Here is a 112,512-nt window from a genome sequence, read left to right on the forward strand (position 1 = left end):
GGTGGATTCATGGGACTTTCTTACCCGCACTCCGCAAGTGACGACACCAACGAACTACAGACTGCGTGGTGATCTGGGCAGCGTGTCACGAGGCGGCGTTACCCACGACAGATGGCAGCACAAGCCCACCTTAAAGGGTGATGCACGCATCTGGTTTTACGTTGTGGACCAGGTTGTCTACCTAGAGCAGGTCCATACAAGCCACCCAAACGAAACAAAGTCATAACAGAACATGGACAGTCCCCGGCCTTCAGCGCTGAGATGCAGCGAACGCTGATACCAAGGATTCCGCCACTTTGTAAGCCTCGTCCAAAATAGCCTGCAGGGTCTCTTGTTGAGTGCTCCGATGCCGGGATAGGGTCCAAAAGAAAGTGTGGATGTGTCCACACTTTTCGTCGTCCCGGACGTTCACGCAGCCCAAGACTGCCGCGGATTCCGCATGTTTCCGTGGTGCCCTGCCGGCTGTGAGAATTGGAACCGTGATTGAAGACACTCCTGAAGTTGGTGCGCAAACTGCATTGCCGGGCCTTTCCAGTGCGGCAGACAGGGCGTTAAGACGTGAGCTCGAGGAGCTTCGCCTGGACAACGCCAGACTGCGGAAGCTCTTGGAACTCACGGAAGCGGAGTCAAAGGCAGCCCACTTGGCGCAGGCTGTACTTCCTTCAGTGGTGCACCATGGTCCGGTCACCATGGATTCGTCTCCGGAAGCGAAAGTCCGGCTATTCCAGGATCTGTTCAGGGCGCGCAATGATGTGTACGCAGTCCGGTGGGAAAACTCGCGGGACGGCCGCTCCGGCTGGGTCCCGGCCATCGCCGGTGGCTGGCGTAAAGGCACAAACATCGCTGGTGCTAGATTCCTGCCGCTTACTCCATTAGTCATTGCCGACCATTTGCGCGGAGAGCAGCACATTGGCCTCTATCCCCTGACTGAACAGGACACCTGCTGGTGGGTCGCCGCGGACTTTGACGGCGGCGCCGCAATGCTCGATGCACTTGCGTACGCCAAGGCTGCTCGCTTTCGAGGTATTCCCGCGGCCCTGGAAGTGTCCCAGTCTGGGCGCGGCGCCCATGTGTGGATCTTCTTCAGCACCGCCATACCGGCGTCCGCAGCTCGCCAGCTTGGCAGCGGCCTCATTCATGAGGCGATGGCGCTGCGCGGCAGCATGAGCCTGGCAAGTTACGACAGGCTTTTTCCCGCCCAAGACGTTCACTCGGGCAAGGGTATGGGGAACCTGATAGCCGCACCGCTGAACGGTAAGCGCCGCCAGCATGGCACCACCCTGTTCCTCGACACAACGACCCTCGAACCATATGAGGACCAATGGGCATACCTGTCCAGTCTGGATCGGATCTCGGACCGTGAAGTTCGCGACCACATCCGCAGACTGCCGGAAGTTAGGCTGGGAAACGAAGTTCGCCGGCTGGAATTGCCCCAATCGTCCAAAATCGTTCCGCGCCCCGCACTGATTGTCCGCGCAGGTTTTGCGTCACGTCTGACGATCAAAGCCGCGGACCTTGGACCAGCAATGATCTCGGCCGTAAAGCATGCCGCGTCCATGCCGAACCCGGAGTTCTATGAGCGCCAACGCCAGAGGCGGTCCACCTGGAACATTCCTCGATACCTGCGCAACTACGACGAAACGTTTGACGGCGACCTTATCTTGCCCCGTGGTTTGTTGCCCCTGTTACAGCAACTCGTCGAATCGAGTGGCAGCTCGCTGCGCATTGATGATCAACGGGCGCAAGGCACCGCTCAAAGCTTCGAGTTCTCGGCCAGCCTGCGCTCCGAACAACAAAGCGGCTTGGAGGCCGCCACTGCCTCCGAGCACGGAGTCCTGGTAGCCCCGCCCGGTACCGGAAAGACTGTGATGGCGTGTGCTGCAATGGCACTGCGCGGCGTCTCGACGCTCATTCTGGTTGATCGTAAAGCCCTCGCAGAGCAATGGCGCAGCCGCATCCACCAATTCATGGACGAGCAGTGCGGCCAAATCGGAGGTGGCCGTGCCAAGACGACGGAGCGGGTTGATGTCGCGCTGTTGCCTACCCTGGCCCGGCGGGAAAATGTAGCCGAGCTGACCGCCGGCTACGGTTTTGTCATCGTCGACGAATGTCACCACGCCCCGGCGGCAGCGTTCACCCACGTCATGAACCAGATCCAGGCCCGTTACTGGCTGGGGCTGACGGCCACGCCATACCGCCGCGACAAGTTGGACTCGCTGATCTATCACCAGCTCGGCCAAATCTCCCACACGATTTCCCCAGCTGTTTCGCATCAGCTTCCGACGCACGCCCACGAGATTGCCGAACCGGTGCTGACTTTGGAACTGCACCGGACCTCCTATGCGTATGACGGCGCAGCAGACCCCAGCGAACCAGGTGGGATCTCTGCCATCTACAAGGACTTGATCGCCAACGAGGAACGTCTGCAGCAAATTTACGATGACGTCATTGAAGCCTACGAACGGAACTCCCGAATCCTTGTACTGACGACGTGGAAAGCCCATCTTGAGTCCCTGAGGTCCCGGTTCGAGGCGGCTGGTCTGGAACCTGTGGTTTTCACTGGGGCGATGAAGGCCAAGGAACGACAGACCGCCGTCGACCTCCTCGCCAGTACGGAAGATGCGCAGCCTCTGCTGGTCTTGGGCACCGGCCCATACATTGGAGAAGGCTTTGACTGCCCTAAACTGGATACCCTGTTCCTTGCAGCGCCTGTGTCGTTCAAGGGCAGATTGGTGCAGTACGTCGGCCGGGTAATCCGGCCGTATCCGGGTAAAACTGTGGCGACCGTTCACGACTACTATGACGAATCGACACCCGTACTGGCCGCGTCCCTGAACAAGCGAGCTCCGGGGTATGTCTCGCTCGGGTTCCGTGATCCGCGCAAGCTCATAGGTAGGTGACATCGTCCCCAGGAATGAACGCGGCGGTGTCTGCGTTGCCGCAGCTGCTCGGAACCGTTTTGTCGAGAGGGCACCTTCGGGCAGCCGAGTACATCTCACGCCAGTGAACTACCTGATACCGCTCACTATCATCGAATTATGGACATGAACCTCCGTGTTTCAGAAGACGGTGACCGCGGTCCGGGTGCGCCTACTGTCAAAGCGCACACCTCCGAGTCGGTGCTTTATGGCCCAGTTGCCGGTTCGGACGTCCAATGTCACCGGCACAGGCAAGAAATTAGCGAGGGCCTTGAGTTCGTGATGAGCCATGACGTCGAGCTGCTGAAGCGTCTCGAGGATGCCTGAGGTTTCGCCGCGACTACGACGACCGCATCGCCCTGCCAGGTGTTCGATGATCATCTGAGGATCCATTGGGAGAAGTACAGTGGCGAAGTCCATGGAAGAACTACAGGTTAAGCGTCCGGTGGACCGGATTGCTGTGGATGCCCTCAAGAAGCGGATGCTCGATGAGGTCCGGGCTTACCGGCTTGGGAGCTCCGTGAAGCCTCTGACCTCACGCAGGTCGAGCTGGCTGTGCGCCTGCATGTCAGCCAGAACCGGGTCTCCCGCATCGAGCACGGTGACATTGATCGTGCTCAGGTCGATACCTTGCGGAGATACATGGAGGCGCTCGGCGGCCGGCTTCGTGTCGAGGTAGAGCTAGGCGACGAACGAATCCAGATCACCTGACGGAGTTACTGGCAGGTACGCATCGTCTATCGAATCGCCGCTATCAATGACTGGGAAACGTAGAGCAGGGGCGCAGGGCACGACGGATGGGTTCCCTGTCTCGCCGACGACCCTGCCTACTGCGCAGAAGTCGCCCGCTTTCTGCGGCGGGCAGCACGCCGTAGGTTTAAAATATGACAAACTTCCATCGCTTGCCTGATTCTCGACCTCAGTTTGCTAGGAATCAGCTGCGAGGAAACTTTGAGGAGCGATTCGGCATCCTTTCCAAGTACTCCGGAGTCTGCGGTGTTTGCGGAGCTTCTTGGATCCCCGGGGACAGGATTTTCAAGTTGCCAGAATCCCGCCGTTCCACTCAGAACCCGTGGGTCTGCCGCGGCTGTCGCTTCCCGGAGAACCGCCCCGAGCCAACACTTGAGGATGTATTCGTCAAGTTAAACCACCGCAATCACACGGGCCGTACACCCGGGCTCAACCGGCACGACGTCCAACACTTGCTTGCTCTGCACAGATCGCTCACCGGAGAAGCCGCGCTCGCGATGGATGATCGGCCAGCAATGAATAAGCTTCGGAGAGCGCACGAAAAACGAGTTTCGGCAAACCTCAATCGCGTTGAACTCCTGGATCTTCTGGAAGGCTTTGTCCGTGGCGGGCTAGTTAAGCGCGTGGGGCGGAGTCGTTACTACTGCATCCCCTCGAAGCTTGAGTCGGCGGGCTCGTAGACTGTGGCTCTAGTTCTTGTGCGGTGCATTAGGGCTGAGCGCATTTCCTAGACGGTCCTTGGGTGCGTGAAGCGAATTTTCTTCTTGGGGGTACCGTCTTACGGTGCTGGGGAGGGAGAGGATCGCTTCGAAAAAACGTGACCTGGCTGACCACCCGCGCGTGAGTACCGTACTGCTTTCTTGCGATAAAGAGAGGCGCTTCCTTGTTCTATACAAGTAACTTGACTTGTACCGCCGACGAGAGAGTCGCGCGTGGATGCTTGCGTCATCGGGGTCGGTACAGACTTGTCGCACTTGACTTGCACATCGTTTTTAAAGCCCCTAGGTTGTCCCGGACAGGGTTTCTAACAGATTTGTGGGCCCTGACGCCTGCTCAGCAGGGCGGGTGACATCTAGTTATTTGGGGGTTTCTAGAGTGGTTTATTCATCTACGTCTTGGTCGAGAGTTTCTTGGATATTAACGACCATTGTTGCGGTAATTGGGCTTGTTTTTGTTTCGGTGGCGCCCGCTGACGCTTCGGGGAATAAAACGATAAGCGCGGGCGGATCTGGAGTTGTGTTGCACGAGCCCACGGCAGCTCAAAAGGCAGAGGCCATGAGGCGTTTGGATAAGGCGCAAAAAGCAGACCCCGAGGGCTTCGACGAGCGGCTCCGCCTGATCAAGAATTCCAAGGAGCTTATGACTTACCTCTCCTCGGATAGTCGTTTCGACACCGGACTCCAACAGAAGTTCCTTGCTGCTTCCATGCCTACTGAAGTTCTTCAGTCGCTGGTTTCATTGACAGAAACAGGGTACTTAACTCTTGAGGTAAAAGACGGTCCTAACAACACCAAGATGGCCAAGTTCAGCAAGGCTGAGCCGACCATGGTAGGCGGCGGCAAGGGAAGCATGGCCATGAAGCCCATGTTCCCACAGTGCCCCTCGGCCTGGGCGGCTATGTGGGCTTGGTGGGGAACAAATGCAGCTTTCTGTGGCGCTATGGGCTTCTTCGGGCCGGGTGCGGCTATCGCCTGCTCCGGCTTCATGATGCTTGCCGGCTCCGCTATCGATTTCAACAAAGGGTGCTAATGACGACTACTTCTAAATCAACCGAGCGCAACTACTGGCTGGCGTTGTCGGCCCTGTTCGGAGTGACGGTTAGTGTTGTGGCCATGACGGACCCGCCGTGGTCCGTGGCGATGGTCCTAGCCTTCGTTCTGTTCGTGGTTCTGCAGAGCATCCACTACAGACAAATCGGTCACCACGTACAAGGGAAACTTGCTACTGCCAATCCAGGGGTTGGCATCCTTGGGGCTGTCTTTGGAGGCGCAGCAGTTCTCATCCATGGCAGCCCGATAGCCCTATGGGCAGGGCCCGTCCTCGGCCTCGTGACCTTTGTCGGTATGTTCCTGTTCCTCCAGCGGTTTGGTCGATTCCACCAAAGTCACAACACGAACTCCATCTGAACCAACTAGCATGTGTTGAGGGCCGTACGAGCGGGCATTACCAGCCCCGTGCGGCCCTCAACTCGTTTCCCGTTGAAGTGGCAGTTCATCCCTATCACCGTGAAACCTGCTGGTTAAAGAAAGAGAGCCTTCCAAGACTGAGCAGCAGCGGCTCGTGGACGTACGCCACAGAGGCCCAGTACAGGGTGGCCGGTTCCACCAACGTCTGGACCCGCAAGGCACCCCAGGCCAGCGTCTACTGCTGAGTGTTGCCCTGAAATGTCCGCTTCACTCGGACGAGCTTGACGATATGGAAAGGAGCCGGAGCTGCCCCGGCCGTCACCAACGCTGCATCGCCCCAGTGGAATGGTTCGCGGATCTGCCTGGATTCGGTCACACCGAGGTCCCGGACGGGTTCGTCTAGTCGGGTCAACGGCAACGTCTATTAACAACTGGTGAAGTCGGATGGCCTTGGAGAGTGATTCAAAGGTGGCGTTCCCAAGCATCAGCTCGGGGGAAAAGGAGTGTGGACAATGTCCACACTCCTGGCCTCGGAGTAGCCCGTAAAGCCGCCGGACTGCTTCGGATTCCCTGTGTTTTCGCGGGTTCCTGGTGTTTGCAAGGCCTGGAAGACGGTTCGAGTCCCACCTCGGGCACAGTGTTTCCGCAGGTCAGAGGCTTTTTCGCTGGTTTGTGTGTACAAATCTTGACGCTCGACCTCAGGACAAGGCCGATACCGGGCATGATCCATTCATACATTCCCTGCCAGCTGACACCCGGCGCTCCTCCTTCGAATAGCCTCGACCAAGTCAGGGGCCCTGTCAGGTGTGCCGGTTAAGGCTGACCCAGATTCCTTATCAAGGCAGGGGTTCCTGCGGCGCCGCGCGGTGGAAAAGGATGGCCAGCAACACCGCGGCGACGGTGAACACGCCTACGTAGCCGACGATGCCGATGTTGCGCAATTGCATGTCGCTGGCGACAACTCCCAGTAGTCCTCCAAAAGCAAGGATGCCACTGGTCACCAGCAGCATGCGGATCGAAGAGGCAAGGCGACCACCACGGAATACTGGTGCGGCACAGAGCACTGCCAGTGCGAAAAACACATCCCAGGCGAGGATGTCAAGGGCGTAGACAACCGAGGGCCATCTGAATTCCAGGAACACCGGCAGCCACGGCTGCGCCGTGAACTCGGACTGGCGACCGAGCGTCAGGATAACAAAATGCAGCCCGCAGGTGAGCCCCGTCATCAACGCCATAAACAGGAGTGCCATCAGACTGAAAATCTTGTATTCCGGCGCCGACCAATCGTGAATCGCTGCCATCAGTGCGACCATCACCGGTGCGGTGAGGATGATCAGGATCTCCATGATGGAGAAATAGGGATCAGCTATCGGTTCCTGCGGGGACGGCAGCGTCAGCAGTCCTATGGCGAGAGTGATTGCGTACGCGAGCATGAGGAAAACCGTGCAGAGGGCGGAAACAATTCCGAGTCTTCGCGCACTTGCAGTCAGACGAGGTGCCACACAGCGACCTCCCGATCTGTGGTTCTTGCCCGGGCGCAGGCTTGACGCTTTGGTGTGTACGCAGTTAGCAGCATTCTAGGCCAGCAACTAAATCCCAAATAGAGCGAGTATCCGGTGAATAGCAATGCTGCTCTCGTGGGAGTTCAAGTCCGTCTAGCCGTAGTTCTCGACAAGGAAAGATCCAGTGAAAATATCGAATCGAGAATCCCGCGGTCGCTCGCTCACAAGTGGTTTGTGCCAGCCAGTGGTGCCCGATATTGAGCCTGCACAGCAGGACCCGGATAATGATCACTTCTTTCCGAGAATGTGTCGCCCAGCACTCTTCTCATTTTGTTCGCGATACCTCTGCTTGGATCCTTCAGCAGTAGCCGTTATGGTTCTCCACCAGGCCGGTCTCTCGGAACCTCCGCGGCTCGAAACCCTGGCGTTACAAGCCAACCGGCAAGAGCAAACAGCTACGCGACTGCCGGTGCGGCCGCATCCGGCCCAGAAAGGACATCGCGCCTCCGATTCTCTACACTGTCGATGTCATTTCCTGCGCACACGCGGCGTGAGGAGGAGAGCGCCTGCTGCTGGGACGATCAGGGCGTGGGCGCCCGGCGAGGGGTCCCGAAGCCTCCGCCCAGGAGGAGCCTCCGGCGTCCCTGAGCCTGGGCCCAGCTCCTGATCCCATGGTCTGCCCCACACGTTCCGGGGGAGTGGACGGAAAACCGCGCGCCGGGGATGCCGCGCAGCCACTGGCACGGGTTCAGGCTGGCAGCGGCGCTGAAAGCGAAGGGGAGGGCGACGTCTAGGTCAGCTATGATTTTCTTATCAAGGGGAGTACTCCCGTCTGTGTTCGGCCCGTCAATACGGATGCATTGAAGCATCTCGGGTCGGCGGTTCCGGTGTCATCCGGGCGGAGGAGACCTTGGCGTATCTGTCCACGCCGACCCTTTGGGAGCATCCTCATGCAGGTCACACCTCTGATCTGGCTTATCACGATTGCCGTGACGATCCTGTTCTTCGTCTACGAGTTCTTCGCCCACGTGCGCAAACCCCACGAGCCCTCCATCGCGGAATCGGCGCGCTGGTCCGCGTTCTACATCGGACTCGCTCTGCTGTTCGGGATGGGGATCGGCACGGTGTCGGGATGGACGTTCGGCGGTGAGTACTTCGCTGGCTACCTCACCGAGAAGGCACTGTCGATCGACAACCTGTTCGTGTTCCTCATCGTGATGGCCGGATTTGCAGTACCGAAGAAGTACCAGCAGAAGGTGCTGATGATCGGAATTAGCATCGCCCTGATCCTGCGCGGCGGGTTCATCGCCATCGGAGCGGCCCTGATCGAAAACTTCTCCTGGGTCTTCTACATCTTTGGTGCCCTGCTCCTCGTCCTGGCCTACCGGCAAGCGTTCAGCCATCACGACTCCAACCCCGCGGACGGAAAATTCATGACACTTGTTCGCCGGGTCCTGCCCGTCACCAACGAGTATCACCAGGACAAGGTCATCGTCATGCAGGGCCGGAAGCGTTTCGCTACGCCGATGCTGCTCACGATCATTGCGATCGGTTTCGTAGACCTTATTTTCGCCGTCGACTCAATCCCAGCAATCTACGGCCTGACGAATGAGGCGTACATCGTCTTCACCGCTAACGCGTTCGCGCTGATGGGTCTGCGCCAGTTGTTCTTCCTCATCGGCGGAATGCTCGAGCGTCTGGTTTACCTCGCCCAGGGGCTGGCCGTCATCCTTGCATTTATCGGCGTGAAGCTCGTCTTCCACGCTCTGCACGTCAACGAGCTCCCCTTCATTAACGGCGGGGAACCGCTCCTCTGGGTGCCGGAGATCCCCATCTGGCTCTCGCTGCTCTTCATCGCCGCCACCATCGTCGTAGCGACCGTCGCGAGTTTGCTGAAGACCCGCGGCGAGGAGAATAAGGTCGACTGCGGACTGATTCAGAACGAACCAGTCGTGATCACCGCCGACCCACGGAACGAGGAATCCGAGGTCGACCAGAAGGCGATGCCGACGCGGAGGGGGCAGCGTGGCCCCCGTTCTTAAGGCACTTCCGCGATCGTGAACCGGGCACTGCTAGCCGTTCTGACTCGGCGAGTCCGGAAACGCCACGAAATGACGGCAGAAAGCAGCCTCCTTTTCAGGTACTCCCGCGCCTGTTCTCTAACGCCTCTGATATCCGAGAAGCCACGATAGAGCCGCGCTTAGAGACGCTGGGCTTTGGCTGCCGTGAGCACGGCTTCTGGCGGCGCGAGGCTGTGGCGAAGTTGTCGTTGATTGGGCAATGGACGGCACAGAGGTTATATCGCCGGATCAAAAAGTCTCGGCATACCCGGGACCTTTAGCCCTACAAGCCCGTCACGGTGTGCGGGATTCTCGAATATGCCCGCTCCCTTACCCCGCGCCTATCTTCTTCGAGACTTTTTCCCTACGACATGAACTCCCGCTGGACATCGTCAAGCAGCCGTGCAATAGCCCCTGATCGGCCGGCCTCGTCCCCGCGCCGTCGGGCTGTTGCCTGGAAGACGACCCTGGCCTTGGTCGCTGCAGCCGTCCTGCTCCTGCCGGTGGTGCTGCTGCCCCTCACCACGGGGGTGCCACTCCCGGTCTGGCTGCCCCTGCTCGTGGTGTGGCTGGCGGGGGTTGTCTGGTTGGTTATCCGCCGCCGCCAACCGTTCGCCCAGCCGGCCGGGGTGGGGGTTCTGATGCTGATCGCCGCCGCTGCCGTCATCGCCTCACAGTTATTCACGACGACGGCGCCGATCACCGGTGCGGACGGCCGCACCCTGCCCGGCAGCATCGCGAGCGTTGAGAAAGTGGAGCTGAACGGCAGCGAGCAATGGATCATGGTCCGGGGCAAAGACACGTCCAACCCGGTGCTGCTCAACCTGGGAATGGGCGGTCCTGGCGGCGGCGGATTCTTCAACGCTCCGGAGTTCCGGCCGCTCGAGGAGCACTTCACGGTGGTCAGCTGGGACGAGCCGGGCACCGGGAAATCCTACGGCGCCGTTCCCTTCAACGAACTGGACAAGGAACGGTACGTGGCCGACGCAGTGGCCCTCACCAACCTGCTGCGGGAACGATTCGGGCAGCAGAAAGTCTTCATCTACGGCGTGTCATGGTCAAGCATCATCGGCATCTGGCTCGTCCAGGAACACCCGGAGCTGTATCACGCCTTTGTCAGCAGCGGCCAGATGGTGAACACCACCGAGAACGACCGCATGGGCTACGAGCTGGCCCTGCAGCATCTCGACGAGCAGGGCGACTCCGGCCGGGCGGAGGAGCTGCGGCGCAACGGTCCACCGCCGTATCGCGGGGACAACGTCGTCTCCCCCTACGTCGCCTTCCTGAACGTGCTCAACGAAATCATGGGCACCCCACGGTTCACGTTCATCGTGCCACTCATCCCGTTCTTCGTCCCCGAATACGGGTACATCGACAAAATTAATCACACGCGAGGACTGATCGAAACATTTAACATGGTGTACCCGCAGCTCGAGGGCCTGGACTTCAAGGAACAGGCGCCGGAACTGCAGGTGCCGGTGTACTTCTTCGTCGGCCGGCATGACGTCAACGCCATGGCCTCCCTGGTTGAGGAGTACTACAACTCCGTGAGTGCCCCTGACAAGAAGCTGGTCTGGCTTGAGGGCGGGCACGGCCTGGGCAGCGCTGACAATCAGAATGTGTTCGTCGACGAGATGATCTCCCAGGTGCGCCCGCTATCCAGGGGCTAGCGTAAGGTCGAGGACACTTCAGCGATTTTCACTCGGGAATCGTTACGTGGGAGTACGCAGCAGGGACCGCTCCTCGTCGGCTCCCATTCGGGGACGGCAGTCCCGGTGTTCGAATGCTCAAGCGTTGGCGTGCCCGGGTATATGTCGTTGACTGGAGAGGCCTGCTTTCGGGGACAGCATCCAGCCCAGGATAGTGATAGCAATCCCGGCGCCTCCGATGAGTGGATGCATCACAGGGTGGAAGACCTGCATCCACAGCAACTGCACGAGAATCCACGCCACCAGTCCGAGTCCGGAGAAGATCGCCAATTGCCGGGCGTAACGCCAGCGCAACAGTACCGCCGCGGCGGCCAGGAGCTCACCAACACCCGGAAGCAGGAGCAGCGCGATCCCGGGAATCGTCCAGGCAGTGAATGGGGTCTTCTGCAGCCAAGCCTGATCAAGCTCCATGTTCCCGGTTAGCATCATCAGGCCTCCGGCCAAGGCTAAACCTCCAACAAGCAACTGCAGAGCGACGAGTGACGCCTTGATCTTCATGGTCCCTCCGAATGTGCTGTCTTGGCTCTCACACACTCACGTTCGCTGTTGGCAAGGACCATCCGGAAGGGGCAAAGGTCCTCATGATCGTCCTGCTCGAACGGTAACGTCCCCTGAGCGTTGTTGGGCATAACACCTTGAATCTGGTGTACCGCGGACGTTTGCGATCCGACAGCCAAAACCGTATTGTTGCGCCACGCTTTGGGCATGCTCCACTGTAGGTATTTTGGCCCTTACAACCTCTCGATTTCCTCGTGAAGATCGTAGCGGGGGCATCTGAATCCGCAATAGAGACGAGGCAATGCTTTATGTCCAAGTCGTCGCGAACGGCGTCCGGGAGCAACAAGGGGGCGTTGCTCCCTTCCTGGAACGGCATCTTCACTGTCGGAGCGGTCGCCGCCCTCGCCTACGTCGTGCTGGGGATCGTCGCGCCGGCGCTCTTGTATTTCCCTGTCGGCTACCCGCGGACATCTGACGGCGAAACGTTGCTTACATTTATCGCAGACCATCGCGGGTGGTGGCTTGCTCTCCAGACATTGACCCTTGGGCCAGGTTTCCTTGCCATTCCGGTATTCGCGGCCATCTTCGTTGCCTTGTCACAGGTAGAGAAGGGTTATGCAGCTGTTGGATCCATCCTCGCGATTTCATGCCAACTTCTGTTCGTTTCCTTCTATCCAGGAACACTTGGAATGCTATTTCTCAGCGACCAGTACGCCGCTGCGGATCCTGAGCGACGGCAGGACCTCGTCGCTGCGGCGGAAGCCGTTACCGCACCCCTTGATGCATACAATCCTCTGTATGAGACCGTTTTCGCCGTAAGCGTCCTCATTCTTTCCCTCGTTATGCTTCGTGGAGTGTTTTCAAGATGGACCGCCTTTCTGGGCATCGCCGCGGCCGCCTCAGAACTCATTGGCGTTAGTCTTCTGTCTCTAATTGGTATGGGCTACTTCTGGTGGTGGCTGGTCTTTGCGGTCTGGTTCCTCGCGGTCGGGTGGAACCTGTGGCAGATGCGTTCGGCAAGCCTCCGTTGACTGGACCTGCTTCATCACGGGAAGGCAGTGGCCCGGCCCGACGGCTTTTTGACGGCCTAACCCTTTGATGGTCCGTCAACTGCAGGACGCTTCCACAGCGCGGCTGAGAGGACTGTTACCCAGAGCAAAAACGCCCCGATGCTGACTCTCTCACCAATACCGAGTATGAGATTTGGTCCTGGGGCGGCCGTGAATGCGACCATGCCCAGAACGGCAGAGAGGGCAAGGGAGGCTATCGAGTACATACGCATTCGGCCGTGGAAACCCGCGGCAACGAAACACATTGCCGCAACCATAAGGGCCAACTGGAAGTTGGTGGCAGCGATATGCATGGGCACGGATGTCTGGTCGCCCAAAGTCAGCGGATAAAGGCCTCCGACGATGTTCCACAACCCGTATCCGATAAGCAGACCACCAGCCGCACGCAAGGCGCGGTTATCACGGGCGGAGTTCCACACGCCCAGCCCAAAAGCCGCAAACAGCAGGGTATAGAGCCATGTGAAGGGGACGAGTACATCCCGGCCGGGGGACCCAACGGCGAACAACTCGCTCACCATCTGTTCTGAACGGCGGTAGCCGTCCCACCTTGCCGCTGCTATCCCGTCTGTCGCGACGACGTACAGCAGCGAAGACAGCGCCCCTGCCGCGAGGAAGCCCTTGCGGATCACGTCCTGGCGGAGGCTCTGAGGGTGCGCTGCCCTCTTAATCCCGGGGAAACGATGCTTTGTGCCTGACATTTAGGAGTGTCCTTTGAACCCGATGCTTACAACAATGCATCTCCTCCAGATTGGCGGATGCGACACTACGGCGGCAGGGTCATAGGTCCCCGGATTTGGACTGGCTGCCGTCTGGACCGGCTCCGCGGCGGGAGATGAGGACAGGTCCACGCGCGTGGTGCAGAACCGCGTGGGCCGTTGATCCGATGGTTTCCTTGATGAACCCGAAGCCTTTGGTGCCCACCACAAGAAGCCGTGCCTCTGCCGAGGCCTTGAGGATGGCATGGGGGACTGACGCGTCGGTGAGGACCTTGCCGGCGACCGGGATGCCGGGAGCAAGGGTGCGGGCGCGGTCAATGGCTGAGCTGAGAACTTTTTCAACGGCTGCCTCCGCGGCCAGGGTGTGTTGCGGATCCGGCGGCCGGTACCCGGCAGGTGCGTGGCGGACGTGGACGATGGTGAGGCCGGCCTGGGATGCGGCCGCCACGGCACAAGCATCTTCCACTGCCGCGGGGGAACCTGATCCATCGACGGCGGCGACGACGGGACCGGCGGGGTGGAGATCGGACCTGATCACAGCAACGGGGCAGTCGGCGGTGGCTGCCAGCTCCAGGCTCACGGATCCGACAAGCAGTCCCAGGAACCCGCCTAATCCTCGGCTCCCCACAACCAGCATCTGCTCATCCGCTGATACCCGGGCGAGATGGGATGCGGGCAATCCGTTTAACAGGATGCCCTCAACGTCCAGTTCAGGCGCAGCCGACCTGGCGTGGTTGACTCCCTCATCAAGGATTGCTTCGGCATACCGTTCCAGCCCGCTGTCAGCAATACCTGGAACCGGGCCCAGATTGCTGGTCAGCAGCGGCCAGATGGAACAGTGCGCCACACGTAGGGGAGAACCGCGCAGGCGCGCATGGAGCGCTGCCCACCGGACGGCCGCCCCGGCTTCTTCCGAACCGTCGTAGCCTGCCACGATGAATCCAAATTCCCGCATGGCTCCTTCACCCTGATCCAATCCACCGTTGTTCCGGGGGACCTTCGGCCCTGTTTCGGCTCCTTCCGGGACTCCATTCTGAGTGCATGGGGGTCCTACCATATCCACGCATTCACGCGGTTCCCGCGGATCCAAGCAGACCACCAGGTGGCGGCTGGACGCAATAACCATTCTTACGAACGAGGAGCTTCCCATGGCCATCTGGCAGGAAATCATCACCCCCGGCCGGTTTGAGGGGCAGACCGTCATCGTTACAGGGGCTGCTTCCGGCATAGGCCTGGCCACCGCTTTGCGGGTCGCCCGCGAGGGTGGACGGGTGATTGCCAGTGACCTCAGCGAGGAGGGCCTGGAGAAGCTCGTGGCCGAGCACGGCGATCTCGGCTTCGTGCCGGTTGCAGGTGACATCAGTCAGGAGGACGCGGTGCAACGGGTGGTAGCTGCCGCAGGCGGGCAGATTGACGCCCTGGCGAATGTGGCAGGCATCATGGACATTTTCCAGCCCGTGCATGAGCTCGATGACGCGACATGGGAGCGCGTCCTGGACGTCAACCTCACGTCGATGATGCGTCTCATGAGGGCGGTGGTGCCTCCTATGCTGGCCTTGGGATACGGCTCCATCGTTAACGTTTCTTCGGAGGCGGGTCTGCGCGGATCCGCGGCAGGTGCCGCTTACACCACCTCGAAGCACGCTGTCATCGGCCTGACCCGCAGTTCAGCCGTTATGTACGGGCGGCGCGGCATCCGTGTCAATGCGGTGGCTCCCGGCGGCACCAGAACGAACATCCATGCCGAATTTAAGTCCCAGCTTGGAGCTGAGGTGCTCGGTCCCTTCATGCAGGTAAACGTTCCGCCCATCGCTGAAGCCGGTGAACTGGCCGCCGCAATCACCTTCCTGCTGAGCCGGGACGGCTCAAACATCAATGGCGTGGTGCTTGCATCCGACAACGGGTGGAACGCCATTTGAGCCAACAGCCACAGGAGACAGGAAAAGGCAGCACAGTGCGCAGAATCATCAGTTCATTGCTGGCCCTGGTTGTGATGCTGCTCGGTGGCGCGGCCATCGCCCTTGCAGTTCCGCCTGTGTCCATCGAGATTCAGGACACCGCAGGGGTTTTGGACCGGAACACATTGGTCCGGGCGCTTGAGGACATCGAGTTCTACGAACCCACCCGGGTTGTGGTGTATACCTACAACGGCACGGCCGTGGACAACCTCAATGGAGAGGTCCTGAGGTTTGCCAGGACCGAACATCCGGAGTGGATCAGCGCCGACGGGCAGAAATGGGCGGACGGGCTGTTCATCTTCGCCCTTGATCCAGTGGGACGCCACGTCGGCACCTACATGGGCGAAGACCGCAAAGTGTCCCTCGAACAGCGGAACGACATCCAGGATGCTGCAAAGGAACTCCTGCGGGATGCCCAGTGGACGGAGGGAACCATCGCGGGCGTCCGGCGTGGCGCCGAGCTGATCAACCAGCCCTGGTACCGCTCTGCCGCTTTCCTGATCACAGCCTGGGTGGCAGGGGGAACAGCAGCCCTGGGCGCTGGAGCCTGGATCATCGTGCGGGCTGTCACGAGATCTGCCGGCCGGAAAGAGATTGAGCGCGGGGACCAGAGTTACGCCAATGTCAGCATGGATCTTGAAGTGACGGAACTGAACGCCGGCACAATTCCTGAATCCTCGAGGTATGGAAGCCAAGTGCTGGAGAAGCACCGCACTTTCCTTAACCGCTACAACTCAGCCAGCGAACTGTCCAACAGGGTACATGCGCTGTCGAAACGCCAGTTGAGCCGCCGCAAGAACCTTAAACTCGCCAGGGAGTACGCAGACGCAGCTGCCGAACTCGACGCACTCGATGATGTCATAGCGGACACCAATGCTCTCCTGAACCACGCCAACACGTGGCCCACCGCGTGGGACCGGCAGCTGGCACCCTTCCGCGGCGATCTGGCCGGGTTGGAACAGCTCCTCGCCAAGCGCCATGGCCAGGGGGAGTCGGCAACCGCGGCGGCGCTGCGGTCCTTCCGGGACCAAAGCCTTCGCGAGATCGAGCGATGGACTGCGGAGCTGGCCGATGGCCGGAGCAGTCCGGAGAAGGCGCTGGACCGCCTTTACGATGCCCGGTCCCGCCTGGCCGTGCTCCTGCAAAGACATGCTGAGACGGTCATTGAAGGCTACGCGAAAAATGAACGCGAAGCGGAGCTGATGCGCAAGGAGATGGAGGCGGCCCAGGATGGCCTCAGCCACAAGGGCCGCCGTAGTTACGAGCCAAGCATTCTGGGCACCGTCTACCCGTCGTATAACTTCTTCTCGGTCTCTACCTTCAATTCCGGGTTCAACACGGGGGTCAACAGTGTCAGCTCGGCCCGGGGCGGGGGTGGCAGCACCACCGGCTACGGAAGCAGCGGCGGGAGCTTTTCAGGCTCCGGCAGTTCATCCAGTTTCTAGGCGGCTGAACGTGGGGCTTTGTGCCCTATGCCCGGTTCCGGTGGGACCTTAGCCTGAAACAGGCAGAGTGGCGGAGGCGCCTGCCGAACTCCGGGAGGCAATCATGAAATCCACAACAATCAGCATCATGGCCGGCATCGTCCTGATGGCGGTCGGCGTGCTGTTGCTCCTGGACCGCCTCGGCGTCCTCGAGAGTGCCGCGTATCTGCCGTCGTTGACCTTCGGGGCGGTCGGGGTCGTGTTCGTGTCGCTCTTTATGCGCCGCCGGGACAATTGGTGGGCGGCAATCCCCGCCTCGGTGTTCCTGGGCCTGGCCGCGGTTGCCACTGCCGCTCAGTTCACGGATGGCCGAGCGGCAGGAGCCTTCCTGTTCCTGTTCATGGCAGCCGGGTTCGCCGCGGTCTACCTCCGTGAACGGACCAACTGGTGGGCCCTGATTCCGTCCGGGGTCATAGCTACGCTGGCAGTTATCGTCATCCTTCCGCAGGAGTTGCAGGGCTCGCCCGTTGCCGCTGTGCTGTTCCTGGGCCTGGCGGCCACCTTTGCTTTGCTGTCCGTGGTCCCGGTCCGGGGTTCCGATGGCACCAGCAGAATGAAGTGGCCCCTCATTCCTGCTGCCGTTCTCGGCGTGATGGGAGTGATCTTCGCTCTTCAATCCGCGGTACTGTTCATCGCCGAGGACGTTGCCGTCCTGACAGTGGTGATTCTGACGGGTATTGCCTTGCTGGTCTACGGCTACCGCGCCCGAAACAGCGGACACGACTCCACAATCCACGGATCGTAAAGGCCAGGATTCGCCTCACAAGGCGCGGCTGAGGCTGCGCTGGAGCAGGAATGACCCGAGCGCCAACAAGGCAAGTGCCGTGGCGGCGAGGACGCCGAGCTGCGGAAGGATGTCGGCCAGTGTGCCGTCGTGCCGCTGGATGTCCGCAAAGGCGTCGTACGCCCAGCGGTGCGGGGTGAAACGGGACACCGTCTGGAGCGTGTCGGAGAAGAACTCCGGCGGCACCATGGATCCTCCCAGGCCAGCCAGCACCAGGCCCAGGCCCACCCCCACACCCGACGCGGCGCCGTCGTTATCCATCACCGAACCAACAACCATCGCCGCGGCGGCTGACACGGCACAAAAGAGCACCAGGACCAGCCCTGCCAGCAGGGGATCGCCCCAGTCCACCCCGAAGAGCAAGGCGGTTCCGACCATGATGTACCCGCCTTGGACCGCGGCAATGCCGAACCGGCCCAGCGCCTGCCCGGCCAGCACCTGCCAGCTTGAGACCGGGGCAGCCATGACGCGCGCGATGACGCCGAGCCTGCGGGCCTTGATCAGGGTGGCTGCACCCGTGAGGGAACTCAGGAAAACGAACAGCAGGAGCTGCTGTGCGGCGCCAAGATCAAACCTGCCCAATCCCTGGAATGCCTGCGTGACATCGCTGGTGTCCACCAGCTCCACGCGGGGCCGTTCCACCGCTTTCCCCGCCTGCTCCAGCGCTGCCGCCGCTTCCGGGGCGCCCACACCAGCGGATTCAAGAAGGGACCGCTGCCGCCGCTCGGTGCTCACCACCTGGATGGTGGCGCGGACCTGCTGAAGCACAGCCTGGGCGGCCGACTGCGAGGCTGCCACCACTTCAAGGTCGGCTGGCTGGCCGCCGGCGAATGCCGTGGCGTCGTCGCCATTAATGAAGATTCCGACGTCGGTCCTGCCCCTGCTCAACTGGTCACGCACTGTGCCCGCGCCGGCAGTGGATACCTGGACGCCGTCCTCTTCCAGCTGGTCGTTGAGGGCCTTTTCCAGTTCTGTGCCCGCACCGCCGGAGAGGGCCACGCGTGCCTGGCCGCTGTTCGCACCGAACTGGGAGCCAAGCAGCAGGATCAGGAGAAGGGGGAAAATGAAGACGAAGAAGATATTGGACCTGTCCCGCAGGAAGCGGCGTACTTCCACCCCCGCGATTCCGACGATGCTTCTCATGCCCGGGCACCCCTGTCCGGAACCAGGCGCGATGCCAGGGTCGCCACCGCCGCGAATCCCAGCATGATGGCGAGGGGGAGTGCGACGTCGGCCACCCCGCCGCCGCCCGCCGTAATGCCCAGGCCCCTGATGAAGGCGGCAATGGGGTTCAGATCCATCAGGGTGGCGAGGAAACCCGAGGCTTCGATGGGGAAGAACGCGCCGCCGGCAATGCCCAGCACCATTCCGACAATGGACTGGGCGATGTTCGCCTGTTCCGCGCTGCGGACCAGACGGGCGACGATGAACGTCAGGCTGGTACCCGCCGCGGCTACGGCCAGGACCAGGAGCGCGACGACGGCGGGGGAACCAAAGGAAACGCCAAACAGCAGGCTGCCGGCGCTCAGCAGGATTGTGGTGGCCACGACGCCCAGGATGAATCCAACAAGGGCCTTGGCCGTGATGATGGTCCCGGGGGCCACCGGTGTTGATTGCAGCCGGGACAACGTGCCCTCCTCCCGTTCAGCCAGCAGCCCCAGGACGCCGAAGCCGACGGTGAAGAGCAGGAAGAGCCCGGCCTGGCCTGCCACAAGGGTTCCCTTGAGCGAGAGCTGTTCCGCGGAGGCCTGGCCTTCGGTCAGTGTCAGGGCCGGACTGCCGGCTGCGGCCTGCTGGGCAAGTCCGCCGAGGACCTCGTGGGGGAGCCCGGCTATCTCCCCAGCCGCTGCAGTAACAGTCCCCGCCGCGAACTGCTCCAGGAGGCCGTCGACGACGGAAATCAGGACGTTCGTTTCAACGCCTGCAGAATCCCCTTCAACAACCTGGACGGAAACCGCACGTCCTGACATGACGGCCGCGGTGAATTCCGCCGGCAGGATGATGCCCAGGTCCGCTCCGGTGTCCTTGGTCTCCCGGCTGACGTCGGCTCCAGGCACCTTTCGCACTGTGACATCCATGACCGGCAGTGAGTCCACAGCATCCAGCAGCGCAGTACCCAGCTGCCCGCTGTCTTCCGAACTTGCGACGACGGTGGCGGGCTTCAGCTCGACGCTTCCGGAGTCGAAGCCCCCGAAGGAAAGGTTCAGGACGCCCATAAGTGCCAGCGGGACAACGAGGGAGAAGATCAACACGCTCTTGTCCCGGATCCGCTGCCTGAGGTCGTTGCCGATCATCGTCCAGAGCCCGCGCATCTCAGTCCCTCAGGGCTTTGCCGGTCAGGTGCAGGAAGACCGATTCCAGATCGGGCCGGACAATCTCTACAGAGGTCAGTGTCGTCCCCGTTCTGCCGGCTTCAGCCACGATCGGGGCCAGCAGGCCCGGGCCGTTGTGTACGGTCAGCGTCAAACCCGGCCCGCCGCCGTCGACGTGCTGCACCCCTGGAAGCTGCCGCAGCGCGGTGGCAGCGGCGCTGGAGTTTCCGCTGCCGCGCAGGTCGATGCGGTCCACCCCTCCGGTCAGCTCAACCAGCTGGTTCCGGGTTCCCTCCGCCTGAATCCGGCCCTCGTCAATGATGGCGATCCGGTCGCACAACCGCTCCGCTTCTTCCATGTAGTGCGTCGTGTACAGCACCGCCATTCCTTCTGTGGCGAGTCCTTCCACCGATTCCAGGATGGAGTTCCGGGACTGCGGGTCAACACCCACTGTTGGTTCATCCAGGATCAGCAGGGTTGGCCGGTGAAGCAGTCCGATGCCGATGTTGAGCCGGCGTTTCATTCCGCCCGAAAATTTCTTGGTCTGCTCCCCGGCCCGGTCCGCAAGCCCAATGAGATCGAGGACCTCGGAGGCCCGCTTCTTCAGGTCCTGGCCGCGGAGGCCCTGGAGGCGGCCAAAGAACCGGAGGTTTTCCCTCGCTGACAGGTCCGGGTATATGGCAAGTTCCTGCGGTACCAGCCCGATATGCCGCTTGACCCGCGTGCTCGCCGGAGTCATGGCCGATCCAACCAGTTCGATGGCCCCCTTGTCCGCCGGTATCAGCCCGGCCACCATCGAGATGATGGTGGTTTTGCCTGCCCCGTTGGGACCCAGCAGCCCGTAGGTTTCGCCGGCTTCGATGTGGAAAGACACGCCGTCGACGACGGTATGGTCACCATAGCGTTTGACCAGGCCTGTGACACCCAGAACCTGCGCCTTTTGGGTCTGAACTTCCGCCGTCACGGTGCAACGGCTTCGCTAGGCGGTACCAAGGGAACCAGCCCTGCCGGAATGGAGCGGCCGGTTCTGGTAGCCGCGCCGGGACTCCCGGCCCCGGGCTGCAGCAGGTCCGGTGTCGCTGATGAGGCCTGTCCCGGCGCATTCGCGGACATCCTTGATGGCGGCAGCCGCCTGGTGTTTGTCCGGGTACTGCCCGGACACCGCAAGCACTCTGCCGTCCGGCATCACCAGCCGGAACCTGATGCGTGCATCCTCATCGACAAACAGTTCGAATGATCCCGCCATAAGTTCGGCTCTCCCTCAAGTGTTGCCTCCAGCAGGCCGTGGAGCTTGTTCGGCCTGCCGGCTTCCGGTGTGGTGGCCCAGACACAACACTCCAGCAATCGTGCATTTTCGGGCCTCCCTCCACCGTGCCAGAACCGGTGAGTGCCAGTTAGGGGCCAAAGTCCCGTGATTGGGTTCGATTCGGGTTCAGGGCCTTTGGGCACTATCCGGTGCCGGGGCCCTTGCCTATCCTTTCGGCAGGAGGTGCCGGGCCATGGAGAATATGGCGGGATGGGTTGCAGGAAACGGCCGACGGCGGCAGCGGGGTATGGCGCGGGCGCTGGCACTTGTTTTGGTTGCCTTGGGGGTGGGCATGGCCGTTGCGTCCCTCGCAGGACCGCTGGGGTTTGGCTTCTTGCAGTACCGGACGTCGGAAACTACCGTTAACCAACTGGTAGGCAGCGACGCTGCGGCGCTCTTCATCGTTTTCCCGGCTTCTGTAATTGCCGCTGTGTTGGTGTTCCGCGGCTATGCTGCCGGACCCCTCCTGGGCAGCGGCATCGGAGTGTATGCCATCTATACCTATGCGCAGGTAATCATCGGCCAGGAGTATCTTCGGGTGCCGGGGAACGTGGAATATTGGTTCCCGCTGCTGCTGGGCGTCTTCGTCCTGGCCGAGGCCGCGGTTGTCCTCTCGTTGGGCTCCGTCCCCAGGGACCTGCCGTGGCCGTCACCTGCAGTCCGGAAGACGGCTGGCGTCTCGCTGCTGGTGGTGGCGGTGTTCCTGGTCTTTGGACAGCACCTGCGGTCGCTGCTCACGGCATGGTCAAACCCTGCCTCGCTGACTGAATATGCATCCAGTCCGACGCCCTTCTGGATGGTGAAGTTGATGGACCTTGGCATCATTGTGCCGGCGGCCATAGCCTCGGGGCTTGGCTTGCTCTTGGGTGCAAAGTGGGCGCTGAAGATTATGTATCCACTGCTGACCGGGTATGCGTTCCTGGCGGCCTCGGTGGCTTCCATGGCTGTGGTGATGTACGTCAAGGCAGACCCTGATGCATCGTTTGCGCTGATGGCGGCGTTCCTGGCTTTCGCCCTGCTCTTCGCGGGCCTTGCCCTGATGATCTACCGCCCGCTCGTTCGGGGGACAGCCGGATCAGCGCAATACCGGTTGCCATGAACCACACCCACAGCAGGATGCCGTAACCCCAGTAGAATTCCGGCGCTGCATGGCGAAGGATTTCGCTTGCCACGCCGAGCGTTCCTGTGGCCACACCCAACCACCCAAGCCAGCGGGGGAAAAGCCCTCTGGGCCCCCTGCTCATGGCAGCAGCCATCAGGAGGATTCCGAAGGCAGAAAGGGTCCCGACGATTGCGGGGGTGTTGTTCTCCGCGATCATTGCCTCTGCGGCAGTGGCAAATGTCCGGCGTTCTTCTTCCGTTCCCGCCTCCATGTAGCGGTCACTGAGGTAAGTGAGGTTGAGTGATCCGCGGCTGCTGACGGGGACTGCCAGGATAAGCGCCCACGGCAGGGCGCCAAAAATGAAGGCAATCAACGCGAGGCTTTTCTGCGTGGGGGCCAGGGCGACAAAGAGGGCGGTAAAGACCAACACGGGAAGGATGTTGGGCAGGATCCACAGGATCTGCTCCGCAATGTAGTTCCCCTTGTTGGCGGCGATGAATTCAAGGGTTTCGGCCCCTCCGTGCACCGGCGGAGGCGCCAGGAAGTCAAGTACCAGTGCCGCTATCAGAAGCAGCACGAAGAGGACCGAGGCGGCGCCCGCCCACCCGAAAAGTGGCTTCCATTCATGAAGGCCCGTAAAGGGGTTTGATTGGTGCGAAACCGATGATTGACGATCAGCCATGACTGAACTGTCGTACCTTCACGGGGGTGCGCGGTAGTGCCCTTTGACCCGTTTCCCTGTCTGGTGGCGCTTCCCGACGGGTGTTGCCATGGGCGGAAGTAATGACCTAAGTCTCTGGTGAAGCGTCCGGCACCTTCTTAGGCTGGCCCAATGGAAGAAACACTGCAGATTGAGCTGGAGGATGCTGCATCCGGCTCTTGGTGGCGCCGCATTCTTTACACCTTGGGGTCCCAGTACGGCCGGACCCAGTTGAGGTTCGTTGGGAAGGCGGACGGCGATCGAAGGCTTTATGTCAGCGATACCTTTTCGGGACCGCCTTTGGGCGCCACCCCTCCCGACGAACAGTGGGCCCCGGGGATGGAGGCAAGCCTGGCTGGGCTTCGCCAGCAGTTGGCCGGGGATGGGTGGTCAGAGATTGGCCATGGCGACAAGCCGTGGGACGTGACTTTCACCCGCCGAGCCGGCACCGCTGCCGGTGCCGGGTCCTGAGGGGAACAGCCTCGGCGGCGAGGTATCGATGCCGCCGCGGCTTTAGCCCGCTGTTGCTGCTGCCTCGTGTCTAATTGCTGGGCACTTCTTCATGTGCCTGCCGCCATGCGGTCCAGGCGGCGTAGCTGCCGTCGAGTTCGACGGCGTCGTACCCGGCCCGGCGCAGTGCGCTGGCAGCTACGGAGTTCCGGACGCCTGACTGGCAGTAGGTGACGATGGTGCCCTCGGCGGGAAGCTCATCGAGGTGCCACATGAGGCGGCCGCCGCTGAGCTGGTGCGTGCCGGGGATGTGCCCGGCAGTGTGCTCGGTCTTGTTGCGGACATCCAGCACCATGGCGGGATTGAATTTGTCCAGTTCCTCGGGCTGGATCAGCTTCGGCATAGTCATGGGGAGCCCTTCGATACTGGTGACGTAGCCGGCGACATTGTCGATGCCGACCCGGACCAGGTGGTCCCACATGTCCATGGCCTGTTCCTGGTCTGCTGCGAGCAGTACCAGGGGGTTCTTATCCGTCTCGGGGTTTACTACCCAGGCACCGTAGCTGGCCACGGACTTGCCCGCGGGGATGTTCAGGGAACGGGCTACGGTGCCTTCGTGGACCTTGGCGTTGGGGCGGGTGTCGATGAAGGTCAGGGTGTCTTCTGCCAGGCCTGCTGCGACGGGGCCGGTTGCCAATTCGGGCAGCGGGGCGCGTTCTCCCATGACGGCGGGGCCTTCACGGTTTTCGCGCTTCATCCGGCCGAAGTAGGCGTGCGCGTCGGGCTGGCCGTCCAGGAGTTCGTCGATGAAGCCCTGCTCGTCGTTGGCGGCGAGGTACGGGCCCCACCAGGCGTAGAGCCGCTCGTAGCCGACGGTGGAGGAGGGGATGGCGCCGAGGGCCTTGCCGCAGGCGCTGCCGGCGCCGTGGGCTGGGTGGACCTGGACGTAGTCCGGCAGGGTGAGGAACTTGTCCCGCAGGCTGGCGAAGAGCTGCTTGGCACCTTCGAAGCGGGTGTCGATGCCGCCGGCTGCCTCGTCCAGCAGGTCGGGACGGCCCAGGTCTCCGGAGAAGACGAAGTCACCGGAGAGGAGGTAGCCGGGCTGGTCGCTGAAGGCGCCGTCGGTGACCAGGAAGGACAGGTGCTCGGGGGTGTGGCCCGGGGTGTGCACGGCCTGGATGCTGATATTGCCGATGGTGATCTTGTCGCCGTCGTAGAGGCGTTCGCCGTCGAATTCGTACTGCCAGTCCGGTCCGCCTTCGCCGGAGACGTAGATCTTCGCGCCGGTGGCGGCGGCGAGTTCGCGGGTGCCGGAGAGGTAGTCGGCGTGGATGTGGGTTTCGGTAACGGCGATGATCTTCATGCCGTTTTTCTCGGCCAGTTCCTGGTAGACCGCGATGTCCCGGCGGCCATCAACAACAATGGCGGTGCCGTTTGCCTGGCAGCCGATCAGGTAGCTGGCCTGGGCGAGGTCTTCGTCGTAAATGCGCTCGATAAGCATCTTGGGTGATCTCCTTCGGATAAGGGTGGAGGCTAGTACTTTCGTTCATCTGATTCCAACGCTTATACCCCCTGGGGTATTTCACGACGCTAACCGTGCCCGTTGATTTTTGCTGTGGGTGTTAGGGCTATTGCGGTGCGGCGTCGGTGCGTAGCTTGTCCAGGTCCAGGTTTTTCACGGCCTGGATGACTTCTTCGAGGCGGCCGGCACTGACGGCATGGTGCCGTTCTGCCGCCTTCCCGTAAGTGGGGCGAACAGGCGGGACTGCCGGGGTCAGGTGGTCGGTAGGCCGGCGCGGGTCCAGGCGATCATGCCGCCGGCCATGGTGTCCGCCGAAAAGCCTGCGCCGTTGAGGGCATCAGCCACGGCGGCACTGCGGTTGCCGCTGCGGCAGACCGCAATGACGGGCACTGCCGGGTCCAGTTCTGACAGGCGTGCCTGCAGCTGGTTCATGGGGATGTGCAGGGCTCCGGGGATCATGCCGTCGGCGACTTCGAAGTCTTCGCGGACATCGAGGATGCGGGCGCTGGTGCGCCGCTGGTCGGTTTCGGTGATGGTGATTTCAGCCATGGGTTTCTCCTTCGAAATAGTGCGGGCTGTAATTAGCGGAAAGGTTCAGCTAGCGGACGGGTTCGCCGGCTGCGCGCCAGGCGCCCATGCCGCCGCGCAGGGAGTAGGCCAGCCTCAGCGACTGAGACTGTTGTGTAGGGCTTGCTGAAGGCTTTTTTCAGGGAGCTGATGAGGCCCATGGTGTTCTCCTTGGTTGATGGTTGGTTCAGGCCGGTGAGGGTATGCCGCTGCGGCGGCGGCTGGTGCGGTTGCGCAGGGGGCAGGAGCTGATGAAGAACCAGCAGATGCCGGCGGTGGCTGCGGTGAGGGCTGTTACGCCTGCGGCGATGAACCACCGGAGGTCGGCCGGGGCTTGCTGGATGAGGACGAAGGTGCCCATGGCCAGGACGAACCAGCCGAAGGCCTTGCGCAAGGCAGCTTCGGGGATCCGGCCGGCGAGTTTGGAGCCGGCAAGGGAACCCGCGATGGCGGCGGCGGTCACCCCAAGGGTGATGCCCCAGTCAAGCTGGACGGTCGTGAGGTATCCGGCGAGGCCTGCGAAGGATTTCATGGCGATGACCACCAGGGAGGTGCCTACGGCGACGGACATGGGCAGGCCGCCGAGCAGTGCCAGGGCCGGGACCACGAGGAATCCGCCGCCGGCGCCGACCAGGCCGGTGATGAGCCCGACGACGGCCCCGTCCAGCAGCACCCTGCCAAGGGGCAGTTCGTGCTTGACCGGTGCGGCGCCGTCGTCGTTCTTTTTCTTCCGTCCGCGGAGCATGGCCACGGAGGTGGCCACCATCATGATGGCGAAGGCGATGAGGAGGATCTGGCCGGGGATGTGCCCGCCGAGCAGTCCGCCGACGAACGCGCCGGCCATCCCGGCCGCCCCGAAGATCAGACCGGTCCGCCACATCACCCTTCCCCCGCGTGCGTGGCTTAACACGCTCACGGCGGAGGTGACGCCGACAACGAACAGCGAGGCTGCGATGGCTTCTTTGGCCTCGAACCCGGCCACGTAGACCAGGATCGGGACCGTCAGGATGGAGCCGCCGCCGCCCAGGACGCCGAGCGAGAGTCCGATGACCACCGACAGGGCGAGAACCAGGATGAGGGTGAGGGTCATGATGCCTTGGCCTCGGCGTTCACCTCGGTGGTGACGGGCAGGGCAAGGATGGCGCTTTCGCGGGTGGGTTCCTTGGCGGCCTTGTTCCACGGCATGGCCGAGATGGCCCGGCCCATGGCGCAGGTGTTGGTGGCCGCGGAGAACGTCAGGCCGGTGCCGATGACCCCGGCAAGTGTCCGGATCTTCGGGGAGATGAACTTGCCGCCTGCCAGGCCCAGGAGCACCAGGGAGCCGGCCACAAGGCGGACCTGCCGCTCAAGGTCCCAGCGGTCCTTGCCCTTGACCACGTCCCCGCCGGCAGCGGCGAAGCCGGGTGCGCCACCGGTCAGGACGTAGGCGGTGTCGATTCCGGCTTTGGCCAGGCGCTGGCGCGCCTGCTCGGCGCGCACGCCGGACTGGCAGACCAGGACCACGCGGGAACCCAGCCGGGCGGCGAGCTCATCGGTGTGCTCTGAGAGAAGCGGCAGCGGCACGTTGTAGGAGCCGCGGATATGCAGGGACTCAAACTCAGCGGCGGAGCGGACATCGATCACCACGAGGTCCTGGTGCTCTTTGAACCAGGACTGGAGGGTCTCAGGGGCGAGTGCGGTAACGGCCGGTGCCGTGGAAGGGGAAGTCATTGGTTGGCCTCTCGGAAGGGGAAGGGTGAATACCCCACCGAGTATTACAGATACCCCCAGGGGTACGTCAAACACCCCAGGGGGTATATCATTGAGGGGAGCAATCGACCTTTGGAGAAAACGTGGAACTCAATCCCTCAGAACTGACGCCCGTGATCAACCGCCTCAAGCGCGCCCAGGGCCAGCTGTCCGCTGTTACCCGCATGCTTGAAGAAGGCCGGGACTGCAAGGACGTCGTTACCCAGCTCGCTGCTGTATCGAAGGCGCTGGACCGGGCCGGGTTCGCGATCATCGCCACCGGGCTGGAGCAGTGCATTGTCCAGAAGGACGCAACGATGGACAAAAAGGAACTGGAAAAGCTCTTCCTCTCCCTCGCCTGACAGGGATGAAAGTCACGTTCAATGCCGTATCGAAGTGAATTACGCGACCGGCCAAACAACCCTTGTTTGCCATTTCGCGGGGTCGGGTTCCGTTTCCGGAGCACTCAGGTAGAACTCCCACATCGTGTCCGCAGGGGTGAGGCCTTCGGCTGCCATCTGTCGCTGAATTTCTCCGTAGGTCGCCTGGAGTGTGTCGTAAGGCCCAGTGTGGATCGCTTCGAGGGCATCGGTTTCAGGCAAAGTGCCAGAGACTACTCCTTCCGACTCCGCGAAGTCTCCGCTGATAGGGAATCCTGCTTCTACGTCAACAGTGTCGGTTGGCGTTCCCCGGTAGAGCGCGAACGGAGGGCCTGCGAGGCCGGCGCCCTGCAGCTGGGCTGCAGCCATGACTGTCCCGAAGGCGCGGCCGAAGAAATCCGTGAGTGAATCCATGCGGACCCGTTCACGGACGACGGCGACGGGCTGCTGCGTGAGATGGACTTTCCTCGGGTGCTGGGCAGTATCATTCATGGCACCAGCGTGCGCCTGCGGTACCAGGTGTCACAGTGCCTTAGGACCCTAAACCGGCCATGCTGCCCTTGCTCCAAGCAGCGAGCCCTGGATTGGGGAGCGCGTCTTCGTCCGCCGCCCGGTCCTGCTCGCAGGTAGGCTCTCGCTATGGATGGTGTCCCCTCGGTCTCGGTTGTCATCCCGACACGCAATGACGGACGTCAACTGCGGACCTGCCTGGCCTTGCTGGCCCGGCAAAGCAGGCCTGCCGACGAGATTATTGTTGTCGACAACGCAAGCAGTGATGACACCGCCGCCATCTGCGCAGCGGCAGGAGTAACGCACATACTGGTAGACCTGCCAGGCATTTCCGCGACGGCCGCTGCGGGTTTTGATGCCGCTGCGGGCTGGATCATCGCCAGGCTGGATACCGACTCAAGGCCCCCGCCGGATTGGCTCGAACACGTGGCGGGCATCCTCGGGATGTCAGGGACATTCACTGCCGTCACGGGACCCGGTGACTTTTACGGCGGCAACCCCCTGGTCCGCTGGTCCGGCCGCCATCTGTTCCTGGCTGCCTATTTCACGGTCGTCGGCTTCCTGCTGGGCCATCCTCCCGTCTACGGATCCAACTTTGCCCTGACCAGGGATGTCTGGGCGGAGATCCGGACGGCAGTGGTGCGGGACAACGCGGATGTCCATGACGACGTCGATATCTCCTACCGCCTGCGCCCGCACATGACGGTCATCTACGAGCCCACCTTGACAGTGGGGGTGTCGGCGCGCCCGTTCGCCAGCTGGTCCTCGTTTGGGCGCCATATTGCAATGACCCTGGTGACGTTCCGGGTTGAATTCCGAGATGAACCGCCCTTGCGCCGCCGATTGGACCGCTTCCGGTGGCGGCAGGGCGGAAGCGGGCAAGGCGACAAGTAGTACCGCACGCCTCCTGTTTCAAACCGGCCGGTCAACCTTGGCGTAGATGGCCAGGAGATCCCGGCTGAACTCGTACGGCGACGTCTCGCAGGGGCTATGGCCACCCCTGTACACGCCGATTCGGGCCCGTATTGCCTGGGCAAACAGCCTGTGCAGCCGGAGTGGCCACAAATCGTGCTCGCCTACGGCAACGAACTTCGGGATCGGCGCCTCTGCCAGCGCTTGCCGACGATCCGGTGCGTGTTGCATAAGCGTGTAAATGTCCCGCACGGAGGCGCGGCGGGTAAAGCGGAACCGGTAGTTGACGAACCGCTGCCTCCCCGGCGGTACGTGCACGAAGTTGCCGCGGATGGCCCAGATCACCAGGGCGCCGCCGATCCAGCCGTTGGCCCAGCTGCTGAACCGGCCGATCCGGCTCACGCCCCTGAAACTACGGCCGGGCTCGGGCGGACAACTCATGAGGGTGAGGGTTCTGAACAGCTCCGGATGCTCCGCATAGGCGAGCTGGACCACAATACCCGCGAAGGAGTATCCCACCACATGGGCCGGTGCGCCGGCTTCCGTCAGGGCGGCAAGGAAGTCAGCGACGAACAGCTGGTAGTCATAATGCTGCCTTGGCGGTACCAGGTTTTCCGGCCCGGCGGCCGCCGACTCATACTGGCCAGCCAGGTCAAAGCTCAGGACAAAGTACCCGGCGTCAGCGATGACTGGCATCATGAGCGAGAAGTCCTCCTTCGAACCCGTGGCTCCGGGCACGAGGACAACCCAAGGCTGATTCGGGTCACCCAGGGTCAGTGCTGCAAGGTTCCCGCTGGGAGCTTTGATGGTGCGCCGCGCTGAGCCCGAAGGCGGTACCGACCAATCGAAGTCCACCAAGCCGGCGTCCAACAAGGCGGCCGCATCCACGCGTGCAGAGCCGAACTCCTCGGGGTCAACCCCGTATTGTTCCTGATCCTGCCCGGCCATGACTCAAAGATAGCCCCGACGGCGTCCCTTCGTTAGGGTCATGGGTCCCGGGGAACGTGTTCGTGGGGAGCTCCGCAACGTTCCGAACAAAGGCACGCAGCCGGCGGTAGACTTCCTGGGATTCCGGGTAGCGGTAATCCTGTTGCCACGTATGTTCAGTGTTCGCGTTCTCCCACGGGTAAATCAGCGTCTCCACCGATACATCGTGGTTTCGGAGCCGCTCAATGAAGTTCACATTGGCTCTGTAGAAGAAGTCCCGCTCGGAAGTGGTGACAAAGACCGGCGGGTGCCTGTTGTCCAGCCACTCAATGGGGGAGACGAAACCGGCGGCGGCCTTCAGGCGCTCGGCCGCCTCACGGGCTTGACGCAACCTGAGGCTGCGGCGCCGTGGCAGGCCCTCCGATGGCAGCAGCATGCGGACAAAGTTCAGGCTGAGGACAAAGCCGCTCTCGAAAAAGACGGAGAAATCGACCGCGCTGCAGTGTTGGACCAGCCCTTTCAGGTGCCCCGCGGGAATGGCGGGTTGCAGGGAGTAATGCGCGGCCAGTTCGGGACGCAGGCTAAGCGCAGTGAGCAAAGCCGCGATGTGGCCGCCGGCCGAGTCTCCGCCAAGGACCAGGCGCTGGGGATCCCCGCCATACGCGCTGATGTTGGCGTCCACCCATGCCAGTGCAGCGTTTGCGTCCTCAAGCACATGAACCATATGGAAGCGGGGCGCCCGCCGATAATTGACGTTCACCACCACCATGCCGCCCAGGACCTGGTTTGCACAGTATTTCGTCACGGCGGCCTTGTCACCGGACGTCCACCCTCCGCCGTGGAAGTAGACGTAAACGGGAAGCAATTCTCCAGCCCTGGCAGCGCCTCGATGGTCTGCAGGTGTCGTGGCCAGGGGGGTTAACACATCGAGGCGGTGGGCGGCCAGGCCATCGCCACCGTAGTCCAGGTCTTGGGTGTACGCCACGTCAGTGAGGGGGTCCGTGTTGAACCTTGCACGCTCGCGGGAGCCCACCGCCAGCATCACGAACCGCCAGGTCCACACAGGCACACGGCGCAACACGCCCCGGGCATTGCGAGCCAAGGAAAAGGTACTGCCGGAACCGGCGGCCACCGCGGTCATCCTTCAATTCTAGGGGTTCGGCGGGTTTTCTAGCCGCCCAACAGCACGTCGACGGTGACGAAACGGTAGCCGGCCGCACCGATCCTGTCGATGACGGCGGGCAGTGCGTCGGCGTCGAGGGTGCTCCCGTCATCGGGATTGGAGCCGATGTGCATGAGGACGATTTCGCCGGGCTGGAGTGTGGCAAGCACCCGGTCGATCACGGTTTCCGGGCTGATGCCGCCGCTGGTTCCTTTCCAGCCGAGGGTATCCACTGTCCAGCGGACCGCTACGTAGCCCAGATTGTTCACGGCGGTGATGGTCCTTGCGTTCCGTTCGCCGTAGGGGAAGCGGAAGAAGGGACTCGGATCCGCGCCGGCTGCCAGGATCACCTGTTCTGCCCCCAGAACCTGTTGGGCGATCACTTGGTCAGAGAGGCCGGTGAACCCGGGGTGCGTCATGGAGTGGTTGGCCACGCGGTGTCCGCCGGCAACAATCTGCCCAACCGCTCCCGGATTCGTTTCAGCCCAGTTGCCGGTGAGGAAGAAGGTGCCTGGGACGCCCTTGGCGGCAAGTGCTTGCAGGATTTTTGGCAGGCCGGCGGCATTCGCTCCGGCGTCGAACGTCAACGCGACCACATTCCCGGCGCCGGGAAGGCTGGTGAGATCCTGGCCCCGAAGTGAAGCCGGGAAAGGATCAGCGGGGGGAGGCGCTGCTGTGCCGGGCGGTTCGGGTGGAGGGACAGGCGGCAGCGTTACGGGCGGCTCGACCGGAGTCTGGCCGGCTTCGGGCGTCTCTGTCCCTGCCGGGGGCGGGGACGGCGGTTGTGAAGGCGCGGTAGGCGCCGTAGGAGACGGCGTCGGAGCGGGGGAGCCCACGGCCGGACCCGTGGAGGTCTGCACAGGGGCGGACGACGGCGGGCTGCCGGGCGGGGACGTCATCACAACAGCGAGCGCGATGACGAGAGCCAGCAAGCCAAGCGCCGCCACGACGGCGACCACGCGCCGTCGTCCGCTTCCAGGGGTTGGTTGGGACATGGCCTTCAGCTCCTTATCCCCTCACAATGCTCCCGGCCACGGTCCTTGGACCAGAGCCGAAAGTCATACAATCCCGGCGATCTCCGCATGGCCGGGACCTAAGCCTCTGGCGGTGCAGCGAAGGGCGGGCAACAGTGATTCCAGGCCGTGTGGATCGTTGCCCGGCCGCAATGGGAGGACGCGAAATGATGTTTTGGAACGGCACCATGGGCGGTTGGGGCTCGGTCCTCATGGTCATAAGTTTTGTCCTGTTCTGGGGTGCTGTTATTGCGGCCATCGTCCTGTTGGCCCGGGCGCTCGGACCGGCCAACCGGGGGACCAATCCCGGGTCGAGCCCTGGCTATGCGGAGGATCTGCTGGCGCAAAGGTTCGCACGCGGAGAAATCGACGAATCCGAATACACCGCCAGGCTTGATGTTCTTCGGCGTGGTCCCCGCAGATGAGGCCTGGCTGCTCCATTCCACAGCGGGTGCCAGCCGAATCCGCAGGAGCCGATTGCCACCTGCAGCGGCTGGCCGTAATAGGTAGCCGTGCCGTGCAGTTCCGACGTGGGCTCCGCACGTTGTTCCTTCGCGTGGGTTTGCCGGCCGGCGGGGATCCGCCATGACCGCCTCACCCACTGCTTCTGCGGCGTTGTCACCTTTTGATGCTGTGATCTTTGACCTGGACGGCGTGGTGACGGACACGGCCTCGGTGCATGAAGCTGCCTGGAAGCAAATTTTCGACGACGTGCTGGCAGATCCCCGGCTTCCTGCTGAAGCACGGCGGGATCCCTTCACCAAGGACGATTACCTGGCCTATGTGGACGGCCGGCCCCGGGAAGACGGCGTGACAACCTTCCTCGCGGCCCGCGGCGTCACCCTGCCCGAAGGCGACCGCGCGGACAGCGCCGGCACGTGGTCCGTACATGGCCTGGCCAAGCTCAAGGACCAGCTGTTCAAGGCGCGGCTGGCACGCGATGGCGTGAGGACCTTTCCGGGAACGGTCGCACTGATCGACAGGCTGCGCTCGGCACACATTCCCCTGGCGGTGGCGACCTCCAGCCGTAATGCTTCCGCTGTCATCGCGGCGGCAGGCCTCTCTGGTTCATTTGACCTTGTGCTGAACGGCGTCATGGCAGCCGAACTTGGGCTTCCGGGAAAACCGGACCCCGCAATCCTCCTCGAGATCGTACACAGGCTGGGGGTGGCACCTGCCCGGGCGGTAGTCATTGAAGACGCCGCAGCCGGTGTGGAGGCAGCTCGCCGCGGCGGTTTCGGCCTGGTTGTCGGCATCGACAGGGCGGGCAGGAGAACCGAACTGGAGGAGGCAGGCGCCGATGTTGTGCTGACTGACGTCGGCCAGCTGGACCTGGGCCGTGTCCTGACCGACCCATGGCGTCTGATCTATGAAGGCTACGATCCCGCCCACGAAGGTCACCGGGAGGCGCTGACCACGCTGGGGAACGGGTACCTGGCAGTCCGCGGTGCTGCGCCCGAGAGCAGCAGGAGCGACGTCCACTACCCCGGCACGTACCTTGCTGGTGTGTACAACCGGCTGGTAAGCAATGTCCAGGGCCAGGACGTGGAAGACGAGCACATGGTCAACGCGCCCAACTGCCTTGTGCTGGACATCCGCCTCGACGGAACCGACTGGTGCTCCCGGGGCGGCCTGAAGATTATTCGGGAGCGGCGGGTGCTCGACATGCGCCGGGCCATCCTGGAACGGGAAGCAGTCCTGGAAGCACCGGACGGGCGACGGCTGGTACTGGGCCAGCGGAAGTTTGTGTCGATGGCCCAGCCGCACCTCATGGCGCTCGATACTTCCCTCACGGCAGTGGGCTGGAGCGGTTCAGCTGTGGTCCGCAGTGGAACGGACACGGGCGTGACCAATGAGAACCTGCCGGAAGACGCACTCCTGAACCACCATCACCTTGTCCCGCTCGCAGTGTCGGACCCGGCCGGGCCGGTGACGATCGTGGAAGTGGAAACGAGCCAAAGCCACATCCGGATCGCGGCAGCATCGCGGACGGATGTCTCCGGGCAGGTGGCCGATGAGGGGCCGGGCGAGGAGGAAGGAGTCCACTACCGGTCCTGGGAACTTCAGCTGACGGACGCCGTGCCGGTAGGTATCACCAGGATTGCGGCGATGGCCAGCTCCCGTGACCGGGCAGTTTCTTCCCCTGCACTTGCCGCCGGAAACGTCCTCCGGGCAGAAGGTCCAAGCTTTGAGCACTTGCTGTCCCGGCACAGGGACACCTGGGACAGGCTGCTTGGCCTATTCGCCATCAGTCTCGACGGCAGCCCGCAGGTGCAGCTGATCCTGAACCTGCACGTCTTCCACCTGCTTCAGACACTCACCCCAAACACTGCTGAGCTGGACGCCGGGGTGCCCGCACGCGGGCTGCACGGCGAGGGCTACCGGGGCCACATCTTTTGGGATGAGCTCTTCGTCCTGCCCCTCCTTACCACCAGGATGCCCTCGGTGGCGCGATCCCTGATCAACTACCGGTGGCGCAGGCTTCCCGCCGCCCGGGAAGCGGCCGCAGCAGCAGGACTGAACGGAGCGCTTTTCCCTTGGCAGAGCGGAAGCGACGGGAGGGAGGAGACCCCGCGCTGGCTCTACAACCGGCGCTCGGGCCGGTGGGTGCCGGATTACTCCCACCTTCAACGCCACGCGGGCCTCGCTGTCGCATTCAACGCCTGGCAGTACTACCTGGCCACGCAGGACAGGGAATGGCTCCTTCGGCATGGGGCCGAGCTGATCGTCGAGGTGGCACGCCTCGTGGCCTCCATGGCGGACCACGACCCGGACATGGACCGGTTCCACCTCCGGGGCATCATGGGCCCGGACGAGTATCACACCGGCTACCCGCTCAGTCCGGAACCGGGGCTCACCGATAACGCGTACACAAATGTCATGGCCGCCTGGGTCTGCGCCCAGGCCTGCGGGATCATGGCACTGCTCCACGGACACGACCTTGAGGACCTCAAGCGGCGCCTGAAGGTGGACGGAACGGAAATCGACGGTTGGCGGCACGTCAGCACACGGATGTTCGTGCCCTTCCATGACGGCATCATCAGCCAGTTCGCGGGTTATGAAGAACTGCGCGAATTGGACTGGGAGCACTACCGGAGCGCCTACACCAACATCGAACGCCTGGACCTGATCCTCGAGGCCGAAGGAGACAGCACAAATGGTTACCGGCTGGCCAAACAAGCTGACGTGCTCATGCTGCTCTACGTCCTCGGAGAAAAGGAACTAACGCTCTTTCTGGCCGGCCTGGGTTATGAAGTGTCCACCGCGCAACTCGAAAAGACCGTCGATTACTACCTGGCACGCACGGCGCACGGCTCCACCCTCAGCCGGGTGGCGCATGCGTCAGTGCTGGCGGCAAGGGACCCGGACCGGGCCTGGAGCACCTTCCGTGAAGCCCTCAGCGCGGACCTCGACGACACCCAGGGAGGCACTACCCGCACAGGGATTCACCTTGGGGCGATGGCTGGAACCATCGACGTTGTGCAGCGGACCTTCGCCGGGCTCCGCATCACCGCTGATGCGCTCCTCTTCGCACCCAGGATGCCCAAAGGCATACGGGCAGTGTCTTTCCAGGTCCGCTACCGCGACCATCTGCTCGCTATCTACCTGGAGCACGGAAAATTGACGGTCTCAGCAGCTCCGGGTGACGCGTCCGCCATTTGCCTCCGGGTCGGCTCTGAACAAGTCCTCCTGTCTGCCGGCGACACACGGGAGTTTCCGCTCGCTGCCGTGGAGCATCAGTGACACAGCGGAGGGTGCCGCCCGGCACGGGGGTGGACACAGCCGGGCTAAGTTCCGAGCGTGCGGCGGCCCTGCTGAAGGAAACCGGACCAAACGTACTTCCCGGCGCAAAGGCCGTAACGCAGTGGCGAAAAATCCTTGGTGAGCTGACTCACTTCTTCGCACTGATGCTGTGGTGCGCGGCCGCGCTGGCCTTTATCGCCGGTATGCCGCAACTGGGCACGGCAATCATCATTGTTGTCATCGTGAACGGTATTTTCGCCCATATTCAGCAGGAACGCGCGCAACACGCGGCGGCAAAACTACGGGGCCTGCTGCCGGCCGATGTGTCCGTCCGCAGGGACGGGCGGCTTCTCCGCGTCCACACCAGCGAACTGGTCCCGGGGGACGCGGTTCTCCTGGCTGCGGGGGACCGGGTACCGGCCGACGTGACACTGGCGACGGTTTCAGCCTGCACCGTGGATGAATCAATGCTGACAGGTGAAAGTGAACCTGTGCCGAAGGCAGCAGGAGATGAAGCGTGGGGCGGAACCTTCCTGGTGAACGGCCAAGCCGAAGCAGTGATAGCCAGGACCGGCGCGAACACACGCCTTGCCGGCATCGCCGCTCTGACCAGCGGAACCGTGTCGCCACCTACGCCACTTTCCCTGGAATTGCGCCGGATCGTTCGCCTGATCGCCGCGGTTGCGCTCGCCATCGCCGGGCTTTTCTTTGTTGTATCACTGCTGGTGGGAATCCCGTGGCGGGACGCCTTCCTCTTCGCCATCGGCGTCGCAGTGGCCCTTATTCCGGAGGGCCTGCTGCCCACCGTCACGCTGTCCCTGGCTATGGGGGCCCAGCGCATGGCTGCCCGGAACGCCCTGGTCCGGAATCTCGAAGCCGTGGAGACCTTGGGGTCAACAACGTTTATTTGCACGGATAAGACGGGAACCCTGACGCAAAACCGGATGAACGCCGTCGAGGTCTACACGTTTGACGGCAGCATCCGGATCGCGGGGGAGGGGTACCGGCCCACTGCCATCATTGAGGGCACTGGTGTTTCCCTGGCCACCCGGGCAGCCCTTGCAGCACGGGCGGCATCCCAAGGGCGTGCTGCGCTGCATGGCGGCGAGTGGGTGGCCGAGGGCGACCCAATGGAAGCCGCCATCGATGTCCTGGCCCGGCGCCTTTCCGGCAGGGACCCTGGCGACGTGATCCCTGCACGACGGCTTGCGTTCGACCCGCGACGACGCCGCGAATCCGTCATCATCGGCAACACCCTTTACCTCAAAGGGGCGCCGGAGTCAGTCCTGCCGCTATGCGGGGAACCGGCGGTTGCCGCGGCAGCCGAAGTGGCAAAGATGGCGTCCAGGGGGCTCCGGGTCATCGCGGTTGCCACCCGGGAGCTTCCCGGCCCAGCCGCGGATTGGCTGGACCTGCCGCCGGAGGCAGTGGAAACAGGGCTTAAGCTCCTGGGCCTGATCGCCCTCCACGACCCGCCCAGGCCGGACGTCGGCGACGTTATCAGGACCGCACGGGAGGCAGGGATCCGCATTGGCATGATCACCGGCGACCATCCGGAAACTGCTGCTGCCATCGCCCGTGAAATCGGCTTGATGGGCACTCCGGAAACCGTTCTTGATGGCTCGCAACTTCCCGAGGACGAACAGATCCTGGGCGCCTTGCTTGACCGTGACGGCATCGTGGTGAGCCGGGTCTCGCCCGAACAGAAACTGCGGGTGGCGAGGGCATTACAGGCCCGCGGCCACATTGTGGCCATGACGGGCGACGGCGTCAATGACGGCCCTGCCCTGCAGGAAGCGGACATCGGTGTTGCCATGGGGCTCAGCGGAACCGATGTTGCCCGGGAAGCAGCCGACCTGGTGCTCCTGGACGACCACTTCGCCACAATCGTCGCTGCGATCGAACAGGGCCGTGCCACATACTCGAACATCCACCGCTTCCTCACCTACCATCTGACGGACAACGTCGCGGAACTGACGCCATTTGTCATCTGGGCGTTGTCCGGCGGGCAGTTTCCCCTCGCGCTGGGCGTGCTGCAGATCCTGGCCCTGGACATCGGCACCGATCTGCTCCCCGCGCTCGCCCTTGGCGGTGAAAAGCCAGGCAAGGGAGTCCTCAAGCGGCCGCCGGAGAAACGGCACTTGATGGACAGCCGGCTCATGTTCCGGGTGTTCTGCGTCCTGGGTCCTGTTGAAGCGGCCCTGGAGATGGCGGCGTTCTCAACGGTGCTGTTCGCGGGCGGGTGGATGCGGGGAACTCCTGCGGACTCAGCCCTTGTCATGGCCGCCTCCGGCGCCGCCTTCACCGCCGTCGTCCTTGGCCAGCTGGCCAATGCCTTCGCTTGCCGCAGCGCTACTTTGCCGCCCTGGAAGCAGGGCTGGCTGACCAACCGGCTGCTGCTCTGGGCAATACTGGCCGAACTCGCTGTCCTGGCTGTATGCCTCTACGCCATTCCCGCCATGCTGGGACACCTGGCACCGCCGCCTGCCGGGTTCGCCGTCGCGGTGCTGGCCATTCCTGCTGTCCTTGCGGCCGACTGGGCCCACAAGAAGCTGCGCCGGAATGGAAGGATAAGTGGTTAGCCGCCCGGCCAGGCACGTGCAGGGACCAAAGCCCCTTCTGTCCCGACCCTTCAACGGAGAGGATCGAGCCATGACTGCAAGGACAACAATGACCGGAGTTCACGTAGTGCTGCTGGAAGAAGTCGGGATGGACGACGTGCCCGCTGTGGGCGGTAAGAACGCGTCCCTCGGTGAGCTGATCCGGTCCTTGGCCGCTTCCGGAGTGCGGGTGCCGGAAGGGTTTGCCACCACCGCCGCCGCGTACCGGGCATTCATCGCTGCCAACGGCCTGGAACCCGGGATCCGTTCCGCCATCGGCGGGTACCGCGCCGGCAGCGCCAGCCTGCGGGAAGCCGGCGAGGCTATCCGCGAGCTCATCCTTGCAGGCGAGTTTCCGCCGGACATCGCCACCGGCATCAGGGAACACTACAGGGCCCTGTCCACGAGGACGGGACAGGAGCGGGTGTCAGTTGCCGTGCGCAGCAGTGCCACGGCTGAAGACCTGCCGGATGCGAGCTTTGCCGGCCAGCAGGAAACGTTCCTCAACGTCACAGGGGAACGTGAGCTGATGGAGGCGTGCAGGCGCTGCTACGCATCCCTGTTCACCGACCGGGCCATCAGCTACCGCGAACTGAAGGGATTTGACCATTTGGACGTCGCCCTGTCCGTCGGTGTTCAAAGGATGGTGCGCTCAGACCTGGGAGCGTCCGGAGTGATGTTCTCCATCGATACGGAGTCCGGCTTCCCGCGCAGCGTCCTGATCAGTGCCGCCTGGGGTTTGGGCGAAACGGTGGTTCAGGGCACCATCAACCCGGACAAGTACCAGGTGTTCAAACCGTTGTTGGCCGTTCCGCACCTGGTGCCCATCATCGAGACGACCCTCGGCGCCAAAGAACGGAAGATGGTGTACAGCCACGGCGGGCATGCCCGTACACGGACCGTTGACACCACGGACGAGGAGCGGCGCTCCTTCGTTCTTGACGATTCGGAAGTAGTGATGCTGGCCCGCTGGGCTGTTGCCGTGGAGGAGCACTACGGCCGGCCGATGGACATGGAGTGGGCAAAAGACGGATCCACCGGGGAGCTCTTTATGGTCCAGGCCCGGCCGGAAACCGTCCAGGCCCGGCGCAGCGGGTCCGCTTTCACCGTTTACCGCCTCCGGCAGCAGGGCCGGCTTCTGGCCTCGGGAGCAGCCATCGGTGAATCGATTGCCCGGGGCACCGCCTGCGTGGTCAGGGACGCCAAAGACATCGAAGACTTCCGGGACGGCGCAATCCTGGTCACCAGGATGACCGACCCGGACTGGGTACCCATCATGCAGCGCGCCGCCGGCATCATCACGGATCATGGGGGTCCCACCAGTCATGCCGCGATCGTCAGCAGAGAACTGGGAGTGCCCGCTGTGGTTGGCACCGGCAACGGCACCTCCGTCCTGCACGACGGAATGGGGGTCACGCTGTCCTGCGCCGAAGGCGAGAAGGGGGAGGTCTATGAGGGCATGCTTGCCTTTGACGTGGAAGAGGTGGACCTCGGCGCCCTACCTGCAACCCGCACGGCCGTGATGGTCAACATCGCCAGCCCCGCAGCAGCCTTCCGGTGGTGGCGCCTGCCCGCTTCCGGAGTTGGGCTTGCCAGGATGGAGTTCATCGTCAGCAACCTGATCCGGATCCATCCGATGGCGCTTGTCCATCCCGAACGGGTGACGAACTCGGCCGAGGCTGCCCGTATCCGGCAGCTCACCTCCGGCTACCCGGACCTGCAGGAGTACTTCGTTGACGTCCTGGCTACCGGCATCGCCAAGATCGCGGCCCCTTACCACCCGAACCCCGTGATCGTCAGGCTCAGCGATTTCAAGAGCAATGAGTACGCGCACTTGATCGGTGGCGGGTCCTTCGAAGCCTCCGAAGAAAATCCCATGCTGGGTTTTCGCGGAGCTTCGCGCTACTACAACGAGCGTTACCGGGAAGGATTCGCCCTTGAGTGCAGGGCATTGAAGCGCGTGCGGGAGCGGATCGGCTTCGCCAATGTCATAGTGATGGTTCCGTTCTGCCGCACCCCGGCAGAAGCGGACCTCGTGATCCAGGTGATGGCTGAGAACGGACTGGTCCGCGGTGCAGAGGGACTGCAGCTCTACATGATGTGCGAGATTCCCTCGAACGTCATTCTCGCCACCGAGTTCGCCCGGCGCTTCGATGGATTTTCCATCGGTTCCAATGACCTGACCCAGCTGGTCCTGGGTGTTGACCGGGACTCCGAACAGCTGGCCGGGCTTTTTGATGAACGGGACGAGGCAGTCACCACGATGATCGCGCAGGTCATCGCCAAGGCACACGCAGCCGGCATCAAGATCGGCATCTGCGGCCAGGGCCCGAGCAACCATCCGGACTTCGCCGAATTCCTCGTGAAGCAGGGCATCGATTCCATTTCTCTGAACCCGGACACCTACGTCAGGACAGTCCCAGTCATCGCAGCCGCCGAAAATGCGCCGCAATGACCAGGCTTGGCATCCTGACCAGCGGCGGGGACTGCCCGGGGCTCAATGCCGTGATCCGTGGTGCCGTGCTGGCCGGGGTCATTTCCCATGGTTTCGAGTTCGTGGGGTTCCGTGACGGCTGGCGCGGCGTCTTGGACCGGGACGTGATCGAGCTGCCCCGCCATTCCGTGCGCGGGATCGCCAGGCTCGGGGGCACCATCCTGGGCACGTCCCGGACGAATCCGCTCAAGGACGGCGGTGCGGATGCGGTGCGCAGGAGCCTCCAGGTGCTTGGTGTTGAGGGGATCATCGCTGTGGGAGGAGAGGGCACCCTTGCGGCCGCCCAGGAACTGTCAGGCCAGGGAATCAAAATTGCAGGGGTTCCGAAGACGATCGACAATGACCTGGACGCCACCGATTTCACATTCGGCTTCGATACGGCAGTCCAGACGGCAACGGAGGCCATCGACAGGCTGCGCACCACGGGTGAGTCGCATCACCGCTGCATGATTGCCGAAGTCATGGGCCGCAATGCCGGCTGGATCGCCCTGCATGCCGGGATGGCCTCCGGGGCACACGCCATCCTGATTCCGGAGCAGAAGGTCTCCCTGCGGCAGGTTGCCGCATGGGTGGCGTCCGCGCACACCAGGGGCAGGGCGCCGCTGGCGGTGGTGGCGGAAGCCTTTGTTCCGGAGGGCCAGGAGGAGCCGTACTCGCCAAGGGGCCTGGACACGTTTGGCTGGCCGCGGCTGGGCGGAATCGGCATCCGCCTTGAGCAGGAACTGCAGGACCTTACGGGAATAGAGACACGGGCCACCGTCCTGGGCCATATCCAGCGCGGCGGTGCACCCACAGCCTTCGACAGGGTCCTGGCGACGCGGCTGGGCATGGCAGCCGTAGAGTCCGCCGCGAACGGGCGCTGGGGAACAATGGTGTCGCTGCGCGGAACCGGCATCATCAACGTCGGCTTCGAGGCGGCGCTGGGCAGGCTTAAAACGGTGCCGGAGGACCGCTACAGGGAAGCAGCGGTCCTCTTCGGCTGATGCACCCACCGCCGGCACAACCTACCGGTGCCGTCAACTCGGAGATGCTGCCGTCGTCCGGATGCCCCACCCGCTATTCGTCAGCCGAATGAACGCATCGACCCAGAGGCTTTGGTCCCGGCGCCCCAGTAACCGCCGTTTCCGGGGACTAGGATCAGGACCATGAGCAATCCCGCCCCGCCACCGACCACCGAAGTACTTCCACCGGAAGATTGCTGGAAGTACTTGCAGTCCTCCTACATCGGGCGGCTCGCCGTGGTCAGCGGTGCCGCTCCCGAGATCTTTCCCGTGAACATCCTCACAGTTGGCCGGAGCGTCGTCTTCCGGACGGCACCCGGAACGAAACTTCGGGCGCTGCTCACCGGCGCTCCGGTGGCCTTGGAGGCTGACGGGCTCAACGCCTACTCGACAGAAGTCTGGAGTGTTGTTCTCAAGGGAACGCCCGGGCCATTCACCGGTAATTCGGCTGATCTGCAGGCAGGCCCGGAGCACGAACCCTGGCAGGGCGGACTAAAAGAGCATCTGGTGCAGATCACGCCCCTGGAGGTGTCCGGGCGGAGGTTCGCAGTCTCGCCACGCACGCGCTGGTGGCCGCCGCTGGACTTTTCAGCGGACTGGATGGACTAGCACGTCGGCCGCTGTGTCCAGCAGAACCGGAAGGAACAGACGCCCCGGCCGCACTCATGGTGTGCATTCAGGGACGCGAAGAGAGGGCTGAGCCCAGCGTTCTTCCCCACTCCCGCGCCCGGTCGAGCTCGCCCGGCAATAGCTGGTTGGTGTCGTCGACGAGGAAGCTGGCCGGCTCGGCGACCACATCGAAGCCATGCTTACGGAGCCGTTTGGCTATGCCCTTGGACGCGTGGCCCGTCAGCAGCTCGTTGCCTTCAAGCCGGGTGTCGAAGGCTGCCGCCTTACCCTTGGTCCTGTCCAGGGAGGCAAACCATGCCCGCAGGTTCGGCCCGTCCGCCGGGGAATCAGGCACCAGGCCCTTCTCCGGATGCTCAAGGGCGTCTTTGACAGCCAGTTCCCACATTGGCTTCCTGCTCATGCCATGGATGTGGGTAGGACCTCCCACCACCAGCAAGTCTGTTTCAGGTGGCTCCCTGGTGCCCGCGTCCGAGACGGGCATCACGTGGATTTCAGCGCTGTCTCCCAGGCCCTGCGCGATCGCTTCCGCTATCGCATGCGTGTTGCCATAGAGGGATTCGTAGACGATGGCGGCTTTCATGATGTTTCCTTCCCTTCCAGGGCGGTTGCCAGTTTTTGTGCCCAGGCCCCTGCTTTCTCCAGCTCCCCGCTGCGCAGCGGCCCTTCGGTGCCCCGAACGTAGAACAGGCCCGGATCGGAAACAATGCGGGCACCGCCCGCTTTGAGCATTCTGGTCATCTTCTTGGCAGCGTCCCCGTGGATGAAAAACCGGACGCGGGTATCGAACGCTGCTGCCTTGATACCCTTGAGCCGGCCGTCGCCCAGCTGCGCCAGCAGTGCGCTGATCCTTGCAGTGGGGCGCCACCCGTTGATGGGCGAGCCGACAACCAGGAGATCATCCGTGGCGAGGGTCCGCGGATCGAAATCAACCACGGGTATCGCCGCAGCTGACAGGGGCGACAGGTTGCGGGCGATGGATTCTGCGACTGATTTGGTGTTCCCATAGGCGGAGTCGTAAACAATGTGGGCTTTCATGCAGTAACGACCACCTTCAGCGCGTTTGTTTCTGCGGCACGGGCGAACGTGTCGTAGGCATCCATGAACTCGTCGAAGCGAAAGCGGTGTGTAGCGAACTTTTCCGCCGGAAGCTTCTTTTGGGCAACGAGTTTCAGCAGCATTGCAGTGGTATTGGCATTGACGAGTCCCATGCTGATGTTGATGTTCCGGATCCAGAGGTCCTCCAGGTGCAGTTCGACCGGTTTCCCGTGGACCCCGACGTTTGCCACGTTCCCGCCCGGGCGGACGATCTCTGTGCACATAGTGAATGTGGCGGGGATACCTACTGCCTCGATGGCCACGTCAACCCCCTGGCCGTCAGTGAGGGCCAGCACTTGGTCCTTCCAGTCGGCGTCACCGGACGCCACTACGTGGGTTGCGCCGAACCCGCGGGACTTTTCCAGGCGGTTGGCGTCAAGGTCGACGGCGACAATGGCCGCTGCTCCATAAAGTCCGGCCGTGGCGATGGCTGCCAGCCCGACCGGACCGGCTCCGATCACCGCCACGGTGTCACCGGGCTTCACCCGGCCGTACTGCACGCCGATTTCAAAACCGGTCGGAAGGATATCCGAGAGCATGACGGCCTGTTCGTCGGTCACCCCGGGAGGCAGGAGGTGCAGGGAATTCTCTGCATAGGGAACCCGCACGTACTCAGCCTGGGTGCCATCGATCAGATGGCCAAAGACCCAGCCGATCCCGGGTGCGCCCTCATCACCCATGCAGTGGGAGTAGAGCCCCGACTTGCAGTTTGCGCAATGGCCGCAGGACTTGATGCAGGAGACGATAACCCTGTCGCCCGGTCTGAGGCTGGTCACAGACTGTCCTACCTCGGTGACGGTTCCCACTCCTTCGTGGCCCAGGACCCGCCCTTCCCTTACCGCCGGAACATCGCCCTTGAGGATGTGCAGGTCGGTGCCGCAGATGGTGGTTGTGTCCACTTTGACGATGGCGTCGCCCGGGTTTCGGATTGTCGGGTCGGGCACGTCTGTCCAGGACTTCCGGCCGGGCCCACCGTAGACGATGGCTTTCATAACGGCTCCCTTAGGTTGACATTGTTTCAGGCACGAGGGCGGCCTCCCTCCCAAGAATCGTCCGGACCTGGGTGCAACGGTAAGGGGCGAAAGTCCCGGACCCTGCCGCTGCAAGGCTCCGTGGTTGGTGCATGCGGTTTCGGTGGCTTCAAGGCCGCCATGGTGATTCCAACCGGGGATGCCAGAATGCGGGCTTGCTCCTAAGGAAATATCCGGAGTGCAGTATTCCAGTTGAAGTGCTGGTGTTCGGGACTGACCTGCAGCCCTATAACCACCAGCATGAACGCTTCAAGTTCGCGTGCGCGCCGCAGCGGCCCGACGTCGATTGGCCTCTGCCCGGCGGTCGCTGCCACAGCGCTGACCTTTTCCTTGGCCTGCTCGGAGTCGCCCGCGATGAACACATCCAGATGCTGGCCGGCCAACGCTTCCCGCCTCAAGGGTGGCGGCGAACGTTGTGTTGAACGCCTTCACCACCCCGGCGCGTCCGTCCAACAGTAGTGCTGTCTCTTCGGCTGAGGAGGTGCCCCGCGGCGTAACCAGCCCGTCGAAAGTTGAGACGTCCACCGTGTTGCTGGTGTTGACGATGACCCGTCCATCAAGGGACTCAACCATTTCAAGGATGGCGTTGTGGACGTCCTTGTGCGGGACCGCCAGGGAGACTATGGCTTCTGTAACAGCCGCCCCCGTAATGCCTCCCGTGGTGCCAGGTCCGAGGCTCTCGACGAGATCGCGTGTTGAAGAACCGTCGCGGCCCTGGATCTGAACCGGGTGGTTGCCGCGAAGCATCACCGTTGCCAGTGCCCGCGCCATGCTGCCGCTTCCGAGGATGGTCACATTGGTCATTGTCTTTCCTTCGTGATTGGCTCCCGCGTTGCCAGCCATCCCAGTACATCTGCCCGGTGGACCAGGAGACAGGGACGAAAGTCCGGTTCCGTGGTTCCGGGGCTTAAGGCACTGGCAATTCCCCCGGCTAAGGGCACACTGGGGTGATGGACCGGGGACGGGGAGTACGTGACGTACTCGCAGGGGCTGATGGCACAAACACGGGACGGCAGGCTGCGGATTGGGCTGCCCAAAGAGCGGATGACTGCGGCTTGCGCCTGCACCTGGTGAAGGCGGTTCCTGAGTCTTCCTACTTCCGGAATCACGCCCAATACTCCGAAGTGGTGACACAGGCAGAGACGGTGCTGTCCCGTGAACGGGCGAGAGTCTCCGCCCGGCACCCGTCACTGGAGATCTTCATCGAGTGGCTGCCTGGTGAGCCGGCCGCGGTACTGACCCAGTTGTCTGCGGACGCCGACATGGTGGTTGTCGGCTCGGACAGGCCGGCAGACAGCCGGGGTGAGAGATTCGGGTCTGTGAGTTTCCAAACGGCAATGTTGTGCCAAAGCCCCGTCGCCGTCATCCCCGGCGGGAGCGGGACCGGGCGGACCGGGGTGGTGGCTGGCTTCGATGGGTCCGCCGACTCCCGGGTTGCTTTGGGAGTGGCCGCAGAGGAGGCAGACCGGATGGTTGTGCCGCTGACTGTGCTGTATGCATCGCCTTCGTCGGCGGCTCCGATTGACGGGACCGGTGCTGACAGGCCGGGGGTGGAGCCCGGAATGTTGCTCTCTGCAGCTGCCCGTGGCATTCGTGATCTCTATCCGGGGCTGACTGTGCAGGAGACGGTTGTCCCGGAAGCATCGCCTGCCGATGCACTGATACAGGCCGCTGGGCAGGCACGCCTGCTGGTGATCGGCTGCCGGGGACGGGGCGGGCTCCGCAAACCCGTGGGTTCCGTTGCCGAAAAGGTCCTCGGGCACCTTCCTTCTCCAACGATCATTACCCGCCCCCCGTCTCCCCAGGCGAGCTAGCGTCAATGGCATGGCCGGCTCCACGCTTACACGTCTGATGGTGCGTTTTCCACTGGTGGCCGCTACCTTGGCTGCCGGACTGATCGTTGGTGTCCTCCTTTTGGCAGGGCAGGGGCCGGCAGCCCGGTGGGCTGCGAGCGCTTACGCCATCCTGGCTGCCGCGTTCAGGTCCGTCGCCATGGTCCGATCGCTGCTGCGGGGCCGGTGGGGAATCGATCTCCTGGCCGTGACTGCCATCGCATCCACAGTGGCGGTGGGGGAGTATGTGGCCTCGCTGATCATCGTGCTGATGCTGGCCGGAGGGGAAGCGCTGGAAGAAGTTGCGCACGGCCGGGCAACGCGGGAGCTTAGGTCCCTGCTTGAGCGCGTTCCGCAGACAGCCCACAGACTGCTGCCGGGCCAGTCGCCCGAAGACATCCCGGCGGAGGCTGTCCGCCCGGGCGATATTCTCATGGTCAAACCGTCAGAGGTTCTTCCCGTGGACGGGCTTCTGCTCTCGGCCACCGGCAGTTTCGACGAATCCACCCTGACGGGGGAGAGCTTGCCGGTGGAGCACGCCCGGGGCGACAGGCTGCTCAGCGGATCGGTCAATGGCGAAAGCGCCGTGCACCTGAAGGCAACATCGACGGCGGAGGATTCGCAGTACAGCCGTATTGTGGCGCTGGTCCAGGAAGCGGCCTCGAGCCGGCCCCCTGTGGTGCGGCTCGCCGACAGGTATGCCTTTCCGTTTACGCTGCTTGCTTTCGTCCTTGCAGGGGCAGGATGGTACGTCAGCCAGGACCCGGGCCGTTTTGCGCAGGTCCTTGTGGTCGCCACCCCCTGCCCGCTGCTTATCGCCGCTCCGGTTGCGTTCCTTGCAGGCACCAGCCGGGCGGCGCGTGCGGGCATCATCATTAAGAACGGCGGAACCCTTGAGCAACTCGCCCGCGTGCGGACGGCAGTGTTCGACAAGACCGGCACTCTCACGTACGGCCGTCCCACCCTGCACAGCATCCGGATTTCCCATGCAGCTTCCGGGGTGATCAGCGAGGACCGGCTCCTTCAGCTTGCGGCTTCGGCGGAGCAGTACTCTTCCCATGTCCTCGCCGCATCCGTCATCAACGCTGCACGTGAACGTGGCCTGGACCTGCTGGAGGGAAGCGACGCATTCGAACACGCCACCCAGGGCGTCACAGCCACGTGCGGAAACCAGACCGTGGTGGTGGGCAAACCCGGCTTCGTCAGGTCCGTCACCTCGGGGTTCGACGAGGCCGTCGTGGCTGGCGGGCAATTGGCGGTCTATGTGGGAATCAACGGTGGTTTCGCGGGTACCCTGATCATGAGCGATCCGCTGAGGGACGACGCGGTGGGCGCTTTGGCAGACCTGCGACGGTTGGGCGTCCAGGACACGCTCCTCCTCACTGGAGATGCCCAGGCCACTGCCGAACAGATCGCTGCCAAGGCAGGAATTTCACGGTTCCAGGCGGGGTGCCTGCCCGAGGACAAGGTGACCGTCGTCGCGGGACTGCGGAAACGGCCGGTCATGATGGTAGGCGACGGCGTCAACGACGCTCCAGTCCTGGCCGCCGCCGACGTCGGAATCGCCATGGGCGCCAAAGGGGCAACGGCGGCAAGTGAGTCAGCCGACGTCGTCATTATGCTCGACGACCTGTCCAAAGCGGCGTTGGCCGTCGACATCGGCCAGCGCACCGTCCGGATAGCGCTGGCAAGCATCTGGACGGGGATCCTGCTGAGCATCGGCCTGATGGTGGCAGCGGTGTTGGGCTACATTCCTGCTGTGGCCGGCGCCCTGCTGCAGGAACTGGTGGATCTGGCCACTATCTTGAACGCGCTCCGCGCCCTGGGTGACGGGCGCCGCCTCCACGGGACGTCGGCGGGCAGCGTGCGGGTGGGAGTTTCGGCAGTCAGGTGAGGTCTTGCCTGCTGGCGTACTGTCCAGGCCGGAAGTTGGGTTTGAACCCGGGGGCCTGGCGGCCCTGATCCGGGCCGCGTGGGGCTACTGGCATGGCTGCATGGGCACGCAGAGTCCGCCGGTGCCGGTCCAGCCAATGAGGGTGCAAGCCCTGGACAACCTGAAGGGGGTCTTTATAGCGGCCATCATCGCCATCGACGGCGTGCTGGGATACGCCGGCTATGACGAATGGTGGTCATACGCCGATGTGCAGGAGACGGTACTCGAGCCGGAAACCGAGATTATCCTATGGTCCTCGTGGGACCGTTCGCGCTGTTCATGATTGCCCTGCGGTTCCTGATGGCCGGGCTGTTGGCTGCCCCGTCGCTGCAGCGGAACGGGATACAAGGTTTCGTGCATGCCCGCCTGCTCCGGTTAGGACTTCCGTTCCTTCTCTTCACACTCTTCCCGTGGCCGGTGCTGATGTATGCGCTCTACCACTCCTTGGGTATGGCTCCCGGCGGTCACTGGGAAGAGTTCCTCAGCGAGGAAGGGTATATCGACGCCGATCCCTTGCGGTTTGTGGGCGTGCTGCTGATTTTTTCGCTTGCTTATGCTGGCGCTGTTCGTTCTGGGGATTGTGGCATCTGGCCGTGGGTGGATGACGGAGGTCCCCCGAAGCCTTTACCGGCCGCGGTGATGGCAACGGCGGGTCTCGTGTTCCTGGCGTATCAGTTAGGCCCTTTGCAGCATCTACTGGGCGGATGGAACCCGCCGGCTTTGGCTTTCGCCGTTATTGAAAGCACTCTGTCTGTGTTCGGGTCAATCTGGATACTTGGTGCGGCGCAGCAACAATGTGTGGGGCTTCAGCCGGTGGGGCCCAGCGCTGCGGCGGAGTTCCTATGCGGCATTCCTGGTCCAGGGGCCCATCCTGATTGGAATTGCGGTTGCTCCGCGTCCCCTGGAAGTAGTAGCCGAGGTGAAGGCGGCGATCGTGGCCACGGGAGGTGTGGCCGGTTCATTCGCACTGGCATGGCTGCTGATTCGCAGTGTGCCGCCGCTTGCCCGCGTGCTTTGATCCCAGCGGCAGGCCGGTGTCCTGCCACATACCCTTGGCACATGAGCGAACGAAGAACTACCTGGCATGTGCGGCACAAGGAGAGCTTGAGCCGCGGCGAGCGGGCGGCGGACATCCTGCGGAACGGCATGGGCAGCTGGACATTCGTGGGCCTGTTCATGGTGTTTATGGCGGGATGGGCAGCACTTAACTCCTATGTCCTGGCCACAGAGGCCTGGGACCCCTACCCCTACATACTCCTTAACCTCTTCCTCTCAATGCTCGCGGGGCTGCAGGGCGCGATCCTGCTGATTGCCGCCAAGCGCCAGGATGCAATCGCGGCCGCGATGGCACGCCATGATTACGAGACGGATGTGCAGTCAAAGTCGGAAATTGACCGGCTGATGGCCATTACCATCCAGCAGCTTGAACTGCTGGAGGAACTTCGGGCCATGCTGCAGCCCGGTGATAACACAGACGTGGACGGCGCCAGGAAGCCTTCAAAGGATTAACTGCCACCGACAGGACTACCGGAACCACGGATCTTATGTAGGCGCCGGGGCGCTGCAAGAAATGGGCCACGGTCCAAGGCTCCCCGCCATTCACCGCGACGGAATGGGTTACTCGAGCCCTGCCCGGGTGGCCTCATCCAACGGAGTCCGCCAGGTGCCGGCGGCCGACATGGTGAACCTCCTGCCCGTCACCGACTGGGGAAGGATCCGGATGAGGTGGTCCTGACCAACACCCTGCCAGGGAAAGAGGCCGCGGCGTGCCTCATTCAGGGCCGGCCCCGCGGCATCATCCTGAACCGCCCTGCCTTTGACGACGACGCTCCAGGCCAGCCCGAATTCGGCGCTCACGCTGTCCGCCTCCAAGGCAACCAAGGAGTTCGCTTCAATGGCCTGCAGCTTCGTTCCGCCGCCGGTCCGGAAGATCAGGCCCTCGCCGTCAAGCTTGAAGCTCACCGGGAAGACATCCGGCTGGCCATCCACCACCACGCCAAGCCGTCCCACACTCGTGTGAGCCAGTAATTTCCAGCACTCCTCGGTGTCGAGGACTTCTGCTTCAGGCACCATGTTCTTGTCGGTCATGTCCCGATCCTATGGCGGGTGGTGACGGCTCAACAGGGCCCAAAGACCTTTGACCACGGGGTTTAGTCATGATGGAGCAGCCAACACACCGGGGGCGGATCACCATGGGATGTCTATGCTGAGCCGTGTCCAGAATCGAAAGGTTCAGTTTCAGTGGCTTGCCGGGCGAACGCGCAGGATAGCGGATCCAGTAATCCGGTCTGCTGCCAGATCATCCAGGGCCTTGTCCGCTTCCTCGAATGGATATGTGGTGGTGGTCGGTGCCAGCGGGATTTCAGCCGCTAGGGCCAGGAACTCATGTCCGTCCGCGCGAGTATTCGCAGTGACGCTTCGCAGCTGGCGCTCGTAGAACAAGTCAGCGGTGTAGTTCAGGGAAGGGATGTCGCTGAGGTGGATTCCGGCAACCGCGAGGGTCCCGCCGCGGTCGAGGGCGCGGAGTGCCACTGGCACAAGATCGCCAACAGGTGCAAAGAGAATGGCAGCATCAAGGAGCACGGGGGGAACGTCGTAGGCGCCACCAACGAACTCTGCGCCAAGGCCGCGTGCGAGCGAGCGGGCGGGTTCGGAGCGCGTCATGACGAAGACGGACGCGCCCAGGTGAATCGCCATCTGCGCTGTCAGATGGGCGGAGCTCCCGAAGCCGTAGATACCAAGGCGTCCGCCAGGGGGCAGATCCGCCCGTTTCAGGGCCCGGTATCCGATGATTCCCGAGCACAACAGCGGTGCCGCTTCTTCATCTGCGAATACCTCCGGAATCCGGTAGGCAAAGTCCTGCGTAACGGTCATCTGCTCTGCGTAGCCGCCATCCCTGTCCCATCCGGTGAAGACGGGGGCCACGCACAGGTTTTCATCACCCCGCCGGCAGTAGGTACACGTGCCGCAGGCGGCGCCGAGCCAGGCTACGCCAACCCTGTCACCAGGCTGAAACGGTGAACTGTCTGATCCCGTTTCAAGCACCATACCAACCGCTTCGTGTCCAGGTACGACATTCTGGTGACGGGGTTGGAGGTCCCCCTCGGCAAGATGAAGGTCGGTCCGGCATATTCCGCAGACACTCACCTCGATAAGGAGTTCATTGGCCTTGGGCTTCGGGTTCCCGCGCTCACCCATTACTAAGGGACGGCTGGAAATGGGTCCGGGCCGGCCCACCCACCATGCGCGCACAGCGGCCTCCTCGTGGCATCATTTCTCGTGCGGGGCCTTCTTCAGGCGGGTGATTACTGTGGGACAGGGAGGCCGGGTAAGCACTGCATGTGCAGTCGACCCCAGTAGGAGCCGCCCGAAGCTGCCCCTGCCACGGCTGCCCAGCACCAACATCCTCGCGTTGACGGCTGCCTGGACCAGGGCGTCGGCTGGTTCCGCGACAGTTTCCAGAACGCCATGGACTGCCATACCGGGGTAGTCCTGCCGGAGTCCGGCCACAGTTTCAGACAGGACGATCTGTTCCTCTTCCATGACATGTTGGGCGAAGCTGCTGGATGGGAGCCCCGCATTGATCCAGCGGTTGGGACCAGTGAATGCGTAAACGACCGTAAGTTCCTCGCCCAGCGCATCAGCCTCCGCCGCGGCGAAAGACACCGCCTGCGTCGACTCCCGAGATCCGTCCACCCCGACGACGATGCCATGCCCGTTTTCCTGCCCGATTCCGACGACGGCAACGGGAGATTCGGCGACGGCAGCTGCCTGCAACGCCCTGTCAGTGAGTGCGCCGCGACTATGGCCGCTGCTGCCCAAGACCAGCATGGAGGCATGCTTTGAATACTCACCGAGTGATCCCCCGACGCTTCCTTCCAACAGTTCAACCGAAACCGTCAGGCCCGGCTCCGCGCTGCGGACGCGTTCTTCCGCCTCCCGCAGCATGTCCAGCACGGACTTGCGCAGCACGTCGATATACGGGAGGGCCTCCAGTGCCTCACCTGCCATCCAGCGGTCGTCCAGAACATGCAGGACCGTCAACGGCAGCCTAAGCCGGCGGGCGCGGGAGGCTGCCCAGAGCAGGGCTGTATTGGAAGGGGAGGTGTCGGTGATGCCGACGGCGATGGGCTTGCTGGCGTCCAATTGGTTGCCTTCCTTGCTGCGGACGTTCGAGAGTCCCGCCCTGTTCCTCAGGCTTTGTCGGCCGGCTCTTGGGGAGCCCACCAGTGCGTGGGCGGGGCGATGACAAACCTTCGTCCGGTGATCTCCTCAGGTGTTACCCGGACGAGGCTGTTCTTGGGTCCCGCCTGCCAAGGGGACAAACCGGCATCCGCGGCATCCTGGAACTCTTCGGTGTCGTCCACCGCGGCTGCGTGGCCTTTCACCACGACGCTCCATGCGATGGTGCCGTATTGGTTCAGCCCGTCGGCTTCCAAAGACACGGCTTTACGGGCAGCCACTGCATCCAGTTTCGCCCCCTGACCGCTGCGTATCAGCAAGGTGCCGTTGCTTGGTACGTAGTTAACGGGGAAGATTTCCACGGTATCGCCGTGTGTGAAGGCGATTCTGCAAAGGGACGTTGACCTGAGGTATCTCCAGCATTCATGGAGGCCAAGGGTTTCCGCTCCGGGTTCTATCGCTGCTGTATCCATGGCCGTAGCCTAGGGCGGAGAACCCGGGCGGGGTAGGGGAGAAGGTCCCGCAGTGTTAAGTGCTGCTTGGCTCGTACACTGGTCCCAAGACATCCCTTCAGGGGAAGCTGGGCGTTAACGGGAAGGGCAAGCTACCGTGACGCCTGCAAACCACTGACGGCCCGCAAGGACGCGGGCAGTTTTACAGGAGGCCCGACATGAGCACTGAGCCGTGGCGTTCCCCCATGAAGGAAAGGGCGGAGGATCTCCTCCGGGGCTTTGTTGCCCGCGCGGATGAACTGCTGCAGACCCAGGAACGGATGAACGGCCTGCTGTCCGCCGTAGTGTCCCTGGCCGAGGACCTGAGCCTGGAAGCCGTTCTGGACCGTCTGGTGCGATCCGCCTGTGAACTTGTCGGCGCCAAATATGGCGCAATGGGTGTCATTGGTGAGGACCGCAGCCTGAGTCATTTCATCACTGTGGGAATTGATGAGGAGAGCATCAGGTCCATTGGGAATCTGCCAACAGGGCATGGGGTCCTGGGCCAGCTAATCACAGAGCCAAAACCATTACGCCTGCATGACTTGGGCCAGCATCCCATCACCTCAGGATTCCCTCCCAACCACCCACCCATGAAGTCTTTCCTCGGAGTGCCGGTCCGCGTACGGGACGAAGTGTTCGGGAATCTCTACCTCACCGAGAAGAGCGGTGGGCAGGATTTCACGCCCGAGGACGAAGACCTCGCGGTAGCCCTGGCTGCCGCCGCTGGCATTGCCATTCAAAATGCCCGGCTCTTTGAAGAGAGCAAACGGCGCCAAAAGTGGCTTGAAGCCGGGATGGAATTGAGCAGCCGGCTGATCATGCCGCCGAATCCTGGAGATGCGGACAGCCTCGACCTCGTTGCCGAAGCGGCCCTGAGGGTGTCCGATTCCGCGCTGGCTGTGATTGCCGTTCCATCTGGTGACGGCGTCCTCAGGTGCAGGTCCTGCCTCGGGGTTCAGGGCCTGCAGGCGGGGCAGGAAATTGCCGCTTCCGGCGTGGTCGCCAGAGTCATCGAAACAGGGGAGTCACTGGTGGTGCGGGACCCCCAGCAGGCGTTTGGTGACGGGGTGGCGGAAAAGCTTGGCTCGGTGCTGGTGTGCGCCATCGGCCACAGTACCAGTGAGAACGGTGTGTTGCTGCTCGCCCGGCCGCAGGGGTCAAATGCCTACAACCAGGCTGAACTGGAGTCCAGCAAGTTGTTCGGAAGCAGGATCGGGCTGGCACTCGACCTGGCGCGGGTCCATGCCCTCCGTGAACAAAATCTCCTGTTCACTGACAGGGAGCGTATTGCGCGCGATCTTCATGACCTGGTTATACAACGGCTCTTCGCCGCCGGATTGAGCATCCAAAGCCTTCGCCGCTATACGCTGGACCCTGTCGCCCATGAACGGATCGCAGCCGTAACCACTGAGCTGGACGACACCATCAGGAAGCTGCGCGACACGATTTACTCGCTTCGGACCGGGCAGGAAGACCGCGAACCACTCACCAGCCGCGCCTTACGGGTTGTCCAGCATCATTCCCGCAGCTATGCGGTCGAGCCAAAACTGGCTTTCGCCGGCCCAGTGGATAATGCAGTGCCGGAAAATGTGGCTGGGCATTTGCTCTCTGTTCTTTCTGAGGGATTGAGCAATGCCGCCCGCCATTCCGGTGCCGGGGAGATCCGGGTGACAATATCAGTCATCCAAAACCAGGTTGAGTTGGTGATTCAGGATGACGGCATCGGCTTTGAAGAACCGGTGCGGGTCAGCGGGATCGCCAACATGCGGCACCGCGCAGAGTTGCTGGGCGGTACTTGTACTATTCAGAGCGCTCCGGGGGAAGGGACCCGGATTACCTGGTCTGTTAGTCGTCAGTGACCATGCCGTCAGGCAGAGAATCTGCCAAGCTTCACCGCTGGACGCTTACTCCGCCTCCGGGGCATTTCTGGTCACATAGACGGCAGCCTGTGTCCGCCGCTCGAATCCCAGTTTCGCCAAAATGGAGGATACGTAGTTCTTCACTGTTTTTTCGGCCAGGAAGAGTTCATCGCCGATCTGGCGGTTAGTCAGGCCTTGCCCGATCAGCGTCAGGACTTTCTTCTCCTGGGCGCTGAGCGCTTCAATTCGAGGATCGGTGGGAGCTTTGGTAATGCCATCGATAATCCGCTGTTCGAGACCTGCCGGGAACAAGGATTCACCGGCGGCAGCCTTTCGGATTCCGGCGAGGAGGTCATCGCTACGAATTTGCTTCAGGATGTAGCCGGACGCACCGGCCAGGACAGCACCGCGTAGGGCCTGCTCGTCGTCGTAGCTGGTCAGGATCAGGCAGTGCAGGCGGGGATCCAGCGAACGCACATCACGGCATACCTCAATCCCGGTGCCGTCGGGGAGCCGTCCGTCCAAAATTGCGATATCGGGTTGCAGGGCGGGGATACGTCGCGTGGCTTCTGCCGCCGAACCGCTTTCACCGACCACCTCAAATCCTTCACCCTCAAGCAGGTCTTTGAGTCCTTGCCGGACGAGTTCGTGGTCATCCAATATGAACACCCGGATTGGTACCTGGGGATCGGGAACTCCATCCGATCCTGACTCTTGCCTTTGCACTCATCGCTCCCAACGTCATCAGCCCCCAGCCTGCACCGGTGTGCCAGGTGGACCGTGCGAAGGTCCTGGTGCCCATTCTTCCGTGGCAACGTACACACTGCTAGGGACTAAAGACCGGAATAAACGGTGTCGCCGGACCAGCTGTCTAAGGGGTCCTGTCGTTTCTACTTTTTGGACGTCCATCAATGACTTTTGGCCCTAGCCTGCAGGGGCGCGCTTGTTCATCCTTGAGGCACTGATATGTAGCGAGAACGGAGCGCGGGGTATGGCGATGGAACCGCAAAGGATTCTTGTGGGCGTCGATGGTTCTGATTCCTCCATCGCAGCGTTGCGCGTAGCCCGCGCGCTGGCCGGACCTCTTGAAGCGCCCGTCGAGGCATGGGCATGTTGGGATGTTCCAGCGGGCTATGGCGTCTACCTCGCTGTGGGGACCGAAGGGTTCAAATATGCCGCCAGGGAAGTTCTGGAGCAGTCCCTTGAGCGGGCATTTGGCCGGGAGCGGCCCGAATTTCTGCGCGGCAGGTTGGTGCAGGGCAGGGCTGCTCCGCTATTGATCGAGGGGACCCGGAATGCTTCACTGCTGATTGTGGGGAGACGGGGACACGGCGGCTTTGTGCCTGGTTCCGTCAGTTCGGCCTGCGTCAGCCACGCCCACTGCCCCGTCCTCGTGGTTCACGCCCCGGAGGACGACTGAGCGTGACCGCGGCGGTGACGGGGGCACTTCTCCGGTCACAGCCCCACGAGCACGTTCAACTCCTTGAGCATGTCGGCGTGATGCCCTTCGACTGCCTGGAGTGCCTGTGCTTCCGAGGTGGCCTCCTTGCCGTGGTTCATGATTCCTCCTGGACGTTATGCGGGTCTTTCATTCGGTATTCCGTTCCAGCTGCCCGGCACCCCTGCCGCCGCCTGCAAAGATCCCCCGGAGGTTGCGCGTGATCCAGTACCCGGCAGCGCACATGACGGCGAAACCCGTGACCCCCACCAACGGAGCCTTGAGAAGCAGTCCGACCGCGAGGAGGCAGAGGCCTGCCAGGAGAACGGCCAAGCCACCGCGGATGCAGGTCCTGCCAAGGTGCAGGAAGGAATCCTGGCTTAGCAGCACGGCAAGCCCCGGATCGTCCTGCTCGAGGTCAATGCTGATCTTCTCGAGCTCCAGGTGTGCTGAAACTTGCCTTCGTTCCGGCCCCTGAGGGCCTGCTCCCAGCATGTCTTCCCATCGACGTCGAGCAGTAGGGCCAAAAGTCGCAACCAGGTGGCCTGCGCAAGCCACCAGATCCGCGCGGGGCTTTCGGCACTGTTGGCAGGGGCCGCACGCCGGTCACCATGGGAGGAACCAAAGGGGGCGCGCGGTTGGCCTGCCCTGGAGGAAGGAAGGCCGTGACGGACCGGACCGTTTTTCTGGCCCGCTGGGTACGTTGGGTAACTCTCGGCGAGAGCCTGGGCTTCCTCGCCCCCGCTCTTGCCCAGCTCGTTGCGGCCGCTATCTGGCCGGCTGCCACATTTTTGCTGCTCGTGTTCGCAGGTCTTGTTGAGGGCGCGGTCCTGGGGTGGTTTCAGGTGCGCGTGCTCCGTAGCCGGCTTCCTGCTGTTTCCATCCGCCGCTGGATTCTATTGACAGGTGCGGCAGCCGCAATGGCCTGGACCCTTGGTTTGCTGCCGTCGGCAAGCAACGCCTGGCAGGGCTGGCCGTTAACTGCCCAGATAGCGGCAGGAACCACCGCCGCTATTGTGCTCCTGGTTTCGATCGGCCTCGGACAGTGGATCGAACTGCGGCAGCATGTTCCGCGCGCGTGGCGCTGGATTGCCGGAAATGCCGCAGCATGGGCCGCAGGGCTGGGTGTTTTTATGGCGGTCGCTACTCCTTTGTGGCAGCCGGGCCAGGACATCTGGTTTTCAGCTGCCATCGGCGTCGGCGCCGCCGTGTTGATGGCGGTGACCATGGCTGTGGTCACCGGGCTGGTCATGGTGCGGCTCCTGCCAAGGACTTGAAGCAAGCATTTGGGTGTTCCTATCGCCTGGAGGCGTTCGCAGACTAGAACGTGTGGCGCCGGAAGCGTTTGTCCACTGCCACAACCAAGGAAGCGAGCAGGGCAATGCCCAGGATCCGCAACCAGGATTCCAAGCTTATGGGTGCCGTGTGGAAGAGCCCGTTCATCACCGGGATGTAGGTGATGGCCAACTGGCCGGCCGTCTGGACCAGAACGCCCAGAATGACCCAACGATTGCTGAAGACGCCGATCCGCCATGCCGAACGCGTGAGGGAACGGCAGCTGAACAGGTAGAACAGTTCCACCGCGACGAAGAGGTTGACTGCCGCCGTCCGGGCTTCTGCAACGGATGCGCCACCGGTGAGTTCCAGTTCGAAAACCCACCATGTGCCGGCTACGAGGAGGGTTGAGACCAGCAATATTCGGAGGGTGAGGGTCCAGGTCAGGAGCGGCCGGTCAGGTGCCCTGGGAGGGCGGGACATCAGGCCTGGTTCTTTGGGTTCGAACGCCAGCATCAGGCCGAGGGCAACAGCAGTGGTCATGTTGATCCACAGAATCTGGGTGGGCAGGATGGGAAGCGTTGCTCCAATCAGGATCGCCACGAGGATCACCAGGCCTTCTCCCAACTTGGTCAGGTTGTCGAAGACGTTGCGGCCTTCCTCAACGGCGGCCTCTATGGTGGCGAAGTCATCGTCAGTCAGGACGATGTCCGAGGCCTCTTTGGCCACTTCCGTCCCTGACCGCCCCATGGCGATACCCACGTTCGCCTGCCTTAGCGCCGGTGCGTCATTGACGCCGTCGCCCGTCATGGCGGCCACATGTCCGAGGGACTGCAGGGCTCCGATCAGGCGAAGCTTCTGCTCTGGAGATACGCGTGCGAAGACGGTGGCCTGCTCCACGGCCCGGGGCAGTTGGTCAGCCGGTATAACGTCCAGGTCGGCACCCGTCAGTGCCGTCCGCTCATTGCGGCTTCCGATTAGGCCCATGGCTTCGGCTATGGTTGCCGCAGTTCCCACGTGGTCTCCGGTAATCATTTTGACGGCCACGCCCGCCTGGTGACAGGCACGTACCGCTGCTGCCGCTGCTTCCCTGGGCGGATCGAACATCGCCTGGAGTCCCGTGAGCGTCATCTGGCGGTTCAGGTTTGCCCCTTCAAAGGCGGTTCCAGGCGGAAGTTGCATGGTTGCAGTGGCGAGGACCCGCAGGCCGGTTTCCGTGAAATGGTGAAGCGCATCAAGGACCGCTTGCCTGGCGAGGGGCCTGCTGCCGCCGTCGCCGTCCATTTGGGCCTTACAAAGCTCCAGCACTTTTTCCGCGGCGCCCTTTACCAAGACAACGCCGCCGCCGCCGGTGGGTCCCGGGGAGTGGAGTGTGGCCATGTACTGCAGCTCGGAAGTGAACGGCAGGGTACTGATCCGCGGGTTTGCGTCAAGGAACGCAGCTGCGTCCACGCCCCCTTTTCCGGCTGCCACCAGCATTGCTGCTTCCGTAGGATCGCCCTGGGCTTGCCAGAGATGTCCTTCCCGGATGACCTTGGCGTCGTTGCAGACGGCTCCTGCCAGCAGCGACCAGTACAGGGCAGCATCCTGCTCTGCCGCCTGCGGCACCGCGGCCTGCGCATCTTCCCTTGGCAGAAGGACCAGCCCCTCCGGGCCGTACCCGGAACCCGTGACAACGTAACTTGCGGATGGAGTCCACAGTGCCCGTACCGTCATCTGGTTTTCGGTGAACGTACCGGTCTTGTCCGAGCAGATGACAGTGGTGCTGCCCAACGTCTCAACCACGGGCAGGCGGCGGACAACGGCACGGCGCCGGGCCATCCGGCGCACTCCGATGGCGAGGGTGACGGTGACTGCTGCCGGCAGGCCTTCCGGGATCGCCCCCACAGCGAGCGCGACGGCGGCGGTGAACATTTGCGCGGGCTCCTGGCCGCGTGCCACACCGGCAAGGAACGCCACGGCAGCGAGGGCAAGGATGGCCACCGTCAGCGTCATGCTGAAACGCGCGAGTTTCTGCGTCAGCGGAGTGGCCACCGGCTGAACCGCACCCATGAGCCGATGAATCTCGCCGAGCTCCGTCTCGCCTCCTATGGCGACCACGACTCCGGCGCCTGCGCCCGCAGTCACCAAAGTGCCGCTATAGACCATGTTCCGGCGGTCCGCCACCGGTGTGGTGGGGGGTAGCACCACCTCGTCCTTTGCCACTGCTTCAGATTCACCGGTCAAAGCGGACTCGTCCACACACAGCCCGGACAGCCGGACCAGCCGGAGGTCAGCCGGAACCTTGTTGCCGGCTTCGAGCAGGACAAGGTCTCCGGGGACGAGGTCCTCGGAGGGCACCTCCTGCCTTTGCCCGCCTCTGACCACCACTGCCCGGGTGCGGACCAAGGAATGGAGAGCATCCAGGGCAGCCTCTGCCCGGACCTCCTGGACAAAGCCAATCGCAGTGTTAACCAGTACGACGGCGAGGATGACGCCGGAGTCCAGATACTCGCCAAGAACCATGGTGACGGCGGCAGCCGCCAGCAGCACGTACACCAGTGGATTGTTGAACTGCCGCGCGAGCTTGAGGACAAATCCTCCGGACCGCGAACGGGGCAGGATATTCGCTCCGAACTGAGCCTGCCGGCGTGTCACCTCTGGGGCAGCAAGGCCTTGCCCGGGGTCAGTTTCAAGCAGCAGGACCACTTCGTGCAAAGGGAGTCCGTGATGGGCGGCTCCAGAAGGCCGGTTCGGCCCCGCAGCGTGTCTTGTGCCGTTGGTCCTTACTTGCCTGATCCTTTCCATGATCCTGACCCTTCTTTATCTGCCGGGCCAGGTGCACTGCCGGCCCTAGGAAGTCTCCGTTTGTTTTTCCGGTGTATGGACCACCAGCACTGGACAGTGGGCGTGGGCCACCAGGGCTGAGCTGACTGAGCCCAGCAGCAGGCCGCCAAAGCCGCCATGCCCGCGCCGGCCCACCACGATCATGTCGGCGTTGCGGCTGGCTTCGATCAGCGATTCCCGAGGGTGGCCACGCACCAGGTTGGAGACGACGTTCGACGGCGTTTCGTCACCGAACGCCGTCCTGACCGCCTCATCGAGGATCTGCCCGGCGCGTTCCTCGAAGCCCTCGATGCCCATCAACATGTAACCCGAATAGACCTGCGGGTAGTCCCAGTACGCGTTGGCCAGGACCTTGGCCCCAAGGGGTAAGGCCATGCGCTGGGCCTGCCGCAACGCCTCGATGGAGGCCTCCGATCCGTCCACTCCCACGACTATTTGGGCAAATGGCGCTTCAGCAGTACTCATGTCAGCTCCTCACGTAACCGATGCGGTCTCACGTAATGATGTCCCGTCGAAGCCGGGCGGGGTAGGGCCGAAAGTCACTGCACAACTGTGTCCCACCAACGAGAACACTTGGAACGGCCGGGACGGGAACTTCGGCCCTAGCGGTGAAAGCCAGAGTGGCAAACACTGGGGCAACAGGTGAAAAACTTTGCGGAGGCGGCGCTTATGAGCGGCGATGATGTATTCAAACTCGTGGGGCACGTAGCTGGCTTCGGCGACTTTTCTGCCTGCCGCGGCCGTGGGTCTTCGCCGTCGTCGGGATCATGCTCAGCCCCGAAGTAGCGGCCCTGTCGATGTCCGGCTCCAGCTTCCTGGTCGCCGTCAACGCCCTGCTGCTCAAGAGACTCCGGCTGCCTCGCCCGGAAACACCCGATGCCACCACAGCCCGCACATCCCGGCCGCTCACCCCGGCCGGAAACCGCTAAGCCACGGCCATGGACCTGCGCCTCATTTCCCATGTGCTGTTCCTGCGGGCCGCATGGCGGAAGCGGGATCATTGGGATTCGGCCAGGATCGCAGCCCACCAGGACCATGCCCTGAAGGAGCTGCGCACCGCGGCCTACGCCGGCTCGGAGTTCTACCGCCGCCACCACGCAGGCCTGCACGATGCTCCGCTGGACCAGCTGCCGCCCGTGACCAAAGCCGACCTCATGGAGCACTTCGACGAGGCCGTCACCACACCGGACCTGAGGCTGGCGGAGTTGGAGGACCACCTGCGGTCCTTGACAGAGAGCCACGGAGACCCGGGGGTGCCGTGGAAGGGCCAGTGGCGGGCAGCGGCGACTGCCGGGACCACCGGCCGCCGGGGAACCTTTGTGTGGAACCGTAAGGAATGGGCCACCATCCTGGGCAGCTACGCCCGGGCCAACGACTGGGCCGGAATCTCCGCCGGGCTGACCCGGCCCCTCAAAATGGCGCTGGTCAGCTCCCGGGTTCCTACGCATCAGTCCGCTGTTGTTGGTGCTTCCCTGCGTTCGGGCCTTGTTCCCACCCTCCGGCTGGACGTCACTGCACCCAAGCCTGAGACCGTCGCCGCATTGAACGGGTTTCAGCCCAGAGTCCTGGTGGGTTACGCGTCGGAACTGAAGCCCTTGGCCGTGGAGCAGCGTGAAGGGCGGCTGCACATCGCACCCGAAGGAGTGGTTTCCGCTTCGGAAGTGCTTACTCCGGAGGCGGCGCGGGAAATGCAGGCGGCGTGGGGGAGTGCTCCTTTCGATGTCTACGCGGCAACCGAAACAGCCGGCATCGCCTCCCCCTGCACCTATCCGGAACCGCCACATCTATGAGGACCTGCTGATTGTTGAGCGCGTGGACCAGAGCGGCAACCCCGTCCCAGCAGGGACAACAGGAGCAAAGCTTTTCGTCACTGTGCTGTTTTCCCGGACGCTGCCACTGATCAGGTACGAGATGTCCGACACGATTCGGCTGGGTGGCCGAGGTTGCCGCTGTGGTCGGTCCTTCCAGCTGCTCGAAGAAGTCGAAGGTCGCCTCGAAGACATCCTCCTGCTGCCGGGCAAGGACGGTACAATCAGCGTTCATCCCATCGTGTTCCACCATGTGCTGGACCACGTTGGAACTTCAGGCTGGCAGGTAATGCAGGGACCGCACGGCCTGCGGGTCCTCATTGCCGGAATGGTTCCCGCAGCCTCTGTCCAAGGGGTCCGGGCGGCCGTGGAAGCAGAACTCGCTACAGCTGGTGTGGCACCCATTCCCATCAACGTGGAACTGGTGGAGCGACTTGAACGGACAGCTCTGGGTAAGGCACCGTTCGTCCGGGCCCTGCCTCCGCCCCGCTAATCGCCGGTGTGGAGATTGAACAGCTATTGACCGCCATAGAGAGGGGAAACCGTGGAGCAGTTGATCCCGTGGCTGATATTTTGTGCGGCCTTCCTGGTGTTCAGTCTTGTCAGGCCGAACGGCGCACGCATCTTCATCGGTATCTTCTTTATCGTCATGGCGCTGGGGGTCAATGCGTTGCTCAGTTTCCTGGCTCCGGAGGTGTTTGTTTCAATAGGAACGGATGAGCCGCTGATCCCTTTCTACGCCTGGTTGTTTGAGAATGTGGTGGCGGTTGCCCCTCCCGTGGTTGGCATTGTGGCCGCTGCAGGAGAAATAGCGGTGGGCCTGTTGATCCTCAGCCGTCGACGCCGGGTGAAGCTGGGACTTATCGGCGCCATCGTCTTCCTGCTCGTCATCACTCCCCTGGGTGTGTGGACGCTGCCGAACCCGTTGATGGCCGCTGGACTGGCCCGGCTGCTGACCAAAGAATTTCCACATGCCCTTTGGGACAGGTGGGCCCGGGGAACTAGGCGTTAGCCGAGACAACCGCGATGATGGCGATGTTGATCAACAGGTTGAACGAAAGCCAGCGGTGAAACACCAGTATGGTGAGCAGCAGTGACACACCCGCTGCGGCGATGGCTACTGCTCCAGCCCAAGGAGCGTTGGAGATAACCACCAGGCCGGAGATCACGAAAAGAACCGTGGCTGCCAGCGCCAGCATCACCGAAAAGCGGCGGGCGGGCCCGGCCAGGCCCAGACGTGCCGCCAGCCACGAATGCCTGGGGTCGAACGGAGCTTTCGCCGGATCGAAGGGTGTGCACCAGATGCCCGCATGGATCAGTCCATGGGCTACTAGGAACAGGCCTGCCAACCAATTCACGGCCGTGGCGCTGGTTCGGCCTCCCGGAGCACCGCTCCATCCGGCGGAGGCCCCACCACTGGACGTGGGGCCTCATCAGGGCCCTGATCGAGCCGGAACGGCGGATACTCATCACGCATCAGGGCAGTGTAAGCGAGGACCCGGTAGATCCAGCGGTTGATCCCCATGATCAGACCGAAAAGCGGACGCAGGTACCTGCCGGTAAAGAGCAAGGCCACCACGGCAATCAGGACAAGCAGCCCCAGCAGGGAGAGCCCTGTTCCACGTTCATAGGTTGTACCCGGATCATTGGTTTCTGCCTGCCAGGTCCAGGTGGTCCCGGCGAACGCCGCGACGACGAGCAGGTGCGGGAGGGACAGGAGCCACCATTTCACCAGGACCAGGCCGCGGGAGAGTCGTTCGGGGTAGTCCACCTCGAAGTCCGCGGGATAGTCGGTGCGTGCCAGGGTAAAGGGCGGATAGCGGTCAGTGCCGGCGGCGGCGTAGGCGTAGAAGGCCACCCGCCAGTTCCACCGCAGAACTCCCACGTTGAAATTGAACAGGGGGCGCGGATAACGGCCGGTGAACAGGATGGCGAAGCCGGCAACGATTGTGACCACCAGGAACGCGATCCAGAGGAAAGCCAGCACGATGAAATGCGGAATGGCCAGGAACCATTTCACGAGCCACATCCATCGGGACAGTGCGGGATCCAGGCTGCCGAAGAGCCGGGCAGGGTAGGGAACTTCGTCCGCTGGTGTGGCCGCGCCGGACTGTAAAGCGGACGGGGTTCCCGGCAGCCCCGGGGCTGCCGTCGCGCCTGGCGCTCCAGCCGGGAAGTGGGGAAGCGGTCCGCGGGGGCCACGGGAAGGCGGTTCGGCATGCCTGCCGAGTCCAGCAGCGCCCAGAACGAGCAGTGGAACGCCGATAGCCAACCCGATAGCCCCGCCAATCAGCAGGCCGGTGGCTGCCGGCCAGATCAGGTCGGACCTGAATCCGGGCTGCACCCTGGCATCGACACCGGGGCTGGCGTCGGCATTCATTACCACGATTGCCCAGCTGCCGGCGGCAAGATCCCACGTCAGCTCCTGCTCGCCGGTACCTGACACGGAAGCGTTCCAGAAGGTTTGCTCTGCCGGCGGGGCGGGAGTGCTCGTGCCGGGAATGTCGCGGTATTCCGCCCGGAAGGGACGGCTCTCGACCTCGAGCAGCTCAGAGTGATGAACGCCCGAAAGGTACCGCTCGACGTCGGATTGGGGAGCGATGCCGATAAAAATGTCCTTGCCGGGGTCCACGGCGGTGGCACGGAGCCTGAGCGTACCGATATCAAAAGGCAGGCGGGGCGGAACGCCCTCGCCGACGGCGTCGAGCCTGGGCGTGGTCAGTGCGTGGGAAGCGACGGAAAGCCGGGCGCTGCCCGAGGTGAAGTATCCATCGCCCTGTGCGGTCCCCAGCACGGATGCGGCAACACCTCCGGCCAGTGCGGTGAAGCCAAGGATCGACAGCAGGATCCCGACGACGAGCATTATTGCGGAGCCTGTTTTTTTCATGATTTCGACCTGGTGGGTTGGAGGCGTGACAGCCTCGGATGGAAAGAGGTTTCCTTGGGGCCCGCTTCGACTGCTGCGGGATAGGTCCTTAGCGATTGCGCTGTTTAGATTTTTCCGGCAGTCATTTTGTTCTTGAGGGGCTGGATCCGCGTGATGACGGTAGGACATGGCAGATGTTTGAGGACTCCATGTGCAGTGGAGCCGAGCAGGAGCCGTTTGATACCTCCCCTGCCTCGGCTCCCGACAACCAGCATCCTGGCGCCCGCGGCCGCTTTCACCAGCGCATCCACTGGTGCCTTGTCTGTTTCCAATACCTGATGTACCTGCAGGTCCGGATAGTCTTCCCTGATTCCGGCCACGGTCTCTGACAGAACGAGCCGTTCCTCTTCGACGATCAATTCGGCCAAAGTGGTGGGGGTGAGACCCGCATCCATCACAGGGTCGGGAGCGCTGATGGCATAGAGCACGGTGAGTTCTTCACTTGCCCGGTCAGCCTCGGTTGCGGCGAAGGCGACGGCCTGAGTGGATTCCTTTGACCCGTCAACGCCGACCACCACTCCGGACCGGCCTTCCAGTTCTTGTGTTCCGACAACAGCAACAGGAACTTTGGAAGATGCAGCAACTTGAAGGGCGCGGTCAGCGAGGGAACCGCCAAGGTGGCCACTGCCCGAGCCGACGACAACCATCGAGGCCTTGCCCGAGTACTTCGCCAACGATCCTCCGACGCTGCCGGTCAAGAGCTTGGTGGTGATAGTGATGGGAAGGGTGCCGCGGACCCGGTTGGCCGCAGTCTCGAGGAGCTTTTCGCCCGCCTCCTCCAACGCTCCAATCCATGGGTATGGTTCAGCCACCCAGCGGTCGTCCACTACGTGGAGGATTACCAGCGGCACCTTTTCCTGGTTGGCGCGGCGCGCCGCCCACAGCACCGCTGCCTGGCTCTGTGCCGAGTCGTTGGTGCCAACAGCGATTGGTTTATGGGTTGTCATGGCTGGACTTCCTGGTTGCTCCGGCATTGTCACTTCAAGATTGGCCCTGCGCCCGCACCCGACATAGGGCCAAAGGTCACGGCAATGGTGCTCCGCGGTGCTAAACGGGGGACTTTAGCCACTTCAATGGAATCCGAGTGCGTGGAACGCTGTTGGCAAAGGGCTGGAGGAGTCAGGATATGAAGGAATCCGCAGCAGAAATGGAAGCGCGCCCCTTGCACGAACCCAGGAAAGGGGAGCGGCATATGCTCAGGCGCAGGGCGTGGGTACTCATAGCGCTGCTGACGCTTATCGCGGCCGGCGTTGGGGTTGCCTCGCCGGCCATCTATGACGGCCTTGTCGAAAAGCCCTACCTGCCGGGCGCCTATTCGCAGGATGTTATGTCCATTGTGGCCGCGCTGGTGCTGCTGGTTCTGGCTCTGACGGCGAAGGCTTCCCGGCCGAGGCTGGAGCTGATAGTCCTGGGCCTGCTGGGCTACCTGGTGTACGCCTACGGCGTCTACACCATTGAACGGGTCTACAACTGGCTCTACCTGGTGTACATGGCCATCTTCGCGGCCGCTTTGTGGGCCGTGGTGTATGAAACGGTGGCCTTGTGCCGCAGGACCGTGCAGGTGAGCCTGCCAAAGGGCGTCCGTCTCCTGTCGGCGTCGGGAGCACTTCTGCAGCCCCTGATGTTCTATCCACTGTGGATCGCCATGCTCCTGCCACTTATGGCGGCGCGGCAGAAAATCGAGACGATCTACTCGGTCTTCATCCTGGATCTGTGCCTCATCATGCCTGCTTTCCTCATCCTGGCGATCGCCGCCTTCCGGGGGCAAAAAACGGGGCTCCTGCTGCTGCCGGCCGCCTACGTGCTTGGCTTCGCCCTGATACTGCCACTGGCGGCAGCAGAACCAGCCAAGGCGCTGTTCGGCTTACGTTTTGACCCCGTAGCTTTTTGGCTGTGGCTGGCACTGTCACTGTTCTTCCTAGTCCTCGGATTCCTGCATTTGCGGCTGCTCCTCGTGGACGAAACTGTCCCTGCCCGGGGACCTGTCATGACCGGGGAGAACCCGTGAAGCCAGGCTGGCGGACGCTGCTGCCCCAGGCCGCAGAAGCTGTGGCAGCGCTGCCCGTATTCGTAGCCGCACCCTTATTCAGGTCCTGGCATCTCCGGTGGGGAGCAACGGCCGTGGAAGTTGCCTCGCCGATGCCCGGCGACGAGTTAGTCCCGGCATCGCATTTCACGGCTACACGGGCCATAACGATCAACGCCCCGCCAGAGGAGGTCTGGCCATGGGTTATGCAGGTGGGCATTAAACGGGCGGGTTTCTATTCCTACGATTTGCTGGACTCCCTCGGCTTGCCCAGCTCGAACACCGTTCTTCCGGAATGGCAAAGCCTGCGTGTAGGCGACGTGGCGGCCCCAATGACAGCCAAGCCCAGCCCCAACACATCTTTCGTTGTCGCCGAGAAGAAATTTCCGGTCCATTTGGTGTGGGCGAAACCGGATTCCTCGTGGTCCTGGCGCTTCATACGGCTTCCAGACAACAGGACCAGACTGGTTACCCGGCTCAAACAGCATTACCGGCCCGGTCTGTCGCTGCTGCTCACCGTCCCACTGCTGGAATTCGGGGACTTCCCCATGATGAGAAAGATGCTCTACGGCATCAAGAACCGGGCCGAGGGCACGAGCCTTCCCGGGCCTCGATAGCCGGCTGGTACCAGGGGCGGGCTGTATCGGCTGCCGCACGAGCTTATTCCGGGGCTGCGCGCTTGGCGCTTTGTATGGCATTCCACCACTTATTGGGAGGCGCAACAGTGAAGCGACGTCCTGAGATAGAGATTGGCACTACTCGCACGAAATGATCTTTGTGTCCTGCTTCCCACGGGAACAGAGGAAGCGAGAAGGTGGCGAGCACGGCATCGGTCTTTGTCAGGAGTTCGGCTTTGCCGCGAATCACCACGCTCCACGCCACGCCGGTCTCGGGGTTAACTCCGTCTGCTTCCATAGCCACGGGAATTTCACCTTGCACCGCGTCGAGTTTCGTTCCTGTCCCTGTCCGAAAGACGAGCGTTCCGTGGTCTGTGACGTAGTTGACGGGAAAGATGTCCGGCCCGTCATCCAGCCACACGGCCAAACGGCCGACGGACACTTGCCGCAGCAAAGCCCAGCATTCCTGACTTTCCAGCATCTCCGCTGGCGATACCTTCTGTTGGTTTTCCACGCAGTTAATCCTGACCTTTGTGTCTCGAAGAATTGATGTGGGGCCGGCTCGAGTCCTATTCGAAAGAGGCGCGCCGTGCATCGTTTGGCCTGGTTTCCCACACATCAGGTGGGTTTACCTTGAACCTGCGGCCGGTCAGGACACGAGGTGTCAGACGGATGTAGTGGTCTTTGGGCCCGGGCTGCCAAGGTTGAAGCCCTTGAGCCTCCACACGCGCCAATTCCTCGGGATCATCGATGAGATGTGTTTCGCCGCGGGCTACGACGCTCCAGGCCTCCTCACTTCGTGGGTCATACCCATCGATTTCCAGAACAGACGGCCGCGCGGCCATCGCGCCCCACAGCTTCCGTCCCCGGCCGGTGCGGAAGACAATGGTCCGGTTATCCAGGACGTAGTTCACGGGGAATATCTCAGGGTGCTCATCCACAACCAGGCCCAGGCGTCCGACCGTTTCTGAATCCAGCAATTCCCAACACTGGTCAAAGGACAGACGCGGGGGATCACCCTGGCCGGACTGACTGGCGCCAGCTGCGGGTTCATTTTTCGTGGACTTCATAAACAGATCCTTTCGTGCCCATGCTGAGTGGTGGCTGACGGGAAATGCGCGTGCTGCGCATTCCTCTTGTATTCCGTCTCGTAGTCAAGCAATGCCTTGGCCTTCCGGGTCTGCTGGTGCTTTCTCCTAGAGTGGCCGGGCCTGTCCCCCTGGACCAGTGCCGAAAGTCATGGAACACGGCTGGGGCTGAACATTGTGTTTAGCCCCAGTTGTTGAGAGAACCGCCGAGCCAGCGCTCTACGCCCCGATAGGCGATTTTCCTCACCGGGGCAGGGGAGAGAAAGATGTCGTGCACGGCCTTGCGGCCTATCTCGGCGCCCTGGAATTCAAGCCACGGGCTGCTCGATATCAGCGCAGTTGTGGAATCCGAGCTTTATGGGCGGGTTTTTGTTGGCGGTCTTTGTCGTCGGTTGGCGATGACGAGGGGTGCTGGCGGCTGCTTGGATGACGCCGTTGGGGATGGTTTCGAGTTGGGTCGCAGGGCCTCCTCGCAAGAGGGTCCTCCCAGTGCGCGAAGAGGAAGCTCCGGGGACTTATGACTCTACCTGGCAGCCGAGCGGCGGTCCCATGCTGAAAGCACAAGCAGAAAGTTCCACGAAAGGAAAAAAATCGGGCGTGTCGGAGCCGGCCTAATGATGATCCTCGGAGGCGCTGCGGTGAACGCCTCCTCCCTCGCCTCAGGCTACGATTACGGTGACTTCGCCGACGATGCGAAGTTCGGGTGGGTGACTCACGCCTGGCGCGTGGTCGTACCCGGCAGCCACATTCTGCTGATCGGCCTTTTGGCGCCCGAACTGGGGCCATGGCGGTAGACGTGACGCCTTTGAGGGGTCGGGACTTGCTGGTGCAAGAGGCGGTCTGGAGCCAGGAGGTTATCGAGACACTTTCACCGGCTCCCGGGCGACGGGGAGCGGTTGTTGGGTAGGCAGGAGGGTTTCTCATGACAGCGCAGTCACAGCCGGGAGTACCGCTGGTCCCGGGCACCGCCAGCAAAGGGTTCTTATCGTTTATAAGGCGTCATCCGGTGCCTGCGTACTACTTCCTGGCGTTCTTCATATCCTGGGGCGGCATGGCGGCCATTCTCAGTGTGGGGCACATTTCCCTGACTTGGGCAGCCATCGCGCTCCCGATAGGGCCCGCCGCTGCCGGCGTCCTCCTCACCAGACTCGTGTACGGCCAGGCAGGGCTTCACAAGCTCAGGTCAGGGCTGCGCCGATGGCGGGTAGGCGCACGCTGGTACATTGTCGCCTTTCTGACTGGCCCGGTCGTCATGGCGGCGACGGCGGCCGCGGTCTCGTCCATGTTCCCGGGATACTACGCGGGATCACCAACAGTAGGCGCGGCGGTGGGGATTGCGCTGGGCGGCATCATGGTCGGGCTGATGGTCGGCTTTCTGGAAGAGCTTGGTTGGACAGGCTTTGCCCTGCCCCTGCTGCGTAGACGTTACGGCATTCTGTCGACTGGCCTGATCCTGGCCCTGCTGTGGGGCTCCTGGCACTACCCTATGTTCGCCGACAGCACCGACCCCTCAGGAGCCACACCTCAGGTCCTGATCGTGGCAGTGTTCCTGTTTGCCTGGCTGCCCCCGTTCAGGGTGCTGATGGTGTGGGTCTCTGACCAGACAGGGAGCCTCCCCCTGGCGATGCTGATGCACGCACCGCTTTCGGCCGGAGCGTTCATCAATTCTTTCATGGCATCAGGCAAAGCGACCGAAATTGCCATCTTGTTGCCGGCCGTGATGTGGGGTGCGGCGTTCTGGGCGATAGTCGCGGTCGTCTTGCTGTTGAGGGCCCGCCACAAGGCCGGAATCCCAGACAGAAGAGGTGTATGAGATGCAGAGGAGCCTTCCGACGGGGCGTGCACTGGGGCACGCGACCGTGGCTTCCCTCATAGCCGGTCGTCCCGAGGAAAAGATAGAAGGTAAAAGATGTCCAGTTCGATCCATTACTCGCTGCCGGTGGCCGGTCGTCGGCCGGCGCTGCTGCCGTTGTGCGGCATTGCCGCCTCATTGCTCTACGGAGTCATGATCTGGCTGATCCGGTACGCCGGGTACGACCCGATGTCGCAGACGGTCAGCGAGCTCTCGGCATGGGATGTCTCCACCCGGACCCTTTGGGTGTGGCTGGGCTTGCTGTGGAGTGCCCTAATGGCGGCATTCGCAGCCGGCGTCTGGCGGGCCGGGAGCCGGCGGCGGTCGCTTCGTGTGACCGGCATCCTCCTCGGCGCCTACGTGCTGGCCGGACTGGCCTACCCGTTCGCCTCGATGCACACCCGCGAAGTACTAGCCGCGGGCGGCGCCACAGCGGCTGACACGGCGCATTTGATCATTGTTTCGTTGACCAGTGCGCTGATATTGGCGGCGATGGTCTCGGCGGCAGTTGCGTTCAACCTGTGGTTCCGTCTGTACACCACGGCCACCATCCTGCTGCTCATCGTTTTCGGACTGCTTACCGCCGGGGACGCCTCGACTATCCAGACGAACCTGCCGACGCCGTGGGCGGGCCTCTGGGAGCGCGTTAACATCATGGTGACCCTTGCATGGGTCGTGGTGCTCGCGCTGCTGCTGATCCGCCGGTCGTCGCAGCGTGACCTGAACTTAGCCGACGAGCGCAACACGGCATGATAGAGAAGCCCACGGATTACCGCTTCCGGGTGTATGCCAGGGGCCGGGAGCTGATGAGGAACCGGTCCACGTAAAAGTGGTTGAGCGGTATTTGGTGCAGGTATTAAGGAAGTCCCCACGGTCTGTCGGACTTGCGATACCGGGACACGAACCGGCCTGAAATTTTCCCTTCACCCTTGTGTTGCTGTGTTTTCTGTGGTTGTTGGTTGTGGGCGTCGTTCTGATAGAGGACCACCCGCTGGGCTGAGGGGCCGGAGTGCAACTTGGGGAACCGGCGCCGGGACGAAAACTTCGTCCTGAAGCGATACCACTCCACTCTGGAAAGTTTTCGTTCCCGGGGTCGGCGCGGTAGCGCCCTGGTTGCGCGCGAAGGACCCGCCCAGCGCTCATGGGACATATCAGAATGACAAGCAGTTCGTACTTCTGCTTGTCCATCGACGCCAAGGTATCGGGCGGCATGATTTAGCACGATAGGCCGGCTCGGGACACTCGGCGCGATAAGTGGTTCCGCCGTGAGAGTCGTTCCAGAAAGGTGTGTCGTTGGCGGATTCCAGTACCGCAAAAGACTGTTGAGGTGCGAGCCACTGCTGTCAGGACAAAGAAGACCGCACCCCTTCGTTTTGGGGTGCGGTCTTCGGTTGAACGCTTCGGTGGGACGAAATTGGGGTGTGTACATTGTCCACGGTCTGGCCCTCGTACCGGGTGGGACAGCCCTCGTACTGCTTCGAATTCCGCATGTTTCCGCGGGCTCCCAGTCTTTGCAAGGCCCGGAAGACAGTTCGAGTCCCACCTCGGGCACGGCATATCCCCTCGACAGAGGGGTTTTTGCTTTAACGTGTTGACATGGCTAGTGGTGGCGTCCCTCTGACGCTAGATTTGCCGGCTGTGGCCTGGCTGCCGCTGAGCCTGTTCACGTGTGTGGGGTGGCGGGGACAGGACCCTGGCTGGTGGGCCCTCCGTCATGCTGTGACTGAATTTGCGCGGTCCTCTTTCCAGTGCTGTCGGGTTGGTCCGTGGTGGCCGACACCTATTCATGGTCTTAGGGGGAGGACACAACATGACGTCGCCGACTTTGTACGAGGTTCTTCTTGGAGGGCTCCTCGAAGACGTTACGGGACATGCGGCTGGACGTTTTGTCCTGCCTAATAGGGTGTGGACGTTCTCCACGCTTACGTCTGCTTTATGGAGTCTCTTTGTGACGGCGGGCCTGGAAGAGAATCTGGATCACCATGGAATGAAGCCCTGATGGCGCAGGGGAGCCGCCCAGGGACCATGAAGTTCGATGTAACTGTTCGCTACCTGCGTCTACTTCTGGTCGCAGCACCGATCAAGAGCCTTCTTAGCCTGATGTCAGAGATGACCCAGGTGCCGGCTTGACGTCGGGTTTGGATGTGTCCTATGGACGAGCTCGCGGGCTCGTGTGCAATTTGGGTCTTAGGACAGGACCATCGGCACCACGGTGCTGGCCTTGCCAGTCCTCAATTCTGGACGCGCTGCCGAAACTGGCGCGGTGTTTCGCCGGCGTCGTTGAGGAAATGCCTGTTGAAGTTGGACAGGTTGGAAAACCCCACTTCGTAGCAGATGTCGGAGATCGCTTTATCACTGCGTTCCAGCAGGCGCCGTGCGTGGGCCAGGCGCAGCTTGCGGACCAGGTCGCTGAAGTTCTGGCCGGTGGCGCGTTTGAAGTATTTTGAGAACGTGGGTTCCGGCATGCCCACCAGGGCCGCGGCCTCGGACAACGTGACACTGCCGGCGTGGTTGCTGAACACATACTCCAAAACGAGGTCGACGACGGCGGCGGCCTGGCCGTCCAGCTGCGGCCTGAACCATTCCTCGGCCAGGTAGCGCCGGTCCTCCAGCGGCGCCCTGGTGAGGATCGCGAATAGCGCGAACAGATGCTGGAGCCGGTCCAGCCCGGTGACGGCCCCCATCGCCTCGATGGCTACAGCCGCCTGCCGTGCCGATTCGCCGAGGAACTCGATTCCCCGCGCAGACTGCTCCAGCAGCGGCTTCACCTCGGCCAGCTCCGGAACCAGGGCGGCCGCCTGCTCAACCCACTTACCGTCGAACTGGATTACGGCGTCCCGGTTCTCGAGCACTTCGCCGGGCTCAAGGTCGCTGACCCAGTCGTGCGGCAGCCCTGATCCCACGAGGGATACGTGGCCAGCCTCGAAGGTGCCGATGTGGTCACCCACGATGAACTTTCCGGTGCCCTTCCGGATGAGGTGGATCTCGTACTCGGGGTGGTAGTTCCAACGCGCCACCGGGCTGGGATAGCTGTGCTGGTGCCATCGGACCGAGTGGTTGGGGTCAGGCGGAATAACTTCCCGGTTGGCCCTCATCCCCAACAGCCGTTCCGCCAGCCGGGCGGTCGCTTCACCCGCGGTGTCCGTGGGGACCATCCGGTACTCCATCCGTTGGTTTTCTATGAAATGTGGACGACGGTTGAGGCGTCCTACCCCAGAGTAGCGCGTGCCGCTGGATGACCGCCGGAAAATAAGTATCAGAAATTGGCAACCACGGCGCTAGTTGTGATGTATCCCGCACACCTAATCTTGAGGAACATCAGCGCGGCACATCGGATTCGATGAGAGACCACGCCCCCGCCGGAGCACGTGGACGCAGCAGTCGACGTGGCCCGGTCCTGCATCTTCCCGAAGAACAAAGGAGTCCTTAATGCGCCCGAAAACGCGCGCTGCCGTCCTGTCCGCCGGAGCCCTCTGCATAGTCTTGAGTGCCTCGGCCTGTGCAGGTGCCGGCGGTGGAAATTCCGCCGGAGTCCGGAACAGCATCAGTGTCCTGATGGTGAACAATCCCCAGATGGAGGATCTGCAGCGGCTCACGGCAGAGAACTTCACCAAGGAAACCGGGATCAGGGTCAATTACACGATCCTGCCCGAGAACGATGTGCGGGCCAAGATCAGCCAGGAGTTCTCCAGCCAGGCCGGCCAGTACGACGTCGCTTCACTGTCCAACTACGAGATCCCGTTCTATTCCGCCAACGGCTGGCTCGCCCCGCTGGACGATGTGGCCAAAGACCCGGAGTTTGACCAAAACGACATCTTGCCCGCCTACACGGCATCCCTCACCGGTGAGGACGGCAAGCTCTACGGCGAACCGTTCTACGGGGAGTCTTCGTTCCTGATGTACCGCAAGGACATCCTGGAAGCCAAGGGCCTGACCCTGCCGGCGAAGCCGACCTGGGACGAAGTCGCTGACATCGCCGCAAAGGTCGACGGCGCGGAACCGGGCATGAAGGGCATTTGCCTCCGCGGCCAGCCCGGCTGGGGCCAGGTCTTCGCACCGCTGACCACCGTCGTGAACACCTTCGGCGGGACCTGGTTCGACAAAGACTGGAACGCCCAGGTCAACTCCCCGGAGTTCACCGAAGCCGTGGAGTTTTACACCAAACTGGTCCGCGAACACGGCGAAGCAGGAGCCGCGCAAGCCGGGTTCACCGAGTGCCTGAACAACATGAGCCAGGGCAACGTGGCCATGTGGTACGACGCGACCTCCGCCGCCGGCGCCTTGGAAGCCGAAGATTCCCCGGTGAAGGGCAAGATCGGCTACGCCCAGGCACCGGTGAAGGAAACCGCCTCTTCCGGCTGGCTGTGGACCTGGTCCTGGGCCATGCAGGCCGCGTCCAAGAAACAGGACGCTGCCGAGAAGTTCATCGCCTGGGCCAGCTCCAAGGACTACGAGGAACTCGTCGCCTCCGAGCTTGGCTGGGCCAAGGTCCCCTCCGGCAAGCGCATCTCCACCTACGAAAACGCCGAGTTCCAGAAGGCCGCACCGTTCTTTGAAGCTGAACGCTTCGCCATCGAGAACGCCGACCCGAAGAACCCCGGTGCGCAGGAACGCCCCGCCGTCGGCATTCAGTTTGTCGGCATCCCCGAATTCGCTGCCCTGGGCACCAACGTCTCCCAGGGCGTCAGTTCCGCCATCGCCGGCCAAGGCAGTGTGGCTGACGCGCTGGCTAAGGGCCAGGAAGCCGCCCAAAAGGTCGGCAACAAGTACAAGCAGCCCTAACCGAAACGCAGGAGAACATCATGACTACCGCAACGGCGCGCATCTCCCGCACGGGACACAATGCAGCCAAACCTTCACGAGACGCCAAGTCGCGCGAACGAGCCCTGGCCTGGGCACGGCGTGCACCGCTGCTCCCGGCCCTGGTCTTCCTCATCCTGGTCACCCAGCTTCCGTTCGTGGTGACGCTGGTCATCTCGTTCATGAACTGGAACAGCCTCAGCCCGGACAAGACCGCCTTCGCCGGCCTGGAAAACTACGTCACCGTCCTTACCGACCCTGACCTGCGGCAGGCGATCTTCACCACCATCCTCCTCACCGTGTCCGTGGTGCTGATCAGCCTGCTCATCGGCCTGGGACTGGCCCTGCTGCTGGACAAGAAGTTCATCGGCCGAGGCCTGGCCCGGACCCTGCTGATCGCCCCGTTCCTGGTGGTTCCCGTGGCAGCGGCCCTGATCTGGAAGCACGCCCTGCTCAACCCCACATACGGGCTGATCAACGGCGTCCTCACCTGGGTATGGTCCCTCTTCGGCAGCGCCCCGGCGCCGCAACTGGACCTGCTCTCGCAGGCACCCATGATGGCCGTGATCCTCTCCCTGGTGTGGCAGTGGACGCCGTTCATGATGCTCATCCTGCTGGCCGGCCTGCAGTCCCGCCCCATGGACACCGTCGAGGCCGCCCAGATGGACGGCGCAACCCCCTGGGGGATCTTCCGCCACCTGACGCTGCCCCACCTGCGCCAGTACCTGGAGCTCGGCGGACTCCTGGGCGCGATCTACATCGTGCAGAACTTCGACGCCGTCTTCACCCTGACAGCAGGCGGACTCGGCACCGCCAACCTGCCCTACGCCATCTACCAGACGTTCTACTTCGCCAACGAATACGGCCTGGCATCGGCCGCCGGCGTCGTGGTGGTCATCGGCACCATCATCGTGGCGACCTTCGCCCTCCGCACCGTCTTTTCACTCTTCAAGAAGGAGGCAGCACGATGAGCACCCTCACCCCCGCTGCACCGCAGAACACACCTCCCGGCCCCACCGCGCTGAACACCGGCCGCTCTCCACGTCGTCGCGGCAAGGCACGCATGGACCCCACCCGCAACAACACCGCCGCCGGCATCGCCGCCTGGCTGCTCGCGCTGCTCTTCGCCGTCCCGGTCCTGTGGATGCTCCTGACCTCGTTCCACTCCGAGACCGACGCCGCAACGAACCCGCCCTCGATCGCCGCGAATCTGACCCTGGACGCGTACCGGGAGTTCTTCGGCGAAACCTCCGGCGTCAGCCCGTGGCCATCGCTGATCAACTCCGCCACCGCCTCGATCCTGTCCACGGTCCTGGTGCTGCTCCTGGCCTTCCCGGCCGCGTACGCCCTCTCCATCCGGCCGGTGAAGAAGTGGACCGACGTGATGTTCTTCTTCCTCTCCACCAAGATGATGCCCGTGGTCGCGGCGATCCTGCCGCTGTACCTCTTCGCCCGGACCGTCGGGGCCCTGGACAACATCTGGTTCCTGATCCTGATGTACACGTCCATGAACCTGCCCATCGCCGTGTGGATGATGCGCTCCTTCCTCGCCGAAGTGCCCGAGGAAATGCTCGAAGCAGCCCAGATCGACGGCGCCAACCTGCTGCTCATCCTGCGCAAGATCATCGCCCCCGTGGCGATGCCCGGCATCGCCGCTACCGCCCTGATCTGCTTCATCTTCAGCTGGAACGAACTGCTTTTGGCCCGCGTCCTCACCGGCGTGGTTGCGGGCACCGCCCCGGTGTTCCTCACCGGCTTCGTCTCCGGCCAGGGCCTGTTCCTCGCCCAGGGCTGCGCGGCCGCCGTCGTGATCTCCCTGCCGGTGCTGTTCGCGGGTTTTGCCGCCCAGGACAAGCTGGTCCAGGGTCTGTCCCTCGGCGCCGTGAAATAACCCTCCGGTCCCCATCACACTCGTTCAAGGAACAACTTCGATGACAACAACAACCGCACAATCACTCGCCACCGGTTCCGGACTGCCCGCCACCATGCGCGCTAATATCCTCAAGAGCCAGGGCGACATGGCCATGGAAACCCTGCCCCTCCCGCAGCTCGACGCCGACCAGGTCCTGGTGCAGGTTGCCGCCGTCGGTGTCTGCGGCAGCGACGTCCACTACTACGAGCACGGCCGGATCGGCCCGTACGTGGTGGACCACCCGCTGATCCTGGGCCACGAACTCTCCGGCCGGATCGCCGCCGTCGGCAGCGCCGTGGATCCCGGCCGCATCGGGAAGCGCGTCGCCGTCGAACCCCAGCGCCCCTGCCGGAAGTGCAAGCAGTGCAAAGCCGGCCGCTACAACCTCTGCCCGGACATCGAGTTCTACGCCACCCCTCCTATCGACGGCGCCTTCGCCGAATACGTCACCATCCAGTCCGACTTCGCCTACGACATACCGGACAGCGTCAGCGACGAAGCCGCCGCCCTGATCGAACCGCTCTCCGTGGGCCTGTGGGCCTGCGAGCGGGCGGAGATCAGGCCCGGCAGCAGGGTCCTGATTGCCGGCGCCGGGCCCATCGGCATCATCGCCGCCCAGGCCGCACGGGCCTTCGGCGCCACCGAAATCTACATCAGTGACATCGCCGAAGACCGGCTCGCCTTCGCCCTCGAACACGGCGCCACCCACGCACTCAACGCCAGGACCGACACGGTGGAAGGGCTCGACGTCGATGCGTTCATCGACGCCTCCGGCGCACCCCAGGCAGTTCGCTCCGGCATCAAGGCCGTGGCACCGGCCGGCCGGGTCATCCTCGTGGGGTTGGGGGCCGACGACGTCGAACTCCCCGTCTCGTTCATCCAGAACCGGGAGATCTGGCTCTCCGGGGTGTTCCGCTACACCAACACCTGGCCGCTGGCCATCCAGCTCATCGCCGACGGGAAAGTGGACCTCGACATCCTTGTCACCGGCAGATTCAGACTGTCCGAGTCCGAGGAGGCACTCAAAGCCGGCAAGCAGCCCGGCCAGCTCAAAGCCGTCGTCTACCCGGGCCGCTGAACCGGTAGCCCAAAAGCAATACCCAGCCACATCAAAGCACCGACCTGCGAGGAAGCAGCCATGTCATCACAAGGGACCGGCACGGAACCGAATCTCTCCGACAGCAAAGCCCTGGTCACTGTCATCGGGGAAGCACTCGTCGACATCATCGAAAACCCCCGCCAAGGGAGCACAGCATTAGAGACGCACCCGGGCGGCAGCCCCCTGAATGTGGCCGTCGGCTGCGCCCGGCTGGGCCTTCGCACCAAACTCGTCACCCACTTCGCCGAGGACCCGTACGGCCAGTTGATCGCCAAGCACCTCGAGAACAACGGTGTCGAAACCATCGTCGGGGGAACCCAACCCACCTCAACAGCTGTGGCGACCTTAGATAACACTGGAGCCGCCCGGTACACCTTCGCCATCAGCTGGGACATCAACGGAGCCTCCATCCCGGCCCTGGCAGCGGCGGAAAACTCCCTGCACGTCCACACCGGATCCATCGCCACGGTTCTGCATCCGGGCAGCAAATCGGTGATGGGCCTGCTCGACGGTGCCCGCCATCACGCCACCATCAGCTTCGACCCCAACTGCAGACCGGCAATCAGCCCGGACAAAGCAGCCGCCAGGAAACAGGCAGAGGACTTTGTTGCCGCCAGCGACATCGTCAAGGCCAGCGACGAGGACCTGCTCTGGCTTTACCCCGACAGGACCCTGGAGGAATCAATGAACGCATGGCTGGTTCTGGGGCCGGCCCTGGTGGCATTGACCCGCGGCGCCAACGGACCCGTCCTCCTCAGCCGGTCCGGAAGGGTGGACATCCCCGGCGAAACGGTCACCGTAGCGGACACCGTCGGAGCAGGAGACTCCTTCATGGCCGCACTGATCTCCGGGCTGGCGCAGCTGGACGCACTTGGCGCAGCTGGCCGGGAGCGACTCCACAGGATTAGCCAGGACGAGCTCCATTCCCTGGCCCGCCACGCGAACAAAGCAGCCGGCATCACCTGCTCCCGGGCGGGCGCCAACCCACCGGGACCGGCCGAGCTCGGCCCGCTGGCAATCCCATCGCCCTTCCTCGAAGCGTAGGCGCACCCATGCAACCCCTGAAAAACTACACCCTGCCCGATGTTCCCGGCCCGGTCAGCCAGCCTGCATACAACAGGTCACAACTGACAGAGGGCATCGTCCACTTCGGAGTCGGCGGCTTTCACCGCGCGCATCAGGCCATGTACCTGGACCGGCTCATGAATGCCGGAAAAGCTCTGGACTGGGCCATCTGCGGAGTCGGGGTCCTGCCCGGCGACGCTCACATGAAGAAGGTCATGGACAGCCAGGACTGCCTTTACACCCTCACCGTGAAGCACGCCGACGGCATCAGACATGGCAGGATCATTGGCTCCATCATCAACTACCTCTTCGCCCCGGACGACCCGGAAGCAGTGATTGAGAAGATGGCTTCGCCCGCCATCCGCATCGTTTCGCTGACCGTGACCGAAGGCGGCTACAACTTCCACCACGTCACCGGAGAATTCGACGCGGACAACCCCGACGTGGTCCATGACCTTCAACCGGGAGCCACGCCCCGGACGACTTTCGGTCTCATCACAGCAGCCCTCGCCCGCCGAAGGCAGCGCGGACTTGCCCCCTTCACCGTGATGTCCTGCGACAACATCCAGGGCAACGGCAACGTTGCCCGCGAGATGTTCACCGCCTTTGCTGCCCTCAAAGACTCAGAACTTGGCGCGTGGGTACGGCAAAATGTCCCATTCCCCAACAGCATGGTCGACCGCATCACCCCCGCCAGCACCGACGAGGACCGGCAGACCGCATCACTCGAATATGGTGTCGAGGACGCCTGGCCGGTCGTCTGCGAACCTTTCGAACAATGGGTCCTCGAGGACCAATTCAGTCTCGGCCGGCCCCCGTTGGAGGATGCCGGTGTCCAACTCGTTGCCGACGTAGAACCCTACGAGCTCATGAAACTCCGCCTGCTCAACGCCAGCCACCAAGGCATATGCTACTTCGGCCACCTCGCCGGCTACACCTACGCCCACGAAGCTGCCCAAGACCCGTTGTTTGCCCGCTTCCTGCTGGACTACATGGACAAGGAAGCAACCCCGACCCTGGAGCCCGTGCCGGGAATAGACCTCGACAGCTACAAGCAAACCCTCATTGACCGTTTCTCCAATGAGCACATTCGGGACACCCTCGCCCGTCTGTGCGCCGAAAGTTCCGACCGCATCCCCAAATGGCTGCTGCCTGTCATCAACACCAACCTGGAACAGGGCGGGGACATACACCGCTCGGCCGCGATCGTGGCCAGCTGGGCCCGCTACGCCGAAGGCGTTGACGAGCAAGGAAACATCATCGACGTCGTCGACCGGCTCAAAGAACCGCTGATGGCAGCGGCCGCGCGCCAGCGCGAGGAACCCCTGGCGTTCATCTCCAACCGACAAATCTTCGGAGACCTGATCGACAACGAGCTGTTCGTCCAGGCCTACACCGAAGCGCTGAACAAACTCCACGAGGGCGGGGCACGAGCCACGCTTGAATCTCTTACCTCTCAGCCCTGACCGGAAGACACCAAGCGTTCCTGCCGGTCGACGAGGAAGCGGGCAACAATGAGCCACACGAGAAGCACGCAGTCACATCCTGAGACGCAGTATGCCACCCGAAATTGGTCGGAACTTCACGTCGGCGCAGACGTGGACGTCCAGTACCCGGACGGGCACGTCGAAAAAGCAAAAATTGACGCTAAGTCGCCCGACTCAAGAATTGTCTGGTTACTCTCGTATGCCGGGCACGGTCGCAGAATGTACGGCGACTGGGAAGGCGTGTGCCTTAGTTCGGCGCCGCGAGACCATGATGGTGACGAGTGACAACCGGTATGTGGCCGGAGTGCCGACGCCGGTTGTTGCCGGCTCTCGTCTTCCTCAACGTGTTCCTGATTCCCCTGTGGCTGGCGTGGCAGGCAGATGCGCGGCCCGGAACTGTGTACTGGGATCTGCTCTGGGGGAACCTGCCACTCTTCTGCGGATTGTTCCTTTTCGTTCTGGTTCCCTCACCGATTTTGAAGCCTGCCTCTGCGCTGTCGGAAGACCAAATGCGCTGTTTGCGGTATGCCGTCCAGACAGGGACTCTTCCCCTTGCCAGTCTATTCAGTGACTGGACAACGGAACTGTTCGAGCGGCGGCGCGGCCTGGAAAGAGCACTCCACGCTGTTCCATCAATCATCCTGATCTCCGCTGGAAGCACTGTTTACTTGGCTGCGGCGCTACCCGGGAGCTACGGATACTTCCTGACGAACGCTGCAATGGCCGTATTCCTCGGCCTGGTCCTCACGGAACACACCAGAGCCCGCCTCAAAAGCATCCGTTCATTGGAGGAACAGCTCCAACTCCAGAACCTCTACCTGAGGACCTCCATCACCAAGCTTTAGCCGCCCCTTCCTCATGCAAACCCCAAACCCGAAGTTAGGAAAGCAGCCACACTGCTTTGAACGGGAGCTCTCACAGCCACTTCCGCTAGCGGACTTAAGCCGGCATGCGCGGGTATTCATGAGACGGGAGTACTGCCCGAAATGTTCACGCTTACGAGGAATCTGGTGCTTCCAGGAAGCACCTAAGCGCTGGCCCCTAAACATCGGGGAGGGGCCGCCACTGGGGGAGGTGCGCATGGCCTGCTCGGGCACGCTTCGCTGGCCCGGCTCCGTTGGCGAAAGTTTCCATTGGGCGAAAGTGGTGCTCCAAACGGTTGCCGAAGACGGCAAGACTGGTGTCCGGTGCACGCCGGCCGGGTGCCCGGACGCGGTGAGCCGCCAAGCCGACGAAGGGAACGCAAATGCCCGTTGAACAACTCCGCCTTGAGGACATTCGGATGCGTGATCCGTTCATCCTGGAGCCGTCTCCAGGTGAGTTCGTCCTTTTCGGGACGACCGACAAGAACGTCTGGGGAGGCCCCGCGACCGGTTTCGACTGCTACATCAGCGATGATCTCGAGCGCTGGAACGGCCCCATTGCCGCGTTCCGCCCTCCGCAAGGCTTCTGGGCGGACACCCAGTACTGGGCGCCGGAAGTCCACTCCCTTAACGGGCGGTTCTTCATGTTTGCCACATTTGCCACCGCCACCGGCGCACGCCCCCGCGGAGTCTCAGTCCTGGTCGCGGACCACCCCACAGGCCCTTACGAGCCGTGGAGCGATGGACCCGTGACGTCGGCGTCTGAGCCAAGCCTCGACGGAACACTCTTCATTGCTGAGGACTCTGCCCCCTGGTTGGTCTACAGCCGCGGCGCGGAGGGGACAGCTGACAAGCCAGGGATCTCTGACGGCGAGATGTACGCGCTCCGCCTGACACAGGACCTGAAAGCTGGCATCGGTGAGCCAATCCTGTTGTTCGCAGCTTCATCGGCAGCCTGGAGCAGGCCACTGCAGTTCCCGAAGGGGGTCGAACCACCAGCGGGCCTGAACCTTGCCAAGGACCCCTTGTTCACCGACGGTCCATTTCTCATCCGATCGCCCGAGGGCTCGCTGCTGATGCTGTGGTCGAGCCACGGCGAGGCCGGATACGCGATGGGCGTCGCCGAATCCGAAAGTGGATCCATTACGGGGCCCTGGCTTCAGCACGACCGGCCCCTGTGGACCAGCAACGGCGGCCACGGCATGATCCTCCGTACCGCCAAAGGACAGGACTACCTGGTCTTCCACTGGCCAAACAACACCCCTGACGAACGTGTCAAGCTCATCGAGGTGGAGATCAAGGGGCCGCGGGTCCGTATCCTGTGATGAATGCGTGTGAGTCTTGAACCAAGATCCAGGGTTCCCAAGACTGATTCCGTGGTCCCTGTTCCTAATCGCATGTCTGGTTCTGGCTTGTGCGCGCCCAGCCATCCAGCATGGGCCGTGTAACTCGCGCGTCAGCCCGGATCCACCAGCACCAGAAACGAAACCCGGAACCGCACCCACTTCCTACAACCCCTAAATTCTCGCAGCTACTTCTACTGCCGTTGTTTGAATGCCGATAATGGATATTCGATCAAGTATCGGGTTATGCGAGAGCAAAAATGTCGCCGCCGCCGACATCATTGCAGCCTGCCAGGGCAGCGCGTCAGGGGACCTGCCGGAAAACGTTGCTGACTGGGTAACCGCTCACGGGGCCGAGCTCACCGCCGAGGACGTGGAGCTTGCACTGGAGGCGGTAGGCCGGGTGGCAGGGGAGGAATCCGAGCTGGCCGAGCTGTGGGATGACGCCGACGAACCAAAATGGCGCGCATCCCTCGAAGATCTCGCCGAAAGGCTGCGCGCGGCCTTGCGGTAGGGTCGCAGCGCCGGCGCACCCGGTCATGTCTAAGCCGCCCTTTCATCGACGCTTTGGACCTCCGCACTATGGACTGCGCGCCTGACTTCCCCGGGCGGCCGGCGCCGGGCTTTGACCAGAACAATCAGCGTGGTCAGGACGGTGACCGTCCAGGCAATCGCGGCGAGGAACACCAGGCCGATTGCCACTAAGGGGTGCATGCCGAAAGTCTAGGACCGTGCCGCCAAGATTCCCGGACGCAACTCCGCAGCATCAGAGCGGAATTTACACAAGTAGGGGTCGGTAGATGGCGGACACGCGTGAGGGCACGAAAAAGGTGCGCCCAGTTCGCTGAGCGCACCTTTTCGACTCCCCTCACAGCCAAATCCCCATTCGACTGAACCCATGATAAGCATGCTTAGGAGTGTGTTCGCAAGCCTGTGTGTACTTGGCGAAAGCGTACCGAGCCAAGGGATTGGACGACCGGCCCGTGGTTGAGACTCAGACGCGGGAGCGGCGGGGGATGCCCCTGGCCCAGAGTGGGATCATGAGTCCTGCTGCAGCTGCCCGCCGGCATAGATTCAGGGCGGCTCCATGACCCTTCAGGGGTGGGAATGGTAAAGGCCACCACGACGGCGACCCCAGTTCTGAAGCTACCTGAGTTGTAAAAGAAGGTGTTCCCAGGGCTGGCCCATGCCGTTAGGGTGATCACGGGCGGTGCCGATGAAGGATCGCCCGGTTGAGTAATCAGGTGCCAGTAACGGAGCTGATTCTAGCGATTCGATTCTCGGGAGGAAGCATGACCAGTCCAGAGCAGGATCCAAACCAGCAGGAAGGGCCCGCGGACGGTGGCGCGGCCGGCGTCCCCGGCATGCATGATGGAGGTGCCGACGGAGGAGCTGACAGCGGTGCCGATGGTGGGGCTGACAGCGGTGCCGACGGCGGAGCGGATGGGGGAGCCGATGGTGGGGCTGACAGCGGTGCCGACGGCGGAGCGGATGGGGGAGCCGCAGAACGGGGCATCTGAATTTTGAGCACCACCCGTACGGACTTTCAGGACCCCGACGCCTTGGAAAGCGGCGGGGTCCTGGAGACACGCCTGATTGAGATTGGCCGTAAAAGGTTCGCCGACGACGTCTGGGGGCGCACAGCCCTGCTCACCCGTGGCGCAAGCGACTTCGCCGATCTGTTCTCTGCCGCGGCCGTCGACGAACTGGTCTCGCGCCGTGGACTGCGCACACCCTTTCTCCGCGTCGCCAAGGGCGGCACGACATTTCCCGACTCATCATTCACCTCATCCGCGGGGGTCGGCGCCACTATCTCTGACCAGCTGGACGACACAGCGCTTTGGCGCAAATTCGCGGACGGTGCCACGCTCGTGCTGCAGGCACTGCACCGCACCTGGGAGCCTGTATCGGACTTCAGCAGCAGGCTGAGCACCGAGCTCGGACATCCGGTGCAGGCCAATGCCTACATCACGCCGCCTCAAAACCGTGGGTTTGACGATCACTATGACGTGCACGACGTCTTCGTTCTGCAGATCGAGGGTACAAAGCGCTGGATCATTCACGAGCCGGTTCACACGGACCCGTTGCGTGACCAACCCTGGACTGATCGCCGGTCCACCGTGGCCGAGGCAGCGAAAGGGGAGGCCTATATCGATACGGTGCTGGAGCCCGGGGATGTCCTCTACCTGCCGCGTGGCTGGTTGCATGCTGCCCAGGCGCAGGGCGAGGTCTCCATCCACCTCACGCTTGGAATCCACAGCTGGACCCGCTACGCATTGGCCGAACAGCTCGCACAGGCCGCGCTCGCAGCGCTGTGCGACGATCCCGAGATGCGCCGTACATTGCCCTTGGGCGTGGACGGGCCAAATGGGGAGATCGACGTCGTCCGTGGGCGACTGGCGGCTGCCCTCGCTGAGGCTGATACCACTGCATTGTTCCACCGCACCCGGCGAGGACAGGGACGCCCCGCGCCGCTGGGACCGCTGGCCCAGCTCGCGGCCGTCGAAGGCTTAAGCCCCAAGTCTGCGGTGCGGCTTCGCGATGCACTGGAAGCACGGCTGGAGGGATTGCGCCTGAGCACGCGCGTGGGTTGGCTCGACTTCCCGGAAGCCGATTTGCCGTCTGTGATGTGCGCGCTGGACGGCGAGGTCCACAGCGCGGGTGATCTCGGCGTCGGACTTGTTGAAAGGCTGTTGCGCGCGGGGGTCCTCGTTCCCGTTGAACAGTGACCCAGACAGTGAGTTCGCCGCAGTGGCGGCCACGGAGCGCTTTTTCTGCTGTGAAAGCGCCCGGTTGCGCAGCGATCCGATTGCGGGCACAGCGTCGCATGGCGTCGTCTGGGTCCTCATCGAGTACCGGGGCGGGTGGCCTCTGAATGGCTTCGAAGGGCTTGATCTCGAGCCTGAGACCAAAGCTATTGTGCTCTCCGCCGCGAAAGCGGCGCGGGCGCGGGTGCTGCTGGTGAGACGGCCCGGCCCCCGCCGCCGTGAGGGGCAGAGCCATTGGGCAGTACTGCACCATCAGGAATCGGGCGAGTATCGTCAGCGATGGGGAACGTGGGACAAGGATGAGGATCTCGCGGAGATTGCCACAGCCCTCAGCCTCCCCGGAACGCTCGGCCATCCGCCCGTCATCCTGGTCTGCACCCACAGTCAACATGACCAATGCTGTGCCGTATGGGGACGGCCCGTGGGACGTGCGCTGAGTCAGCGCTGGCCGGAGCTGGTGTGGGAATGCTCGCATGTAGGCGGTGACAGGTTCGCAGGCAATGTCGTTGTCGCGCCCGACGGTGTGTACTACGGGAATCTGGACGCTGAGTCGTCCGTCGCCACGATCGAAGAACACCTCGCCGGCCGTATCCACTCCGAATATTTGCGCGGTTATACTGATCTCTTCCCAGCACAGCAGGCCGCTGTCGCGGCCACGCTCGGACGTTTCGGCCCGGCCGGCCGGAATGACTACAGGGTTGTCGAGACCTCCCGCGACGGCGATCACTGGCGGATCCGCATCACCGGCCGACCGCCGCACCCGGCGCGTGTCGACGTCGAACTGCAGGCCCAGCCCGCCCCGCCGCGCCAACTGACCTGCCGCGGGCCGGCGATGAGCTCGGCCACGGTCTACGAGCTCATTTCGATCCGCGCAGTCTAAAGGCCGGGTTTGCCGAAGGCGGTTTCGTTGCTGGGGAAGTCGACGATGGCTGCGCTCGTCGCGGCGACCCAGGCCTCGCTCGTGGTGCGCTGCGAAGCCACAACGGCTGGTAGCGCCGAGCGAAAAGCGCGTTCGGCACAACGATGAACTGCCGGGCCCCCTGAAGTGAGGGCACGGCAGTCGACCATGCTCAGACTTCGGTGAGCTCCTCAAAGGGTGCGCTCGTGACGGGTTTTTTGGACCTGATCATTCCTACGGCGACGGCGCTGATGAGTACGACGACACCGACGGCGAGGTAGAGCTGTACGGCGGACCAGGATGCATCGAGGAGGGCGCCGGTGATCAGCGGGGCAATGATGGCTCCGATTCGTCCGATGCCGATACCCCATCCGACGCCTGTGCTGCGGACCGATGCGGGGTAGAGGGCAGGAGCAAGCGTGTAGAGCCCGGCGATGCAGCCGTTGATCAGCATCCCGACGAGGACCCCTGCACCCAGGGCGAGCAGGATCACTGACGCGGAAGAGATGAAGACGACGATCATGACGGCGGAGAGCACCGTGAAGGCCACGAGGACCATCTTGCTGTTCCACTTGGTGGCGAGGACGCCGTAGAGGACCGAGCCAAAGATGCCGCCCAGGGTCAGCATCAGGCCTCCGGTAATGCCTTGGCTTTCCGTCATGCCTGCGGTGACCAGGAGACGCGGGGTCCAGCTGTTGACGAAGTAGAAACCAAACATGGTGGTGAAAAACGCTACCCAGAGCAGAAGGGTGGAACGCCGGTTGGCGGGGGTCAGCAGGTCGGAAAAGGGGTTGGTTTTTGCCTTGACGACGGTTTGGGCGTTTTGGAGGGCGTCGACTTCGGGATGACCGGTCTTGCGTGCGATCCGGTTGAGGCGGTCCAGGACGTTGCGGGGCCGCTTCGTCACGAGGAAGTCCACGGATTCGGGCAGGAGGAACAGCAGGACGGCCAGGATGCTGAGCGTGCAGATGCCGCCGAAAACAAAGACGGAGCGCCAGCCGTATTGGCTTTGGAGGGAAACTGCTGCGGCGCCTCCAAGCGTCGCTCCGATGCCGTATCCGGCCGTGTAGATGCTGATGGTCAATCCCCGGCGTTTTTTGGAGGAGTATTCGCTGGCAATGACGTTGGTGCAGGCAAGGATGCAACCAACACCCAGTCCTGTCAGGAAACGCCAGATGCCCAGCTCCGCCATGTTGTTCGCCGTTGCTGCCAGCAGCATGCCGGCACCTGCCGCGCCCACTGAGGCGATGATCATCGGGCGCCGTCCAACGATGTCAGCCATTGGTGCGAGGCAAAGGGAACCAACGGCCATACCCACGAGCCCCGCGCTGAGCAGGACGCCTAGTTCGGAGCCGGTAAGACCAAACTCTTTGGTGACGCCGTTCGCGGTGAAGGCCATTGCGAGTACGTCAAAGCCATCGAGAGCATTGAGCAGGACACACAGGCCGATGATGGCCCACTGATATGGCGACATTTTTGAGTTGTTGATGCGTTCACGCAGATCCATGGCGTCTTCCTTGAAACCTAGGAGGCTCCCTCGGGAGCTTTAGCTGTTGTGGCTGCACGAGGTGCGCAGCCTTGATGGGGAGATCAGAGTGTGTCTAGGACACGTCGATGGTGACAACGGCAGGGGTGGCAGAAGAATTGGCGTCTGTACGGGAACCTGTGGGGGAGCTGACGGCCCGTGAAACGCAGCAGCACATCTTTTCTGCAGCGTGTTGCTGCCGTTCGCTGTAGAAAACGTCGCGGTGGTCGACGGCGGCGCCGTCCAAGTTCAGGATGCGCACCTCGCACAGGCCGCACTCGCCCTTGCGGCAGTCGAACATCATGTCCACGCCGGCGTCCTCGAGTGCTTCGAGCATGGAGCGGCCCTGCCCGGCTTTTGCTTCGATGCCAAGCCGTGGAATACGGACGACGAACTCCTCCGGGTCGTACCAGCCGGAGTTTCCGAACGTTTCGTAGCGCAAGTCGGGCAGCGCCAGTTCGCGCTCGGTCCAGCTGCGGCGGACTGCATCCATCAGTCGGATAGGTCCGCACATGTAGAGTTCGGTGCCCGGGTCGATTCCCCCCACCAAGGCGTTCACGTCCAAGCTGCTTCCCTCGTCGTCGACGTGGACCTGCAGCCGGGCCCCGTGGATCTCCTGCAGGTCCTGCAGATAGGCCATAGCAGCCCGGGTCCGCCCCGCGTAGACCAGGGTGTAGTCGGCCTTGACGTTGCGAAGCACCGCCGCCATGTTCATGATCGCGGTGATGCCGATGCCGCCGGCCAGCAGAACGTACCGCTCTGCCCCGACCCGCAGCGGGAAGTTTTGCAGGGGCTGCGTGATGCGGAGTGTGTCACCCGGCTTGAGCGTGTGCATGTAGACCGATCCGCCCCGCGAAACGGGTGCCTTGAAGACGCTGATGACCAGGGTCTTCCCGAGGTCCTTGGATTCCACTATTGAGTAGGAGCGTTTCTCCTGCCCGCCGTCGATAGTGGCAAGGAGGTCGATGTGGGATCCGGGCTCCGCATGCTTCGGTGCTGACGGTTCCAGTTCAATGCGCCGGATTCCCGCGGCCACATCCGAGATGGCCACCACCGTTGCGGACTGCCAGACTTCGTTGTTGGTTGCTGCCATAGTCTTTTTCCTTGAGTCCTTGGCTGTTCAGAGGGCCGCTGCCAGGCGGCCCTCTGCCTGGAGCATGCGCTCGATCAGCCGACGGACCCACATGCCGCCGGCGTCGATATTCAGGTTGTAAAACTCGTAATCGGGGTTGGCGTCGATGGCTTCCTGCTGGGCCTTCAACATCGCCTCGTCCTCCCCAAACACGCCGTGCACGCCGTTGCGAAGTTGGGTGGTGATGAGCTGGCTGTCCAGCCGATAGTTGCGCATGAAGGCCCAGAAGTAGTGGCAGGTCTTGGCAGTTTCCGGGCTGATTGTGTTCATGACGTAGCCGTTGACACCTTGGCTGCGGTCGCCGTCGGGCGCGCCGGTGCCGGCTTTGGCGACGCCGACGTCAATGCGGATAGTAGAGGGCGCCTCGAAGCGGATAATCTGCCAGCGGTCCACTTTGCCTTCGAACCCGGGGAACTTGTCCCGCATGTTCTTGAGCCAGAACGGAGGGGCGTCGATGTTGAGCATCCACCGGGACACGGTGACTGTTCGGTCATCGTGCGTGACCACGAAGTCGGATTCACTGAGCTCGTCTTGGCCGATGCTGGAGGCGTGAACGAATTCTTCATGCGTAAGGTCCATCAGGTTGTCCAGGACCAACTGGTAATTGCAGGGAGCGAAAATGGTCTCCCCGTCGCCGGCCCATTCCTGGCTGTCCATCTGATGCATGTCGGGGACAAGATCGGGGTCGGCCTGGGTCGGGTCCCCCAGCCACACCCACACAAACCGATGGCGTTCCACGACGGGGAAGGAGGGGACAGTGGCCGAGGGGTTGATGGTCTCCTGTGCCGGCATGGACGCGCAGCGGCCGGCAGAGTTGTAGACGATGCCGTGGTACGGACACTGGATGCCGTCCTTGCCGACTGTTTTCCCCATGGACAACGGCGCCAGACGGTGCCAGCACGCGTCCGCGAGAGCAACGGCCTTGCCGTCCTCTGTGCGGTAAAGCGCCAGCGGCCGGTCAGCAATCGTGCGGGCCATGGGTTTGCGCGTAACCTCGTGGTCCCAAGCAGCGACGTACCACGCATTCAGCGGGTGGCCGAGGACTTTAGCGGTGGTGGAACTACTGGACTGGAGCACAGTCATCTTTGACCTCTTTCCGGTGCCGGCGGACGTGTCTTACGCATGCCAGGCGAATGAAGAATCTTTGGGGAACGCCGCAACTATCTATGTCCATAGTTGGTGGCTTGGGTCACAGACTATCTATCGATATAGTTATTAGCAAGACCTTGAAGGGAACCTACTGTGAGTTTGCGTTACGCGCTTTTGGCTTTGCTTTCCGTCGAGCCAATGACCGGTTACGACCTGGCAAAACGATTCGAGTCTTCGGTTGCCTTCGTCTGGCATGCGCCTGATTCGCAGATCTATCCTGAGCTGCGGAAGATGGCCAAGGAAGGTCTGCTGCAAGCGGAGGAGGTTTCGTGGGGCCCCCGGGGAAAGAAGACGCAGTACCGCATCACTGAAGAAGGGCGGGCCGCGTTCCGGGCATGGATGCGTGAGCCGGTGGAGTATTCCCGTGAGCGCGACCCCGTGCACCTTAAGGCTGCCTACCTGGAGTGGGCTGAACCCAAGGCGGCACGGGAGCATATGCAGGCCCACATTGACTATCACACGATGCGCCGCGATCAATGGGCGGAGATGATCGACCAGTTGCGGGCAGGAACAAACGAGATGTTGAGCAAACGCTTGGCTGCCACTGCTGAGGCTGACCGCCAGCGGACTGTTGAATACAAGGTCTTCACCTATGAAGGCCTGATTGCCCGGGCGGAGACGGAGATCGAGTGGGGCAAACGGGGACTCAAACTCATCGATTCACTCTCGGGACCCGTAGGGGAGGATAGCTGACTAGACTTCGCTGACAACGCTTTCCTTCCCGGTCCACTCTGTGACGCCAGGGATACTTCGAGGGTCCGGCGCCCTTGGACATGGTGTTCAGCGCCTCCGGAACCCGTGCAGCGGAAGGGTCAGGCCAGCCAGCGCCACCAACGAGACTGGCCCGGTTCCGGCGTCGGTTCCGGCTCCGGCTCCGGTTCCTCGCCCAAGGCCAGCGCGGCCTTGACGATGTCGTCCGCGGTAAGCGTCATGACAGCCTCACGATCGAGCGCGTCGAGACTTTGTTCCTCGTCGAGCGACAGCCGCAGCGCCTGGCGGTTGAGCGCCTGCTCGAACAGTGTGCGGGCGAACCGTGCGTTGCCGGAGTCTTCGCCCGCGTGGAGCCCGGTGAGGATGCGGCGCAGCATTTGGTCGGCACCCGGCTCCAGCATGTACTCGTGCTGCGCCAGCATCTGGTGGAAGATCGTCTGAAGTGCGTCGACGGAGTAGTCAGGGAACGTTATCTCGCGGGCGAACCGGGAGCGGAGCCCGGGGTTCGAGAGCAGGAAGGACTCCATCAGCCGCGGGTACCCGGCCACGATCACGACCAGGCGGTGGCGGTGGTCCTCCATCCGCTTCAGCAGGACCTCGATCGCCTCCGGGCCGAAGTCCATCCGGCCGTCCTCCGGGGCCAGCGCGTAGGCCTCGTCGATGAACAGGACGCCGTCCAGGGCACGCCGGATCACCCGGTCCGTCTTGATGGCGGTCGCGCCGACGTACTGCCCCACCAGCCCCGAACGGTCGACCTCGACCAGGTGGCCTTTCTGCAGCAGTCCGACCGCGCGGTACATCTCGGCCAGGAGCCGCGCCACGGTGGTTTTGCCCGTGCCAGGGTTTCCGAGGAACACCAGATGCTGTGATGTGGCCACCTCCGGCAGGCCGTGCGCCTTGCGGCGAGCCTGGACCTGGAGCAGTGCCACGAGGGCCCGCACCTGTTCTTTCACGGTCTCCAGTCCGACCAGCGCGTCGAGCTCGGCCTGCACCTCGGACAGCGGCCGGGCCGGCCCGGGCCTGGCGCCGATGAGATCGCCGACCAGGTCGTCGACGCGCTCCGAACTGGGCAGCTTGAGCTGATCGGCCAGATGGCCGATGGTTTCGCGCAGGTCGTCAAGCGGATGGCGGCTGGGAGCCATGCATCAACTGTAGTACTAGATTCCCGGCCCACGTGGGTTTGGCCTCACCAGTAGCCTGGGAGTCATGGTTCAGCCTTGGCCTCCTCCTCGTGCGTGAGCCGCCGCTCATCGGCCTGCAGGATGCCGTCGCGGACGGCGGCGCGGATGACGCCGTAGAGGACGTAGAAGAAGACCCCCGAGAAGACCACGGTCAGGACAAAGCTGTCAAGGGCCGTCATCCTTGTTCGCCCTCCGCCGGCCAGTATTGATGCGCGCCTGATGCGGCCGCCCGGAGCTGGCCGCCGTCGATCGTGATCGAAGTTTCAGGAACTCCGAGCTCTGCCCATTGGGCCACCAGCCGGAGGTCCCCATCCGGCGGCAACGGCCAAAGCCACAAGGTGCCCTTGCCGGCCATTTCGTCGTCGCCTCCGTTGCCACCGTTGCCTCGCAGGATGAGGATCGGCGGGTCGGGCTGCTTCGCAGTTCCCGGAGGATAGCGGGAGTGCAGCATTGAATCGGCCCGGGCCTTGGTCCCGTCGGCCAATTGGACACCGAAGAGCAGGGCTGCGAAGGGACGTCGTTCTATGGCCTGAATGCTGTGAGGGTGACCGAAGAATGCCCCATTCAGCTGGGCCCAGGCTTCATCGTCTTCCTCAGCCCGTCGGAGCGTCCATGTCAGATCGAGGGAGCAGCCGGTCGAATAGACCTTTGCGAGCTCGACGGCGAGTACAAAGCTGCGGCTGCGATGCAGGAACTGCCCGATATGAACAACTGCCGGCAGCTCATGGGCCGGCGCGCCAGCCCAGGCCGGGGGAACGTATCTGACGGTCCTGCCGCGGCGCGGTTCTTCGGGTACGGGCAGGTCTTCAAAGAAGGTCATGGACATCCTTGGTTCGCTGGCGGCGACCGACCAGCGGGACGACGGCGTGAGCCGCCGTGGATCCCCCAATCCGTCCTTACCCGGCTCAGTCTAGCTCTGGCAAGCTTTTTCACCCTTCCCGGGTAGGCGCAGGCTGGTCCAAGCCCTACTGATTGCCTCTTCTCCTGGTGCTTCCGTAAGGCCATGATTAGCCTTATGGCCGCGTTGTGCAGCCAGCCAAATCACAGCTGGGCAAGCCCCCGGAAAAGACATCACCATGATCCGGAAACTGCTTTGCAGATGGGGAATCGGCCATCACTGGCTGGCCCGAATGAACGACGGCGAGTATCGCCGCCAATGCAGCTACTGCGGGAAGGAAGATTCCCACAGTGCCCGGTGGTCGGGGAGGCTCGCTCATGGGGACCACCCTGAACATCCCCACACCCGCGACTACTACTAGACGCTCTATCTCGCTGAGCCTAGGCTCCGCAAGCCCCATGTGGGTCCATCATTCCAGGTACAGAGAGCTGCGATGCGAGGAGGATGCCATGATCCAGGCCCTGTTGTGCAAGCTGAACATTCGGCACGATTGGCACATTGAGCATGCCGAAGACGGGGGCGTATATAAACGCTGTCGCAGATGTGGCAAGGACGACGACAGCGGCGGGGGAGGAACAGGAGGCAACTACAGCGCGTGGATAGGTCCGACGGCGGGAGGGTAACGCCACTCAGCCACCTACAGAGTGCGCCTCCATGGGGGTTCCTGTCACGGAGCCCAACTACCTTGGCCCGTGGACGTCGACGCCGGTCGCGTTCCACCACGAGCTGCTGGAGGTATGTAAAGAGGGGGACTGACACTGTTTACATCCGCCCGAGCCCGGGACCACAATGGGTCCAATCAGGGCCTCCGTGCTGGGAGAGGCGGCACCGTTGCTCGCCGCGGCCGGCAAGCGGAGGAGTTTCCATGGCCATCTTGAAAATGACGACTGAAGCCGAAGCAACAGGCCTCACCGCTCAAATTTACGACGACGATCGCCGGTCACTCGGCTACGTGCCGAGCCACACAAAGGCCATGAGCTTGAACCCGGAGGCCTTTCTGGCATGGGAGTCGCTCACCAAGGCCATCAGCAGCTCATTAGGGCTACGTAGGTACGAACTGGTGACCTTGGCCGCCGCTCAAGCCATCGGCTCATCACACTGCAGGTTGGCCCACGGGAAAAAGACGCTCAGCATCATGAGTGAAGAGGAACTGCTTGCCATCGCAAGAGACTTTCACGATGCCGGTCTGTCCGAGGCGGAAGTAGCAATGATGGACTATGCAGTTAAACTCTGCACGGACGCGGCCGCCATGACGGACGCGGACACGCAGCGGCTCCGGGACTTGGGCTACAGCGACCGTGAAATTGTGGACATCACCATGGCGGCCGCAGCACGGAACTTCATCAGCCGGTCGGTTCTGGCCATGGCAGTTGACCTCGACGTTCCAAGGGAGATGAGCGAAGAGCTGAAGAGTGCACTACTGACCCCCCTGTTCCCGCTGAAAGTGCCTGGACTCGGCAACATCACGTAGAAGGATTTAGGCACGCATGTTGCCGAACTGACGCCTCAATCAATCCGGCGGAGGGCAGTCATGAAGACTCCGGCTCTCGAACAACAAACGATGAGCCGCCTCGTCCAAAAGGCGACAAAGGCAGCGCATGAAGTCGACGTATCTGGCTGGACAATCACGACAATCAGCACGGGAGGGGGGAGAAGCGGCCGGCATCTACAGGCTCAGTGGGCATGGTTCAAATTGAACCTAGCCCTTGTTTGCAGATGTCGCAGGCGGGGAACTCAAAGGGGCGCTGAGGTTGGCAGTGCCGTACGCGGTCTTGGTGGCATAGTTGTAAATCACCACGCTCAAGACCGGCTCCGGCATGGTGTCCCACGCCTGGGAGTCCATCACAAAGCGTTGGGTGGCGCCAGCTCGGAACGGGCCGACCGCCAGCATTTTGGTCGATGACAAAACAGACACCCCGCCGGCACCGGGAGTCAGAGTACCGGGACTTAGCATGACGCGGAGATCATCGCCGGGGCCCGTCGCCATATTCTCGAGCTGCAGGATTGCGCCGGACTCGTTTACCTCGATGGTGGCTGTACCAGTGGTAGCGACAGCCTGGGACTGAAATGTCCCCACCAACGTCTTGGACCTAGCTGAGGGAGTGCTAGGAGTCGCGGGGGACTCGGCTTGCCGGAGTTCTTGCTCTTGCCCGGGGTCGGCATACGTACAGCCAGTGAGTCCAGCGGCAAGAATTCCAGCCAGCACCGCAACTGCGATCCGTTTCATCATCCCCCTGATTCTTGTCCTAGGCACCCTACATGACGCGCTGGAACGGCAGTGCCTTCATTCACCGAAATGGCTGGACGGCTCCTGGCCGGCCGGTACTCCCAGGCACAAGTTCCCTTTCCTGGGCGTATCGAAGTGCACCGGGCTGTCCTCAGACCTCGAAAAGAGCTTGCGCTAAACGAGGTGATTATCGAAACTCAAGATCAGGCAGCTTCGGACGGGACCGATATTGGGGGGCGGAGTAATCAGTGGATATTAAACCGGAAGTTGGCGAACCCGCTGCGGGGCCTTGGCGAGCCGAAGCGCTGGAAGGCTTGGTGCGGCGGTTGCTGCCGGCGGCGGGACTACGTCCGAACCGCCCCTGGATTGTAGCGGTAGATGGAAGGAGCGGGGCAGGGAAGACCAGCTTAGTTGATCGTTTACTGGCCCAAGTGCCGGACTCGGATGTCGTTCACACGGACGATGTAGCGTGGCATCTCTCGTTTTTTGACTGGGCCGATGAGCTCCGTAACGGTGTCCTCGAACCCCTGCTTAGGGGCGAGGCCGTCCACTATCGTCCGCCGGGTTGGGTGGCCCGAGAGCGTCCGGGTGCCATCGCTTTACCCGCCGGACGTTCCGTGGTGTGGGTGGAGGGGAGCGGATCATCCCGCCAGGCGTTGACGGACCTCCTCGACGCTTCGATCTGGGTGCAGTGTGACAACCTTGAAGCCCGACGCCGCCTCAGGGCTCGAGATGCGCAGGAAGAAGAAGAGCTGCACAGGGAGTGGGAAGAACAGGAAATTCCCTTCCTGCTTCAAGACCGGCCATGGGAGCGGGCGACAGTGATCGTGGCCGGAAGGCCTACCCTGGAGCACGATCCGAACACCCAGGTAGTAACTGCTCAGCCGGCACCAGCAGGCGCGGAGATCACCTGACGCACAAATTTGCAACAGCACCTCCCGGCCTAGCTGGAGAGGACGACTGCGATTCCGAGTATTCCCAGCACTACTCCGGCGAAGGCTGTCCACAAGACGGCGGCTATTTCGGCGCTCACCTTCTCCTGCAATATGCCATGGGAGCTGGTGCTGTACCGGCGGCGCTGCGTGAAGTAGATGGCGGCGGCGGCAGTTACCGCCACTGCGAACAATGCGAGGATGGGCAACCCGTGATGAGGAAGCCAGCGGAGGAAGATGGCGCTAACAGTTACCAAGGCCATCATGGTCCTGCCCCAAGCGAGAGTTGTACGTTCGGGTTGCAGGCCAGCATCCCCGTGCGGCCGTTTGGGCGTCATGCGTTCAGCGCCAAAGGATGAAGACAAGTACGACGGCGGCGGCCAGTGCTCCGGCTGCGGCCAGCAGTGGAATGATCAGCGGAAGTGGAAGGGGCGCCCTCTGGCGCATGCTGCGCTCCAGCCGCAGCCACCGCACAGCCGATCCCGCGCTCAGCATCATGCCCAGCAGGAGCAGAACGACCGCCAGTCCCTTGCGGACGGGCTCAAGGAACAGGTCCGCCGTGAACGCCTCAATGGCGATACCGCCGGCCAGGAGAGCAAGTGAGGTGCGGATCCAGGCCAGGAAAGTCCGCTCATTAGCGAGCGTGAATCGGGCGTCCGGTTCGGTCCCGCCCGGTAGCAGCCGCTCGGCGATCTTTCCGCGAGAGGGCGGGACGGGAGCAGCGCCCTTCGTGATGTCACTGGTCACATTCAGTCCGCTGCCGTTCGGAATCCGCAATTGCCGCTGGACGAGTCAGGTGTGCTGGAGCTTCTGGCCGCAACCCGGTAGCGGTTGCAGTACGAGTCGTGACAAAGGTAGGAACCGCCGCGCATGACACGGCCTCGGCCGATGGTGGGCCCTTGGGGGTTGGCGACTGCTGAGTTGCGGTAATACTTGGGCAGGAACCAGTCCGCGCACCATTCCCAGATATTCCCGCTGACCTCGTACAGCCCGTAGCCATTGGGCGGGAAGCTGCGGACCGGCGCCGTTGCCAAGAAGCCGTCTTCTTTAGTGTTTGCTGCGGGGAATGCACCCTGCCATATGTTGCAGTTATGCGTCCCGTCAGCGCCGAGCAGCTCATTCCCCCAGGGATAGCGCTTTTGGTTGAGTCCTCCGCGGGCCGCGTACTCCCACTCCGCCTCGGTCGGCAGCCGCCGGCCAGCCCATCCGCAATAGGCCATTGCGTCGTCATGGGAAACCTGAACGACAGGGTGGTCGGGGATGTCTGTCCAGTGCTGTCCCGGGCCGGTCGGGTGGGCCCAATCAGCACCCCTAACGGTGAGCCACCACGGGGACCCGGAAGCAACACCAAGGACGTCGCTTGGCCGGGCTTGAACTGCCAGGTGGAACACTGCCGACGTCCCGTAGTTCTCCGCTTCCGTGCGGTATCCCGTGGCATCGACAAAAGCGGCGAACTGTTGATTGGTCACCGCCGTGGTGTCCATCCTGAACGCTTCCAGTTCAACAGTATGGACCGGGGTTTCGCCGTCGTCGGGATAGCCCTCGCCGAAATTGTCGCCCATCTGGAAAGTCCCGGCCGGAATCAGGACCTCCTCGTGTGACGGAGGGTGTTCTGCGGGGGTGGACCCGAGAGTCTGATCCGGTTCAGGTGGCTTCGCTGCTGTCCGCTTGGGGGAGCAGCAGGTCGCGGCAGGTATATCTTCCGGCTTCACCATGGGATATCTAGAAAGTAGTTATGTTCAGTACGCTGGCGTTGGCTCCGACCGGGAAATTGCTGTAGCTGGAGTAGTCGAAGCCGTTGTATCCGAAGATCTTGCCGTCCGTTTTCATGCGTTTCAGGTCAATGAGGATGACGCCGAGTGTGGGAACGATTTTTTCCCGCCAGATGAACAGGTACAGCTTGTCGGATATTGCGATGTAGTGGCAGCGATCCGTGTCTGCGAGGCCGGATTCTGAGCCTTTTATGCAGCGCCAGGTGTAGAAGTTTTCGCTCAGGTAAATGTGTTCGTAGACCTCTTCCGGGCTGTAGTCGTAGCGGTTCCTAAGGCCAATCAGCTCCTCAGTGGGAGCGTGTGTATTCCCGCCCTGTGTCCCGTTGAGGGACCCGTGGAGAATGGTTGCGTCCACTCCAGTCAGTTCCATGCCTTGGCGGGCACGGTCGTAGGCGCTAAGAGAAGCGGCTTGTTCGTCTGGTAGCGCTCCTTTCACCAAAGTCACTTGACCGTTGGCGTCGTCCAGGACAAGGCTCACTGACTCCTTGGCCTTCTCACCCGCAAGGAAGTCCACAAAGTAGATATCTTCCCTTATGGAGGTGACGCGGGCTTCGTAGGTACGGCCGTCCCAGGTCAGACTGGTGCTGTCCAGGATCCTGAGCGCATGCTCTTGTCCCTCCAAGAAGGTGAGGCTGAAGCTGCGGCCGTTCAGACCCTCGTGCACCTCGAGCACGTTGCTGTCGGGGGCAAATCCTTCTCCCAAAGCCCCGACGGGGATGAAGGCGGGTGTTGTGGTGTTCTTCAAGCTGGAAGTCCTTTCGGAAGTTTTCTTCGGGAGCGGCTCTGGTGGCACCTGAAGGAACGGGGTTACTGGGCCGAGAGCGTTGAGTCTTGCACGAGCAGGGACGCCAGGCCTTCGGATAAAAGATCCACCAGGGCCGCGGAACGTTCCGGGTCGGGATCGGCAAGGTGCTGCATGCTGATGCCGTCGATTCCGGAGATGAAGAGCCTTGTAACGAGCTCGAGGTTTTCGGGCACGTCCTCGTCGGCCGCGGCCGCTGCGTCACGGAATAGCTCGATGGTGGACTGGATCCAGCCTTCGTACATGATCCTGTTCTGCGCCCGGACGGCGGCCTCGGTCTCGGGTTTTTCCCGGAAGCGGCGAAGCAGCAGTTCGAACGTGGTCACCTGCTCGTGCGGATTCAGTAGCATGCGCTCCCAGATACGGCGTGCATGGGCGCGCATCACGTCCGCCAGCCCACCGCCAGCCACGTTCACCGGCGGAAGGGCCTGGGCGTAGTCGCGGCTCAGGAACGTGTAAACCTCCTGGAGGAGTTCGTCTTTGTTCCGAAAGCAGTAGTGCAGGGCAGCAAGGTTCGCGCCCGCCTCGGCCGCAATCCTCCGTGTAGTTGCGGCGGCAAGACCGTCATTGGCTATGACTCGTGCAGCGGCCTCGACGAATTGAAGTCGCCGGGTGTCTGCAGAAACTCTGGCCATTTTCAGCGCTCTCCCTTTTTCTTCTTGATCCTAATGCTCCCTGGTAGCGGAGGCCCCAGGCGGCCGCGGCGCACCCGCTGCCCGGACCCTTGAAAAAAATTTTACGCCAGAACCTAGTCAAGTGACCCAGTCAGGCGACATACTTTTTTCATCGCGTTATCCGGATCACACTTCGTGGCCCCAAATCGGAAGGAGCGCAGGTGCAGGAAACGGCAGATTTGGCGATAACCAGGGCCCAGGTCCTAACCATGGACCCGGCGAACCAAGGAAGGGCGGCTGATGCCATCGCCGTCCGCGGCGATAAGGTGATCGCCCTGGGCAGCGAGCATGTGCGTGCTGTCACCGGCCCTGAAACCAGGGTCATCGACGCTGGGGGAGCGGCTGTCATTCCCGGCATCAATGACGCCCACCTGCATTTCGTCTCCGCTTCGATGGCCGCTTTTGGCTACCTCAAACTTGACCGTGCATCCGCGCCGGACCGCGCGGCAGTAGAGGCACGTGTCGAGGCCGCTCCGGTTGGAGAGGACGGTTGGATTCGTGCCCACGGCTGGGACGACACCGCTGTCGGCTCGGGCGCGGGCCTGTTGCTGGACTGCAGGCCGGACGCCCCTGTAGTCGCCTTTGACAGCACGGGTCATCAACTTGCTGTGAACCGCGAGGCGCTTCGGCGGGCGGGCATAACCGCAGCCACAGCCGATCCAGCGGGAGGAGTGGTAGGCCGTTCAGCCGACGGCGAGCCGAACGGGCTGCTGCAGGACGGTGCCATGGAGTTGCTCTCGCGTTCCTTGCCGCCGCTCCCGGAGGGGACATTGCGTTCCTCGCTGCTATCCCTGCAGCGGCACCTGCACGGCGAGGGCATCACCTCATTGACCGAACCCGGACTTGGTCCTGCCAGTCCAGGCCTCCTTGACGGGGCTGGCTCGACGGCGGCACTTGAGCTGCTGGGGAAGCTTGCCCTGGAGACCGAGCTGACCCTGCGGATTAACGTCCTGATGCTGTTCGCAGGCACCGGCGGTGCAAATGCCGCCGCGGTGGAGCACGGGCTGGGAAGCGGTCTGGCCGCCACCTACTGGAACCGGGGGATAGCTGAACAGCAGCTGCGGATAGCGGGCGTAAAAGTTTTCGCCGACGGCATACCGCGAAGTGGAACGGCCTGGATGTCCGAACCCTATGGTGCTGCCTGCTCGCACGGCAGCCTCGTCATCAAAGGCATGAACGATGCCGATAAAGTCGCCGAACTGAACCGGATCCTTGCGTTGATTGACGACGCCGGACTTCAGGCCGGAATCCACGCCACCGGGGATGCCGCCACTGACGCAGCCGTGAACGCCTTGGCCACGAGGGACGGTTCCTCGAGGAACCGCCACTACATCATTCACGGCTCATTCACTGGCACCGAAACGCTCAAGAAGATGGCAGCCCATGGCATCGGCTACAGCACTAATCCCTTGATCCGTGCCGAGGCCGGGGACGCGATGCGCCGGCTGCTGGGCGAAGAACGCTTCGCGAACCACCAGCCGCTCCGCTCAGCCCTGGACGCCGGTGTCCACTTCAATATCGCTTCAGACGCACCGGTGACCAGTACCGACTGGCGGCGAACAGTGCTCGCCGCCGTCCGGCGCGCCACCCGGACCACCCCCGGTTCACCCACTGACCCCCAGCGTCTGGGCGGCCTGGAAGCCCTCGCCGCGATGACCGTTCAACCGGCGTGGCAAGACCGGGCAGAACACTACAAAGGAGCGCTGATCCCCGGTATGAAAGCCGATCTGTGCCTCCTCTCCGATCCCTGGCCAGACGACCGGGACATCGAAAAAGTCCTGCACAACGCTGCCGTCCTCACCCTCAGCGGCGGCCGCGTAGTCCACGACGTCACATCCTGACCACACGCTAAACCTAGGAGTATTTCCATGCGACGCAGTATTCCCCTTGCACTCGCCGCCGCCATTTCCCTTGGGCTCACCGCCTGCGGAGGCGGACAAAGTTCCACCCCGGCAGCCGGCGGCGACACCACCCTCAAAGTAGGCACCATCGGAATTGGCTCCGACGCCGCGATCCGCCTCGCAAGCGACAAGGGCTACTTCAAGGAACAAGGCCTCAACGTCGAGGTCAGCGTTATCGCCAACCCGCCGGCCGGAATCGCCGCCGCCCAAAGCGGCCAGCTCGACCTGACCTACACGCCATCCATTCCCTTCCTGAATGCCCTCAGCCAGAATGTCCCGCTGAAAATCGTTGCTGCAGCGGACGGGTATAAGGACGGCGCAGCCGACGGGGCCGATCTCATGCGGGTGGACGACACGGGACTGCTGGTTCCGGAGGGGTCGCCGGTCACCCGCCCCAAAGACCTCGAAGGTAAATCAGTCAGTGTGCCGGCCCGCAAGGCGCAGCTCGAAGTCACCGTCAGCAAACTGGTTAAGGACGACGGAGGTGATCCCGCCAAGGTCAATTGGATGGTTCTGGATCCTTCCTCGGCCCTTCAATCGCTGAACTCAGGCCGTGTGGACGCGGCGTCCCTAGTGTCCCCCTTCACGTCCAAGGCTGTTTCCGAAGGGAACCGCCTGCTGGCATCACCTGGCGTCGAGTTCTTCAAAGAGGGCGCGATCGGCCTCTGGGTGGCGGGTGCCAACACCGTCACCTCCAAGCAGGATCAGATGAAGAAGTTCCAGGAAGCCATGTATAAGGCCAATGCCTACGCGAATGAGCACATCGATGAAGCCCAGCAGGTCAGCGCTGAGATCACGAAGACTCCGCTGGAGGTCGTCAAAGCCGGTGCGGTGAACTACTGGCCCGAGAGCGTCCGGAAAGCCGACATCGAGCGCGCTAACCAAGGGTTGGCCGATCTGGGGTTCCTCAAGGAGCCGGTCGAGCTTCCTGCTGACCTCATCGTCGGAAGCTGAACCGGTATTTGACCATGGGAGCCTCACTATGAAGCCGGCATCCAAGCCAGCGGTCTTTAGCGCCCTCGGCATCGCGACCGCCCTGTCCGCGTGGCAACTGATGGCAATGGGAGAAGTAGCAGGTACCGCGCTTCCGTCAGTGACCGCGGTGTTTGCGGCCCTTGGCAGCATCCTCGGAACCGGTGCCTTCTGGTCATCGTTGGGCGCAACGGTTGGTATCTCACTGCTCGCCCTGGCCCTGTCGGCCGTGACGGGAGTGGTGCTCGGAGTCCTGATCGGCAGCTTCGAGCCGGTCCGGTACGCCACCTTGGCGGTGCTTGAGTTCCTCAAGCCCGTGCCGCCCATCGTCATCCTGCCCCTGGCCGTCCTGGTCTTCGGCCCAACCCAGGAAATGTCACTGTTCCTGGTGGCGTTCGGATGCCTGCTGCCGATCGTGATGCAAACGGTAGACGGAGTCCACGGGACCGACCCCGTCGCCCGCGACACGGCACGCTCCTACGGACTCAAATCGCCCGAAATCCTGTTCCGGGTTGTCCTGCCAAGTGCCATGCCCTACATCGGAACCGCGATGAGGGTCGCCGCCCCGGCCGCCCTCGTCATCACCGTCGTCGCGGGCCTCCTCGGAGGCGGGCCAGGCCTCGGCCAAAGCATCTACCAAGCACAATCGGGCGGGGACTACGCCTCGCTGTACGCCCTGGTCCTCGTGCTCGGTGTACTTGGCCTGATCTTCCAGGGAGCAACCCGGGCCGCCGAACGCCGGGCCCTGCACTGGCATCAATCATTCCGGGAAGTGGTGCACTAATGAACCGCACAGCACGAAACTCCCTGCTCGGCGTCGGAACCCCCGTGGTCCTGCTGGCGCTCTGGTGGGTCCTGTCCGACCAGTCAACCAATGCATTTTTCCCGCCACTGCGGATCATTCTGGAACGTTTCCAGCAACTGTGGATGTTCCAGCATTTCCAGTCAGACATCCTGCTGAGCCTGGGCAATCTCTTCACAGGATTCGCCATTGCAGCCGTCCTCGGCATCACCATCGGTTTTGTGACCGCCCTCGTTCCAACCGTCCGCTGGCTCATCGACCCGCTGATCCACTTCCTCCGCGGAATCCCGCCGGTGGCACTGGTGCCGATCTTCATTTCACTGATCGGTTTTGGTACGGAGATGCGCGTCACGAGCATCGCGCTGGCGGCGTTGTTTCCCGTCCTGATCGCCACGGTCGATGGCATTCGAAGCGTCGACCAGGACATCCTGGACGTCTCCCGGGTGTACCGGCTGTCGCGCCGCGAACGGATTACAAGCGTGATACTGCCCTCAGCCGGCCCACAGATCTTCTCAGGACTGCAGGTAAGCCTGCAGGTCGCCTTCATCGTCATGATCGCCAGCGAGATGCTGGGATCTTCCCAAGGCATTGGAGCCATGACGCTGCTGGCCCAGCAGAGCTTCATGATCGCGGACATGTGGGCCGGGATCCTGCTGCTCGGGGTCATTGGCTTCGCCGTCAACATGGCATTCGACCTGGTCCGGCGCAGAGTCCTGGCCTGGTATATCGGCTCCCGACGATTGGCTAAATCAGCATGACAACCACACCCTCCACCCCGAAGCAGGACCCCAAGATGCAAACCACAAGCGCCCAGGATTCTTCTGTCCAGGCCAACCACGTCCCGTCCCGGTCCAGGAAGCAAGCTATGGCACAGCAGCCAGACAGTCCTGATCACTCCGTTCCCCGCCTCAACGTGGTGCACCTGGCTAAGACCTATGGTTCGGGGGAGAACGCCAAGACAGTAATCGAGGACCTGACGTTCAGCGTCGAGGCTGGTGAAGTCGTGTGCATCGTCGGCCCTTCGGGCGTTGGCAAGACCACTTTGCTCAAATGCCTGGCCGGCCTCCATCCCGTTTCCAGCGGCAGCGCCGCGATTGATGGCCGGACCATCAGCGGACCTCCACCGGAAATGGCCCTGGTCTTCCAGGACTACAACCGTTCCCTGATGCCCTGGCTGACGGTGCGGAAGAACCTGGTACTCCCGCTGCGGCATATGCGTCTGTCCGCTGCCGAGGTTAAGGAACGCTGCGACAGCGCGCTGGAAGCTGTCGGGCTCACGCACGCCGAGCAGCAGTATCCGTGGCAACTCTCCGGCGGGATGCAGCAACGCGTCGCCATCGCCCGCGCCCTGGCGTACCGGCCCGAGATCCTTATTATGGATGAACCCTTTGCCTCGGTTGACGCCCAGACCCGGTTCGACCTGGAGGATCTCTGCCTGAAAATCCGCCGTGACTTCAACATGACCATCCTCGTGGTCACCCACGACATCGACGAAGCCGTGTACCTGGCCGACCGCGTCGTGGTCCTGGGCTCCAAACCCGCCCGCGTGCTGAAGGTGATCGACATTGACCTGCCCGCACCGCGGGACCAGATCACCACCCGCTCCCTGCCGGAGTTTGCCCACCAGCGCACCGACGTCCTGTCCCTGATCAAGAGGCCGGCATGACCAGCAGGCGTCCCAACGTCCTGTTCATCATCGCGGACCAGTTGCGTGCAGACCATCTGGGCTTCGGCGGGAACAGCGTTGTCCGGACACCGAACCTGGACGCGCTGGCAGCGCGGGGGACTGTGTTCAGGAACGCCACCGTGGCCAACCCCACCTGCATGCCGAACCGGGCCAGCCTCATCACGGGTCGTTGGCCGTCAACCCACGGGACGCGTTGCAACGGTATCCCCCTGGATCCCCAGTCGCGGACCTTGATCCGTTCACTCGGTGAAGTGGGCTACCACGCAATCGGGGTAGGGAAACTGCACCACCAGAACATGGGATGGGACTTCGAGCCGGAGCAACAGCTAGAGATTTTGGCAACCGATCCGCTCCTGCTGGACCCAGCCGCCGGCAACGCCCGGCGGGAGACGTCGGGGTGGGACGGCTGGGAGGACCGGGCGGCACACGACGAACGCTTCATCGAATTACCCCCGGATTACTACGGATACGACCATGTGGACCTCGTTGTGGGCCACGGTGACCACCCGGGCGGCCATTACCTGCACTGGGCCCGCGAACGCGGCGTTGATCCTGACCTGATCGGGGGACCTGAACATTCAGAGAACCTCTACCCCGGCTGGAACCAGGTGTACCGGACAGAAGTTCCCGCCGAGCTCCATCCCAGCACTTACATCGGTGAGAAGGCAGTGGAGCATCTCAAGGATGCAGGGGGCAAGGACCGCCCCTTCTTCATGTTCGTCTCCTTCCCGGACCCGCATCACCCCTTCTCACCCCCAGGCGGCTACGACACGATGTACGACCCGGGACTGCTGGAGCTGCCGATCGGCTTCGAGCAGGACCACACAAAGTCACCGTCGCACATCCGCCGCATGATCGAGCACCGGGGCGAGCCAGGCACAGATCCAACCATGACCTGGGCGGCCAACGAGCAGCAATACCGGTACGCAGCCGCGGCGCAGTACGGGCTGATCACGCTCATGGATGAACAGATTGGCAGGATTCTCGCCGAACTCGACACTCAAGGCCTGTCCGAAGACACGATCGTGGTGTTCACCAGCGATCACGGAGATTTGTTCGGCGATCACGGACTGATGCTGAAACATTTCTGCCACTACCGGGCCGTGACTAACGTGCCACTGGTAATCGCGGTGCCCGGCGGCACCCACCAACACAGCGACGCGCTCGTTTCCAGCCCGGACCTGGTGCCCACGCTGCTGGAGCTCAGTAGCGCACCTGCGTTCCGGGGAATCCAAGGCCGCTCATTGGTCCCGCTGTTGAGGGGTCACACCGGGGAACACCGCCAGGCTTTGCTTGTGGAGGAGGAGCAACCGTTTGGTTTACCCGGCCTCCCGGGACCGGTCCGGATGCGGACAGTCATCACGGTGGAAGGGCGCCTCACGCGTTTTTTCGGAACGGATATGGCCGAGCTTTACGATCACCGGACGGATCCGCAGGAACTCCATAATGTGGCCGGTTTGGCAGAACACGCTGATCTGGAGCGGAGGCTCACCGCGGTCATGCTGGAGGAGATGGCAGCTCTGGCCGACAACGGAACAGCGCCCACGGCCGCAGCCTAAATGGCATCGAAAGTATGGATAAAGGGCAATAACAGCCGACGTCCCTTACCAGAGTGAATTGGAGTAATCATGGAAAGCTACAAAGTACTGCTGTCCTCGATCACCGGCGGCACCGCCGAGACAAGGACCATTCTTGACCCGGCGACCGGCGCCGCCGTCGGTGAAGCGCCCGTTCATACCGTTGAAGACTTAGACCGGGCTGTCGCCGCCGCCGCAAAAGCCCAGCCTGCGTGGGCCGCGCTCGGGCATGAAGGCCGCAGCGCTGCCCTGCACCGGGCGGCCGACGCCGTGGAACGTTCAGCAGAGGACCTTGCGCAGGTGCTTTCCCGTGAGCAGGGCAAACCGCTGAACGGTCTGAACGCCCGCTTCGAGGTCGCCTCCTGCGTAGCCTGGCTTCGCGCTACCGCGACTACGGTTCTTGAACCGGAGAAGGTGGTCGATGACGGTGAAACACATGCCGAGGTGCACTACCGTCCTATCGGTGTCGTGGGCGCCATCGGTCCGTGGAACTGGCCGATGATGATCACCGTTTGGCAGATCGCCCCCGCCCTTCGCATGGGTAACACCGTGGTGGTTAAACCTTCCGAGTACACTCCTCTCAGCGTGCTGGCCCTGGCGAAGATCATCAATGAGGAACTTCCCGAAGGCCTCTTGACGGTCATCTCAGGAGGGCGGGACGTCGGCGAACGGCTGGCCGGACACCCCGCAGTCGGCAAAATCATGTTCACCGGCTCCACCGCCACGGGCAAGGCGATCATCAAATCCTCCGCCGATACGGTCAAACGGCTCACCCTGGAGTTGGGCGGAAACGACGCCGGCATCGTGCTTCCCGATGCCGATCCGAAGGCTATTGCCGAAGGCCTGTTCTGGGGTGCGTTCATCAACACAGGCCAGACCTGCGCGGCCCTCAAGCGGCTCTATGTCCACGAGGACGTCTACGATGCGGTCTGCGAAGAACTCGCCGCGATGGCAGCAGCGGCGCCCATGGGCAACGGATTGGACGAGACCAGTGTCTTGGGCCCGCTGCAGAACAAGCAGCAGTTCGACATCGTCAACCGGCTCGTTGAGTCGGCCAAGGGCTCCGGCGCACGCGTCCTGATAGGAGGCAACCCTCCGCAGGAACAGACCGGGTACTTTTACCCCACCACTTTGGTCGCGGACATCGAGAACGACAATCCGCTCGTGGCCGAGGAACAGTTCGGCCCAGCATTGCCGATCATCCGCTACAGCACCGTGGACGAGGCGATTTCCATGGCTAACAGCCTGGATGTCGGGTTGGGTGCCTCCGTCTGGTCATCCGATCCGGCAGCAGCCCGTGAAGTGGCAGCAAGAATCCAAGCCGGCACCGTTTGGATCAACAAACATGGCGCCGTCGACCCACGCATACCTTTTGGCGGCGCCAAACAATCCGGCTACGGCCTCGAATTCGGCGTCGAAGGCCTCAAAGCCCTGGGCGTACCCCAAATCATCAACGGCTGAGGGCACCTTCTCGGCGAACCCCATCGAAGTGCCGACTGTTCTTCCGTCAACGTGGTCAGGCGCGGGCCCCAAGGGGTCAGGCGCGGGCCCCAAGGGGTCAGGCGCGGGCCCAAGGGATGGGCGGTGTGGTCTCTTCGTTAAAGACAACGCGGTTGGTACACCACCTGCATTCATCTTGGTGGTGCACCAACCGCTCTGGCCTGCCTGCAGGGAACCCTGCCTTGCCTGGGACTTAGTTGCTGAGGTAGCCGTTCGGGTCCAGGACATACTTTGTAGCGGCTCCGGCATCGAATTCCGCATACCCCTGCGGAGCATCCTCGAGCTTGATGGCCGTGGCGTTGACCGCCTTGGCGATCTGGATCCTGTCATGCAGGATCGCCATCATCAGCTGCCGGTTGTACTTCATGACCGGGCACTGGCCGGTCGCGAAGGAGAGGGATTTTGCCCAGCCGGTGCCCAGGGACAGGGACAGGCTGCCCTTCTGGGCCGCCTCGTCCACGGCACCCGGATCCCCGGTGACGTACAGGCCGGGAATGCCGACGGAGCCGCCGGCGGCGGTGAGGTCCATCAGCGAATTGAGCACGGTGGCGGGTGCCTCCTGGGCCCCGGCGCCGTGTCCGTGACCACGGGCCTCAAAACCTACCGCGTCGATGCCGGCATCAACTTCCCGGACGCCGAGCAGCTGCTCGATCTGGTCAGCCGGGTCACCGTTGGCCACGTTGACGGTTTCGCAGCCAAAGGAACGCGCCTGGGCGAGGCGATCCTCATTGAGATCCCCCACGATGACCACCGCAGCCCCCAGCAGTTGGGCACTTGCCGCCGCTGCAAGCCCCACCGGACCGGCGCCGGCAACGTAAACGGTGGACCCGACGCCGACACCTGCCGTGACAGCCCCGTGGAAACCGGTGGGGAGGATGTCGGAGAGCATGGTCAGGTCCATGATCTTCTCCAGGGCCTGATCGCGGTCCGGGAACTTCAGAAGGTTCCAGTCTGCGTACGGGACCAGGACGTACTCGGCCTGGCCGCCGACCCATCCGCCCATGTCAACGTAGCCGTAGGCGGACCCGGGACGGTCCGGGTTCACGTTCAGGCAGATCCCGGTCTTGCGCTCCTTGCAGTTCCGGCAGCGCCCGCAGGAGATGTTGAAGGGGACAGAGACGATGTCCCCGACCTTGATGAACTCGACGTCGGGCCCGGTCTCGATGACTTCCCCGGTAATCTCGTGCCCCAGGACGAGGCCGGCCGGGGCTGTGGTGCGGCCACGAACCATGTGCTGGTCGGAGCCACAGATGTTGGTGCTCACGGTGCGCAGGATGACCCCGTGGGGGACCTTCCGGCCGACATTGACGGGATTAACGCCAGGGCCGGCCTGCAGTTCGAAGGTGGGATACGGAGTGTCGATGATTTCCACGATCCCCGGTTCCTTGTACGCAACGGCTTTGTTACCTGACAATGGATGGCTCCTATGGGTTGTATATCGAACCCTCACGTGATTCTGCTTGCAGCAGACTGTCCGTGAGGTAGTTTGTTGTCGGTTTTGGTGAAGGAAGTTCCTAGCGAAGCTGGAACCGGCTAGGCGTCGATCACCATATCGGTCTTCGCGGTGGAGCAGCAGGGCAGGAACTTGCCTGCAGCGATTTCCCGTGCCCGGATGCCGCCCTGGTGGTTCATCTCAACGTCTCCGGAAAGCTTGACGACCTTGCAGGAGCCGCACATGCCTTCCTTGCAGTTCGCGCCGATTCTGACACCGGCCCGTTGTGCCGCCTCGAGGATGTGCTCGGCGGGGTCGATGCGTACGTTTATGCCGGTGCGCATGAAGGACAGGGTGAGGCTTCCCGTTCCGACTGTGTCGAAGCTGGAGGCATCTGGGGTCGCGGCCTCGGGCCGCGCGTCGGGAGAGGGCGCGTCCGGGTCCACGGTTTCCAGCGGCAGCCCCGTAGCCTTCAGGGTGCCCTCGGCGTCGTAGCCGGGCTCGTAGAGCCCGAACGCGGCGGGCTGGCTTTCATAGTAGTCCTCGGCCGAATCGGCGATTTCCTCGGCGATTTCCTCCGCAATATCCACTGCAAGCGCGAGCTCCGCCTGGTATTCGAGGAGCGTCTGGCGGTCTCCGGAGAAGAATTCCATGTAGATGGAGGTGTCGTCGACGCCCACCTTTTGCAGGAGTTCAGTGGCGGTATTCAGGTAGCCTTCCGGGCCGCAGGCATAGACCTGGCGGCCGTTGGCATCGGGGGCCACCTCGTCGAGCATGGCCGCCGTCAGCCTTCCACTGAGCCCTTCCCAGCCCTCGGGTTTGCTGCGGTCACCCAGGGAGTAGAAGACCTTGATCCGCGAGTCCACGGAGGCGATGTAGGCCAGCTCCTTGTGGAAGGCAAAGCCTCCGGCCTCCGCTCCGTGGTAAAGGACCACGACGTCGGCCTGTCCGGGCAGGGAGTGAATGGTCCGCACCATCGACATGATGGGAGTGATGCCTGCGCCGGCGGCCAGCAGGAGGTACCGTGCCCGCCGGTCGGCGTCGGGCAGGTGGAATGCCCCGACCGGTCCCAGCATCTCGAGGACGGTGCCGGGTTTGACGTTCTCGTGCACCCATGGTGAAACCAGTCCAGTGGGATCACATTTGACGGTGATGTCGAAGGTCCACGGTTGGGTGGGTGAACTGGACAGCGAGTAGCTGCGGTCCGCCGGGTCCTGGTCCTCGCCGTTTACGGGAAATGCGACGTTCACGTACTGGCCCGGACGGAACGCCAGCGGCGCACCGTCGCAGCGGCGGAATACGAAGGTCATCATGCCGCCGGCCTCGGGCACGGTCTCGACACATTCGGCCATGAACTCCTGCGGATGCCAGGGGCCCAAGGCGCGGGCGGCACTGGCGGGTCCTTCGGTGCTGCCCATGACCCTGTTCCACGGCATCTCAAGACCGCGGATGCGCTGTGGTTCCTGGGTTGCGGTCTCAGTGAGGAGTTCAATCATGCCAAGTGCTCCTGCACGCGCTGCACGTACCAGTTGATGAAGGCCTCCACCTGGTACTCGCTCTTCATGTACGGGCCGGGCTCGTAGGCGGGGCTTCCGGCGCCCGTCTGGCACAGCTCCACGAACGCCTTGTCCTGCAGATTGGTCTGCTTCCAGGTGTAGGTGAGTTTGTCCAGGTCGTAGTCGACGCCTTCCTCGGCGTCGTCAGCTACCAGCCAAGTGGTGCGCACGAGGGTCTGGTGTTCGTTGATGGGGAAGACGCCGAAGGTGATGACGTGGTCTCCCAGGAAGTGGAACCAGCTGTTGGGCTGCAGGTGCATCGAGCAGCGGCCAAGGCGGAAGTCCCGCAAGTCACCGAGCAGCTTCTTGGAAAGCCGGCGCCCGTCGGGCGAGAACGATTCGCCTTCGCCGTCCAGCGATTCCCGTGAGATGCGGATTCCCGCGATGCGCGTGTCAAGCTCCTCGACCACCTCGTAGGGGAGGCCATAGCGGCGGCAACGCTCCTCGAGCGAGGACTGTGCTTCCTTGTTGCGGTCCCACACTTCCTCGAGATGGGCCGGGATCAGGCCCTCGGTCAGGCCCCAGGTGGGAAAGAGGGAACAGGCGAGCTCCGGGTGGCCGTCGCAGTGGTAGCACTCACGGTTGTTCTCCATGACGAGCTTCCAGTTGCCTTCCTCAACGATGTTCTGCTGGTAGGCGATTTTCGTCTTCGACAGATCGTGGGGTGCAAGGTAAGGCTCGAAGATCTTAGAGGTTTCGTCAAAGTCGGCCGGCGGCTCGTCCGCAATGCAGACGAAGATGAGTCCGGCAACCTCGCGGCTGTGGGCGCGCTTGAGGCCGAAGCAGCTCTTGTCGAATTTCGTTTCCCCGGGTGCCGAGGCGTGGATCAGATTGCCCTCGGGGGAGTACGTCCAGGAGTGGTAGCCGCAGACCAGGTTTCCTGTTGACCCCGCAGTCTCGGTCAGGACGCGGGCGCCGCGGTGGCGGCAT

The 112,512-nt window shown here is 62.8% G+C and carries 110 protein-coding genes and 1 pseudogene (1 of these 111 running past the window's edge); 59 read left to right on the plus strand and 52 right to left on the minus strand.

Annotated elements, in window-relative coordinates:
- Positions 1-479 precede the first annotated feature (479 nt).
- The gene (locus tag AC5RWA_RS11400) at positions 480-2,900 is read left to right on the plus strand and encodes a TOTE conflict system archaeo-eukaryotic primase domain-containing protein (RefSeq protein WP_494057688.1); all 2,421 of its coding nucleotides are present in this window, start codon (positions 480-482) and stop codon (positions 2,898-2,900) included.
- Between the two features lie 159 nt (positions 2,901-3,059).
- Here the strand turns inward: AC5RWA_RS11400 and AC5RWA_RS11405 are convergent, their stop codons facing one another.
- Positions 3,060-3,299 carry a hypothetical protein gene (locus AC5RWA_RS11405; protein ID WP_181884692.1) on the minus strand — a complete coding sequence of 80 codons (240 nt, stop codon included), beginning with the start codon at positions 3,297-3,299 and terminating at the stop codon, positions 3,060-3,062.
- A gap of 174 nt (positions 3,300-3,473) precedes the next feature.
- Between AC5RWA_RS11405 and AC5RWA_RS11410 the strand changes: the two genes are divergently transcribed.
- The 3 genes from AC5RWA_RS11410 to AC5RWA_RS11420 all read left to right on the plus strand — a co-directional run bounded on the left by AC5RWA_RS11410 (position 3,474) and on the right by AC5RWA_RS11420 (position 5,794).
- A complete protein-coding gene (locus AC5RWA_RS11410; protein WP_494057689.1) occupies positions 3,474-3,629 on the plus strand; it encodes a helix-turn-helix domain-containing protein in 156 nt (51 codons plus the stop codon).
- Positions 3,630-4,943: 1,314 nt separating this feature from the next.
- A complete protein-coding gene (locus AC5RWA_RS11415; protein WP_494057690.1) occupies positions 4,944-5,417 on the plus strand; it encodes a hypothetical protein in 474 nt (157 codons plus the stop codon).
- Positions 5,417-5,794, plus strand: a complete 378-nt coding sequence (locus AC5RWA_RS11420) for a hypothetical protein (protein WP_494057691.1) — start codon at positions 5,417-5,419, stop codon at positions 5,792-5,794. The genes AC5RWA_RS11415 and AC5RWA_RS11420 overlap by 1 nt, the downstream gene beginning before the upstream one ends.
- Before the next feature lie 836 nt (positions 5,795-6,630).
- Here AC5RWA_RS11420 and AC5RWA_RS11425 read toward each other — a convergent pair.
- Positions 6,631-7,227, minus strand: a complete 597-nt coding sequence (locus AC5RWA_RS11425; protein ID WP_494057692.1) for a hypothetical protein — start codon at positions 7,225-7,227, stop codon at positions 6,631-6,633.
- Between the two features lie 1,019 nt (positions 7,228-8,246).
- Between AC5RWA_RS11425 and AC5RWA_RS11430 the strand changes: the two genes are divergently transcribed.
- Entirely contained in the window at positions 8,247-9,338 is a 1,092-nt protein-coding gene (locus AC5RWA_RS11430) for a TerC family protein (RefSeq protein ID WP_494057693.1), read from the plus strand.
- A 491-nt stretch (positions 9,339-9,829) separates the two neighbouring features.
- A complete protein-coding gene (locus tag AC5RWA_RS11435; RefSeq protein WP_494057694.1) occupies positions 9,830-11,026 on the plus strand; it encodes an alpha/beta fold hydrolase in 1,197 nt (398 codons plus the stop codon).
- Between the two features lie 117 nt (positions 11,027-11,143).
- On the opposite strand, the gene AC5RWA_RS11440 is transcribed toward AC5RWA_RS11435, so the two are convergent.
- Positions 11,144-11,563, minus strand: a complete 420-nt coding sequence (locus AC5RWA_RS11440; RefSeq protein ID WP_494057695.1) for a hypothetical protein — start codon at positions 11,561-11,563, stop codon at positions 11,144-11,146.
- Between the two features lie 254 nt (positions 11,564-11,817).
- Between AC5RWA_RS11440 and AC5RWA_RS11445 the strand changes: the two genes are divergently transcribed.
- Entirely contained in the window at positions 11,818-12,594 is a 777-nt protein-coding gene (locus AC5RWA_RS11445) for a hypothetical protein (protein WP_494057696.1), read from the plus strand.
- Positions 12,595-12,650: 56 nt separating this feature from the next.
- Here AC5RWA_RS11445 and AC5RWA_RS11450 read toward each other — a convergent pair whose 3' ends face one another.
- Both AC5RWA_RS11450 and AC5RWA_RS11455 read right to left on the minus strand, forming a co-directional pair.
- Positions 12,651-13,331, minus strand: coding sequence for a DUF998 domain-containing protein (locus AC5RWA_RS11450; protein WP_494057697.1), 681 nt, complete (start codon positions 13,329-13,331; stop codon positions 12,651-12,653).
- A 79-nt stretch (positions 13,332-13,410) separates the two neighbouring features.
- Positions 13,411-14,304 (minus strand): universal stress protein, encoded by an 894-nt coding sequence (locus AC5RWA_RS11455; protein WP_494057698.1) that lies wholly within the window; start codon positions 14,302-14,304, stop codon positions 13,411-13,413.
- A 193-nt stretch (positions 14,305-14,497) separates the two neighbouring features.
- On the opposite strand from AC5RWA_RS11455, the gene AC5RWA_RS11460 reads away from it, so the two are divergent.
- From AC5RWA_RS11460 to AC5RWA_RS11470, 3 genes are all read left to right on the plus strand, one after another.
- Positions 14,498-15,268 carry an SDR family NAD(P)-dependent oxidoreductase gene (locus AC5RWA_RS11460; RefSeq protein WP_494057699.1) on the plus strand — a complete coding sequence of 257 codons (771 nt, stop codon included), beginning with the start codon at positions 14,498-14,500 and terminating at the stop codon, positions 15,266-15,268.
- A 74-nt stretch (positions 15,269-15,342) separates the two neighbouring features.
- Complete coding sequence (locus tag AC5RWA_RS11465) at positions 15,343-16,752, plus strand: DUF5129 domain-containing protein (RefSeq protein WP_494057877.1); 1,410 nt, start codon at positions 15,343-15,345, stop codon at positions 16,750-16,752.
- A gap of 103 nt (positions 16,753-16,855) precedes the next feature.
- Complete coding sequence (locus AC5RWA_RS11470; protein WP_494057700.1) at positions 16,856-17,536, plus strand: hypothetical protein; 681 nt, start codon at positions 16,856-16,858, stop codon at positions 17,534-17,536.
- A gap of 15 nt (positions 17,537-17,551) precedes the next feature.
- Here the strand turns inward: AC5RWA_RS11470 and AC5RWA_RS11475 are convergent, their stop codons facing one another.
- From AC5RWA_RS11475 to AC5RWA_RS11490, 4 genes are read right to left on the minus strand one after another with little or no spacing between them, the layout of a single operon-like run.
- Positions 17,552-18,718, minus strand: coding sequence for an ABC transporter permease (locus AC5RWA_RS11475; protein ID WP_494057701.1), 1,167 nt, complete (start codon positions 18,716-18,718; stop codon positions 17,552-17,554).
- Positions 18,715-19,887, minus strand: coding sequence for an ABC transporter permease (locus tag AC5RWA_RS11480; RefSeq protein WP_494057702.1), 1,173 nt, complete (start codon positions 19,885-19,887; stop codon positions 18,715-18,717). The genes AC5RWA_RS11475 and AC5RWA_RS11480 overlap by 4 nt, the downstream gene beginning before the upstream one ends.
- A gap of 1 nt (position 19,888) precedes the next feature.
- Positions 19,889-20,851: an ABC transporter ATP-binding protein gene (locus tag AC5RWA_RS11485; protein WP_494057703.1), complete on the minus strand. Its 963-nt coding sequence runs from the start codon at positions 20,849-20,851 to the stop codon at positions 19,889-19,891.
- Between the two features lie 15 nt (positions 20,852-20,866).
- Complete coding sequence (locus AC5RWA_RS11490; RefSeq protein WP_494057704.1) at positions 20,867-21,133, minus strand: YegP family protein; 267 nt, start codon at positions 21,131-21,133, stop codon at positions 20,867-20,869.
- A 253-nt stretch (positions 21,134-21,386) separates the two neighbouring features.
- Here AC5RWA_RS11490 and AC5RWA_RS11495 point away from each other — a divergent pair, with 253 nt between their 5' ends.
- Positions 21,387-22,292, plus strand: a complete 906-nt coding sequence (locus AC5RWA_RS11495; protein WP_494057705.1) for a hypothetical protein — start codon at positions 21,387-21,389, stop codon at positions 22,290-22,292.
- A gap of 19 nt (positions 22,293-22,311) precedes the next feature.
- Here AC5RWA_RS11495 and AC5RWA_RS11500 read toward each other — a convergent pair.
- A pseudogene (locus tag AC5RWA_RS11500) lies at positions 22,312-22,977 on the minus strand (DUF4386 family protein); the annotation flags it as partial.
- Positions 22,978-23,127: 150 nt separating this feature from the next.
- Here AC5RWA_RS11500 and AC5RWA_RS11505 point away from each other — a divergent pair.
- Positions 23,128-23,466 (plus strand): hypothetical protein, encoded by a 339-nt coding sequence (locus AC5RWA_RS11505; protein WP_494057706.1) that lies wholly within the window; start codon positions 23,128-23,130, stop codon positions 23,464-23,466.
- 70 nt (positions 23,467-23,536) lie between these two features.
- Here AC5RWA_RS11505 and AC5RWA_RS11510 read toward each other — a convergent pair whose 3' ends face one another.
- The 4 genes from AC5RWA_RS11510 to AC5RWA_RS11525 form a co-directional block, all read right to left on the minus strand.
- Positions 23,537-24,946 (minus strand): MBL fold metallo-hydrolase, encoded by a 1,410-nt coding sequence (locus tag AC5RWA_RS11510; RefSeq protein ID WP_494057707.1) that lies wholly within the window; start codon positions 24,944-24,946, stop codon positions 23,537-23,539.
- A 273-nt stretch (positions 24,947-25,219) separates the two neighbouring features.
- The gene (locus tag AC5RWA_RS11515) at positions 25,220-25,516 is read right to left on the minus strand and encodes a rhodanese-like domain-containing protein (protein WP_494057708.1); all 297 of its coding nucleotides are present in this window, start codon (positions 25,514-25,516) and stop codon (positions 25,220-25,222) included.
- Positions 25,517-25,721: 205 nt separating this feature from the next.
- The gene (locus AC5RWA_RS11520; protein ID WP_494057709.1) at positions 25,722-26,624 is read right to left on the minus strand and encodes a sulfite exporter TauE/SafE family protein; all 903 of its coding nucleotides are present in this window, start codon (positions 26,622-26,624) and stop codon (positions 25,722-25,724) included.
- Positions 26,621-27,244 (minus strand): rhodanese-like domain-containing protein, encoded by a 624-nt coding sequence (locus AC5RWA_RS11525; protein WP_494057710.1) that lies wholly within the window; start codon positions 27,242-27,244, stop codon positions 26,621-26,623. The genes AC5RWA_RS11520 and AC5RWA_RS11525 overlap by 4 nt, the downstream gene beginning before the upstream one ends.
- Positions 27,245-27,366: 122 nt before the next feature.
- Between AC5RWA_RS11525 and AC5RWA_RS11530 the strand changes: the two genes are divergently transcribed.
- Complete coding sequence (locus tag AC5RWA_RS11530; protein WP_050686490.1) at positions 27,367-27,624, plus strand: metal-sensitive transcriptional regulator; 258 nt, start codon at positions 27,367-27,369, stop codon at positions 27,622-27,624.
- A 39-nt stretch (positions 27,625-27,663) separates the two neighbouring features.
- Here AC5RWA_RS11530 and AC5RWA_RS11535 read toward each other — a convergent pair whose 3' ends face one another.
- Complete coding sequence (locus AC5RWA_RS11535; RefSeq protein ID WP_494057711.1) at positions 27,664-28,134, minus strand: GyrI-like domain-containing protein; 471 nt, start codon at positions 28,132-28,134, stop codon at positions 27,664-27,666.
- Positions 28,135-28,281: 147 nt separating this feature from the next.
- Between AC5RWA_RS11535 and AC5RWA_RS11540 the strand changes: the two genes are divergently transcribed.
- Positions 28,282-29,046, plus strand: coding sequence for a glycosyltransferase family A protein (locus tag AC5RWA_RS11540; protein ID WP_494057712.1), 765 nt, complete (start codon positions 28,282-28,284; stop codon positions 29,044-29,046).
- An 18-nt stretch (positions 29,047-29,064) separates the two neighbouring features.
- Here AC5RWA_RS11540 and AC5RWA_RS11545 read toward each other — a convergent pair whose 3' ends face one another.
- Genes AC5RWA_RS11545 through AC5RWA_RS11555 form a run of 3 tightly spaced genes read right to left on the minus strand, consistent with a single transcriptional unit; the run spans position 29,065 to position 32,148 of the window.
- Entirely contained in the window at positions 29,065-30,012 is a 948-nt protein-coding gene (locus tag AC5RWA_RS11545) for an alpha/beta fold hydrolase (protein WP_494057713.1), read from the minus strand.
- The gene (locus AC5RWA_RS11550) at positions 29,978-31,132 is read right to left on the minus strand and encodes an alpha/beta hydrolase (protein ID WP_494057714.1); all 1,155 of its coding nucleotides are present in this window, start codon (positions 31,130-31,132) and stop codon (positions 29,978-29,980) included. The genes AC5RWA_RS11545 and AC5RWA_RS11550 overlap by 35 nt, the downstream gene beginning before the upstream one ends.
- 29 nt (positions 31,133-31,161) lie before the next feature.
- Entirely contained in the window at positions 31,162-32,148 is a 987-nt protein-coding gene (locus tag AC5RWA_RS11555) for a polysaccharide deacetylase family protein (RefSeq protein ID WP_494057715.1), read from the minus strand.
- A 185-nt stretch (positions 32,149-32,333) separates the two neighbouring features.
- Here AC5RWA_RS11555 and AC5RWA_RS11560 point away from each other — a divergent pair, with 185 nt between their 5' ends.
- From AC5RWA_RS11560 to AC5RWA_RS11585, 6 genes are all read left to right on the plus strand, one after another.
- Entirely contained in the window at positions 32,334-32,591 is a 258-nt protein-coding gene (locus tag AC5RWA_RS11560) for an SHOCT domain-containing protein (protein WP_494057716.1), read from the plus strand.
- 160 nt (positions 32,592-32,751) lie between these two features.
- Positions 32,752-35,910 carry an HAD-IA family hydrolase gene (locus AC5RWA_RS11565; protein WP_494057717.1) on the plus strand — a complete coding sequence of 1,053 codons (3,159 nt, stop codon included), beginning with the start codon at positions 32,752-32,754 and terminating at the stop codon, positions 35,908-35,910.
- Positions 35,907-38,492, plus strand: a complete 2,586-nt coding sequence (locus AC5RWA_RS11570) for a cation-translocating P-type ATPase (RefSeq protein ID WP_494057718.1) — start codon at positions 35,907-35,909, stop codon at positions 38,490-38,492. Before AC5RWA_RS11565 ends, AC5RWA_RS11570 begins: the two co-directional genes overlap by 4 nt.
- A gap of 88 nt (positions 38,493-38,580) precedes the next feature.
- On the plus strand, positions 38,581-40,965 hold the full coding sequence (gene ppsA, locus AC5RWA_RS11575) for a phosphoenolpyruvate synthase (RefSeq protein ID WP_494057719.1): 2,385 nt from the start codon (positions 38,581-38,583) through the stop codon (positions 40,963-40,965).
- Positions 40,962-41,987, plus strand: coding sequence for a 6-phosphofructokinase (locus AC5RWA_RS11580; protein ID WP_494057720.1), 1,026 nt, complete (start codon positions 40,962-40,964; stop codon positions 41,985-41,987). The genes ppsA and AC5RWA_RS11580 overlap by 4 nt, the downstream gene beginning before the upstream one ends.
- 162 nt (positions 41,988-42,149) lie before the next feature.
- On the plus strand, positions 42,150-42,614 hold the full coding sequence (locus tag AC5RWA_RS11585) for a pyridoxamine 5'-phosphate oxidase family protein (protein WP_494057721.1): 465 nt from the start codon (positions 42,150-42,152) through the stop codon (positions 42,612-42,614).
- Positions 42,615-42,681: 67 nt separating this feature from the next.
- Here AC5RWA_RS11585 and AC5RWA_RS11590 read toward each other — a convergent pair whose 3' ends face one another.
- The 4 genes from AC5RWA_RS11590 to AC5RWA_RS11605 all read right to left on the minus strand — a co-directional run bounded on the left by AC5RWA_RS11590 (position 42,682) and on the right by AC5RWA_RS11605 (position 45,565).
- On the minus strand, positions 42,682-43,215 hold the full coding sequence (locus tag AC5RWA_RS11590; RefSeq protein ID WP_494057722.1) for a flavodoxin family protein: 534 nt from the start codon (positions 43,213-43,215) through the stop codon (positions 42,682-42,684).
- Entirely contained in the window at positions 43,212-43,670 is a 459-nt protein-coding gene (locus AC5RWA_RS11595; protein WP_494057723.1) for a flavodoxin family protein, read from the minus strand. The genes AC5RWA_RS11590 and AC5RWA_RS11595 overlap by 4 nt, the downstream gene beginning before the upstream one ends.
- Complete coding sequence (locus AC5RWA_RS11600) at positions 43,667-44,722, minus strand: zinc-dependent alcohol dehydrogenase family protein (protein WP_494057724.1); 1,056 nt, start codon at positions 44,720-44,722, stop codon at positions 43,667-43,669. The genes AC5RWA_RS11595 and AC5RWA_RS11600 overlap by 4 nt, the downstream gene beginning before the upstream one ends.
- 288 nt (positions 44,723-45,010) lie before the next feature.
- Complete coding sequence (locus AC5RWA_RS11605; RefSeq protein WP_494057725.1) at positions 45,011-45,565, minus strand: NADPH-dependent F420 reductase; 555 nt, start codon at positions 45,563-45,565, stop codon at positions 45,011-45,013.
- Between the two features lie 146 nt (positions 45,566-45,711).
- On the opposite strand from AC5RWA_RS11605, the gene AC5RWA_RS11610 reads away from it, so the two are divergent.
- From AC5RWA_RS11610 to AC5RWA_RS11630, 5 genes are all read left to right on the plus strand, one after another.
- The gene (locus AC5RWA_RS11610) at positions 45,712-46,575 is read left to right on the plus strand and encodes a universal stress protein (RefSeq protein WP_494057726.1); all 864 of its coding nucleotides are present in this window, start codon (positions 45,712-45,714) and stop codon (positions 46,573-46,575) included.
- Between the two features lie 37 nt (positions 46,576-46,612).
- Positions 46,613-48,487 carry a heavy metal translocating P-type ATPase gene (locus AC5RWA_RS11615; protein ID WP_494057727.1) on the plus strand — a complete coding sequence of 625 codons (1,875 nt, stop codon included), beginning with the start codon at positions 46,613-46,615 and terminating at the stop codon, positions 48,485-48,487.
- A 100-nt stretch (positions 48,488-48,587) separates the two neighbouring features.
- Complete coding sequence (locus tag AC5RWA_RS11620) at positions 48,588-48,809, plus strand: hypothetical protein (protein ID WP_494057728.1); 222 nt, start codon at positions 48,588-48,590, stop codon at positions 48,807-48,809.
- A 495-nt stretch (positions 48,810-49,304) separates the two neighbouring features.
- On the plus strand, positions 49,305-49,544 hold the full coding sequence (locus AC5RWA_RS11625; protein ID WP_494057729.1) for a hypothetical protein: 240 nt from the start codon (positions 49,305-49,307) through the stop codon (positions 49,542-49,544).
- A gap of 41 nt (positions 49,545-49,585) precedes the next feature.
- Positions 49,586-50,035, plus strand: a complete 450-nt coding sequence (locus AC5RWA_RS11630; protein ID WP_494057730.1) for a DUF1003 domain-containing protein — start codon at positions 49,586-49,588, stop codon at positions 50,033-50,035.
- Positions 50,036-50,143: 108 nt separating this feature from the next.
- Here AC5RWA_RS11630 and AC5RWA_RS11635 read toward each other — a convergent pair whose 3' ends face one another.
- The 4 genes from AC5RWA_RS11635 to AC5RWA_RS11650 all read right to left on the minus strand — a co-directional run bounded on the left by AC5RWA_RS11635 (position 50,144) and on the right by AC5RWA_RS11650 (position 53,181).
- A complete protein-coding gene (locus AC5RWA_RS11635) occupies positions 50,144-50,614 on the minus strand; it encodes a pyridoxamine 5'-phosphate oxidase family protein (RefSeq protein ID WP_494057731.1) in 471 nt (156 codons plus the stop codon).
- Between the two features lie 150 nt (positions 50,615-50,764).
- The gene (locus AC5RWA_RS11640; RefSeq protein WP_494057732.1) at positions 50,765-51,778 is read right to left on the minus strand and encodes a zinc-dependent alcohol dehydrogenase family protein; all 1,014 of its coding nucleotides are present in this window, start codon (positions 51,776-51,778) and stop codon (positions 50,765-50,767) included.
- Between the two features lie 18 nt (positions 51,779-51,796).
- Positions 51,797-52,672: a universal stress protein gene (locus AC5RWA_RS11645; RefSeq protein WP_494057733.1), complete on the minus strand. Its 876-nt coding sequence runs from the start codon at positions 52,670-52,672 to the stop codon at positions 51,797-51,799.
- A gap of 47 nt (positions 52,673-52,719) precedes the next feature.
- Positions 52,720-53,181, minus strand: a complete 462-nt coding sequence (locus AC5RWA_RS11650; RefSeq protein WP_494057734.1) for a pyridoxamine 5'-phosphate oxidase family protein — start codon at positions 53,179-53,181, stop codon at positions 52,720-52,722.
- A 197-nt stretch (positions 53,182-53,378) separates the two neighbouring features.
- Here AC5RWA_RS11650 and AC5RWA_RS11655 point away from each other — a divergent pair, with 197 nt between their 5' ends.
- Entirely contained in the window at positions 53,379-55,061 is a 1,683-nt protein-coding gene (locus tag AC5RWA_RS11655) for a GAF domain-containing sensor histidine kinase (RefSeq protein WP_494057735.1), read from the plus strand.
- Positions 55,062-55,106: 45 nt separating this feature from the next.
- On the opposite strand, the gene AC5RWA_RS11660 is transcribed toward AC5RWA_RS11655, so the two are convergent.
- The gene (locus AC5RWA_RS11660; protein WP_494057736.1) at positions 55,107-55,730 is read right to left on the minus strand and encodes a response regulator; all 624 of its coding nucleotides are present in this window, start codon (positions 55,728-55,730) and stop codon (positions 55,107-55,109) included.
- Positions 55,731-56,052: 322 nt separating this feature from the next.
- Between AC5RWA_RS11660 and AC5RWA_RS11665 the strand changes: the two genes are divergently transcribed.
- Positions 56,053-56,481, plus strand: a complete 429-nt coding sequence (locus AC5RWA_RS11665; protein ID WP_494057737.1) for a universal stress protein — start codon at positions 56,053-56,055, stop codon at positions 56,479-56,481.
- 168 nt (positions 56,482-56,649) lie between these two features.
- Here AC5RWA_RS11665 and AC5RWA_RS11670 read toward each other — a convergent pair whose 3' ends face one another.
- Positions 56,650-56,994: a DUF3040 domain-containing protein gene (locus tag AC5RWA_RS11670; RefSeq protein ID WP_494057738.1), complete on the minus strand. Its 345-nt coding sequence runs from the start codon at positions 56,992-56,994 to the stop codon at positions 56,650-56,652.
- Positions 56,995-57,164: 170 nt separating this feature from the next.
- Between AC5RWA_RS11670 and AC5RWA_RS11675 the strand changes: the two genes are divergently transcribed.
- Entirely contained in the window at positions 57,165-57,776 is a 612-nt protein-coding gene (locus tag AC5RWA_RS11675) for a hypothetical protein (RefSeq protein WP_494057739.1), read from the plus strand.
- Between the two features lie 43 nt (positions 57,777-57,819).
- Here AC5RWA_RS11675 and AC5RWA_RS11680 read toward each other — a convergent pair whose 3' ends face one another.
- Positions 57,820-60,462 (minus strand): HAD-IC family P-type ATPase, encoded by a 2,643-nt coding sequence (locus tag AC5RWA_RS11680; RefSeq protein WP_494057878.1) that lies wholly within the window; start codon positions 60,460-60,462, stop codon positions 57,820-57,822.
- A 144-nt stretch (positions 60,463-60,606) separates the two neighbouring features.
- On the minus strand, positions 60,607-61,065 hold the full coding sequence (locus AC5RWA_RS11685) for a universal stress protein (RefSeq protein ID WP_494057740.1): 459 nt from the start codon (positions 61,063-61,065) through the stop codon (positions 60,607-60,609).
- 302 nt (positions 61,066-61,367) lie between these two features.
- Here AC5RWA_RS11685 and AC5RWA_RS11690 point away from each other — a divergent pair, with 302 nt between their 5' ends.
- The 4 genes from AC5RWA_RS11690 to AC5RWA_RS11705 all read left to right on the plus strand — a co-directional run bounded on the left by AC5RWA_RS11690 (position 61,368) and on the right by AC5RWA_RS11705 (position 63,420).
- Positions 61,368-61,529 carry a hypothetical protein gene (locus tag AC5RWA_RS11690; protein WP_494057741.1) on the plus strand — a complete coding sequence of 54 codons (162 nt, stop codon included), beginning with the start codon at positions 61,368-61,370 and terminating at the stop codon, positions 61,527-61,529.
- A gap of 9 nt (positions 61,530-61,538) precedes the next feature.
- Positions 61,539-62,390: a phenylacetate--CoA ligase family protein gene (locus tag AC5RWA_RS11695; RefSeq protein WP_494057742.1), complete on the plus strand. Its 852-nt coding sequence runs from the start codon at positions 61,539-61,541 to the stop codon at positions 62,388-62,390.
- 121 nt (positions 62,391-62,511) lie between these two features.
- Positions 62,512-62,901 carry a hypothetical protein gene (locus tag AC5RWA_RS11700; protein ID WP_494057743.1) on the plus strand — a complete coding sequence of 130 codons (390 nt, stop codon included), beginning with the start codon at positions 62,512-62,514 and terminating at the stop codon, positions 62,899-62,901.
- A gap of 51 nt (positions 62,902-62,952) precedes the next feature.
- Positions 62,953-63,420: a hypothetical protein gene (locus AC5RWA_RS11705; RefSeq protein WP_494057744.1), complete on the plus strand. Its 468-nt coding sequence runs from the start codon at positions 62,953-62,955 to the stop codon at positions 63,418-63,420.
- Here AC5RWA_RS11705 and AC5RWA_RS11710 read toward each other — a convergent pair.
- The 3 genes from AC5RWA_RS11710 to AC5RWA_RS11720 form a co-directional block, all read right to left on the minus strand.
- A complete protein-coding gene (locus AC5RWA_RS11710; RefSeq protein WP_494057745.1) occupies positions 63,410-63,766 on the minus strand; it encodes a hypothetical protein in 357 nt (118 codons plus the stop codon). The two genes, AC5RWA_RS11705 and AC5RWA_RS11710, sit on opposite strands and share 11 nt — an antisense overlap.
- Entirely contained in the window at positions 63,763-65,295 is a 1,533-nt protein-coding gene (locus AC5RWA_RS11715) for a DUF4389 domain-containing protein (protein ID WP_494057746.1), read from the minus strand. Before AC5RWA_RS11715 ends, AC5RWA_RS11710 begins: the two co-directional genes overlap by 4 nt.
- 104 nt (positions 65,296-65,399) lie before the next feature.
- Positions 65,400-66,281, minus strand: a complete 882-nt coding sequence (locus AC5RWA_RS11720; protein WP_494057747.1) for a universal stress protein — start codon at positions 66,279-66,281, stop codon at positions 65,400-65,402.
- Positions 66,282-66,460: 179 nt separating this feature from the next.
- Here AC5RWA_RS11720 and AC5RWA_RS11725 point away from each other — a divergent pair, with 179 nt between their 5' ends.
- Together AC5RWA_RS11725 and AC5RWA_RS11730 are read left to right on the plus strand one after the other, a co-directional pair.
- Positions 66,461-67,342, plus strand: a complete 882-nt coding sequence (locus tag AC5RWA_RS11725) for a hypothetical protein (protein ID WP_494057748.1) — start codon at positions 66,461-66,463, stop codon at positions 67,340-67,342.
- A 113-nt stretch (positions 67,343-67,455) separates the two neighbouring features.
- On the plus strand, positions 67,456-67,977 hold the full coding sequence (locus AC5RWA_RS11730; protein WP_494057749.1) for a hypothetical protein: 522 nt from the start codon (positions 67,456-67,458) through the stop codon (positions 67,975-67,977).
- 43 nt (positions 67,978-68,020) lie between these two features.
- Here AC5RWA_RS11730 and AC5RWA_RS11735 read toward each other — a convergent pair whose 3' ends face one another.
- Both AC5RWA_RS11735 and AC5RWA_RS11740 read right to left on the minus strand, forming a co-directional pair.
- Positions 68,021-68,491: a pyridoxamine 5'-phosphate oxidase family protein gene (locus AC5RWA_RS11735; protein WP_494057750.1), complete on the minus strand. Its 471-nt coding sequence runs from the start codon at positions 68,489-68,491 to the stop codon at positions 68,021-68,023.
- Positions 68,492-68,546: 55 nt separating this feature from the next.
- Positions 68,547-69,047 carry a pyridoxamine 5'-phosphate oxidase family protein gene (locus AC5RWA_RS11740; protein WP_494057751.1) on the minus strand — a complete coding sequence of 167 codons (501 nt, stop codon included), beginning with the start codon at positions 69,045-69,047 and terminating at the stop codon, positions 68,547-68,549.
- Between the two features lie 632 nt (positions 69,048-69,679).
- Between AC5RWA_RS11740 and AC5RWA_RS11745 the strand changes: the two genes are divergently transcribed.
- The 3 genes from AC5RWA_RS11745 (at position 69,680) to AC5RWA_RS11755 (ending at position 71,670) form a co-directional block, all read left to right on the plus strand.
- Complete coding sequence (locus AC5RWA_RS11745; RefSeq protein WP_494057752.1) at positions 69,680-69,859, plus strand: hypothetical protein; 180 nt, start codon at positions 69,680-69,682, stop codon at positions 69,857-69,859.
- 128 nt (positions 69,860-69,987) lie between these two features.
- Positions 69,988-70,878, plus strand: a complete 891-nt coding sequence (locus AC5RWA_RS11750; RefSeq protein ID WP_494057753.1) for a CPBP family intramembrane glutamic endopeptidase — start codon at positions 69,988-69,990, stop codon at positions 70,876-70,878.
- A 96-nt stretch (positions 70,879-70,974) separates the two neighbouring features.
- The gene (locus AC5RWA_RS11755) at positions 70,975-71,670 is read left to right on the plus strand and encodes a DUF998 domain-containing protein (protein WP_494057754.1); all 696 of its coding nucleotides are present in this window, start codon (positions 70,975-70,977) and stop codon (positions 71,668-71,670) included.
- A 1,478-nt stretch (positions 71,671-73,148) separates the two neighbouring features.
- Here the strand turns inward: AC5RWA_RS11755 and AC5RWA_RS11760 are convergent.
- Complete coding sequence (locus AC5RWA_RS11760; protein ID WP_115523493.1) at positions 73,149-74,072, minus strand: AraC family transcriptional regulator; 924 nt, start codon at positions 74,070-74,072, stop codon at positions 73,149-73,151.
- 274 nt (positions 74,073-74,346) lie between these two features.
- Between AC5RWA_RS11760 and AC5RWA_RS11765 the strand changes: the two genes are divergently transcribed.
- The 9 genes from AC5RWA_RS11765 (at position 74,347) to AC5RWA_RS11805 (ending at position 84,000) form a co-directional block, all read left to right on the plus strand.
- Positions 74,347-75,699 carry an ABC transporter substrate-binding protein gene (locus AC5RWA_RS11765; RefSeq protein WP_494057755.1) on the plus strand — a complete coding sequence of 451 codons (1,353 nt, stop codon included), beginning with the start codon at positions 74,347-74,349 and terminating at the stop codon, positions 75,697-75,699.
- 20 nt (positions 75,700-75,719) lie between these two features.
- On the plus strand, positions 75,720-76,688 hold the full coding sequence (locus AC5RWA_RS11770) for a carbohydrate ABC transporter permease (RefSeq protein WP_476247699.1): 969 nt from the start codon (positions 75,720-75,722) through the stop codon (positions 76,686-76,688).
- Positions 76,685-77,608 (plus strand): carbohydrate ABC transporter permease, encoded by a 924-nt coding sequence (locus tag AC5RWA_RS11775; protein WP_494057756.1) that lies wholly within the window; start codon positions 76,685-76,687, stop codon positions 77,606-77,608. The genes AC5RWA_RS11770 and AC5RWA_RS11775 overlap by 4 nt, the downstream gene beginning before the upstream one ends.
- 40 nt (positions 77,609-77,648) lie before the next feature.
- Complete coding sequence (locus tag AC5RWA_RS11780; protein ID WP_494057757.1) at positions 77,649-78,707, plus strand: NAD(P)-dependent alcohol dehydrogenase; 1,059 nt, start codon at positions 77,649-77,651, stop codon at positions 78,705-78,707.
- Positions 78,708-78,767: 60 nt separating this feature from the next.
- Complete coding sequence (locus tag AC5RWA_RS11785; RefSeq protein WP_494057758.1) at positions 78,768-79,772, plus strand: carbohydrate kinase family protein; 1,005 nt, start codon at positions 78,768-78,770, stop codon at positions 79,770-79,772.
- A gap of 8 nt (positions 79,773-79,780) precedes the next feature.
- On the plus strand, positions 79,781-81,259 hold the full coding sequence (locus AC5RWA_RS11790; RefSeq protein WP_494057759.1) for a mannitol dehydrogenase family protein: 1,479 nt from the start codon (positions 79,781-79,783) through the stop codon (positions 81,257-81,259).
- A 740-nt stretch (positions 81,260-81,999) separates the two neighbouring features.
- Entirely contained in the window at positions 82,000-82,125 is a 126-nt protein-coding gene (locus AC5RWA_RS11795) for a hypothetical protein (RefSeq protein WP_494057760.1), read from the plus strand.
- A 401-nt stretch (positions 82,126-82,526) separates the two neighbouring features.
- On the plus strand, positions 82,527-83,468 hold the full coding sequence (locus AC5RWA_RS11800) for a glycoside hydrolase family 43 protein (protein ID WP_258868376.1): 942 nt from the start codon (positions 82,527-82,529) through the stop codon (positions 83,466-83,468).
- Between the two features lie 238 nt (positions 83,469-83,706).
- Entirely contained in the window at positions 83,707-84,000 is a 294-nt protein-coding gene (locus tag AC5RWA_RS11805; protein WP_494057761.1) for a DUF4259 domain-containing protein, read from the plus strand.
- A gap of 29 nt (positions 84,001-84,029) precedes the next feature.
- Here AC5RWA_RS11805 and AC5RWA_RS11810 read toward each other — a convergent pair whose 3' ends face one another.
- Positions 84,030-84,200 carry a hypothetical protein gene (locus AC5RWA_RS11810; RefSeq protein ID WP_181884694.1) on the minus strand — a complete coding sequence of 57 codons (171 nt, stop codon included), beginning with the start codon at positions 84,198-84,200 and terminating at the stop codon, positions 84,030-84,032.
- A 578-nt stretch (positions 84,201-84,778) separates the two neighbouring features.
- Here AC5RWA_RS11810 and AC5RWA_RS11815 point away from each other — a divergent pair.
- Genes AC5RWA_RS11815 through AC5RWA_RS11825 form a run of 3 tightly spaced genes read left to right on the plus strand, consistent with a single transcriptional unit; the run spans position 84,779 to position 87,134 of the window.
- Positions 84,779-85,006, plus strand: a complete 228-nt coding sequence (locus AC5RWA_RS11815; RefSeq protein ID WP_494057762.1) for a BatC protein — start codon at positions 84,779-84,781, stop codon at positions 85,004-85,006.
- A 3-nt stretch (positions 85,007-85,009) separates the two neighbouring features.
- Positions 85,010-86,215: a cupin domain-containing protein gene (locus AC5RWA_RS11820; protein WP_494057763.1), complete on the plus strand. Its 1,206-nt coding sequence runs from the start codon at positions 85,010-85,012 to the stop codon at positions 86,213-86,215.
- A gap of 22 nt (positions 86,216-86,237) precedes the next feature.
- Positions 86,238-87,134 (plus strand): ferredoxin family protein, encoded by an 897-nt coding sequence (locus AC5RWA_RS11825; protein ID WP_494057764.1) that lies wholly within the window; start codon positions 86,238-86,240, stop codon positions 87,132-87,134.
- A 190-nt stretch (positions 87,135-87,324) separates the two neighbouring features.
- Here the strand turns inward: AC5RWA_RS11825 and AC5RWA_RS11830 are convergent, their stop codons facing one another.
- The 3 genes from AC5RWA_RS11830 to AC5RWA_RS11840 form a co-directional block, all read right to left on the minus strand.
- On the minus strand, positions 87,325-88,659 hold the full coding sequence (locus AC5RWA_RS11830) for an MFS transporter (protein WP_494057765.1): 1,335 nt from the start codon (positions 88,657-88,659) through the stop codon (positions 87,325-87,327).
- Between the two features lie 94 nt (positions 88,660-88,753).
- Positions 88,754-89,770: a PDR/VanB family oxidoreductase gene (locus AC5RWA_RS11835; RefSeq protein ID WP_494057766.1), complete on the minus strand. Its 1,017-nt coding sequence runs from the start codon at positions 89,768-89,770 to the stop codon at positions 88,754-88,756.
- 27 nt (positions 89,771-89,797) lie between these two features.
- On the minus strand, positions 89,798-90,892 hold the full coding sequence (locus tag AC5RWA_RS11840; RefSeq protein ID WP_494057767.1) for an aromatic ring-hydroxylating oxygenase subunit alpha: 1,095 nt from the start codon (positions 90,890-90,892) through the stop codon (positions 89,798-89,800).
- Between the two features lie 159 nt (positions 90,893-91,051).
- Here AC5RWA_RS11840 and AC5RWA_RS11845 point away from each other — a divergent pair, with 159 nt between their 5' ends.
- Positions 91,052-91,651, plus strand: coding sequence for a PadR family transcriptional regulator (locus AC5RWA_RS11845; protein ID WP_275727654.1), 600 nt, complete (start codon positions 91,052-91,054; stop codon positions 91,649-91,651).
- A 119-nt stretch (positions 91,652-91,770) separates the two neighbouring features.
- On the opposite strand, the gene AC5RWA_RS11850 is transcribed toward AC5RWA_RS11845, so the two are convergent.
- The 3 genes from AC5RWA_RS11850 to AC5RWA_RS11860 form a co-directional block, all read right to left on the minus strand.
- Positions 91,771-92,811, minus strand: a complete 1,041-nt coding sequence (locus tag AC5RWA_RS11850; RefSeq protein ID WP_494057768.1) for an AAA family ATPase — start codon at positions 92,809-92,811, stop codon at positions 91,771-91,773.
- Between the two features lie 62 nt (positions 92,812-92,873).
- Positions 92,874-93,029, minus strand: coding sequence for a hypothetical protein (locus tag AC5RWA_RS11855; protein ID WP_176156787.1), 156 nt, complete (start codon positions 93,027-93,029; stop codon positions 92,874-92,876).
- Entirely contained in the window at positions 93,026-93,670 is a 645-nt protein-coding gene (locus tag AC5RWA_RS11860) for a hypothetical protein (protein WP_494057769.1), read from the minus strand. Before AC5RWA_RS11860 ends, AC5RWA_RS11855 begins: the two co-directional genes overlap by 4 nt.
- A 943-nt stretch (positions 93,671-94,613) precedes the next feature.
- On the opposite strand from AC5RWA_RS11860, the gene AC5RWA_RS11865 reads away from it, so the two are divergent.
- Entirely contained in the window at positions 94,614-95,219 is a 606-nt protein-coding gene (locus tag AC5RWA_RS11865) for a carboxymuconolactone decarboxylase family protein (protein ID WP_494057770.1), read from the plus strand.
- Positions 95,220-95,447: 228 nt separating this feature from the next.
- Here AC5RWA_RS11865 and AC5RWA_RS11870 read toward each other — a convergent pair whose 3' ends face one another.
- Positions 95,448-95,978, minus strand: coding sequence for a DM13 domain-containing protein (locus AC5RWA_RS11870; RefSeq protein ID WP_494057771.1), 531 nt, complete (start codon positions 95,976-95,978; stop codon positions 95,448-95,450).
- 428 nt (positions 95,979-96,406) lie between these two features.
- Here AC5RWA_RS11870 and AC5RWA_RS11875 point away from each other — a divergent pair, with 428 nt between their 5' ends.
- Complete coding sequence (locus AC5RWA_RS11875; protein WP_494057772.1) at positions 96,407-96,889, plus strand: hypothetical protein; 483 nt, start codon at positions 96,407-96,409, stop codon at positions 96,887-96,889.
- Positions 96,890-96,918: 29 nt separating this feature from the next.
- Here AC5RWA_RS11875 and AC5RWA_RS11880 read toward each other — a convergent pair whose 3' ends face one another.
- The 5 genes from AC5RWA_RS11880 to AC5RWA_RS11900 form a co-directional block, all read right to left on the minus strand.
- On the minus strand, positions 96,919-97,245 hold the full coding sequence (locus tag AC5RWA_RS11880; protein WP_494057773.1) for a DUF202 domain-containing protein: 327 nt from the start codon (positions 97,243-97,245) through the stop codon (positions 96,919-96,921).
- 4 nt (positions 97,246-97,249) lie between these two features.
- A complete protein-coding gene (locus AC5RWA_RS11885; RefSeq protein ID WP_494057774.1) occupies positions 97,250-97,654 on the minus strand; it encodes a YidH family protein in 405 nt (134 codons plus the stop codon).
- 2 nt (positions 97,655-97,656) lie between these two features.
- Positions 97,657-98,622, minus strand: coding sequence for a formylglycine-generating enzyme family protein (locus AC5RWA_RS11890; RefSeq protein ID WP_494057775.1), 966 nt, complete (start codon positions 98,620-98,622; stop codon positions 97,657-97,659).
- A gap of 7 nt (positions 98,623-98,629) precedes the next feature.
- Positions 98,630-99,424, minus strand: coding sequence for a MoaF C-terminal domain-containing protein (locus tag AC5RWA_RS11895; protein ID WP_494057776.1), 795 nt, complete (start codon positions 99,422-99,424; stop codon positions 98,630-98,632).
- Between the two features lie 62 nt (positions 99,425-99,486).
- On the minus strand, positions 99,487-100,116 hold the full coding sequence (locus tag AC5RWA_RS11900) for a TetR/AcrR family transcriptional regulator (protein WP_494057777.1): 630 nt from the start codon (positions 100,114-100,116) through the stop codon (positions 99,487-99,489).
- Positions 100,117-100,316: 200 nt separating this feature from the next.
- Here AC5RWA_RS11900 and AC5RWA_RS11905 point away from each other — a divergent pair, with 200 nt between their 5' ends.
- From AC5RWA_RS11905 to AC5RWA_RS11935, 7 genes are all read left to right on the plus strand, one after another.
- A complete protein-coding gene (locus AC5RWA_RS11905; protein WP_494057778.1) occupies positions 100,317-101,996 on the plus strand; it encodes an amidohydrolase in 1,680 nt (559 codons plus the stop codon).
- 27 nt (positions 101,997-102,023) lie between these two features.
- Positions 102,024-103,010 (plus strand): ABC transporter substrate-binding protein, encoded by a 987-nt coding sequence (locus tag AC5RWA_RS11910; protein ID WP_494057779.1) that lies wholly within the window; start codon positions 102,024-102,026, stop codon positions 103,008-103,010.
- A gap of 28 nt (positions 103,011-103,038) precedes the next feature.
- On the plus strand, positions 103,039-103,812 hold the full coding sequence (locus tag AC5RWA_RS11915; protein WP_494057780.1) for an ABC transporter permease: 774 nt from the start codon (positions 103,039-103,041) through the stop codon (positions 103,810-103,812).
- Positions 103,812-104,588 carry an ABC transporter permease gene (locus AC5RWA_RS11920; RefSeq protein ID WP_494057781.1) on the plus strand — a complete coding sequence of 259 codons (777 nt, stop codon included), beginning with the start codon at positions 103,812-103,814 and terminating at the stop codon, positions 104,586-104,588. The genes AC5RWA_RS11915 and AC5RWA_RS11920 overlap by 1 nt, the downstream gene beginning before the upstream one ends.
- A 107-nt stretch (positions 104,589-104,695) precedes the next feature.
- Positions 104,696-105,496 (plus strand): ABC transporter ATP-binding protein, encoded by an 801-nt coding sequence (locus tag AC5RWA_RS11925; RefSeq protein ID WP_494057782.1) that lies wholly within the window; start codon positions 104,696-104,698, stop codon positions 105,494-105,496.
- A complete protein-coding gene (locus tag AC5RWA_RS11930; RefSeq protein WP_494057783.1) occupies positions 105,493-107,076 on the plus strand; it encodes a sulfatase family protein in 1,584 nt (527 codons plus the stop codon). Before AC5RWA_RS11925 ends, AC5RWA_RS11930 begins: the two co-directional genes overlap by 4 nt.
- A 69-nt stretch (positions 107,077-107,145) precedes the next feature.
- Positions 107,146-108,555, plus strand: coding sequence for an aldehyde dehydrogenase family protein (locus AC5RWA_RS11935; RefSeq protein WP_494057784.1), 1,410 nt, complete (start codon positions 107,146-107,148; stop codon positions 108,553-108,555).
- Positions 108,556-108,787: 232 nt separating this feature from the next.
- Here AC5RWA_RS11935 and fdhA read toward each other — a convergent pair whose 3' ends face one another.
- The 3 genes from fdhA to AC5RWA_RS11950 form a co-directional block, all read right to left on the minus strand.
- On the minus strand, positions 108,788-110,008 hold the full coding sequence (gene fdhA / locus AC5RWA_RS11940; protein ID WP_079595940.1) for a formaldehyde dehydrogenase, glutathione-independent: 1,221 nt from the start codon (positions 110,006-110,008) through the stop codon (positions 108,788-108,790).
- A gap of 119 nt (positions 110,009-110,127) precedes the next feature.
- Positions 110,128-111,522 carry a ferredoxin reductase gene (locus AC5RWA_RS11945; protein ID WP_275731188.1) on the minus strand — a complete coding sequence of 465 codons (1,395 nt, stop codon included), beginning with the start codon at positions 111,520-111,522 and terminating at the stop codon, positions 110,128-110,130.
- Positions 111,519-112,512, minus strand: the 3' portion of a protein-coding gene (locus AC5RWA_RS11950; protein ID WP_079595942.1) for an aromatic ring-hydroxylating oxygenase subunit alpha. 311 nt of this gene lie beyond the right edge of the window; 994 of the gene's 1,305 nt are visible here — the last part of the coding sequence; the start codon falls outside the window, past its right edge — the gene reads right to left on this strand; it ends in the stop codon at positions 111,519-111,521. The genes AC5RWA_RS11945 and AC5RWA_RS11950 overlap by 4 nt, the downstream gene beginning before the upstream one ends.

This window comes from Arthrobacter sp. 210 2 (assembly GCF_059093025.1).

Coding starts and splice junctions, on each gene's coding strand:
- AC5RWA_RS11860 (WP_494057769.1), bottom strand. CDS start 93,670: ATGACCTTCTTTGAAGACCTGCCCGTACCCGAAGAACCGCGCCGCGGC.
- AC5RWA_RS11920 (WP_494057781.1), top strand. CDS start 103,812: ATGAACCGCACAGCACGAAACTCCCTGCTCGGCGTCGGAACCCCCGTG.
- AC5RWA_RS11915 (WP_494057780.1), top strand. CDS start 103,039: ATGAAGCCGGCATCCAAGCCAGCGGTCTTTAGCGCCCTCGGCATCGCG.
- AC5RWA_RS11550 (WP_494057714.1), bottom strand. CDS start 31,132: ATGACCGCGGTGGCCGCCGGTTCCGGCAGTACCTTTTCCTTGGCTCGC.
- AC5RWA_RS11750 (WP_494057753.1), top strand. CDS start 69,988: ATGACAGCGCAGTCACAGCCGGGAGTACCGCTGGTCCCGGGCACCGCC.
- AC5RWA_RS11470 (WP_494057700.1), top strand. CDS start 16,856: ATGAAATCCACAACAATCAGCATCATGGCCGGCATCGTCCTGATGGCG.
- AC5RWA_RS11800 (WP_258868376.1), top strand. CDS start 82,527: ATGCCCGTTGAACAACTCCGCCTTGAGGACATTCGGATGCGTGATCCG.
- AC5RWA_RS11880 (WP_494057773.1), bottom strand. CDS start 97,245: ATGACGCCCAAACGGCCGCACGGGGATGCTGGCCTGCAACCCGAACGT.
- AC5RWA_RS11715 (WP_494057746.1), bottom strand. CDS start 65,295: ATGAAAAAAACAGGCTCCGCAATAATGCTCGTCGTCGGGATCCTGCTG.
- AC5RWA_RS11425 (WP_494057692.1), bottom strand. CDS start 7,227: ATGCTCGCGTACGCAATCACTCTCGCCATAGGACTGCTGACGCTGCCG.
- AC5RWA_RS11595 (WP_494057723.1), bottom strand. CDS start 43,670: ATGAAAGCCCACATTGTTTACGACTCCGCCTATGGGAACACCAAATCA.
- AC5RWA_RS11465 (WP_494057877.1), top strand. CDS start 15,343: ATGCTGCTCGGTGGCGCGGCCATCGCCCTTGCAGTTCCGCCTGTGTCC.
- AC5RWA_RS11450 (WP_494057697.1), bottom strand. CDS start 13,331: ATGTCAGGCACAAAGCATCGTTTCCCCGGGATTAAGAGGGCAGCGCAC.
- AC5RWA_RS11615 (WP_494057727.1), top strand. CDS start 46,613: ATGGTGCGTTTTCCACTGGTGGCCGCTACCTTGGCTGCCGGACTGATC.
- AC5RWA_RS11935 (WP_494057784.1), top strand. CDS start 107,146: ATGGAAAGCTACAAAGTACTGCTGTCCTCGATCACCGGCGGCACCGCC.
- AC5RWA_RS11745 (WP_494057752.1), top strand. CDS start 69,680: ATGATGATCCTCGGAGGCGCTGCGGTGAACGCCTCCTCCCTCGCCTCA.
- AC5RWA_RS11790 (WP_494057759.1), top strand. CDS start 79,781: ATGCAACCCCTGAAAAACTACACCCTGCCCGATGTTCCCGGCCCGGTC.
- AC5RWA_RS11535 (WP_494057711.1), bottom strand. CDS start 28,134: ATGAATGATACTGCCCAGCACCCGAGGAAAGTCCATCTCACGCAGCAG.
- AC5RWA_RS11755 (WP_494057754.1), top strand. CDS start 70,975: ATGTCCAGTTCGATCCATTACTCGCTGCCGGTGGCCGGTCGTCGGCCG.
- AC5RWA_RS11720 (WP_494057747.1), bottom strand. CDS start 66,281: ATGACAACCCATAAACCAATCGCTGTTGGCACCAACGACTCGGCACAG.
- AC5RWA_RS11650 (WP_494057734.1), bottom strand. CDS start 53,181: ATGGATACAGCAGCGATAGAACCCGGAGCGGAAACCCTTGGCCTCCAT.
- AC5RWA_RS11490 (WP_494057704.1), bottom strand. CDS start 21,133: ATGGCGGGATCATTCGAACTGTTTGTCGATGAGGATGCACGCATCAGG.
- AC5RWA_RS11580 (WP_494057720.1), top strand. CDS start 40,962: ATGACCAGGCTTGGCATCCTGACCAGCGGCGGGGACTGCCCGGGGCTC.
- AC5RWA_RS11870 (WP_494057771.1), bottom strand. CDS start 95,978: ATGATGAAACGGATCGCAGTTGCGGTGCTGGCTGGAATTCTTGCCGCT.
- AC5RWA_RS11805 (WP_494057761.1), top strand. CDS start 83,707: ATGGATATTCGATCAAGTATCGGGTTATGCGAGAGCAAAAATGTCGCC.
- AC5RWA_RS11665 (WP_494057737.1), top strand. CDS start 56,053: ATGGCGATGGAACCGCAAAGGATTCTTGTGGGCGTCGATGGTTCTGAT.
- AC5RWA_RS11510 (WP_494057707.1), bottom strand. CDS start 24,946: ATGCTTATCGAGCGCATTTACGACGAAGACCTCGCCCAGGCCAGCTAC.
- AC5RWA_RS11700 (WP_494057743.1), top strand. CDS start 62,512: ATGTCCGACACGATTCGGCTGGGTGGCCGAGGTTGCCGCTGTGGTCGG.
- AC5RWA_RS11760 (WP_115523493.1), bottom strand. CDS start 74,072: ATGGTCCCCACGGACACCGCGGGTGAAGCGACCGCCCGGCTGGCGGAA.
- AC5RWA_RS11430 (WP_494057693.1), top strand. CDS start 8,247: ATGCAGGTCACACCTCTGATCTGGCTTATCACGATTGCCGTGACGATC.
- AC5RWA_RS11505 (WP_494057706.1), top strand. CDS start 23,128: ATGGAAGAAACACTGCAGATTGAGCTGGAGGATGCTGCATCCGGCTCT.
- AC5RWA_RS11455 (WP_494057698.1), bottom strand. CDS start 14,304: ATGCGGGAATTTGGATTCATCGTGGCAGGCTACGACGGTTCGGAAGAA.
- AC5RWA_RS11930 (WP_494057783.1), top strand. CDS start 105,493: ATGACCAGCAGGCGTCCCAACGTCCTGTTCATCATCGCGGACCAGTTG.
- AC5RWA_RS11810 (WP_181884694.1), bottom strand. CDS start 84,200: ATGCACCCCTTAGTGGCAATCGGCCTGGTGTTCCTCGCCGCGATTGCC.
- AC5RWA_RS11635 (WP_494057731.1), bottom strand. CDS start 50,614: ATGACCGACAAGAACATGGTGCCTGAAGCAGAAGTCCTCGACACCGAG.
- AC5RWA_RS11590 (WP_494057722.1), bottom strand. CDS start 43,215: ATGAAAGCCGCCATCGTCTACGAATCCCTCTATGGCAACACGCATGCG.
- ppsA (WP_494057719.1), top strand. CDS start 38,581: ATGACCGGAGTTCACGTAGTGCTGCTGGAAGAAGTCGGGATGGACGAC.
- AC5RWA_RS11890 (WP_494057775.1), bottom strand. CDS start 98,622: ATGGTGAAGCCGGAAGATATACCTGCCGCGACCTGCTGCTCCCCCAAG.
- AC5RWA_RS11770 (WP_476247699.1), top strand. CDS start 75,720: ATGACTACCGCAACGGCGCGCATCTCCCGCACGGGACACAATGCAGCC.
- AC5RWA_RS11600 (WP_494057724.1), bottom strand. CDS start 44,722: ATGAAAGCCATCGTCTACGGTGGGCCCGGCCGGAAGTCCTGGACAGAC.
- AC5RWA_RS11415 (WP_494057690.1), top strand. CDS start 4,944: ATGAGGCGTTTGGATAAGGCGCAAAAAGCAGACCCCGAGGGCTTCGAC.
- AC5RWA_RS11515 (WP_494057708.1), bottom strand. CDS start 25,516: ATGGCTGAAATCACCATCACCGAAACCGACCAGCGGCGCACCAGCGCC.
- AC5RWA_RS11690 (WP_494057741.1), top strand. CDS start 61,368: ATGCTCAGCCCCGAAGTAGCGGCCCTGTCGATGTCCGGCTCCAGCTTC.
- AC5RWA_RS11775 (WP_494057756.1), top strand. CDS start 76,685: ATGAGCACCCTCACCCCCGCTGCACCGCAGAACACACCTCCCGGCCCC.
- AC5RWA_RS11945 (WP_275731188.1), bottom strand. CDS start 111,522: ATGATTGAACTCCTCACTGAGACCGCAACCCAGGAACCACAGCGCATC.
- AC5RWA_RS11685 (WP_494057740.1), bottom strand. CDS start 61,065: ATGAGTACTGCTGAAGCGCCATTTGCCCAAATAGTCGTGGGAGTGGAC.
- AC5RWA_RS11855 (WP_176156787.1), bottom strand. CDS start 93,029: ATGACGGCCCTTGACAGCTTTGTCCTGACCGTGGTCTTCTCGGGGGTC.
- AC5RWA_RS11655 (WP_494057735.1), top strand. CDS start 53,379: ATGAGCACTGAGCCGTGGCGTTCCCCCATGAAGGAAAGGGCGGAGGAT.
- AC5RWA_RS11815 (WP_494057762.1), top strand. CDS start 84,779: ATGACCAGTCCAGAGCAGGATCCAAACCAGCAGGAAGGGCCCGCGGAC.
- AC5RWA_RS11585 (WP_494057721.1), top strand. CDS start 42,150: ATGAGCAATCCCGCCCCGCCACCGACCACCGAAGTACTTCCACCGGAA.
- AC5RWA_RS11520 (WP_494057709.1), bottom strand. CDS start 26,624: ATGACCCTCACCCTCATCCTGGTTCTCGCCCTGTCGGTGGTCATCGGA.
- AC5RWA_RS11910 (WP_494057779.1), top strand. CDS start 102,024: ATGCGACGCAGTATTCCCCTTGCACTCGCCGCCGCCATTTCCCTTGGG.
- AC5RWA_RS11630 (WP_494057730.1), top strand. CDS start 49,586: ATGAGCGAACGAAGAACTACCTGGCATGTGCGGCACAAGGAGAGCTTG.
- AC5RWA_RS11695 (WP_494057742.1), top strand. CDS start 61,539: ATGGACCTGCGCCTCATTTCCCATGTGCTGTTCCTGCGGGCCGCATGG.
- AC5RWA_RS11560 (WP_494057716.1), top strand. CDS start 32,334: ATGATGTTTTGGAACGGCACCATGGGCGGTTGGGGCTCGGTCCTCATG.
- AC5RWA_RS11480 (WP_494057702.1), bottom strand. CDS start 19,887: ATGCGCGGGCTCTGGACGATGATCGGCAACGACCTCAGGCAGCGGATC.
- AC5RWA_RS11740 (WP_494057751.1), bottom strand. CDS start 69,047: ATGAAGTCCACGAAAAATGAACCCGCAGCTGGCGCCAGTCAGTCCGGC.
- AC5RWA_RS11525 (WP_494057710.1), bottom strand. CDS start 27,244: ATGACTTCCCCTTCCACGGCACCGGCCGTTACCGCACTCGCCCCTGAG.
- AC5RWA_RS11420 (WP_494057691.1), top strand. CDS start 5,417: ATGACGACTACTTCTAAATCAACCGAGCGCAACTACTGGCTGGCGTTG.
- AC5RWA_RS11475 (WP_494057701.1), bottom strand. CDS start 18,718: ATGAGAAGCATCGTCGGAATCGCGGGGGTGGAAGTACGCCGCTTCCTG.
- AC5RWA_RS11850 (WP_494057768.1), bottom strand. CDS start 92,811: ATGGCTCCCAGCCGCCATCCGCTTGACGACCTGCGCGAAACCATCGGC.
- AC5RWA_RS11605 (WP_494057725.1), bottom strand. CDS start 45,565: ATGACCAATGTGACCATCCTCGGAAGCGGCAGCATGGCGCGGGCACTG.
- AC5RWA_RS11565 (WP_494057717.1), top strand. CDS start 32,752: ATGACCGCCTCACCCACTGCTTCTGCGGCGTTGTCACCTTTTGATGCT.
- AC5RWA_RS11495 (WP_494057705.1), top strand. CDS start 21,387: ATGGAGAATATGGCGGGATGGGTTGCAGGAAACGGCCGACGGCGGCAG.
- AC5RWA_RS11440 (WP_494057695.1), bottom strand. CDS start 11,563: ATGAAGATCAAGGCGTCACTCGTCGCTCTGCAGTTGCTTGTTGGAGGT.
- AC5RWA_RS11785 (WP_494057758.1), top strand. CDS start 78,768: ATGTCATCACAAGGGACCGGCACGGAACCGAATCTCTCCGACAGCAAA.
- AC5RWA_RS11925 (WP_494057782.1), top strand. CDS start 104,696: ATGGCACAGCAGCCAGACAGTCCTGATCACTCCGTTCCCCGCCTCAAC.
- AC5RWA_RS11725 (WP_494057748.1), top strand. CDS start 66,461: ATGAAGGAATCCGCAGCAGAAATGGAAGCGCGCCCCTTGCACGAACCC.
- AC5RWA_RS11840 (WP_494057767.1), bottom strand. CDS start 90,892: ATGACTGTGCTCCAGTCCAGTAGTTCCACCACCGCTAAAGTCCTCGGC.
- AC5RWA_RS11460 (WP_494057699.1), top strand. CDS start 14,498: ATGGCCATCTGGCAGGAAATCATCACCCCCGGCCGGTTTGAGGGGCAG.
- AC5RWA_RS11555 (WP_494057715.1), bottom strand. CDS start 32,148: ATGTCCCAACCAACCCCTGGAAGCGGACGACGGCGCGTGGTCGCCGTC.
- AC5RWA_RS11610 (WP_494057726.1), top strand. CDS start 45,712: ATGGACCGGGGACGGGGAGTACGTGACGTACTCGCAGGGGCTGATGGC.
- AC5RWA_RS11540 (WP_494057712.1), top strand. CDS start 28,282: ATGGATGGTGTCCCCTCGGTCTCGGTTGTCATCCCGACACGCAATGAC.
- AC5RWA_RS11795 (WP_494057760.1), top strand. CDS start 82,000: ATGGCCGTATTCCTCGGCCTGGTCCTCACGGAACACACCAGAGCCCGC.
- AC5RWA_RS11835 (WP_494057766.1), bottom strand. CDS start 89,770: ATGGCAGCAACCAACAACGAAGTCTGGCAGTCCGCAACGGTGGTGGCC.
- AC5RWA_RS11670 (WP_494057738.1), bottom strand. CDS start 56,994: ATGCTGGGAGCAGGCCCTCAGGGGCCGGAACGAAGGCAAGTTTCAGCA.
- AC5RWA_RS11765 (WP_494057755.1), top strand. CDS start 74,347: ATGCGCCCGAAAACGCGCGCTGCCGTCCTGTCCGCCGGAGCCCTCTGC.
- AC5RWA_RS11405 (WP_181884692.1), bottom strand. CDS start 3,299: ATGATCATCGAACACCTGGCAGGGCGATGCGGTCGTCGTAGTCGCGGC.
- AC5RWA_RS11865 (WP_494057770.1), top strand. CDS start 94,614: ATGGCCATCTTGAAAATGACGACTGAAGCCGAAGCAACAGGCCTCACC.
- AC5RWA_RS11620 (WP_494057728.1), top strand. CDS start 48,588: ATGGGCACGCAGAGTCCGCCGGTGCCGGTCCAGCCAATGAGGGTGCAA.
- AC5RWA_RS11780 (WP_494057757.1), top strand. CDS start 77,649: ATGACAACAACAACCGCACAATCACTCGCCACCGGTTCCGGACTGCCC.
- AC5RWA_RS11545 (WP_494057713.1), bottom strand. CDS start 30,012: ATGGCCGGGCAGGATCAGGAACAATACGGGGTTGACCCCGAGGAGTTC.
- AC5RWA_RS11900 (WP_494057777.1), bottom strand. CDS start 100,116: ATGGCCAGAGTTTCTGCAGACACCCGGCGACTTCAATTCGTCGAGGCC.
- AC5RWA_RS11830 (WP_494057765.1), bottom strand. CDS start 88,659: ATGGATCTGCGTGAACGCATCAACAACTCAAAAATGTCGCCATATCAG.